This is a genomic window from Bradyrhizobium sp. AZCC 2230, from assembly GCF_036924495.1.
GTDB lineage: Bacteria > Pseudomonadota > Alphaproteobacteria > Rhizobiales > Xanthobacteraceae > Bradyrhizobium > Bradyrhizobium rifense.
The window spans coordinates 4,837,465-4,952,807 of record NZ_JAZHRS010000001.1 but is presented as its reverse complement, the minus strand read 5'-3'; the positions used below and the strand labels follow the sequence as shown (position 1 = coordinate 4,952,807).

Here is a 115,343-nt window from a genome sequence, read left to right as displayed (position 1 = left end):
GCTGCCCTCAACACATTCTTGCTATGCCCCTGAAGGACTGCGACTTCCCGGCCTGTTTCGACGTCCCACACGCGCGCGGTTGTGTCAGGGGAGGTCGTGACCACGTATCGGCTATCCGGGCTAAATTCGACAAATCGCACCGGGCCCCGGTGCCCGCGCAGCTCGAACAGCGGGGCGCCAGTCTGCGCCTCCCATACACGTCCCGTGCCGTCATCCGACACAGTTACCAGCCGCTTGCCGTCTGGCGTGAAGCTCGCGCTCCGCAGTGGACCTGCGTGGTCTTTCAATACAACCATCTCCCGAAGCGCGTGATAGGCCTTGAAAAGCACCTCTTCCGCCTCTGGCACGAAGGGTCGCTGCTTATTGCTCTGTGTGTCTGGAAGCGCTTCGAGCGCGAGAAGTATCCCTGTTGCTGCATCGCCGTCGGCGATCGCTTGATTCGCGCGATCGGCGAGGAAACGGGATTGCATGACCTGTAGCTCGCCGATTTTGGTCCGCAATTCATCGTTGGCCTTAAGGAGCGCCTGGCGGGCCTGACCACTTTGTGTCAGGGCACCATTTGCGATGAACGCCGCCGACGCGGCTCCGATCGCAAAGACAACCAACGCAGCGACGGCTGCGTAATTTACGAACGTTGTCCTTCTGTGGGCACGGTTGCTCGCGGCGACGAAGTCACGCTCGGCGCCGGATAGCCAATCCGGCCTGCGTGCGACCAGCGTTGCAAATTCCGCAAGCTCGGCGCCAGCAGCGAGATGCTCTGCCTTGCGCGATGAGGTCGTCGCCCACCGATGCGTTTTGTCCATGAGCCCGTCCAGCACGCGCATATCCGCGGCAGCCTGCTGCAACGTATTCTGCAGCCACGGCCATTGCGTGATCAATGCCTCGTGGGCAATCTCGATCGTAGTCTCGCCGGCGAGTAGGAGACGTCCGCAGTCCTCACTCGCCAGCTTCCCGGCGAGTGCGCGGAGCCGCGGGTCGAAATCGCCCTGATCGGCGAGCCGCCGCAGCGCGCCGCCCGTCTCGCCGAGACGCACCAACCGGGCGAACACGGCCGCGAGGAGCCCTCGCTCGCCTGCGTCAAGTCGGTTCGTCCGGACGTTCTCGGCCTGATGGGCCAGCGCGCCGACAACGCCGCCAACCCAAGAATATGCGACGAGGAGATCGCTGCCATCTGCCTTGTGCTTCTGCCACATGGCGTAGAGTGCCATCTGTACCAGCGCGAGATCGCCGGGGCGATCGCTGATGTCCCGCCGGATCGAGGCGATTACCGCTTCCTGTTCGCGAGCGTCCGTATGGCCGGACAGAGCGAGCGGCTTGCGGACTGCTTCGGCAATTCCCGCGTCGGTGATCCGTCGAAGGCGCAGCACGGCCTCCTGATTGTCGCGCATCAAATGCTCAAACAGATTCGCCAGCGGTCGGCACAGGTTGAAATGATCAGCCCGCAGCGTGAGCACGATCCTGAACCCGCCGCCGGTGCCGAGCTCCAAAATAAGGTCTACGAATGGTGCGCGCGCTGCTTCTTCGGTCTCGGTCAGCAGCTCTTCGAATTGATCGACGACCAGCAACGTTTCCGTCTTGCCGACCGGCAAATCGCAGCGGATTGCATAGGCGGTCTCGCTTAGGTCTTCGAGATCGACGCGCTTGCGCAGCCCGGCGCATTCATCTGCCGAGCGGCCGAGCCGCTCCGCCGCTTCCGTCACAGCCCGCTTCAAACCCTTGACCGGATCGCGACCAGGACGCATGACCACGACGTGCCACAGCCGGTCATCCGGCTCCCGGCCTGCTATGTCGGAGAGCTTGCCGCCGCGGAAGGCCGGGATGAGACCGGCTTGGACGAGAGAGGATTTGCCAGCACCGCTGTCCGCGACGACGGCAATCAGCCTGTGCGGCTTGAGCTTATCGACAAGGCACGCAATTTCCTCATTCCGGCCGAAGAACCGATCCGCATCTGCCTCCGTCATCGACTTTAGTCCGACGAACGGATTTTCGAGAGCCACGACTTTTTCGCCGGGCGGGTTGCCGAGTACGGCACGCAGTAGCTTGGCAAACTCCTCAGCGTTGTTGAGCGGGTCGCGGACCCCATGGTACTGCTGCGCAAACGGCGGCAAAGCGGCGGCTCCCGCGCATTCTCGGGAAAGAATTGGGATGAACGGATAGTTCGTAGCGCCGGTCGCGCGCGACAATGCCAGCCGAACCTCGGAATCGACCCAGTTCACGACGCCTTTTGCGCCGATATGGACTGCGAAGGCCGTTGTTCTCTTGCTGATCGCGTTTTCGATCTGAGCCTGCCAACCAATGCCGGCGCCAAGGTCGTCCTTATCCAGCCACACAGAAAGCCTGGCCGCCCGCGCGTCGGGACTATCGAGCAGGCGGCGCTTCAGTTCACGCGCAGCATCAGTGTCAGCTCCTGAATGGCTTAGGAACACACAGGGAGGGGCGATCTCTGCTACCATAACCCGGCCTCGTCACCAGATATTGGGCCTTTTTAAGGGGCAGAGGCAAGGCCATTGCAGTTTCAGTGGGCTTCGGGAACGGGCATTGGCATTGCGCGCAGACCGCCGGACCCGCCCGGGCGACGTCAGGGAGCTTTCGATTAAACCGCGAAGTGCGCCGGATTTCAGTCCCTCGACACCCGCGACCGTCCCCCGCACCTGAAAGTCAATTTATCCCCCTACACCGAGAGGACCTCAGCCGCATACCAGAGAAGGATATTCTCGCCCTACCGAGAGCACCTGAGAGGGAGCGCTAGAGCAACTTTCTTTCTAGATTCTCTCCCTCCAGCGAGAGAACTGCAAAACCCCGTGCGCGGTCACCCGCTCCGGGAGCTATTTCGAAAGGTTAGCTCTGCGACACGCTTGCATGTCATCCTGTCAACCGTGTCAACCCAAGAATAGCCCGAACTAGCTGGCGGAATTTCGGGGCGCGCTTGGGCCGTAGGGGAGGGGTCCCCAGAGGGACCCGCGCAAGCCTCACAACCTGTCTGTTTGGATCATGCGCGAGATGATCCGTCCGGCACCCGGGGCGCCGCCATGACAGACGGCCATCGATGCCAGGCTGCACGGTTTAGCGGGCAAGTTGGTGACGGGCGATGTCTCTCAGTTCATCGTCCGCGATCTCGCTAGTACTTATGCAGCAATCAAACATGACAAGTGAATTCAGGACGCGCGCTGTTTGATGGTCATCACTTCGGCGAAGTTGATTTGAGTTCTTGTCGGTTTAGCCACTAAGTACCTCATAGAGAAATGGCTCAGCCGCCGCGGTGTCCGTGCGATCTCTCGGAGACAGAGCCGATGGTTGGGTTGGAGACGGTCCTAGTTGGTCCTTGCGCGTGCTAGGTTCGCCCTATTCAAGAAGTAGCCGCGAGACAGGGCTCGGTCCTGGGTGTCCTAGGTGTCCTAGAGTTCTTCAGGGTTGAGATAAGACCCCACCCTTCATCTTGAGATCCCCGTGACGTCTCGGCGCGCGAGGAAAAGCTCAGGTATCCTAAGACACCTAGGACTAAACCTTGCGGCACAGAGACTTTTCGAATCTTCAACTCCTGGACGCACTGGGCCACCCTAGGACAGGTTAGATTGGAGCGAAATCGTCCGGCTCCTGTTGCTGCGCTCGCCCGCCCCTCTCCGGGGAAAGCGCCGGCCAATCGACGGGTTGGCCTAGCAGTTCGTCAAGTGCAGCGCGACATGTGTCGAGCGGCGGCATGGTATAACACCATACGCGTTTCATCACGCCGGGATCCACTTCAACCGTCGGGCGGTTTCTGCGCAGGTCGGGCACGAGCTGTGCGAGACGCTTTCCAAATTCTGCGGACCCGCGCTTGCGCCCAACGCCGAGTTGCGATGCGGCCTTCAAGTAGTCCGCATAGAGTTGGTCGCAGGCGATCCGTTCAGGCCAGTCGTTGCCCTCGTGAAGCCGGTTGAACCACCAATCATCAATTGTATCGAGCGATCTGATCTTCTGCTCAAGGAGTCCCTTGGTTTGAGGAAGGCGCCACAAGTCAACTTGGGTCAGGTCGAATGCCAGTAAGTCGTGAAGCAACCGCGCTCGCCCACCGCTATTCAGCTCCTCATCCATCTCGGCGAAGTAGGCGCGATTTTGTGCGCATCGAGGATTTACGTCGAGAACGACGAACCGTCGCTCATCCATGCCAGCAGGCACGACCCAGCCCTCGTTTGACGACATGACAACGCGAACGAAATTGCGCATGCGGATCGCGTTGACGCCTTTGGACTCAATCATCTGCATTTCGCTCGTGATCAAGCCCTTGAGCCGCCCCTCGGCCGCCTTGTCGCCCGCCCAAACCGCCTCGTCAGCCTGCAAGAGCAAACAACTCGCCATGTGCTCATTGAATTGCCCGGTGATGTAGCGACCATCATCCACTTGGAAGTAGTGCGACGAAAATAGCGATCCCAGCACCTCGCCAAACTTGCTTTTGCCCGTGCCGCGTCGGCCGCGAAGCACAATGGCGGTGCCGAGCCGCTCGCGCGGCCTCTGCACGATGTGCGCCATCCAACCAAAAACGTAATCAAATAGCGCTGAATCTCCATCGCAAACGTTCGTGAAAAGATGGTCGCGAAACGTCTTGTATGATCCCACCGGCGAGGGTGCGACGTCGAAGCCCCGCCAGAAATTGAGGTAACCGGTGTTCCCCTGGCGCCGTCTGGGTTCGGAAAAAACTCGACACCGTCATAGGAGCGGCGATCTGGATGCGAATGCCAAGCCTTCGCCCAGGTCACAAGTCGAATCTTGCCGTCTGAAGCGACGACCTCAGTATGTTTGTTCGCAAACCACGAGTTCATCGATTCGAAGGACATCACTCGAACGCGGTCATTAACAGGCCCGGCGGGCTGTTCGTTGACCACAACGGCTTTGCCGCCCCAGATCGCCAGCGCGTAGCTACGGTTGAGTTCCTCGACATCGAACCCCCACGAGCGCGGCGTGACTTTGGACGTATGGACGGCGTCCCTGCCGCCTTGCTCCCGCTCCCGGGAGAAGGCCGGCTCGTCATCGTCAGATTCGACGATCGCACGGATTCGTTCGTGCGGTTCCATGTCCTTAGACTCGATCCAATTGGCGATTACCTCGGCCGGCGTCGTGGCCAGCGCGTCGTTAAAGTTCTGTCCGCGACCTTCAGCGCGAACGGGCCTTGCAGCAGCCTGTGGCAGGCCGCCGTTTGCAGTCTCATTCATGTCGGATTGCACCCTCTGGCGGCGCCCTTTTTTGCGCCGCTTGGTGAGACAGGCACGTCAGAAACGATAACAACTCTGTAGAGCCGCCATCTGTCCCACCATCTACTAAGCGTTTGATTTTACTTAGAACTTAAAGTCCCCTAGGGAGCGCCAAATTTCAATGACTTAGTCACGCGCGTGTCCAGTTGGTGTCTCGTCGGCACCGCAGGATAATTGCCCCCTCGACTGCTCTTCGTGGCAATCGAATCCTTGAGAGGCTTGCTATAATCCCGGCGCGTGGATTGCCTGCGGGAAAGGTTTCGCTCGCGCACCTGCACTGCAGCCGAACGACGCGCATCCGGGCGACATTCTCCTGGTCGAGCAGGTCGACCGTCTGTCGCGTCTGACCGCGGAGGACGGGGAGCGTCTCAAGTCGGAAATGACCGCGCGCCGCGTGCGGGTCGTGGCACCGGACCTGCCGACCTCCTGGATGATGGCAACGAACTCCGGCGACGAATTCACTGGTCGCATGTTCGAAGCGATCAACGGCATGTTGCTCGACATGCTCGCGGTTGTGGCCCGCAAGGACTACGTGGATTAGCGCCGCCGGCAGGCCCGAGGTCAAACCAAGGCAAAGGCGGAAGGTCTATACAGGGGCCGCCCTGCAGACGTTTGTCGCAACGACGGGATTGCCCGCATGCTCGCCCGAGGTCAGTCTTGGGGATCGATTCAGAGTGTGACCCGGTTGCAGCCGCGCAACCATTGCGAAGATCGCCAAGCGTGAGGGCTGGACTCAATGCGAAGGCGCGCTACGGGGCCAAGGGGAGAAGAGCGCAATCCGGCGCGATGGGGAGACCAGTGCGGGTGGAAATCCAGAAGAGTGACTTATCCAACGAGGTCGGGGCGCTTGCGGATATCCTGCAATGGTCAGCCGGTCTGCCCGCTTGGCAGCGAGACGCATTACGCCGGCTATGCAGCCAGGCCACGCTTGAACCTGCTGACGTCACCGCCCTCGTTGGCGTATGCAAAGGCACCCATCAGGCGGCCCCGCTGGATGCCAGCCACATCCGAGATCCGGCGGCCGGCCACGCGGTCGTCAGCCTCGGCGCTCTTCACGGCCTGTCTAATGTCAACGCCCTCGCGCCAGGCGAGCGCCTGTCCTTTGGCAAGGCCGGCCTCACGGTCATTTATGGCGACAATGGCGCCGGCAAATCCGGCTACGCCCGCGTTCTGAAGCAACTCTGCCGGGCGCGTTCGCCGAAGGGCGACGCAATCCTTCCCAACATCTATACGGCCGGGGCCGGTACACCGACCGCCTGCGTCGATTTTTTCATCGGTGGACAGAAGCGAAGCGCGTCCTGGACCCAGGGCGGCGCGCCCGACGCAATGCTCTCCGCCGTGAGTGTATTCGACTCGCGCACCGCCAACGTCCATGTCGAAAACACCAACGATCTCGCCTACACGCCGATGCCGCTCCGCATCCTCGCGGGTCTCGCGCGGGTCTGCCAAGAGGTGAAGACCAAGCTGGCGGCGGAGATAAAGGTGCTCCAAGAGCAAACGCCCGCAGTCCTGTCGAAACCTGAATGCAAGCCGGACACGCCGGTCGGCAAGCTGATCGCCGCCTTGTCGGGCAAAACCAAGCCGGAAACCGTTGAGAAGCTCGCGGGCCTGACGGCGGAAGAAGCCGCCCGACTTCAAACGCTCAGCGCGGATCTTGGTAGCGATCCAGCTCGCACGGTTCGTCTGCTCCAGGGTCAGGAAAACCGCATCAAGGCAGTCATCGAACAGCTTGAGCGGCTGGCGGCGGCCGCCACAGAGGAACGCCAGGCGGCGCTGCGCGAAGCCAACAAACGGCTCGCAACTGCGCGCTCGGCCGCCGCAGCCGCCTCCACCGAGCTGTTCGCCGACGAGTCGTTGCCGGAGATCGGCTCGGACGTTTGGAAGATATTGTGGGAAGCCGCTCGCGATTATTCTCGCGCATCCGCATATCCCGACCGGCCGTTCCCAGTGACTGTCAGCGGAGCCCATTGCGTCCTCTGCCAGCAACTGCTCAGCGAGGAAGCCTCGAAGCGACTCAGCAGCTTCGAGGCCTTCGTGCAGGACGAGAGCAAGCGCCGCGAGCAGGAGGCCGCGGATTCCTATGACGTGAAGCTGGCAGAGGTCTCGTCGCCAGCCATCACGATGAAGGATCTCGTGGCGATCGTTGCGCTGATCCGGGACGATATCGGCCAAGAGGGCCTGGCGAGCACCCTTCGTCGCGAGATCCTGCAACTGGCTTGGCGGCTGCGCGCGATCGTGCGAACCCACAGCCTCGCGGTCCCGCCGGACCTTCCGCCCCCAGCCGCCGTCTCCTTCGATCCGTTGCGCGCGGTGCTCAGCGGCATCGCCACACGCGTCGAAGGCTTACAATCGGAGATCGACTCTCCGCGGCGCGCGGCACTCATTGCGGAGCGCGACGGCCTCGCCGACCGCAAGTGGCTCGGCGTGGTGAAAGCCGATGTGCTCGCCCAGATCGACCGCCTCAAGGCCATCGAAGCGATCAAAAGAGCCAGCAAAGACACGGCCACGAACAAGATCACGACCCAGAGCGCCCGTATCGCCCAAGCGCTGGTCACCAACCGCCTGCGCGGACGGTTCGCGATCGAAGTGGACAAGCTCGGCGTCGCGGGTCTCGCCATCGAACTTCACCAGGCCAAGACCACCGCCGGCGTGCCGTTCTTTGAGGTCCGCCTCATCAACCAACCGGACGAGTCGGTCGGCAAGGTTTTGAGCGAAGGCGAGCATCGCTGCGTCGCGCTCGCCGCCTTCCTCGCCGAATTATCGACCATCGATGCGCAGTCGGCGATTGTCTTTGATGATCCAGTATCCTCGCTCGACCATTTGCATCGTGACAAAGTCGCCGCCCGATTGGCCGACGCCGGACAGTCCCGTCAGGTGATCGTCTTCACCCACGACATGGCATTCCTGTTATTGCTCGACGAAGCCTGCCGCGCGACCAAGGACCGAGCGGCAACGCCCGTGTCCTACCGGCTGATCAGCCGCGGCGCCGACCATGCCGGCTTTTGCCATCAGGATCCGCCCGCCAACGTCATGCCTCTCGAGAGAGTGATCGGGGGAATGAAAGCGCATCTCGGCAACGTGAAAATCCATCACGAGCGCGGAGATCAGGCGAAATGGCTGCGGGAAGTAACATCATTCCAAGACCAGCTGCGAACAGCTTGGGAGCGTGCGGTGGAAGAGGTCATCGGGCCGGTTATTCGTCGCCTATCACGCAAGGTCGACACGACGGGCCTGATCAAGCTCACGATCATCACTGAGGCAGATTGTGCCACGATGCGCGAAGCCTTCGGCCGTTGTTCTGCACTGCTCCACAGTCAGCCGGGTGAGATCAATCCGCGAGTGCCCGCACCGTCAGTGATCGAGACCGAGATAGATGCGCTGACGACGTGGATTAGCGACATCTCCGGCCGCCAAGCCGCTGCCGCATGATGCCGCATCGACCTCAAAAGCGAAGCGGACATCGCCTCGGCCAACATGATGCCGTTCATCCGGCGTCACGCTCGGCGCAGGTGATGTGGGATGAGGACCATGTTCAATGAGCGCGTTTCCGGGGAACTTCGACCTGCTCGCCGGCGGCGAGGAAAAGATCAGGCAATTGAGCAAGGCCGCGATCGAGGCCTCCGCGGACCTGTCGCTGCACGCCCGCATGATCGAGCGGGCGATGAACATGCTGGATTACGTCGCAAAGCCCCGTGCCCACGCTGACGAGGACGAATTGGTCCTTCAGATACTGGCGGTTAGGCTCTTCAATAGCGGGGCGTCGTCCATAAAGCTATTGATGGGCGGCTACTACCAGTCGACCGTAATGGTCATGCGCGACATCCTTGAGACGACGTTCCTGCTCGATTACTTCAACAGCAACCGCGACCAGATCGCAGTATGGCGGGCCTGCGACGAGAAGAAGCGCAATCGCGAGTTTGGCGCCATGAAGATACGGGTCGCCCTAGATGACCGGGATGGCTTCACAGAGCGCAAGCGCGAAGCCGCTTATAACTTGCTCTGCCAGTTGGGGACGCACCCGACATACACTGGCTTCCAGATGTTGCAGGCGAAGGGGTCCGACAAGGTGATTGTCGGTCCGTTCTTTGAGCCGGCCTCCCTCGATGCGGTGCTGTCGGAACTTGCCAAGACCATCATGCAGGCCGGATCACAGACCCGACACGTGAAGAAGCTGACCTTGGATGACTACCGGCTTTCACTCGACTATCTGACGACGCAGGGCGACTGGTCTGATCATTTCTTCGGTTCAAAAATCGACAGGGCGAGAATCGCGGAGATCCAGAATATCATCGAGGAAATCGAGCGCCGCGGCGGGCTCGGTAAATGACGTGAAGGCAGTCGACGGAGGATCATCCAATGCCATGGTTCGGACGCCAGCCTGCGCCAATTGGCGCACCCGCGGCGGCGGTTGGCACCATTGGCAACATGTTCGATTCTGTTGCCCTCCTCGCGGCGTTGGATGTGGCCACGCCTGATTATCTCGGCCGCGTCGACCGCAGCGAGCTGATCTATCCGGCCTGCACCCGGTCACTGACCGATAAGGCTGGCGACGTTCGCTCGATCTGGGAACACACGCGGATCGAAGCCATGCGCTACGTCATGATGGTGCCTACCCCTGTACGAGACGGCGCTGTTCCGTGCGATTACAAATGAACCACTGGTGCGCGACAAGTCCGTGGTCAGACTCTCGGTTACACCATCCACGAAATAGTCCTGCTTGCGATCACCGCTCAGGTTCGCGAAGGGTAGCACGACGATGGACAGGCGCGGCGGCGTGTCGCCGGTTCGCTCGACTGGGCCCACCGTCTCATTTGCGGGCCTCCGGGCTTCCTGCACTGCACCTACGAAGCGGAAGCCCTTGCGCGGGAGCGTCTTGATCAGATGCTGTTTCTCACCCGTGTCACCGATTGCGCTCCGGGCGGCATTGATGCGCGTCGTCAGCGCGGCATCCGAGGCGATGCGACCATTCCAAACGCCAGCGACGAGCTCGTCCTTGCTGACGACACGTTCCCTGCTGCGGATCAAATAGTTCAGAAGGTCGAATACCTGCGGCGTGACAGAGATCGTCTCGGCTCCCTGCCGCAGCTCCCGCCGGTCCGTATCCAGCGTGAAGTCCGAAAAGGAGTAAAGCAAATACGCCCTCCTACGGTACGATGGCACCCCAGCAGAGCTGCGATGTAAGCAAACGGTAAGAAGAATGGAAGCCGGTTGTAAAGCGCTTCCCATGACCTCGGTGCATCCTCGTCCGCGGCTGAACAGTATGAACGGCTTGCCGATCTCGGGTCACGAGGGAGGATATCATGAGGCGGATGGCTGCACAGACGTGGGCTGCCACTGCAGCAAGGCTCTTGATCTGGGTCGTATGCGTTCTCGCCTCTGCGAACCGCGCTCACGCTCAATGCTCGGCGCGCGATGTGTTGCAGAGGCAGTTAGTGCTCAGGGGGGCACCCGTTGTCCCGACACGCATGAGTCCAGTAACGTCCGTTTCGGATGTTGCCGAATGGAAAACGATCAGCATCGGGACGTTCCCGGATACGTTTGCTCTCCTCACCGCGCTGAGTGCGATTCGTTGCGGCGTCGGTAACTTGGCTGCTGAGGCTCTTGCCCGACCTGCGTTTACGCTCAGCGGCACCAGAACGGCTGTAACACTGCTGACAGTGACTGCGGCCGACCTGGGCTTCAAGGGTGAGACGGTGCGGTTGCGGCAAATCTACGAACTCGCGCGGCAACTGGGCTTCGGGCTTGCGCCGCCCGAAATCGCTCCGCAGCCCAGACTCCAATATCTGGACCAGCCTGTAGGCGAGTTTCTCGTCATCGGGATGAACCCGATCCGGACATGGGCTGGTGAAGAGGTCATCCTGACCGTGGCAAATGGGGGAGCGGGCCTCATTCTCATCGGCCAGGATGGTCGCGCCGATGCGGAAATACCGGTGACCTCCCGCTTCGTGTTCCTGCGCTCCTTGCCCTCGACGCCGGCGACGCTGAGTCGCAACTGACTGTCCGAGATGGCCGAGGTGACGAAATGCTGGTGATCAGAGCGATGAAGCACATCGCGGTTCCAATCTGTCTGCTGCTGCTGTCGTCGACCGCGGCACTTGCGCGAGATGACGGGCGCTATGCGAATTCCCCGCTGAAGCCCTGGTTCGAGGGTCTGCAAAGCGAATTCGGGAAGTCCTGTGAGGATTCCGACGCCTACGTGCTCTCCGAACCGGATTGGAAGTCCGATCACGGGCAATATCGCGTTCGCATCGACGACGAATGGGTGCTCGTGCCAGATGGCGCTCTCATCAAGCAACCCAATCTTGCCGGACGGACGATGGTCTGAAAGCACTACATCGATGGACACCCTCGTGTCCGCTGTTTCATCCCGGGCACCATGAGCTGATACGTCGACCATCGTCTCGACGGTCGCTTTGACCCATCCCTGGCATCTGGAATATCTGAACGGGCTCAGTCACCCCTTGGGATGATTGCAACTCACGATAGTTGGCCTATTCTTGCCACTTTAGCCGCCGCTGAGGGGAGCAATGATGTTGCCATCTCGTCGCGAAGTTCTGTTTGGCGCCAGCAGTTTGGGTACGCTCACGCTCATGTCTTCGGGCGTGAGAGCCGACATCTATCCAGACCGATCCGCTTGGTGGTGCCGTTCGCCGCCGGAGGTTCAAACGACGTCATCGCGAGACCTTGGGCGGACAGAATAGGGGCCTCGTTTGGACCCGTCGTCATAGAGAACATTGCCGGCGCGGGAGGAGCTGTTGGCTGTGCCTCGGTTGCTCATGCGCCTGCCGATGGCTACACGCTTTTGCTCGGCAATGCCGGAAACCAGGTCGTCATACCGCTCGCCTCGACGCGCCCGAGCTACGACAGTGCGAGAGATTTTCGGGCGATCTATCGGCTCGTCTCCAATGGCCTCGCCTTCGCGGTCCACCCTTCGCTTCCTGTCAAGGACCTGGGACAGCTCGTCGCTTATGGCAAGGCTAACCCGGGCAAACTCTCATATGGCTCGGCCGGGGTCGGCACGACCAATCAGCTTGCGGGCGAGATGTTCAAATCACAGGCTGGACTTCCCGACATCGTTCACGTGCCTTACCGAGGTGCAGCGCCAGCCACCAACGACTTGCTCGGCGGTCAGCTGCCCATGATCGTTGCGGTCATGACCCGCCAACTGCTTCAACTTCATGAAAGCGGCAAGCTCAGGATACTGGCGGTGACCAACGAACGGCGCATGACCGGCGCACCCAACATACCGACTGCCATCGAGAGCGGAATGCCTGATCTCAAATTCGATGGGTGGTTCAGTTTGTTTGCGCCAAAGGCGACACCCGAGCCGATCATCGGCCAACTGGCGCAAGCAACGCGCAAAATCATGTCAGACGCGTCGTTGCTCGAAAATTATCGAGCTGAAGTGATGGAGCCCGATAGTGACTCCAGCCCGGAGAAGGCTCAGCAAATGGTACAGCAGGCAGTCGAGCGGCTTTCGCCACTGATAAAGTCGATGCAGTTGAAACTCGAATGAGCCATGATGTCGATGTCTCCTTCTGGCCCGTAGCCGCATCTTTCGAGATTGCCAATCGCAGGAATTGTCTCATGAACAGGCGTCGTGCACTTGGGATTTGTGCGACCGGGCTGATTTCGATTCTAATTTTTCCGCACAATGGCGTAGCGCAGGCAAGCTCACTCAAGGACCAGCTGGTGGGTACATGGATTTACGTTTCCAGCGCCGGCACACGTGAAGATGGCAGTGCGGTAGAGCGGCCAAAGCTGCAAGGCGCCGTCACTTACACCACTGACGGCCGCTTCCATTTCATCACGGTACGCTCCGATGCGCCGAAATACGCATCAGGGGATTCCGCGCGTCCCTCCCCGGAGGAGGCCATGGCTATTGCGTCGGGTGTCGTTGCCTACACTGGAACATACACAGTGGACGAAGGCACCAGGACGATCCACGTCAACATAGAGACGAGTTCGTATCCCAACCTGGTCGGAGCGCCAAATCAGCGCCGGATCGTGACGTCAATCACCGACGACGAATTGAAGTTTACGAATCCACGCACGCCCGCCGGCATGACGCTGGAGCTGGTATTCAAGCGGGCGAAATAGGAACTTTCGCGCGTCGCTAACGCGGGACGCAGACCTGCTTGTGACCGGTGACCGGATTGTAGCGGCTCTTGCCGTAGCCGGGGGCCGAGCAAGTTTCGCTGCCGGTGCCTTGGCAAAATGTCCGGTCTCGAGGGTATTGCAGATGGCTCTGCATTCGACCGATGATTGCTGCTTCGGACCCGTTTCGGACATGAGCATGGCCTGACATCGGCCCACAATCGTGCTATAAAGAAGTTCAATTTCCCCGAGCATGGGGGCCATCTTGAGCAGCGGGCATGCAGAGCGGCGACTGGCGGCTATTCTGGCGGCGGATGTCGCCGGCTCTTGCCGCTTAATAGGGATGGACGAAGAAGGCACGCTGGCACAACTGAAAGCGCTCAGAAAGACGCTTTTCGATCCCAAAATCGCCGATCATCGCGGGCGCATCGTAAAGAATACCGGGGATGGTGCTCTCGTTGAATTCGCCAGCGTGGTCGACGCCGCGCGATGTGCAAACGAAATCCGACGTGGCATGACCACACATAACACCGATGTGCCGCAAGACAAGCGGATCGAATTTCGCATCGGCATTCACGTCGGTGATATTATCATCGGAGAGGATGATATCTTTGGGGATGGGGTTAATATTGCGGTGCGTCTCGAAGGGATCGCAGAACCAGGCGGCGTCAACATTTCAGACGATGCTCATCGGCAAATTCGTGGCAAGATCGGGATCGATTATGACGATATGGGTTCGCAGGTATTGAAAAATATCGCCGAACCAATGCGCGTTTGGCGCGCGCGCATCGGCCTGAGCTCTTCGTTGACGATGTCGACAAAATCGCCGACCGAAATGGCGCAGCCGCTCGCGCCCCCCGACAAACCCTCCATCGCGGTCCTGCCGTTCCAGAACATGAGCGGTGATCCAGAACAGGAATACTTCGCCGACGGCATGGTGGAAGACATCATTACCGGGCTGTCGCGGTCCAAATCGCTTTTCGTCATCGCGCGACAATCCACCTTCACCTACAAGGGCAAAGCCGTCGATATCAAGCAGGTCGGCCGCGAACTTGGCGTTCGCTATGCACTCGAAGGCAGCGTGCGCAAGGTTGGCAATCGCGTTCGAATTACGGGGCAGCTCATCGATACTGCAACAAGATTGCATCTTTGGGCGGACCGGTTCGACAGCCCGCTTGAAGATGTTTTCGATCTGCAGGATCGGGTGACGAGCAGCGTGATCGGCGCAATCTCCCCTCAGCTGGAGCGCTCTGAAATTGCCCGTGCCCAGCGCAAACCGACTGAAAGCCTTCAGGCCTACGACTATTATCTTCGTGCGCTCGCCGGCCTTTATCGTGTCTCCCGTGAGGAGAATATTGAAGCGCTCAAGCTGACCGAAATTGCCAGCGGCCTCGATCCCGACTGCGCCCTATCATATGCGCTTGGCGCTACCTGCTATATCCAAAGGAAGATGTTCGGCTGGAGTACCGATGCTGGAGAAGAGCGACTTGAAGCCCGACGACTCGCAAGGCGGGCGATCGAGCTCGATAGGGACGATCCAGCGGTGCTTGCAATGGTGGGAGACGCGCTCGCTTACGTAGTGGGGGAGGTCGAGGAAGGCGCAGCTCTCATCTCGCGCGCGATAAATCTGGACCCAAATCATGCTATCGCACGAAATTGGAGCGGCTGGGCGCACCTTTACCTCGGGGAGGTCGATGGCGCGATCGAGCAATTCCATGTCGCGTTGCGTTTGAACCCGCTGGATCCATGGATCTACACTGTCCAGACGGGGCTAGCGTGTGTTCATTTTTTCGCCGGCCGTCACGAGGAGGCCTCATCGTGGGCCGCGACCGCTGTCGGGCAACAACCCAACTACATTGCCGCACAACGTATCATGATGGCATGCCATGCCATGTCTGGACGAGTTAATGAAGCACGACAGGCGTGCGTGCTCGCACTGCGATTGGACCCCACCCAACGCATTGCCGGAATCAACGACAACTCCCCCTATCGTCGATTTGACTATCTGGATAAATTGGCGCGGGCTTTCCGGATCGCTGGCATGCCGGAGTGAGTACGCGCCGGTCTCGCAGCCGATCCTGTTGACTATTCCCGACCGTCACCGTTGATGACGCTGGGGCGCCGAGGGCGGCTGGTTCGCTCGCGATATTGAGCCATCGCGTGACGCCGCGACTTCCGCTTCTGGACCCAAACCGGACGCCCAACCAATCATCCACCCTCACTCAAGCCACCACGGCTTCCACGATGTTCGCCGCTGAACTGGTCGGCACGACCTGCGTTAGGCGGAAACCAGCCATACCCAAAAGTGACGCGTATTCGGATTCCGTTCGTTCCTGGCCTCCCGTTTGTACAAGCATTGTGAGATCGAGTATTTTTCCCGGGTGCGGCGCATCGCCGGATGGCAGCACCATCTCGACGATCAGCAAACGACCGGCTGGCTTCATCGCCTTGCGGACATGGCCAAGGATCGTAAGGCACTGGTCTTCGTCCCAGTCATGGAGGATGTGCGAAAGGATGTAAGCATCCGCCCCAGCGGGGACACTTTCGAAGAAATTGCCGGGCTGGATCGTCACCCGATCGCTTACGCCTTTGGTGTCAAGCAAAGCCGGCGCGTCTTTCACAACATGGGGCCTGTCGAACAGGATGCCGCGCGGCCCGGCGTGACGGGAAAGTACGGCCGCCAGCATGTTGCCGGTGGCCCCGCCGACGTCAACAATGGCTTGGAAGATCGAGAAATCGTAAGCGGCCGCGACGGCTGGAGGCTCCTGGTCATTGAGACCGACCATCATCTCGGTGAACAGCGACGCGTCCTCGGGATGTTGCGCGAGATAGTCGAAGAACGCGAGGCCTTGCGCTTTCTCAAAACCCGTTTTGCCAGTCTGGACAGAATAGACCACATTGTCCCAGCCACTCAGAGACGGGCTGCCAGAAAAAATCACGGATGATCTTGCTGAGCCCGGCGCGCCGGTCTTCAGCGCCTCGCCCAGACCGGTCAAGGCAAAACGCTGCTCCGGTCGCTCGGTTAGAATGCCAAGGCTCGCCAGGGTACGCATCAATCGGTGCAAGGAAGGCCCATGCACGTTCATGGGACCGGCAAGCTCGATCGCGTTTTTTGGTCCGGATGCAAGCTGATCGGCCAGCCCCAGCTTGGCTGCAGCGTAAACGGCTCTTGAGACGATGTGGGCCCGGCCCATCTGGATCAATTGAATATGGGGCGGAAGAACTTGCGATGTAGCCGGCTTAGGGTCTGCCATAACAATAAATTCTCCAAAATGATTGTGTAATATACGTAGTAATCGAGAAGCCGGCTACTTCCGCTAGTGGCCCGAATGCGAAATCCAAGCGGCGTCCCCGGTCGTCGGCTCATCGAGGTAGACCGGAAGCAACCGGCCGCCCCTCCGAACGGCGCTCATGACCCCGAGCGGACACTCACCTACGCGAACAGCGCAAGCGTCTGCCGTCCGACAAGAATCGGTTCCCCAGTCGAATTCCAGATTGTCACCGATTCGGTCGTATATCCGTTGCGCGCACTTTCGGCAGAAGTGCGCAGAAGCCACCAACCATCTTCCGTAACTGGCTGCTCGGACAGGTAATGAACGTCCCATGTTATGGTGCTCAGCGGAGGCATCTCACTGAACCGCGCCATCATTGCGGGAGCGGCGGCGTCGGCAATTGCGGTCAGCATGGGTAAAGTTACGTTCTTTCCATCGTCGCGAAGCCTGTACCATAGCAACGTGGTTGGATCTTCAGCATCGCTGTACGGTACGCTTCCGCCAGCGAAGCCGGCATCAAAGTGCTGCGCAAACGTGGGCTTGCGCGGAAACGGCGGACAAAGGTCGGGGCGGGCGACGGCCGGCGCCGACATGCCCTGGAATGAATGGGCCGAACGACGCCCTTGCGCGAAACACAATGTTGCGCGTGTCGCGAGGCCGCTTTCGCCTAACATGTCCGTGGAAACGAATGCAGTAGATTTCCCCCTACGCAACAATTCTGCGCGAATTCTGACGGCTCCGGAGGGCGGAGCCATAAAAGCGAATTGGGCTGACCGGAGTGGAGGAAGGTCGGTGAACTCGCGCGCTGCCACTTCAAGACAAAGAGCCGCGGTAAGGCCGCCGAATAGCGTGCGTCCCTGGCGCCAATCTTCTCCAGGGCATACGGTCCAGGTGCCGTCGTGGCGCTCGATCGCGCTCATCAGCACAGAATAGCTCGTCGATCTTCGCTCTGCGCTGGCGCCGGCGGTGATGAGCGGTTGCGTGCCGCAGTTCATGGCTTTGTACCCCAGGCTTGCACCAGCAGACGCTCGACGATCAGAGTATCGGGATCGGACAGGTGCTCGACCAATGCTTGCTTATGGGCGGCGAACTCGCGTGGGCTAAATCGCCCTAGCGTCAATATTTTTGTATGCAGGGCCTCAAGCATTGCGAGCGCATCCATCCTCCGGATGTCGCCGCGTTCAGTGATCGCAGCATGCACCTTGGTCGAAATGTTCTGGACACCGGCGTCTCGCAGGAGCCTTGGCAGCGATCGCCCGGTCGAGATCGTGCCACCATTGGCCTCGAACGCTTCGCGGTATGCATTGGAGAGCGCGGTCCATGAGGGATGCTCGGGGTAGCAAGCATACGAAATACGGTCATAGTCTTGCAGAGCGATCGTTCCGCCTGGCTTGAGCAAAGCAAGCATCCGGTCGACGATCGCCTTCTGGTTCGCAACGGGCACGTTGATCAGAAGCAGCCGTTCGTGAACGAGATCGAACGACGCCGGCTCCAGTTCGACAGTGAGCGCGTCACCCAACACCATGCGGACGTTGTGCAGGCCGTGCGGCGCGATCACCGATCGTTCAATATCGAAAAACCGCTTGTCGCGCTCGATGCCGACAACAGCACCCGAAGCTCCGACCCGCTGCGCCAGCAGATCAAGAATGCCGATCGGGCCGCAGCCGATGTCGGCGGCCTTCCAGCCCGGCTGCACGCCAATACTGTCGAGCAACCACGCGGCCTCAGGTGCAATCGCACGGGCCTGGGTCTCCAGCCGCTCTATTTCGCGAGAATTATCGTCGAACACATAAGCGGCTGATTGAATTGCCATTTCGGCCTCCACTGCGATCCCCTCGAAAATCTGCTTCACTCGCGAGAGTGGCTCAGCGCCGAGCCGTTCGCTTGAGGATGGTCTTTGGGTTTCCTTGGCATTTTCTGAGGGTCGGCTATGTTCGGTTCGCAAAGAGCCCGCTGATGGTTAGCCCATTGCTCTATGTCTTTGATGATTGCACGGTCGATGCCTCCCGCCGAGAGGTGCGCCGAGCCGACAAGCCGATCCCCGTAGAACCGAAGGTCCTTGACCTGCTGCTCTACTTGCTTGCTAACCGCGACCGGTTGGTATCGAAGGACGAATTGGTCTCGGCGGTGTGGAATGGCCGCATCGTGTCCGATTCGGCGATATCGGCGTGCATCCACTCTGCCCGGGTCGCGCTCGGAGACGCGGGCGCCGGCCATAGGCTCATCAAGACTTTTCCGCGCAAGGGTCTTCGCTTCGTCGGAAACGTGAGGGATGCGCCTTCACCATCGATCCCACCAACGAACGTTCCTGACTTGACTGTGTTAGCACTTCCAGACAGGCCCTCGGTCGCTGTCCTTCCATTTCTAGCCGATCCGGACCAGAGTTATTTCGCTGACGGCGTCGTTGATGAGATCATACTGGCCCTGTCGCGTATGCGCTGGCTGTTCGTGATCGCGCGCAATTCGAGCTTCACTTACAGGGATCGGGTGGTCGATGTCAGGCAGATCGGCCGGGAGCTTGGTGTCCGTTATGTCATTGAAGGCAGCGTACGCAAATCCGGCAACCGTGTTCGTATCGCTGCACAGCTGATTGATTCGGAATCGCGGCTGACGCTGGCCGGTCACCGCTGCGACGGCGTCCTCGGTGATATCTTCGAGCTTCAGGACACGATTGTCTCGGAGATGATCGCGTTCATTGCACCCAAACTCGAGGCAAGCGAAATCAATCGAACCAGGCGCAAGCCGACGGAAAATCTCGATGCCTACGATCTCTATTTGCGAGGACTGGAAAGCTATTATCTCTGGACCCAGCCAGCGCACGAGTTGGCACTGTCATTTTTCAAGCAGGCATTTGTGTTGGATGACAATTTTGCCGCCGCGTGCGGCATGGCCGCGCGCTGCTATACTAGCCGCAAGGTCAACGGCTGGATGGTGGACCGAGAGGCCGAGGTATCTGAGGCCCGGCGCCTCGCGAGGCAGGCGGTAGCGCTCGGGAATGACGATGCAGTCGCATTGACTGCTGCCGGCTTTACCAAGGCGCACGTCCTCGGCGAAAAGGCCTCCGGCAGGGCCCTCATCGAGCGAGCGCTGCGGCTCAATCCGAACTATTCAGTTGCCTGGTATTGCGCCGGTTGGATCGACGTCTGGCTCGAAGACGCTGCGAGCGCGCTTGAGAAATTCGGCAATGCCATACGTTACAGCCCTATCGACCCCCTGATGTTCAACTATCACGCGGGGATAGCGTCGGCTCATTTCGTTGCCGGGCGCCTCGACGACGCGCGCCTCTACGCGATGAAGGCGATCGACGGGCGGCCCGCTTTCGTAACCGCACTGCAAATCGCGGCGGCAACCTGTGCGCTGGGTGGACAACTGGCAGAGGCTCGCGAGCATGCCGCGGCGCTACGGAGGATTGATGGTGACCTTCGGGTGGGGAACGCCGAGGATCGCTTCAGCCTCCATCCAAATACATTGAGCAAACTCGCCGAAGGTCTGCGGCTTGCGGGCATGCCGGAGTGAACAGACCTTCGAAATTGACGGTGTGGGGACGAAGGTCGTGAAGGCGGGTGAGGCTTTATACACGCCGCCCAACACTCCTCACTTTGGGCGCAGCGCAACGGACAAAGTTTCCAAGACGCTGGTGGTGCGCATCAAAGATAAAGAACAGCCGGTGATGGTTGAGTTGAAGTGAGCGACCGGACCAAGCGGCTGGCTGCGCGCGTGCCGAACCTCGACATTTTTCGCAAAGTCTGGTTGATCGCGAAAGTGGCGGCTGGAAGATCACCGACAAGGGGCGGGCGGTGCTCGAGTTCATGGAGGCGCGCACCGGCTTCGACCAACCGATCGAGACGGCGCCGCCCGGGATAGTCGATGCACCCGTGCCACCGCTGCCTCCGCTCGTGGAGCGGGCGAAGCGAAGGCGGGAAGCGGTCAACGCGACGTCCCCATGGGAGAAGTGGATGATGTTCAGGACGCCGAAGAGCAAACTGAAGCCAACTGCGATCAGAGCGTAGATCGAGCCAAGCGTGAGCGGACACGGCCGGGGCGAATGCCACGGATGCGACCGGACGTGAGGCTCTCCCATTTGGGTCGGCTGCCGAACTCTTGAGGGTTGTCAATGGTGGTCGAGTGGGCCGACGTGCTTGATCTGACTATTACACCTTGCGTTGAATACGCCGAGGCACTGCCGATTTTGGCATCATTGCCGAAACACTGAACGCACCAACAGGAAGCACGCCCGGAGCGCCCGCGAAGGATATGTGCGCGATGGACGTCAATCGGCCAGGTCGAACAGGGCTCTCAGCTCAAGAATTGGGACGAGTAGATGCGCCGCTGGTAGTAACAAAAGGCGAAATACTTCTTCTCAATGCCGACTTGCATCAGCGTTAGACTGGAAAAATCTTTTGATGCCGGCAGCGAACTTCGCCCAGCTGCATGACGGTGATGAATCTTCGCATAACGCAGCTGGTGGAACCACAGAGTTGCGTGGTCTCGGGATTGGAACACTACTCGGGGTGATCACTAGGGGCGGTCCGGGCGGAGCTATCGAGCCAACGACCCGATCGTCCTTCAAATCCGGTTGCGGCTTTCGGTTTTGCTGTTCTGCGAGCGCCGCCGCATCTGCCTCTTGCTTTTGAGCCTTCAAATACAACGTGTACTGCTCGTCGAAGTACTTCTGTTCTTCCCTACTTGGGTTCGGACCAGCGACGTCAAAATGCCGATTCTGCAAAAAGTCATAATAAGTGTATCCGCCGCCCATTTTGCGCCGTGCCACGAACCGCTTGTCGCAATCAGCCAATAGCGTCGTGCGCTCATCCCCAGACAATGCTGCCTTCTCAGCCTGAGCAGAGCATTGTTCAAAATCTTGAGGAAGATGCAGAAACCATTCGTGCCAATTGAACCACATTGCCGCCGCTCCAACGGAGCCGATGAGAGCGACTGACAAGATGATAAGCTTTTTTGGCTTACAGATGTTCATAAGACCGAACCGAATACTTGTAGAAGGTCGAATCTCGTTCGAACGAACCTTAGTCCAAATCTTCAATCGGGCAATGCTCTCGAGGAGCTCTCATGTGGCAGCATGGACACAGCTCCTTTGCTTTGTCTGTTCAGCCTTTGTTTCAGTCTTTACGCAATAGAGACTTGGGTTGAAGTTCGATCTGGGAGCGTGGCTTTGCAGGTATCAAATGCGGCCTCATCAAAATTACCAAAACGATTTTGTCAGTCTTGGGAGTCGCCAGCTCGATAATCGTTGTTAGTTGGGTGGGTCTTGCACTACTGGGGTATTGAGCCGACAGCTGTGATCGATTTTTTTTGCGGTCACCACTATGTCAATCTTCCAGCCTAGTCGCAACGATGCAGCCGTGGCCGGCGTGTCCCGTCCGCTCGCTCCGCTAGAGCCGACGTCGACCGGTTAAGCGGATCTAACCAGCAAGCCGAGCTCAAGGACTTCAAGGGTCTCTCAGCGAAGGATCCTTGCTTGCTGTGCTACACTTTCAGGGCCCCAATTTCGGCTACGCCGGCCCCCTTCGAGGCTCGGCCGAGCTTGTTCCTGCGAGATTCATGACTGTCGCGGAATTATCCGCTGACAAACCAAGATAGACCGTGCTTTCCAAGCCAAGTCATCGCCGCCGTACAAGCGAGGGAAATCAGGCCAGTCCATAACCAAGGACGACCACGAGCGGCGCTAATGGAGCGCAGATAGAGAAACGCTCCGAGCAACGTTCCATAGTTCCTCCTGAAGTCCCCGTTGAGCTTGGCAATCTTCGACAGCTCTGAGGGCGTGTCGTCGGTCATGGATGCTGGCTCCTAACGTCGGCTACCAGCACCCTATGAACCACTGTTTTGCCCGACGACGCAAGGGCAATTTCGGTATATCAAAATTGTTGGCCTTCGCTGATCCTCGGCGTTGAAACGCGATGCCCCGCTTTAAACCAAGTCGCGGCAACCGATATTGCTCCCAACCGCGCACAGCACACTTGAGCTGCGGGCCTAAATATCTCCATGTGCAGATCAACACTGCATCCCATTCGCACTGGGGGCGCTTTAATAGCTAACTGCCATCCAACGGAAGCAGCTATCATGACCAAAGTAACGTGCAGCGTGCCGAAGGCGAAGTCGCAGAACGAAATCTGAATGATAAGCCAAGTACACTGTGAGAAAACATCGTTAGCTTCGAAGAGTTGTTTGTCGACCATTGATGGTAACGAGACGCCTTCATAGCAATGGAGACGGCAAATGGCGAAAAAGGCGAAGAGCTTAAAGAAGTCTCGAAAGGTTTATTCGGCAGCGGACGTCAAGCTGCTCAGAGCGCATTCCAAGTCCCGTACGCCAGTATCAGAACTATCGAAACTGATGAAACGCAGCGAAGGGTCTTTGAGGCAGAAGGCACTTTCGCTCGGCATCGGGCTCGGGCACTTGCGCTAACTGTTATCGCCGCCATAGGGAACCAATTAGGCTTGCTTCAGTTGGCTGATCCCCATCCAGAGGAGGTTGGCGATGGATTGGAATCGTGTGGAAGGCAACTGGAAAGAAATGAAGGGCAAAGTCAAAGAGCAATGGGGCAAGCTTACTGACGATGATCTCGACGTCATTGCCGGCAAGCAAGACCAACTCGAAGGCCGCCTACAACAGCGCTATGGCTACGCAAAGGACCAAGCGCAGAAGGAAGTAAACAGTTGGTACGGTCGCCAGAAGTGGTGATCAGCACAAGGGGCTCTGCACACGCAGGGCCCTTTTGTTGGAGTGCGATTAAGTTTCGAGGAATCTGGTCATGGCTGGTCCAACCGAGGAAGAGATCCGTACCAAGGCTTATCAGCTATGGAAGGACGCTGGCGAACCGGCATGCAAAATGGATAAGTTCTGGTACGAAGCGGAGAGCGAGCTATTGAAAGAGCGGAAAGAGCTAGGTGATCCCCCGCCGGGTTTGACAGACAACTTGCCGGTTTAGGACACACTCACAGATATGAGATGTCTGCTTCAGGGGCTTAAACAGACGTCGGCGGGCGACACTGGCCATTTCGCTCTTTGACCCACAGCGGACATTCAGCTGAAGGGTACTTTGCCGATGATGACGCAACGCGCGTGCGTGTTGCCGGTCATGATGGACAGCATCATTGATGCGTCACGACCCGCGGGCGTTTACCATCGCGGACGCGTGGGGGCCGATGGTGGTTGTTGTCGGATCCGGGGGTGTCTCTGGTCGAGCTGAGCGACCTTGGCAAGGGCTCCCCAGCGGGCGTAGCAGTCGCGGGCCTCGTCCAGATAGGTATCTGCCACCTTTTCGAGACCGCGAAGGCGGTAGAATCGAGCCGCCAATTCGCTGGCGAGCGCCTGGTCCTGGAGGAAGCCGCGCTCCGCGGCCGAGCAGATTGCCTGCTCGTACAGCCGCATGGCCTCGATGTCTCGTCCTTCCAGGCGTGCCCATTCCGCCGAGACCAGGGCGTGTTTATGCGCGAACGTCGCCGGGCAGCTCTCCGCCCATCGCTGAAACGATGCCAGGTGTTCGATGAGATCCTCGCGAAGCTCTGCCCGTCTCTCGGGCGAGGCCGCTTCAAAGACCGCGGCGATAGCGAGAGAATGATAGAAGCAGTAATCCATCGACTGAAGATTGAGACGCGCCGACCAGAGAATCGGCTTCGCCTTGGCGGCAAACTCAAGGGCTCTCTCCGCGTTGCCCAGCAAGACATGCCGCTGCAATTGCAGGATCCAGAGAAAGCAGGCAACGAGGGGAACGCCGCCCCGGAGCACCCGCGCTTCGAGCGCCGCCTCGTCGAGGGGCGCACCGCTCCCCACGCCGCCGCGAAGGCTTTGCACGAAACCCTGGATGCTCAAGATGACCAACTGGCCGAACTTGTATTTGCGGACGAAATCCAGCGCGCCTGCCGACTCGAGCCACACCTGGTCGAGAGGATCGCCGCGCGCCATCAGATCGGTGAGGCGATGCTGACGGGTGAAGCAGGCGTAAACCATTTCGCCGGTTTCCCCGACAGATCGAGCCGCGGCTTGGAGGCAGGTCAGAGCGTCTTCAATTGGACGCGTCCAGAGGACCGCCATTTGCATGAGGAAATGTGCGCCCGCCTTTTGCGCGGTGAACCCGTATCGTTCGGCGACTGCGACCGCCAACCGTGCAAAGGCCTCCCCGTCTGCGAAGCGATGGAATACCGGACCAAGAACGACGGCGATCGCACCGTAGCCGATCGTGGAATACTCGCTTGTACCATGGCGACAGCTCAGCTTGACCATCCAGCAAGAAATCATCTGGTACAGATCACCGTCGGCGTGATAGGCCAATTGGCCCAATGCACTGAAAAGCTTCATGACAGCCCGTATCTCCGGGTCATCCATCATCGGCAGGTCAACTAGGCTCTCGATCGGGCGATCGCCGAGGGTCCGGCGCATCTCCTCGTATTCTGCCCGCACTTGTTCCGGCGTCGGCGAGTCCGGCAGGTCGACGCCGAACGTTCGCAGGCATTCTAGCGCCGTGCAAACCGCGTGGGCGTAGTTGCCCTGCCTCAATTGAAGAAGCATGCGCAGGCGACAGATCTCGGCCTGATCGATCTTCGATTGCGCCTTGATCAGCAACTCCTCGACGAGTCCTGTGGCCTCCTCCAGGTTGGAGCTGAGGATCTCGCAGTCCGCCCGCTCCAGGAACAGGTCCAACGTCAAGCCGTAGGATCTTTGCCACCCTTCGTCCGACAGAATGGCGATGCCTGCTGCGAGGTAGTTGGAGGCCGAGGCATAGGCGGTCGAGGCTTTCGCCTTCCGCCCTGCAACAAAATTGAGCTCGGCCGCGCGCACCTTCTCCGGCCACTCGGAAATGAGCGCCGAGCCCAGGTTAAGCTGGTTGACGAGGTCGTAGATCTTCTCTGCGATCCTCTCCGGCACAGTCTCCGCGACAAGAAGACGGGCGATCCGCAGATGGAGTTCGGCGCGACCTTCCGGCGGAATCAGCGCATAGGCGGCTTCCTGGACCCGATCATGAAAGAACCGATACCTCCCCTCCCGGGGGACGGCGGCGCCGGCGCGGACCGCGTCGCGAAAGCCTGCATGCACCGCTTCGTCCGACTCGCTGCGCAGTTTTGCCAAGGTCGCGAAGTCAGCGTGATTGCCCAGGCAGGCGAGCAGTTTCAACGCTTCCTGAGCCGCCGGAGCGAGACGGCGCAACCTGCCGATCATCAGGTCCACCGGATTGTCGCTGAACTTCTTGTCGACGATGGCGTCCAGATCCCATGTCCACGACCGCGAGCGCGGATCGAACTCGACCAGCGCTTCTTCGGCCAGGCTGGTGAGGAACTGCCCGGCGAAAAAGGGATTGCCGCCGCTTCTCCTGTGCACCAGTTCAGCGAAAGGCCGCATCTCGTCGGGCGCATGCCGCAAGGTATCGCACAGCAGTTGGTTGATGTCGTCGACCGAGAGCGGGCCGAGGACGATCTGATCGACTTTCGCGCCGGCCCGGCGCAGGGCCTCCAGCTTGAGCACCAGCGGATGTGCCGAGTCGACCTCATTGTCGCGATATGCGCCGATCAGCAACAGGTGACGCGTGTCCGGATGGAGGAGGAGATATTCGATTAGCGTCAGCGTGGCCGGATCGAGCCATTGCAGGTCATCGACGAAAATGACGAGCGGGTGTTCCGCCCTCGCAAACACGCCGACGAACCGTTGGAACACGGTCTGAAACCGCAGTTCGGCATCGACGGGCGAGAGGACCGCTATGGTCGGCTGTGGGCCTATCAGTCGGGCGAGGTCGGGAATGAGGTCGGTCAGCAGGCGGCCCTGATTGCCGACAGCTTCCTTGATCGCGTCTCGCCAGCGGGCGATGTCGTCCGCTGGGCCGTTCAGCAGCTGTTGAATCAGTCCCTGAAACGCCTGAGCCAGTGTCGAGTGGGGGGTGTCCCTGAGGCGCTGGTCGAATTTTCCTGAAATGAAGATACCGCGGGGCAGCACGATGACCTTGTGCAACTCGTTGACGACCGACGACTTGCCGATGCCTGAATAGCCGGAGACCAGAACAAGCTCCGAGCCGCCATGCATCACGACGCGGTCGAAGGCGGCGAGCAGGGTGGCGATCTCGCCCTCGCGTCCGTAGAGCTTCTCCGGGATCATCAACCGCTCCGACGCGTCCTTCAGACCAAGCGGGAACGGGTCGATCCGGCCGATCGACTTCCAGGTGGTCAGGCACTTGCGCAAATCCGCCTCGACTCCTGCGGCGGTCTGGTAGCGCGCCTCGGCGGTCTTCGCGAGAAGCTTCATGATGATCATCGAGAGTACGGCCGGCACCATGCCTGCAAGCTCGCCCGGCGGGACGGGCTCTCGCGCGATGTGGCAGTGGATCAAGTCGAACGGGTCAGCGGCGGTGAAGGGCAACGCGCCGGTCAACAGCTCGTACAAGGTGACCCCCAGCGCGTAGAGGTCGCTTCGGGAGTCGACCGAGCGGTTCATCCGGCCAGTCTGCTCGGGCGCCATGTAGGCGAGGGTGCCCGCGATGGTCTCGGGAGGCTCAGGGGCCTGCCGTTCACGTGCGAGGCGCGAGGCGATGCCGAACCCAGTGAACTTCACCGCTCCAGTCGCGCCGTTCACCAGGATATTGGCCGGCTTGATATCCTTGTGTACGAGGCCCCGCTGGTGGAGCTTGCCCAGAGCCGCGGCAATGCCGATGGCCAGGCGCAGGAAGCGCCCCACCTCCATGGGTGCGCCGAGCAGTCGGTCGAGCGGCTCGCCGCCGAGATCCTCGAGCACCAGCATGGTCCGTCCGCCTTCGCAGATGAGCTCCAGCGGTCTCACCGCCCATGCCCCATCCAGTTCATCCTTCAATCCATATTCGTGCGCGAGGCGATTGAGGGTGGAACGTTCCGTCCGTCGTGCCTCAGCCTTGATAAGTTGAGTATTGAGAGAGTTGGCGATCCTTGACACGATCTCGTCCTGCATATCGAACAGATCGGCCACAGGCTTGTCGAAGCGGTCGGCCCACAAGTGATGCCCGGTTTCGGCATTCACGAGCTGCACGTTCACCCGAAGCCGGTTGCCGCCACGCTGCACAGAGCCTTCAAGCACATAACGAACGTTCAACTCCCGCCCGACCTGTCGAACGTCTATTGACTTCCCCTTATAAGAAAACGCGCTGTTACGGGCGATGACCAATGAGCCGCCGATGCGAGACAAGTCCATAGTCAGGCTCTCGGTCACGCCATCAACGAAGTAGTCTTGTTCGGGATCGCCGCTGAGGTTGGCGAAAGGCAGCACGACGATTGAAAGGCGAGGTGGTGAGAGCTGGCCTGGCTTGATACCGTCAGCCAGTATCGCCGGGCTACGTCCGTCCCGGATGACAGCATAGGCTCGGACCGGGCGGGCGATGTTTTTGAGATTCTGCTCTCCCAGGTCCGCGAACTCTACGGCGACCTTGCCTTGGATATGATCGTAAGCAGAAGACGAGATGCAGATACCGCCTGGCTCAGCGATACTCTCGAGACGTGCCGCAATATTTACGACGTCGCCAAAAATGTCATGCGGCTCGACAATTACGTCGCCCACATTGAGGCCGACGCGGAAAGCTATACGGCCGTCTTCCGCCTGAGTGGTTGTAAGTTCCTTGATGCGGGTCTGGAACTGCACAGCAGCTCGAACCGCTTGGACCGCGCTTGGAAAATCTGCCAAGAACCCGTCACCGGTGTTCTTCACGACGCGGCCGCCGTGCTCTGCGATTGCTGGGTTGACAGCGTCCGCCAGGATCGCCGCTAGTTTAGTATGTGTAGCCTCTTCGTCATTGTGCATGAGCCGCGAGTAGCCAGCCACGTCGGCGGCCAATATCGCCGACAACCTGCGCTCGACCCTGACTGGCCGCTCTTGCACCATGGCCCGCCATCCAACTCAGATATATTTGTACGACGGATCGCACGGCAGTGCCAAACTTGCAGCGCCCACCCAGAGGCTGGATGTAGACATTGCAAAATGTCAGCGGCGTTGACCGATGTTTGCTCCGCATTATGCGAACATTCTGAAGACGCGCCGCTATGTCGGCTCGTGGCGGCCCATGTGAGACATAGCGGGGGCGGTCTGACGATGTCCGTTCGTAGGGGTAGACCGGAAGAGAGCGGCACGCGGCCAAAGGTGACGCGATTGACCCAAAATGGACTTCGCCCGCAGCGACCGCGCGGAGTCGCTCGACGGTGGTTGCCGAACCGGCTCACGCCGGCTCGGCAATGGTGATCACGACCGTATGAAAGCGAGCAAGTCGGAATTAATCACGTCTGCATCCGTGGTGCACATGCCGTGTGGAAAGCCGGGATAGACCTTGAGCGTGCTGTTCTTGAGCAACTTGGCCTGAAGCAGTGCCGCGTCCTTGTAGGGTACGACCTGGTCGTCGTCGCCCTGCAGGATGAGCATTGGCACCTTGATCGCCCTTAGATCTTCCGTCTGGTCGGTCTCCGAGAAAGCCTTAATGCCGTCGTAATGGGCATTGGCGCCGCCCATCATGCCCTGGCGCCACCAGTTCAGGATAATTCCTTGCGAAACCTTCGCACCGGGCCGGTTGAAGCCGTAAAACGGACCCGAAGCCACATCGAGAAAAAATTGAGACCGGTTCGCGGCCAGCGCCTTGCGGAAGCCATCGAACACCTCAATCGGGGTCCCGTCGGGATTTTTGTCGGTCTTGAGCATGAGCGGCGGAACAGCGCTGATCAGAACGGCTTTGGCGACGCGACCCTGAGGCTCACCATACTTCGCGACATAACGTGCCACTTCGCCGCCGCCGGTGGAGTGGCCGATATGGACGGCCTTGCGGAGATCGAGATGCTCAACCACGGCAGCCGCATCAGCGGCGTAGTGATCCATATCGTGCCCGTCGCTGACCTGCGTCGAGCGGCCGTGGCCGCGGCGATCATGGGCGACGACCCGAAAGCCTTGGGCGACGAAGAACAACATCTGAGCGTCCCAGTCATCCGAGTTGAGCGGCCAGCCATGATGAAAGACGAGGGGCTGGGCATTTTTCGGCCCCCAATCCTTGTAGAAGATCTGTGTCCCGTCTTTGGTCGTTACAAACGTCATGGTCTCGGCTCCTTTTGTCTCGGCAGAGGTTTTATGGGTGGGTTGGGCGATCGCAGCGGTGAGGGAAAACAACGGAGTTGCAGCCGCGACAGCACCTGCGCCAAGAGCCGCCCGTCGGGAGATGTTCATTCCAAGTTCCTTCATTGAACCGGAGCAGGTATAGATTCCGTCCTGGATAGCCGAATAGATCGGAATCGTTCCGTTCTTTCGTGAACAGATGCCATGAATGGCTACGATTCTAGAAAAGACGGCCGGTCTCCTCGCCTTCGTCCGGACGGTCGATGCGGGGTCTTTCGCCGGCGCGGCGCGGTTGGTCGGCGCCACCCCTTCAGCGGTATCAAAAAGCGTCGCGCGCTTGGAGCAACGTCTCGGCGTCCGCCTGCTGCAGCGGTCGACGCGTACACTGACTCCAACCGCCGAAGGCGTCGCGTACTATGAACATGTGGCCCCCCATCTGCGCGCCATCGAGGAAGCCGATGACATCGTGCAGGCACCGGGAAATGTGCGTGGAGTGCTTCGGGTTACTGCGCCGACGACATTCGGACGCCCACTCATCTCTGCATGGGCCGGCTCGTTTCTGGATCGCTACCCGGATATCAAGCTCGACCTCAGCGTCACCGACCGCCGTATCGATCTGATCCGCGAAGGCTTCGACATCGCGGTGCGAATCGGGGAACTGGAGGATACGAATTTGATCGGCCGCTCCCTCGGCGTGCTGCACTATGTCCTCGGCGCATCGCCAAAGTACTTGCAGCGCCGAGGCATCCCACGGTCGGTTGATGATCTCAAGCGGCACGGCTGTCTTCGCTACGTGCTCGCGGGCCGACCGCAACCGTTCACGTTCGCTGACGGCAGGCGAGTCGTCCCCGATGGTCCATTCGATACGGACGATGCACAATATCTGATCGAGGCGGCCGTAGAGGGAGCCGGCATTACCCAGTTCATGCGCCTCGCGATTGAGAATGATCTTGCCGCCGGCCGCCTACGCACCGTGCTACCGGAAATACCGTTGTTCACCACGCCGGTCTACGTCCTACACCCCTTCGGACGCCAACTTCCGCTGCGGGCGCGCCTGTTCATCGATTTTCTCGTCGAGGCTTTGGGCGTCGGTAACGGTCCGAATTTGTCATCGCAGAGCTAAAAGTATTTACGGGTGGCGCGCACCCCCTAAACATTCGTCTGATCGTGTTGCAGTGCATGAGTCTCCTCCTGGCCATCAGCGAAGTGGCCGGGCACCTCGTCGAGGTCCGCTTATCGAGGCACGGCGGACTAGATTTACTCAGCTTGAGTTCTTCGCATTTTGACCCACAGCAGACCTTTGGTCGTTTCCGGTCTATCGGCCGAGTGAGGCTAGCTGCAGTCAACGAACCGAGCACGAGGCTAATTGTTGTGGATTTCGACCAAAAATGCTCTCGGTGACGAGGCCGCCCCCCGCTTCGGAGGCAGAGCCATCCGCTTGTAAGGTCGGCGCAAGCCGCCCGAATTAACCACCAACTCCGATCCATTTTAATAAGACAACAACGCTGCTTGTTAGCGTAAGCCATGCAGATCACCATGCAGGAATTGCCGTTTTCCGGACGTCGGCGGGACCGGGAAACTGACTTCGTAAAGTGCGATCGCGACGGCTGCGATCGTTCGATTGGGAAGTTACCATTTCATTTGGAGCACCGCGCCATGATCGAACGTCGTGCAACGGAGCGCATACCGATCAACCGGGCGGCCCGGTTGTCGTTTGGTGAAATTCGTGGGACTCATCCATGCATGGTGCGCGATATCAGCGCCTTGGGCGCCTGCATCTCCACGCCATACTACATATTTGCCAAAGAATTTGTGCTGTCTTTCGACGCCCATTCCGGAATTGTTATCTGCCGCGTCGTGTGGAGAAAGGAGACGCTATGCGGGGTTTCCTTCCGCTTGCGTCGTCGCTCGTCGACATCGGCGAACGATCCCGGCGCGCCCACAAATATGGAGCGACTGACCGTGCGCCGCGGGCGTCTTTAGTTTGGGTTGTCGGCCAAACTCCGCTCGCGCCGACGAGGCTATTTGATGGGCGCCCAGAGTGATCGCCGCCTTCTGTCGTGATGTTCAGATCGCATTATTAGGTCATCTACCAACGTGATGAACAGCGCCCAGTGCTCCGAACGCATCAAGTCATTGGCGAAGGTCGCGATTGCGATCCTTCGCCGGAACGCTGCCGGGTTCATCATCAACCCGCCCGGCGGCGGCCGCGCCCGCGTCTATGACGTCCAGCACAATGAGATGCGGCTTTCCCTTCGTCGAACGATCGATGATCCGGAGCACACTACCCAAATCGAAATTAGGTTCGACGGCGACCGCGTGCTGTTCGCCGAATGGACGGACGACGGCTTCGTTAAACGGTCGTACACGCCTGGGCAGTGGGAAGGCATGCTGCGTCGATACGAACGGATACCGGCGCTGGCGAGACGTCAATGACCATCACACTCAAAGATGCTCATCACGGTAACCTCCAACTGTTTGACGCGGCTCAATTGGCGAAACGAGCGGCTTGACATGACAACTGGACGGTCCGGCGCCTGAGGACCGAAGAGAAGTCTTCCTAACCGTCCGTGCCTTCAACGCCCCGTGAGCTTAACCTACCGCGCCTGCGTTTTGTAACTGACAAAGTGGGAGACGCAACATAGGATTTAGAATGGAGGTTCTCCATGACCACCATTATTGAGGCTAGGATCGGACCAGAAAAAACCAGCGAACTCGAAACAGAGACGTCGAGCCCTCAGAAGCGGATACTGTTTTTTTTCGACGGGACGACCAACTCCGCTGCCAATGGCCGATGGTCGGACGCTACCAATATTTTCCGCACGAACCTTGCCTTGCACTATGCGGGTAATCAGATCGTCTTCTATATCCCCGGTGTTGGCACACGACGCGATTGGATGTCCGCTGTCACGGCTCGCGGCATGGACGAAATCGTACGAGAGGCATACGTCAATCTCGCGTCCAATTTTCTCGATAGCGACGAAATCTGTATCTTCGGTTATTCGCGGGGCGCCGCCGCCGCTCTTGCGCTCGTAGACATTATCTCTCGCGTTGGATTGCTTTGGCCTGATGACTTGGAGGACCTGCATGTTGTCTGGGACTACTATCTCAAGCGCCGAGGCCGCGAGGCGCTCACCGAAGGAGAGATGACGGCTCTCTGGGCCCGCCACTTCGAGGGGAAAGTGAGACGGCCAAAAATTAGTTTTTTGGGCTTGTTCGACCCGGTGCCCGGCAATGACTGGGACACGCTAACGCGCTTCTCGAATGTCCGCCTGCAACAACCGATGCCTCTCGACGACCTTGTCGACGTCGTCGTGAGCATTTTGGCAATCGATGATGACCGCAACCCGTCTTTTCGACCTGTGCTCCTGCGGGGAGCCGAGCGCAGCCAACCCAGAGCGATCGAACAAATCTGGATGCCCGGTGTTCACGCAGACATCGGTGGCAATTCTGACAGAGTATTTCTGAGCGACGTTGCTCTTCTCACCATGATTGAGCGAGCCAAGTACTATTGCCCGGCGCTCATCTGGGACGACGGATACATCAATCGGGTAAAGGATCGATTGGGTAGAAGAGTGTGGATCGCCATATCGAACGAACGTTCTGACTGGAAACGAAAGCTTTTATCCAAGGCAAGCCGTCGGGTGGCTTCAGATCTAGGGCCAAGCCAGCTGCCTGCTGATGGTGAGAAACTACACACAGTCTTCGATTGCCTAGACGGAAAAACGATTTGGATACGCTCGAAGTGGCAGCAATACGAGCCACAGAACGTCCCGCGCAAGCGAATGCAGCGCTTTTCAAGTATCGACGACAAGCTCTTCAAGGACGCTTGCGAGCGAGCTCTCACCAACTCTAAACCTCCATAGGATTCGCGAAGACGCGCTCGCCCGACGCCAAGCGGAGCGAGTCTTTTGGCGGTTGCGTTCTGGACCAGCGACGGCGGGTCGGCGCCTTTGTCAAGCGACGGAACCGGCTACGCGGTCTAGATCGCCCCCAGGGCTGATCTTGCGGCCTAAGAGGCTGGGCGAAGTTCATGTCGGCGCTTCAAGCGATCGCTTGTGAACTTTACGGCGTATTGAATGCGGTCGAGATCGCCTTCGTCGTTCGCGATGACATATAGCCTCCAGTTGATGCCGCGCGGTGGGCTGGTCTCGCATTCGACTTCGACGGAGACGACATGTTCGGAGCCGGGAAAGGTGCGGATATCCTGAAGCGCAATGCGTTCGAGGTCGGCCTTTGAAATTAAGGCTTTTGCCACCTTCACCTCCTGAGTTGGCAAAGGGCCGCTGAATACCACAACCTGGCCAACCGAAGCTGCGCGGCTAAGTTCCCTATGGAAGCTGCGGCGGCGCGCCGCGGAGCGGCAGCGTCAATTGGACGATGAAAGCCTCCACCGAATGTCGAAATGTCGTTGTTCGAGACGTTCCGTCGGGCCTATTGTTGACGATCGCCGATGTCAAACGCGCCTAGGCGGTAATCTTCTGTCAATCGGCTTGCAAATTTGACCCCCGCATTGCCTCACCCAGAATGTTACTAAACAACTTCTCGCCGATGATTGGTTCGGTGCCATCGAATTGGTTCGGTGGCCTTTATGGCGGGAAAGATCAGCATGGGCGCGCGGCGCGAGGTGTTGTCGGCGATGATGGAGCGTTACCGGTCGGCCAAACGGGCGGAGAAGGGGCGCATCCTCGACGAGCTGTGCGCGACGACGGGTTGGCATCGCAAGCACGCGGTGCGCGCGCTCCGACAACGCGCACCGGTTAGCCCCGGCTCAGTCGCGGCACTTCGAGAGCGCAAGCGTAGATATGGTGCGACGATCAAGGACGCGATGACGGCGCCGTGGGAGGCGTCGGATCGGGTGTGCGGCAAGGGGCTCAAGGTGATGATCCCAACCTTGCTGCCGGCGCTGGAGCAACATGGCCGATTGCAGCTTGGCCAAGCGGACCGTGATCGTGTTCTGGTCATCAGCGCCGCAACCATCGATCGCCTGCTCGTCGATGCGAAGATCGCGGCGAGCGGCGGCAGGCGGCGCCGTGCCGGATACTATTCGGCAATCCGGCGCGAGGTCCCGATCCGCACGTTCAATGACTGGAACAGCCCGCCGCCTGGCTTCTGCGAGGTTGACATGGTCGCCCATGGCGGCACGTCGGTGGCAGGCTCGTTCATCCAGACCCTGACGATGGTAGATGTCGCCACGGGCTGGACGGAGTGCGTGCCGTTGGTGATGCGAGAAGGTTCGCTGGTCGTCGAGGCGATCAATCGGGCACAGAGCCTCTTCCCCTGGCTCTTGCGCGGGGTGGACTTCGACAACGACAGCGCCTTCATGAACGATGTCGTCGTGCCATGGTGTCGCGAACAGAAGCTCGAAGTCACACGCTCGCGCGCCTACAAGAAGAACGATCAGGCGTTCGTCGAGCAGAAGAATGGTGCCGTCGTCCGTCGCCTGATGGGCTACGGCCGCTTCGATGGCGTCGAGACGGCCCGTGTGATGGGCCGCCTCTATGCGGCGGCACGGCTCTACGTCAACTTCTTCCAGCCGTCGTTCAAGCTGAAGGAGAAGCGCCGCGAAGGGGCTAAAGTGATCAAACGCTATCATCTCCCATCGACGCCCTATGAGCGTGCATTGGCGCATCCCAAGGTGACTGCGGCCGTGAAGAAACGGCTACGCGATCAGTATCGCTCGCTCGATCTGGTCGCGCTGTTGGCCGAGATTCGCGCAACCCAGGACGAACTCGGCAATCGCGTCGATCGTCGTGCCGGACAGGCGCGCGGCCTGCAACCCGCCAGGACGAACACCGCGCCCGCGACCGCAGCCACTTTTGCGAAGACGCTCGGCAAGACGGTGACGGTCGGCGAGCCGCGTGCCACGCACCGGCGAACTCATCGGCCCTCTAAAACTAGAGTTCGCATGCCGTCCAAGCTCGACCCGCATATTGCAGCGAGAACTCACGCTTTCGGCATCCTTGCTCAGAGCGAATTCAATCTCGTCGGCAACCCTCTGTACGGCGTCGCCCTCAAACGCCCATCGCCGTCCCTCGCTCGAGCGCGCCTACTTGAATCGCTCATTCGTCATCACGGGCTGCATTTTTTGTCATCGGCATTGCGTCCTCCCCATGTCTCGGCGGCTCATGACCGCGATGTCATGCGGACCGTCCGCGCTAAACGCGCGAGAGCCGCCGGGACGTCCCCAGCGGCTCGCGCCGATGGCCGTTCCGCGGGCGGCTTCAGGAACGGCGTCTTGCGCTGCGCCAGCAGGTTATCTTGGCGCATAAGTCGCTGAACTTTCTTGGCGTTTACGATCATGCCTTGGCGTCTGAGGGTGGCTGTTACCCTCCGATAGCCGTAGAAGACGTGCTTAAGGCAAATGCGCTGGATCACGTCGCGCAGCTCGCACTCGGCCGTCTCGCGGCTGCGTTTGGCGTAGTGGCGATAATACGTCGCGCGCGGCAGGCCCGCGAGGTGACATAGGCGCTGCACATCGGCATGAGCATCGATTGTCTTCGACGTCATGGCTTTGATGACTTCGACGATGCGGATGCGGGTTTGCCTAGCGCTGCCGGCCGCTTCAATGCGCGCAAGGCTTGCCGAAAAAAAATCAAGATCCATCTGCTGGCGGCCCACCAGCCGTTCGAGTTCGGCGATGCGGGTTTTGGCGAGCGCGAGGGCGGAGCGCTTGTCGTCGTACGTCGCTAGCGGCCTGAGCTTGCGGGGGCCAGGTTTGGGCCCGGGCTTCCGGTCAAACCGTCCGGCCCATCGGCGTTCCAGGCGTTGATCCAGTCATGGAGAATCTTGCGGGAGATTCCAAGCTCGCGGGCCACAGGGAGGACGCCTTCGCCCCGCTCCACTCGCTTGATCGCCTTCAATTTGTAAGCCGTCGGAAACGTTCGGATCGCCATCTTGTCTGTCATCGGTCATCCCCAGGGATAACCTGTCACAGAAATTAGCGTGTCTCACTTCAGGGGTGCAGTCCATGCCTGTCACTGTAATTATCGTGTTCACTTCAGGGGTGCAGTCCAGCACTATCACCGTAATCCATGCGTGGATGTGGGTGCAGGTCACTCAACGGTGAGCGTACCGATTCGCCGTTCGCGCAGCCGTGATTTTCCACTGCGTGTCTTTTCTCAAGCGCATACCTACGTAATGCTTGTCCAAAAAAAGTTCGAAGGAAACGCTTTCAACAGAGCAGCCGATTCTAGCCAGCGCGAATGCTCCGCACGAAAACAACAACCGTTCGGAGTACGACTATGATTGGATTCAGGACTTCCATTATTGCAGCGATTATGTCGATTGGCGCGATAAGCTCTGCAAGTGCCCAGTGCCCGTTGTGGGCGACTCAAAATCCAGCTTCGTTTCAGGCGCAGTATCCCGATAGGGATGTGTTGAACGACTGCGAGTTAACGCCAGCAGGCAGAATGGGCCTCGAACTCCCTGGCGGCGCGGCTCCCTGGTTTGGGCCCAACAGGGCTTATGGGGCAATGCCTGGCGTTGCTCAACACCGCAGCTTTCAGCACCGATCGCGATGAGTATCTGAAGATAAGCCCGAGCCTCCACGTCGGGCTCGTCATCCACGACGAGAACCATCACATTCACGGCTAACCTCTCATCTCATCTGAAAATTGCTTTTACGCGGCAATCGGATCGTGATCTCGGTAAACTCACCGGGACGCGTTTCTACATCGATCGTGCCACCATGCTGTTTCACGATGATGTCATGGCTCATGGAAAGGCCGAGGCCGGTTCCTTCGCCGGCCGGCTTGGTCGTGAAGAAGGGATTGAACATCTTCTCCTTTACCCCAGGCAGAATGCCGGTGCCGTTGTCGCGGATGCTGATTTCGACATGCTCGCCGCGGTCGCGGGTGCTGGCACTCAGCACGGGTTCAAACCCCGTGCCATTCTCGCTTTCGCGCTTGGCCACCGCATAAAAGCCGTTGGACATCAGGTTCAATAGGACGCGCGTGATTTCTTGCGGGAAGGCCTCGACCATCCCGGCTGCCGGATCCAGCTCGCGTTTAAGGGTGACATTGAACTGCGGCTTCTCGGCGCGCGCGCCGTGATAGGCGAGGTTGAGACTTTCCTCGATCAGCGCATTCACATCGGTCGGCCGGTGCTCGCCGCTGCCTTCGCGGGAATGTAGGAGCATGTTCTTGACGATGGAATCGGCGCGCTTGCCGTGCTGCACGACCTTCTGCAGGTTGTCCTTCAGAAGGCCGGTCAGCTCATCGACCTCATCGCGGATCTTCTGGGCCAAGGCGGCTGATGTGAGCACCTCGTTCAATTCGTCGGTCAGCTCGGCAGACAGCGCCGCAAAATTGTTGACGAAGTTGAGCGGGTTCTTGATCTCGTGCGCGATCCCTGCGGTGAGCTGGCCGAGCGAAGCGAGCTTTTCAGTTTGCACCAGGCGATCCTGCGCCATTCGCAGGTCCTCGAGCGACTGCGATAGCTCACCCGTACGGGCCTGCACCTGCTGGAACAGCTCGACGTTGGAAATCGCGATCACCGCCTGGTCGGCGAAGGATTTAACGAGTTCGATTTGGCGCGGTGTGAAGGGTGCAACCTTCACGCGAAGAAGCGTGAATACGCCGTCGACACCGTCGTTCCGTAGCAAGGGAACGCCGAGCATGCTCGACGGCAAGTCCGACATGCCGGGAAAGGCGAATTCCGGATCTAGCGACCGGTCGGGGATATGCTCGGTCTGGCGGGAACGTAACACTTTCGGCGCCAGCGACTTGTCGTGGATGCTTCTAGGGTTATCTCTGAAAAAGGCCATCTCCTGGGGCGAGAAGCCTGTAGCCGCGCCGGCGTGAAACAAATTGTCCTTGCGCAACCAGATGATCCCAGCATCGGCACCGCAGAGTTGCGCGGCGGAAGTAACGAGCGTGTCAAGTACAGCTTGTAGATCGAACGCCGAACGACTGATCACCTTGAGCACGTCGGCGGTCGCGGTCTGCTGCTGCTGCGACTCTCCGAGATCGCGGATCTTGGCCTGCACCTCTTCGAACAAATGAACGTTGCCGATCGCAATCACCGCCTGGTCCGCAAATGTCTGCTACAAGGCTATCTGTTTTTCACTGAAGGGATTTACCTCGGTGCGGCGAAGGATGATCGCCCCGATGCTCTCGTTGTCGCGCAGCAGCGGCACGCTGAGGATGGTCCGAGTTCCCTCACGGCTCGACAACCGCTGCGCCTCGGGAAAATCGGCGCCTTCCGCGGAGAGCACGTCGTGGACGTGAACCGGAACCTTGTCGACGACCGAGCGCCCGGTGACCCAATTCCGATTGATCGGCAGTTTCTCCGAACCGAAGGGAATCGGCTCTCCGCCGGATGGCAGCTTTGCAAACCCGAAGGGAATCGGTCCGTGATGGGCGCGATAACGCAGGTGATTGCCCTCTCGCAGATGCACGAGCGCGTCATGCGCCTCGCAGAGTTCGCAGGCGCTGTCGACGATAGCCTGCAGCACCGGACCGACGTCGGTCGGCGAGGAGGCGATCACCCTCAGGATGTTGGCGCTTCCGGTCTGATAGGTGAGCGCCTCGGTGAGGTCGCGCGTGCGCGCCTGGACCTGCTCGAACAGCCGGACGTTCTCGATCGCGATGACCGCCTGATCGGCGAAGGTCTGCACCAAGTCGACCTGACGGTGGCAAAGAGGCCCGGCACCTGACGCGACAGCGCCATGGCACCGATCGACTTTCCTTGTCGCATCAACGGTACCGCCAGCATCGCGCGAAAACCAGTGAGTTCCTGCCAGGCACTATTGGTGAACTCGGGGTCGCTCAATACGTCGGGTACGTGCGCGGTATGGCCGTCGAGCACTGCAGGCCGCTGACGGTGCCCCGGTGCGGTGCAGAGGCGAGCGACTTTCTGATCTCGAACTTATCGGGATGCGGCCCGAAGTAGGACAGCGGCTTCAGGACGCCGTCCTCGAAAAGCAGCAGCATGCCCTGATCTGCGTTGCACAGTGTCGAGGCCGAGGGTGACCAGCGTGTCGAGCACGGACTGCAGGTCGAAGGCCGAGCGGCTGATCACCTTGAGGACTTCGGCCGTCGCGGTCTGCTGCTGCAGCGATTCGGTGAGATCGCGGGTCTTGGCCTGGACCTGCTCGAACAGCCGCACATTCTCGATCGCGATCACGGCCTGATCGGCGAAGTTGCGCAGCGAGCGTCAAATTCCATTCGTGTTTGCGACAGGCTACGGCGCACAGGGCATCGCCGATCGTTTTCGGCACGTGCCGGCGCTGACGAAACCCTACCAGCTTGACGAATTGGAAGGTGCGCTGCACCGGGCGATGGCGCCGACAAGCGGTTTCGACGGCTCATCGCCGGGCAAAGCGGACTCGCCTGGCGGCTAAATCGTCCTGCAGGCTGACGTGCTTTATAGACCAGCGCTCCAACTCTTCGGCAATTTCACGTCGATCGTGCAGACCACCCCGTCCGCGGTGAACTCTCGCCGCACCGTCGCGTTCGGAATTGCTCTTTCAATCAGCTCGCTGCCGAAACCTTTTGTCTTCGGCTCCGCCGTTTTCGGGCCGCCGCGTTCCCGCCAAACCACGGTGAGGACGGGATGGCCGTTTTGGATCTGCAGGCTCCAATCCATATCCACGGTGCCGGCCGGCTGCGAGAACGATCCGTATTTCGCAGCATTGGTCGCAAGTTCATGGAACACCAGCCCGAACGGTGTTGCCAGATCGGCGGGCAGGAACATCGGCTCGCCCGTCAGCCTGAGGCGGTCGGGATTGCCGCTGACGTAAGCCTCCAATTGCTTGCGCGCCAATGTCGCAAGATCGGCGCCCTTCCATTCGGAGTCCACCAGCAACGAATGCGCTGCGGCGAGCGCGGCGAGGCGGCCATCCAGGCGGTCCGTGAATTCCTCGTAGGACTTGCTGAAACGCCGCGTCTGGTGCGCGATCGACTGCACCACCGTCAGCGTATTCTTGACGCGGTGGGTCAGTTCGCGGAGCAGCAAGTTCTGCAGCCTCTCCCAGGCCTTGCGCTCGCTTACATCCCGCGTGCTCTCGAGCGCGAGCTGCTGGCCACCGACCGTCTCGAGGATGATGCGGCTCTCGACGGTCAATTCCCGGCCATCCTTGGTCCGGTGCTTGAGTTCGCCGCTCCAGCTGCCTTCGTCATGCAACTTGACCCGCAACTCGGAGAACGAGCTTCCGGGCACGATCGTACCCAGCAACTGGTCCTTTTTCTTTCCGACCGCTTCATCGCGGCTGTAGCCGTAGAGCTGCTCGCTGCCCCGGTTCCACTCCAGAATCGTACCGCTGAACTCCCAGATGAAGATCGGATCGCGCGCAAGCTCCACCAGCTGTGTCTGCTGACGGATCCTGAGTTCGCTCGCCCTGAGCGCTTCTTCCGTATGCCGCCGGTTCGTCATGTCGACAAAGGTGAGGACGACGCCGTCGATCTTGTCGTCGACCGTGCGATAGGGGCGCAGGCGTACATCGAACCAGCGATCGTTGCGGCTGCGGATTTCGTGGCTGATGGGCGTGAGGTTGGCGAGCACCTTGCGGGCGTCGCCGACCAAGCCATCATATTCCAGCTGGTGGGCGAAATCCGAGATCGGGCGACAGTTTCCGAATTCGCCAAACGGACTATTATCTGGCTATCCCCCGCTAAGGCGCTGCCGTAGACTCCGGTGGCTGAGACGAACCAAGACCGGCGTCATAGAAGGCGACCTGTTCGGATGGTTCGACCTTCGTGTCCGGGCCGACCCGGCAGGCGCGGTAGAGCTTGTAAACGTTCGTCCGGGCTTCGTCGAAATTGATGCCGCCAGCCTGGCCTGTGCCGTCGGAAAAGATCACAATATTCTTCGGCATTCACACCATCCCCAAAAAGTGCGCCAAAAGCCAATCTATATCACAGATTGCGTGAGCCCAACTGTGAGCTGGCCCAGTTGCGGACAGCGCGCCCGGACCAGGGTTTAGAGTCAACTGATCGAGAGTTGCGCCTCAATGCGGCTGTGCTAGTACGCCCACTCTCGAATCAGGAGCTAAAAGTGGCGAAGAACGCAAAGAAGACGGCTACAAAGAAGAAAACTGTGCGTCGTGAATACACAAAGGCTGACGTGAAAGAGCTGCGTGCTCATTCGAAAGCAAAGACGCCCGTTGCAAAAATCGCGAAGCTCACAAAGCGCTCCGAGGGCTCACTCCGCCAAAAGGCGCTCAAGCTTGGAATCCGACTCGGTCACCAGCGCTAAAGGCGGCATTATGGCGCTCCTCAATAGAGTGTTCTCGACCAGAACGCTGTTGCAAATCATCTGCGTTCTCGTTGCTGTCGTCGCAATGAAGTTGTTGAGCGCTCATTATGATTTCAACTGGGCGACCGCAATTGGCGGTTGATCAGAGGAATATCCTGGAAGGCTGAGCAGAAAAAGCCCATCTAGTGGCGAAGCTATCACGCGGCTGTCCCTGTCGGAAACCTAATCCGGCTGGCATGTGAGGCCGAATCGCGCAATGCTTCTGTCTCATGAGAGAAGCTTACAGCCTAGTCTGGTCGGTGCTGGAAAGGCCCGAACGAATACGCGCCCTTCGATAGAGCAGGTTGTCCCTTGTCAGACATGACGTCCTGCCGAGAACATGACAGCTATTGATCTCCCACGCTCTTATGCGCTGCTCCGAGCTGCTGTCAATCGGCATAAGATGGATTTTGGGCGCCTGTCCCGCGAAGTCACGAACAGATCGCTTCGTAGGTTATTTTTGCTCAAGATACACGGCTGGCGCCGCCATGTGCTCGACTCTCATCACTAAAGTTTAGAGCAAGATTGTTCCTGATCGAGCAGCCACGTACAAGCGCCGTCCGTGCTGAGGATGCATCGTGGCGCAACTCTCCTCACTCCAGAAGCTGGCCGACCCCACCCCCTCGCCGGTCGCATCACGCATTAAGGAAATTCACGAACTTGGCAGTGCAATGAATCTCGCGCAGCGCACCATACGGTCGTTCGCGCCCTTCGTTCCTAAGGAGATCGTCCGAGGGGTGATGGACAAATCCGTATCTGCTGAGCTTGGCGGAGTCAGAGAGGAGGTTACCGTCGTTTTCACCGACGTTAGAGATTTTACGACTATCGCCGAGTCAGCCGACCCCGACATGCTCATGCGCCAAATGTCGCGGTATTTCTCCGTGCTTACAGAGGCTTTCCTCGCCGAAGGCGGAACAGTCGACAAGTTTATTGGCGACGCCGTGATGAGCCGTGCACAGGGAGGACAGTAATGAAGGCCGTTGGATACCAGAAATCGCTATCGATCGAGGACAAGGACGCCCTCCTCGATTTCGAGACCGCAAAGCCGGAACCGAAGGGACGCGATATCCGCGTTGCGGTGAAGGCCATCTCGGCCAATCCGGTCGACTACAAGGTCCGCAAGCGCGCGGCGCCGCCAACAGGCGAATACAAGATTCTGGGCTTCGATGCCGCAGGCACCGTCGATGCGGTCGGACCTGATGTCTCCCTCTTCAAGCCGGGCGATGAGGTCTTCTACGCCGGCTCGATCCTGCGCCAGGGGACCAACTCCGAATTTCATCTGGTCGATGAGCGCATCGTCGGCAAGAAGCCCAGGACGCTGTCATTTGCGCAGGCGGCAGCGCTACCGCTGACCTCGCTGACTGCCTGGGAGTTGCTGTTCGACCGTCTCGGCGCGCTGCCCGGCAAGAGCTTTGATCCGCGCATGCTGTTGATTGTGGGCGGCGCCGGAGGCGTCGGCTCGATCCTGATCCAGCTCGCGCGCCGGCTGACCGGCCTAGCCGTGGTAGCGACCGCAACGCGACCTGAATCACAAAAGTGGTGCCTCGAGCTCGGCGCGCATGCCGTGGTCGACCACGCCAAGCCGCTGAAGGAGCAGATCGAGAAGCTGAAAGCACCGCCGCTTGCGCTGGTCGCAAGCCTCACCAACACCGACCAGCACTACAAGGCGATTGCGGAAGTGATGGCGCCGCAGGGCAAATACGGCCTGATCGATAACCCCGCCGAGTTCAATGTTGCGGTGTTCATGGGCAAGGCGATCTCGGTCCACTGGGAATCGATGTTCACCCGCTCATCGTTCCAGACGCCTGATATGATTGCCCAGCACAATCTGCTAAACGACGTCAGTGACCTGATCGACAAGGGCGTGCTGCGCACCACGATGCACCAGACCTTCGGCATCATCAACGCGGCGAATTTGAAACGCGCCCATGCGCTCCTGGAAAGCGGCAAGTCGCGCGGCAAGATCGTGCTGGACGGGTGGTGACACGAAGGATGTAGGGTGGGTTAGCTTCACACGAAAGGACCAGGACTTTGGCAATGGATGAGATTGTTACCGAACACGATGGAAGCATCTTGCGCATCCAATTGAACCGCCCGGTAAAGCAGAGCCGCGCGATCTAAGGCATCAAGATTTTGCTGGAGCCATCAGGTGAGCGCATGCCACCCTGTCCGTTTTAGTCCGTGGTCGAGGGCCGCGGCGATCAAAAGAGGTAAAATAGGATTACCGAGACAGACACGCAAACGCCGCCGCCCTCCATGATGCCCGCCGACATCGAGCAAGGCATCGCAAAGGACGCGCAAGAGAATTTGGACGGGCTCGACGTGGTCAACGTTCCGACTTATGGCGGCTCGGCGCCGTGGTACGTCGGCCAAACAACCGAAGGGTTGCCTGAAGGCGTGATCAGATACCAGATGTATCTTGAGGACTCGGTCGCGCACGACCCTGAGCCCGACATCACGATTAACTGGCAGCCGAACGGCGATTACACCGCGCAGATCCAATACACGAACGCTGATACCGGTGAGACGATGCCTGCGCTGGTTGTGGAGGTGACGGAAAAGTACGCGGATACTCAGAGCCAGTCGCGACGTCAGATCCAAGGAGCCACAAAATTGCGGATCTACAGTTGGCCCTTTGAACTATTGCTTGAGTGATGACCGAGGCTTATGGACAACGGCTGGGCGAGCGATTGCGAGTCGAAAACGCACCCGCAATCGTTACCCGGGCATTGCGTACAGCTGATATGGCGGTCACGGAGATTCGATGTGATAATCCGCTGCCGGGAATGAGCGATCCGATTCAGCGGGAGGATGCTTTTATCGTCGCTTTGAACTTCCGCGAGTTACTCAATCGCGAATATTGGGAGGATGGCCGACGAGCGTCGGTGTGCGACCTGCGGGCTGGCGAGAGTTGTCTCTATGACCTGAAACGAGAACCCAGGAGTCTCCTCGAGCAGCCCTATCACTCTCTGATTTTTTATCTGCCGCGTGGGGCGCTGGACGCGATCGCTGACGAGGCCAACGCGCCGCGAATTCGCGATCTGAGCTATAAGCCCGGCGCGGGCGTCAACGATGTCACGATTTCCCGCCTGGGGAGCTTGCTGCTACCCGCCCTCAGCCATCCGGACCAAGTCAACCCGTTGTTTCTCGACCACGTCCTACTGGCGGTCGGAGTGCATGTCGCTCAGACCTATGGAGGCATGCGGCTAATGTCGCGCCTGGCCCGGGGTGGGCTCGCGCCATGGCAGCAGCGACGCGCGACGGAAATTCTTCGCGCCAACATCAAGGGCAGTGTGGCGCTCAAGGAGGTGGCACGAGAGTGCGGTCTATCAGTAGGTTATTTCTCGCACGCCTTCCGTCGCACGCTGGGAGTGGCGCCGCACCAGTGGCTAATTGAGCAGCGCGTCGCGCTATCGAAGGAAAAGCTGCGCGATGACGGGCTGTCGCTGTCGGATGTGGCCACGGAGTGCGGCTTCAGCGACCGAAGTCATCTCGCGCGAGCTTTCAGACAGACGGTCGGCGTAAGTCCGGGCGCGTGGCGTCGGACTCTCAAGCGATAGCAAGAGCGCCCGCGCGGTGCAATGTCGTTCACTAGCACAAACCTTATTTGGCGAACTGACATCACTCTTATCGCGCTATTTTGCGGAGCGCTTGCGAGATTGAGCGCCATCGTCCGCATTGGGCGGCTGCTTCCCTCCCGCATCGAGGGCCGCCCTGCAAGCATCGCTTAGGTTGGCGTACTTCTCTTTGAGGCAAATCGATATCTCATCTGCATCCGGGATGAACGCGCTGCAAAGTCTGAACACGTCAGGGGTGCAGGCCAAGCGCTGCTCCGGTGTTCCTTGTGAGGGGAAAGCGGGCGTGGCCGTTGTGGACAGCAGGGCCGCCGACACGCACAAACGCGCCAAAGGCATCGGCCGAAGCAGTTTCAATTCGCAGTTTTCCAAGATCATCCGAGCTTTCATGCAGGCCTCAATACACGTTGGCTGCAGCGCGCGCTTGTCGCGAAATGTTGGAGTTTGTAACTTTCTGCCCCGTTGTCGCTCTTGCCTCGCAAGAACGGGACGGAGCATCGAGGAGATAGCAGGTTGCCCGGTTCAATCGGCTTCGCATAAACACCGGGCGCGCACGAACCACCAAGTCTGAGTTCGTCCGGTGCACCGGCGCTGGTCGGTGCATCCTTCGTGGCGATCCCCCCATCGTCGTCATGTTGTTCATAACCTCGGCATGAGACAGGCGTTTGGTCAAAGCCCATCCAGCTGGAGGCGCGACCTTGGGAGCCGGCGTGAGCCGATAGGACGAGCCCCCCGCCAATTATCTAGCCTTCGTCTAGCTCGCATCCATACGCATTTGGCAGCGTGCCAATGAGTCCACCCCCAAAAGAGCATAAAGCGGTCAGCTGGGGTCACGTCCGTTCAAGAATTACTTGAACAACTGTGGGATCGTCGCACCGGAAAGATAGTTAACGCTCATGCGATGGGAAGGCCTCATGATGACCCTCTCCGATGCCGGTCGCGACGTCCAATCCAAGGAGCAAAAAAATGAGGATCTACAGTTTGGCCCTTTGAGCTTTTGAGCTATTGACCGAGTGATGACCGAGACTTATGGACAACGGCTTGGCGAGGCATTGCGAGTCGAAAACGCACCGGTGATCGTTACCCGGATATTGCGTGCAGCTGATATAGCGGTCACGGAGATTCGATGCGATAATCCGCTGCCGGAAATGAGCGGGTCGATGCGGCGGGAAGATGCTTTTGCCGTCGCTTTGCACCTCCGCGATCGTCCCAATGGCGAGTATTGGGAGGATGGCCGAGGAGCGTCGATGGGCGACTTGCGGGCCGGCGAGAGTTGTCTCCATGACCTGAAGCGAGATCCCAGGGGTCTCCTCGACAAACCCTATCACGTGCTTTCATTTTATCTGCCGCGTGCGGCGCTAGACGCGATCGCTGACGACGCCAATGCGCCGCGCATTGGCGATCTGAGCTATAAGCCCGGCGCGGGTGTCAACGACGGCACGATTTCCTGCCTGGGGAACTTGCTGCTGCCGGCCCTCAGCCATCCCGACCAAGCTAACCCGTTGTTTCTCGACCATGTCCTGCTGGCGGTCGGGGTGCATGTCGCTCAGACCTATGGCGGCATGCGGCCGATGTCGCAGCCAGCCCGGGGTGGGCTCGCGCCATGGCAGGAGCGACGCGCGACGGAAATTCTTCGCGCCAACCTCAAAGGCGGTGTGGCGCTCAGGGAGGTGGCGCGAGAGTGCGGCCTGTCAGTGAGTTATTTCTCGCATGCATTCCGTCGCACGCTGGGAGTGGCGCCGCACCAGTGGCTAATCGAGCAGCGCGTGGTGCTATCCAAGGAAAAGCTGCGCGATAACGGGCTGTCGCTATCGGATGTGGCTGCGGACTGCGGTTTCAGCGACCAAAGTCACCTCAGCCGAGCTTTCAGACAGACGGTCGGCGTAAGTCCGGGCGCGTGGCGTCAGTCTCTCAAGCGATAGCAAGCGAGTCGTATTATCAGTACTGTTCAAAAAGCGGATCGGGCAGCATGGAGCACGATCCAGCGACCCGAATGACCTCACCGTAGGCTCGAGCGCATACGCGGGGCGCCCCATCGGTTTGGATACGACCCTGCGGTGCTCGCGCAACAGTTCGTACTCCAGAGCCGCGAGAGGACTTTACTCGCGACGCAGCGCTGACCGGCAAATCTGGCCGATTGGCGCCCCCCAATCAACGCTGAGTTCGGGATTGCTAGACCGTGGCGTTAGAATTCCGCCAGCGGTCGCACGAACCTTTTCAACCGCTGCGCTCGAGCTGGTTCGCGATTGTTTTCAAAGGTGGCGAAAGCGTCGCGCTTTTCAGACGTGGAGTTAGAAGCAGAATCTTTCCAGAGACGACAGTCTCATCAAAGATGATCATCGGCTCGCGCGGCATAATCACGATCGAACTTTGAGTTAACACGATGCTGATCGCAAGAGAGGTACGACATGTCGAGGCCAATTGAAATCTTCTCAAGACGCTGTTGCGAAGGCAGTTAATTTCGCACGCTTCTTCGCCGATGCCGAGGCGCTCTATTCCTACGAAGGCACCTATCAGATGCAAAATCTGATCGTCGGAAAAGCTATCACGGGCCATGGCGCCTTCGTGTGACATCGCAGCGGCCGGCACTTTGAGGCCGGCCGCCCTCATCCAGGAGATATGATCATGGTTTTGCAAGCTCCAGCGACTGCAACAGTATCCAACCCCTTGCCCAGGGCGGCATTGGTGCTTGCCAACGTTCAGTACGAAAAAAAGGGCTCCATCGCCTACGTGACGGTCAATCGGCCCAAGGTGCTCAACGCCCTCAACACGCCAACCTGGACCGATTTGCGGGCCGCATTCGAGGACGCGAAAGCTGACGCTTCCGTGCACGGCGTGATTCTTACGGGAGCCGGCGATAAGGCTTTCATCGCCGGTGCCGACATCAGTGAACTTGCGCATGTCGATGCTTTCGACGCGGAGGAGTCCAGCCGGTTCGGGCAGGGGGTGCTGGACCTCATCGAAAATCTCGGCAAACCGGTGATCGCGGCGATCAATGGCTTTGCGCTTGGCGGCGGCTGCGAGACGGCGATGGCTTGTACCCTCAGGATCGCCGTCGAACATGCCAAGTTCGGGCAGCCCGAGGTGAAGCTCGGGCTGTTGCCAGGCGGTGGTGGCACGCAACGCCTGCCGCGCTTGGTGGGCAAGGGCCGTGCGTTGCAGTTGATCCTCACCGGAGAAACAATCTCGGCCCAGGAAGCCTATCGTATCGGACTCGTCAACGAAGTTGTCCCCGCGGCCAATCTCTTCGCGCGCGCCGAGACGATCCTGAAGCAGATCTCCGCCAACGCGCCGATCGCCGTAAAATTCTCGCTGGAAGCGGCCAACAAGGGGATGGACACCAGCCAGGCCGAGGGATTTGCGCTCGAAGCGTCCTATTTCGGCATCTGCGCCGCAACGGAAGACAAGAAGGAAGGCACTTCCGCCTTCCTCGAGAAACGTGCACCGCAGTTCCGCGGTCGGTGAAACGGTCGCCGCACACGGCGACTGGAAAGGACGACTATGGCAAGCGACAATATATTCTCCGGACTGAAAGTGGTGGATCTGGCGAGCTTCATCGCCGGCCCCAGCGCCGCGGTGATCCTGTCGGACTTCGGCGCTGACGTCATCAAGGTGGAGCCACCACACGGCGAACTATGGCGAATTGCGAACCACCTGCCGCCGCAGCCGTTCTCCGAGGATGCCTACCCTTGGCACCTCACCAATCGCAACAAGCGGGGTATGGCGCTTGATCTGAAATCTCCGAGCGCCCATCAGGTTCTCGAAAAACTGGTCAAATGGGCCGACGTTCTCATCGTCAACACACCACATCCGGCGCGTGCGCGACTGAAGCTTGAATATGACGACGTGGTGCAGTGGAATCCACGTTTGATCTACGCCGACATCACGGGCTTCGGCGACAAGGGACCCGATGCGGATCTCCCCGGCTTCGACATCACGTCGTATTGGGCGCGCAGTGGATTGTTGTCGATGACACGCGATGCGGGTGCGCCGCCGACCTGGCCGGTAGCAGGCAGCGGTGACAATGCCACCGCCGTCGGGCTCTATTCGGCGATCGTCACCGCCCTGTATCGCCGTGAGCGCACCGGAGAGGGCGCGCATGTCACGACCTCGCTGCTCGCCGAAGGCGTGTGGTCCGCCAGCGTCTCGATCCAGGCCGCGCTGTGCGATGCGAAATTCTTCGGGCTGCACGATCGCAAGAACCCCGCCAATGCGGCAATGAACGTCTGGCGCGCCAAGGATGACACCTGGTTCGTTCTCCTCATTACACCCGACAAGCTGGCAGCCGTCGCCAAGGCCATCGGCCGCCCTGATCTTCTGACCGATCCGCGGTTCTCCGATCCAGCGAAGCTGATGGCGAATATGCCGCAGCTCACGGCGATCCTCGACGAGATATTCAGCGCCGAGCCGATGGCCCATTGGTACGAGGTGTTCAACGGAGTCCATGTGACGTTCGGAGCTGTGCGCGGGCCGCAAGAGGTGATCAACGATCCGCAGCTGCGGGCGAACGACATCATCGTTCCGCTCGAGGGCGCCGGCGGCAAGCTGACGTCCACCATCTCTAGCCCGCTTCAGGTGCATGGCGTCGCCAAAGTGCCCGCGAAGCGCGCGCCGAAGATTGGAGAACACAACGAGGAAGTTCTCCAGCAGCTGGGATTCAGCGCGACCGAAATCGATGGTTTGCGTGCGAGCGGTGCGATTCCGAAGGCGAAGGTACATGCTTAGCGTGACGACATTGTTCGGGGCGGCGGGTGCCGCACCGGACTTTCACTTGCAGTGAAATGGTGGACGATCGGGAAATAGGGATTGGCCGATGGAGCGATGCGGAATTCGTAAGAGCCGTGCATAGGGGAAACGTTGGTGCGACGGTGGTTGTCTCGTGCCGCGCCGCCGGCCACTCATGCAAATGGAGATTCATATGAAGTCGCTGTCCACGATCGCGGTTGCCGTGCTATTGATCGCTACGCCCGCTTGTTTTGCCCAACAGGTTGTTGGGTCTACCAAGCTCGGCGTCGCCAAAGTCGAACTACGCGACGTCACGACGGGCTGGAGCACCAAACGCCAGGTCCTCGGGAAAAACGTCTTCAATGACAACGGTGAGACCATTGGGAAAATCGATGACATCATCGTGGCGCCCGACAAGGCGGTGTCATACGCCATCATCGGCGCAGGCGGCTTTCTGGGCGTTGGCCGCCACGATGTGGCAATTCCGGTGGGCCAGCTGAAGGAGAATGGTGGAAAATTCATCCTTCCGGGTGGTTCGAAGGACGCAATAAAGGCTTTGCCTGAATTCGAATATGCGGACAAGCAATAGTCACAAACAATGAAGCGCACCGATGAGCCCGCTAAGCGGGCCATCACTGCAACAAACCTCGAAATTGATAGCAGAGCTTCAATGGGTGCTAACTCAGAGCTACTAGAATCCGCTGGCGCATAGACAAGCCTCATCTGCCTAGTTGAAGTGACTGGATCCCGATCGGAGCCGGGATCCAGCCGAAAAGCGGTGCCTTGAAATAACAAGGCTTGCCTAGCAAAAGGGCCGGACCTTCGTGCGGTTAAAGAGCGTGTCCGACAAGCCGAAAAACGGCATCTTGACCGGGCGCGTCCCGTTGATCGCGTTGGCGATTGCGGCGGTGCTGTTGCTCAGCCTTGGCGGACCCACCTCGGCACAGTTTTTCAATTTTGGCGGATTTCAGCAGCGGCCGCCGCCGCAACGCGGTGACGGCAGGCTCGGTGGCGGCTGGTTTGGTAACGACACTTCTGGTCCGTTTCAGCAGCGCGCGCCCCAGCCTCGGTGGCATAGGCGGAGGGCCTCGACGCCCGTGCGCGAGGATTTTTCAAGGGCCCCGCCGCCTGAGAAGCGCGACACAGTGCCCGAACGCAACGTGCTCGTGCTCGGCGACGCCATGGCCGACTGGCTCGCTTACGGCCTTGAGGACGCCACCGAGCAACCCGCCATCGGCGTGATCCGGAAGGTGAAAACAATTTCCGGCCTGATCCAGTACCAGCCCAAGGGCGCGCCTGCCGATTGGGCGGCCGCTGCAAGGAACATCCTCGCCAACGAAAAGCCCGACGTCATCGTGGTGATGCTAGGCCTCAACGATCGCATGACGATCCGCGAGCCAGCTGCCGAGAAAAGCGAGAAGCCGGCCGACAAAAACGCGCGCAAGCCGGACAACAAGCCTCGAGATGTGAAGCCGAAGGACAATGCTGGCAACAACACGGCCAAACCCGACGACAGGGCGGTCGACGACGAATTGCCGCAGGCCGATGCCGAGAATACCGACGCGCCGCAGGTGGCGCTGGAGAAGAACACGCGTTCGCCGAATGGCATCTATGAGTTTCGCGACAGCCGCTGGGTCGAGCTCTACACCAAGAAGATCGACGAGATGATCGCGGTCACGAAGTCGAAGGGCGTGCCGGTGGTCTGGGTGGGATTGCCCGCGATCCTCGGACAGAAGAGCACCTCGGACATGCTGTTTCTCGACGCGCTCCACCGGGACGCTGCGGGGCGCGCTGGGATCACCTATGTCGATATCTGGGACGGATTTGTCGACGAGGCAGGGGGCTTCCTGCAGAAGGGCCCCGATCACGAAGGCCAGATCCGCCAGTTGCGCACCGATGACGGCGTCTATTTCACCAAGCCCGGCGCGCGCAAACTCGCCCACTATGTCGAGCGCGAGATCACCCGTCTTCTCGCTGGGCGCTCGGACCCGATTGCGCTACCCGCCGAGCCTGCAACCCCCGCCTCCAAAGCAGTCCCCGGTCAGACCGCGCCGCGTCCGTTGGCGGGGCCGATAGTGCAGCTGGTCGCCGCTACCGCTAACAGCGACCAATTGCTCGGCGGTCCGGGGGCGCCGCGGGCCGCGGTCGACGCGCTTGCCGCGCGGGTCATGATCAAAGGTGAGCCTTTGTCGGCGCCGGCTGGTCGCGCCGACGACTTTACCTGGCCGCGCCGCGAAGTCGAGACGCCCGTAGCATCGGCATCGCCCAGTGGCTTGCGCGATGTGCGCGCCCAGGTGACGGCGCCGGCTACATCGCTAAAGCCGAAAAGCATCGCCGCTAAGAAGTAGGTCGGCCCGACAGCAGGACACCGTGCACTGCGAGGCTTGCACCGAATGTCCGCTTGGCGGTTTGTTCGCTGCGCTGAACATGACGGCAAACCCTCTTCGACTGATTGATTGCTTTCGGAGAGCCTTGCGCGGTGCCGCTCCTCGCAAACTTCATCGCCATCATGCGAGGGAGAATGATGGACGCATCGCCGCTGGCGTGAACCAAATCGCGGATATTCCCGTTTTGAGGAATCTTTCAGGCCGAGATCGATCAGGAATGCGTGAGTTCGATCCCTCCCGCTCCTGTCCCTGTCGAAAACCTCATCCGGCTGGTGAAAGACCGAGAATCGGGCGATGCTGCTGGCATGAGGGATCTATGCAGGCTGATTGGTTGGATGGTTGTCGATCTGTTGCGGTCGCGGGTTGCGCTCGAGGTAGAAATTTGGATGCTACGGCAGCAGATAAACGTTCAGCGGCGGGCGGCTCCAAAGAAACACGCCTTCAGCGCTTTAACGAGGGATTTGCTCCCAGCCGCAAGCCTCAGTGAGCTGATTGGCGATCCATTCGGTCGCTCGCGACCTCAGCCCGAAAAACGGCAGCCGACTCGGTTTCGTTGCCTGTACGAGGCTTGGTCGCAATCCTCGTCGTTCTTGCGTGGTCCGCGACTGCTTCTGTTCGCTATTCCTTGAGCGCCCGACGCCAGTCGCGCGGAGTTACGCCAACAAGGCGGGTGAAGTGATGCGTGAAATGACTTTGATCGGCGAAGCCGCACTCCGTGGCAACATCGGCGAGCGACAGCCGCTCATCGCGCAGCTTTTCCCTTGCCACCTCGGCGCGGCGCTCCATTAGCCATTGGTACGGCGTCACTCCTACGGAACGGCGAAACGCGCGCGAAAAATGGGCCCTCGACAACTGGCATTCCCGCGCCAGATCCCTGACCGGCACACCACCGAGGTTGGCGGCGATTAACTCTTTCGCGCGTTGCTCCTGCCATGGCGCGAGCCAACCCGGGACCGGCTGCGACACTGGCCGCCTGCCTTCATAGGTCCGAGCGATATGCACCCCGACCGCCAGCAGGACGTGGTCGACAAACAACGGGTTAGCTTGGTCGGGATGGCTGAGGGCGGGCAGCAGCAAGCGCCCGAGGGTGGCAATCGTGACGTCGTTGACGCCCACGCCGGGCTTATAGCTCAGATCGCGAATTCGCGGCGCGTCGGCCTCGTCAGCGATCGCGTCCAGCGTCGCACGCGGCAGATAAAATACCAGCGAGTGATGGGGCTTTTCGAGGAGAATGGTGGGATCTCGCTTTAGGTCACAGAGACAACTCTCGCCAGCCCGCAAGTCGCACACGGACGCCAGTCGGCCATCCTCCCAATATTTTAAACGGGGAATATTGCGGAGGGACAAAGCGACGAGAAAAGCATCTTCCCGCTGAATCGAACCGCTCCTTGCCGGCGGCGGGTTATCACATCGAATCTCGGTGACGGCCATATCAGCGTTACGCAATGCCCGGGTAACAATCGCAGGTGCGTTTTCAACTCGCAATCGATCCCCAAGCCGTTGTCCATAACCATCGGTTCTCACTGGCTTCATCATCGTGCTCCACTCCGTTCGCCATGCGTGTAATGCTACGCCGCTACACACGCTAGATTAATGTGAGGCCAGGCTCAATTCAGCAGAATGGAGCCGCTTTTTACAAAGGCCGACAGATTCCTAATAAGTAACGCGCGGCTCGTTCGATGGTGTGTCCGGCGTTGACGGCGATGGCAGGTGGATTTGCGAACATCCCTTTTATGCCGATTGACAGCAGCTCGACTGGACAGGAAAACGTGAAGGCCGCCGTCAAAAGCTACCTGGAGGCAAGGGAGCCGATTATTATTTTCGACTGCTGCGAGCATCTGGTGGAAGAAGTCGCTTCTCTCGCGGAGGAACTCTTCGTCGATATTCCCGGCCTCAGAATATTGGCGACCAGCCGAGAGGCGCTCAGGGCGGTATGGCCTTTCTGTTGATATCGATGAAGCCAAGAAGGCCGAAGATCGGCTACGCCGCAGTGAATCCTATTTGGCGGAGGCACAGAGAATGCGCTCTCACTTATTTGTATTTTGTCAGGGAGGGGAATCGCGCAGGCAAGGCGGTCGGGCAAGTCCGCGCCCTCATCAAGAAGGCGCCTGCTCGAAAAGACGCTGTGGAAATCAACGATGCCATCGTCGAGGTTATTGCTCTCACCCGTGCCTAGGCCGCAGACAATAGCATCTCGGTACGGACGAAGTTAGCGGAGGGCTTGCCGCATATACGGGGAGAGGCCCCAAACGGCGAAAGCCCCCGACGGCAATCGGATGCTCTCGTGAAATTCGATCAAGTCGCGTGGTGGCGGCGTTTGATGGGGACAGGCGAGGCGTTTCGTTTTTGGCGTCAAGACCCCAAACGCTTCCCTGCGGGGGCGAGGTGAACTGCGCTTACCAGTACATCGACGTGTAAAGCAGACAGGGTCCTGCCTGCGGGCCAGCTACGCCATTCAGACCACGCCCGAGACGGTCGCGCCATCCAGGCTTCAGAGGCCGAAGCCTTCGGGCCTGTCGTATTATCAGTACTGTTCAAAAAGCGGATCGGGCAGCATGGAGCACGATCCAGCGACCCGAATGACCTCACCGTAGGCTCGAGCGCATACGCGGGGCGCCCCATCGGTTTGGATACGACCCTGCGGTGCTCGCGCAACAGTTCGTACTCCAGAGCCGCGAGAGGACTTTACTCGCGACGCAGCGCTGACCGGAAAATCTGGCCGATTGGCGCCCCCCAATCAACGCTGAGTTCGGGATTGCTAGACCGTGGCGTTAGAATTCCGCCAGCGGTCGCACGAACCTTTTCAACCGCTGCGCTCGAGCTGGTTCGCGATTGTTTTCAAAGGTGGCGAAAGCGTCGCGCTTTTCAGACGTGGAGTTAGAAGCAGAATCTTTCCAGAGACGACAGTCTCATCAAAGATGATCATCGGCTCGCGCGGCATAATCAGGATCGAACTTTGAGTTAAACGATCCAGATCGCAAGAGAGCCGAAGACATGAAAATTCTCGTCCCCGTGAAGCGTGTGATCGACTTCAACGCCAAGGTCCGGGTCAAGCCGGATGGCTCGGGGGTCGACCTCTCCAACGTGAAGATGTCGATCAACCCCTTCGATGAAATCGCCGTCGAAGAAGCCGTGCGTCTTAAGGAAAAGGGCGTGGCGAGCGAGGTCGTCTGCATCTCCATCGGCCCCCCCGCGGCGGAGGACACCCTGCGGACCGGCCTGGCCATGGGCGCCACGCGCGCGGTCCTGCTCACCCACGATGGAGACCTCGAGCCGCTGGCGGTGGCCAAGGCGCTTGCCGCGGTTGCCGCGGAGGAAAAGCCAGACCTGATCATCTTGGGCAAGCAGGCGATCGACTACGACTGCGACCAGACCGGCCAGATGCTGGCGGCGCTCCTCGGATGGCCGCAGGGCACCTTCGCTTCTAAAATCGAGGTGAACGCCGCCGACGTGGTTGTGACCCGTGAAGTGGACGGCGGCCACCAGACCGTGAGGCTGCAGCTGCCGGCGATCGTGACCGCAGATCTGCGTCTCAATCAGCCGCGGTATGCGAGCCTGCCCAGCATCATGAAGGCCAAGCGGGCGCCGCTGGAGCGCAAGCCGCTGGCCGGCCTGGGCTTGGACACCGGCGTGCGCCTCGAAGTCCTGAAGATGGCCGAGCCGCCTCACCGCAAAGCCGGCGTGAAGGTCAGCTCCGTCGCCGAATTGGTGAGCAAACTGAAGACCGAAGCGGGAGTTTTCCAATGACAAGCCTGGTATTGGCCGATCACGACAACGCGTCCCTGAAGGACTCCACGGCCAAGGCCGTCTCCGCGGCCCATCTGCTGGGCGGGGACGTCCATGTCCTGGTCGCCGGCCTGAATTGTGTCGCTGCGGCTGAGGCTGCGGCGCGGATCGATGGGGTCGCAAAGGTGCTGCACGCCGAGGCGCCCCAATACGAGCACATGCTGCCGGAGCCCCTGGCGGCCCTAATCACCGCGCAGGCCGCCGGCTACGACGCCTTCCTCGCGCCTTCGACGGCGAGCGGCAAGAACGTGATGCCGCGGGTCGCAGCGGGGCTGGACGTCATGCAGATCTCCGATGTGATGAACGTGCTCTCGCCTGACACTTTTGAGCGGCCGATCTACGCGGGCAATGTCATTGAGACGGTAAGGTCCAAGGACGGGAAGAAGGTCATGACCGTCCGCACCACGGCCTTCCCGCCGGCCGCCGCCGCCGGCGTCGCGGCACCGATCGAGACCCTCGGGCCGGTCGCGTCACCCGAGATTTCGACCTTCGTCAGCGAGGAGCTGACCAAGTCCGAGCGTCCTGAGCTGACGGCCGCCAGGATCGTGGTCTCGGGCGGTCGGGCGCTCCAGAGCCGCGAGAATTTCACCAAGCTGATCGAGCCGCTTGCCGAGAAATTACACGCCGCGGTCGGCGCCTCGCGCGCCGCGGTGGACGCGGGCTACGCGCCCAACGACTGGCAGGTGGGTCAGACCGGCAAGATCGTGGCGCCGGACCTCTACATCGCCATCGGGATCTCGGGCGCCATCCAGCATCTGGCGGGCATGAAGGACTCCAAGGTGATCGTGGCGATCAACAAGGACGCCGACGCGCCGATCTTCCAGGTCGCCGACTATGGCCTTGTGGCTGACCTGTACACGGCGCTGCCCGAGCTCGACCGGGAACTCGCCGCCATCGGCAAATAGTCCGCCGTCGACGCCGACGACCGCGCTCATCCCTGACATCCACCGGAGATCAACATGCCGACCTACAGAGCCCCCGTCGAAGAGTCGCTGTTCCTCATCAACGACGTCTTCCACATCGACCGCTATGCGAACCTGCCGGGGTTCGCAGAACTGTCCCCCGACATCATCGAGGCGACCCTGGCCGAGGCGGCCAAGCTCTGCGAACAGGTGATCGCGCCGCTTAACCGGGTCGGCGACATGGAAGGCTGCACGCGTCACGACGACGCGAGCGTCACCACGCCCACCGGATTCAAGGAAGCGTTCCGCCAGCTCACCGAGGGCGGCTGGATGGGCATCTCGGCGCCCGTGGAATACGGCGGCCAGGCGCTACCCGGCGTCATCGGCAACATCGTCAACGAGTTCCTCGCGTCGTCGAATCTGGCGTTCTGGATGTATGTGGGCCTGACGCAGGGGGCGGTCGACGCCCTGATCGTCCACGGATCAGCCGAACAGAAGGCCACCTACCTGCCCGCCATGATCGCCGGCAAATGGACCGGCACGATGAACCTGACGGAGCCGCAATGCGGCACCGATCTGGGGATGGTGCGCACCAAGGCTGTCAAACAGGCCGACGGCTCCTACCGGATCTCCGGGACGAAGATCTTCACCTCGTCCGGCGAACACGACATGGCCGAGAACATCATCCACCTGGTCCTGGCGCGGATCGAGGGCGCGCCTGCGGGCACGCGGGGGCTTTCCCTGTTCGTTGTCCCCAAGTTCATCCTTGAGGCCGGCGGCGCGCTGGGCCCGCGAAACCAGGTGTCCTGCGGCTCGATCGAACACAAGATGGGAATCCACGGCAACTGCACCTGCGTGATGAACTTCGACGACGCGGCCGGCTGGATCGTGGGCGGAGAGAACCACGGCCTCAGCGCCATGTTCACGATGATGAACCATTCCCGGCTGGGCGTCGGCATCCACGGCATGGCGATCTCCGAAGTCGCCTACCAGAACGCGGCGGCCTATTCTAAGGAGCGCCTGCAGGGCCGCTCGCTCACCGGACCGAAGTTCCCTGACAAGCCGGCCGACCCGATCATCGTCCACCCGGACGTGCGGCGCTCGCTGCTGACGATCCGGGCCCTGACCGAAGGCGCCCGCGCGCTGATCGTCTGGACCGGCCTCAAGCAAGACATCGCCAAAGGATCGGATGACCCGGCCGTGCGGAAACAGGCCGAGGATCACCTCGCGTTGATGACGCCCGTGATCAAGGGCTACTGCACCGATGGCGGTTTCACGAACGCCGTACTGGCCCAGCAGATGTACGGCGGCCACGGTTACATCGCCGAGAACGGCATGGAACAATTCGTGCGGGACGCCCGGATCAACCAGATCTACGAGGGCGCGAACGGGGTGCAGGCCATGGACCTGGTCGGGCGCAAAATCGGCCTGGACGGTGGACGGCCGGTGAAGACCTTCTTCGCCGAGGTCGAAGACTACCTTGCCGGGGCGGTGAAGGATGAAGGCCTGTCGTCCTACGCCAAGCCGATGCAGGAGGCGTTGCGTCACCTGCAGCAGGCGACCGGCTGGCTTGCCAAGAACGGGCCTGCAAACCATGACGACCCGGGCGCCGGCGCCTACGACTACATGCACCTGTTCGGCCTGGTGGCCTTCGGCTTCATGTGGTGCCGCATGGTCGAAGCGGCGCGCGCAAAGCTGCCGCAGGCGGCCGGCGACGCGGCCCAGCGCCTGAACGCCAAGCTCATCACCGGTCGGTTCTACATGGAACGGATGCTGCCCGAGACCGCCATGCGCCTGGCCCGCATTCAGTCGGGGTCCGCGAGCACCATGGCGCTGTCGGCGGACGCCTTTTAACCCCCCACGCGGCGTTAGCCAGAAAGCGACCTTACGATGTCAGCACCCTTGCCGCCGCGCGAGTCCATGACGTTCGACGTCGTCATCGTCGGGGCCGGCCCCGCCGGCCTTTCGGCGGCGATACGGCTAAAACAGCTTTCGACGGACCTTTCCGTGGTCGTGTTGGAGAAGGGGTCGGAGGTCGGCGCCCACATCCTGTCGGGGGCGGTGGTCGATCCGATCGGCATCGACGCCCTGCTGCCAGGATGGCGAGATGATGAAAATCCGTTCAAGCAGCCCGTCCTCGACGATCGGTTCTACTGGTTGACCGCTGGCAGCGCCGTGCGGCTGCCGAACATCCTGATGCCGCCGCTGATGAGCAACCACGGCAACTTCATCGTTTCGCTCGGTGACGTCTGCCGCTGGCTCGGACGGAAGGCTGAGGCGCTTGGCGTCGAGATCTATCCCGGCTTCGCCGCGACGGAGGTCCTCCACGGCGACAAGGGCGAAGTCCTGGGCGTCGCCACCGGCGACATGGGGATCGGAAAGGATGGCGAGGCTCGCGACGGCTTCACTCGCGGGATCGAGCTTCGCGGCAAATATACGCTCTTCGCCGAGGGGGCGCGGGGAAGCCTGTCCAAGCGCCTGATCGAGCGGTTCGGCCTGGACGCCGGCCGGGACCCGCAGAAATTCGGCCTCGGCATCAAGGAGCTGTGGCAGGTCCCCGAAGACCGCCATCGGCCCGGGCTCATCCAGCACAGCTTCGGCTGGCCTCTCGACCTCAAGACCGGCGGCGGCTCCTTCCTCTACCACTGGGGCGACCGGCTGGTGTCGGTGGGTTTCGTGGTTCACCTCAACTATCGCAACCCCTGGATTTCCCCGTTCGAAGAGCTGCAGCGTTTCAAGACGCACCCGGCGATCCGCAGGAATTTCGAGGGCGGCAAACGCATAGCCTACGGCGCGCGCGCGCTCACCGAGGGTGGCTGGCAGTCGGTGCCCAAACTGGTGTTCCCAGGCGGCGCGCTCATCGGCTGCGCCGCGGGCTTCATGAACGTGCCGCGGATCAAAGGCAGTCACAACGCGGTGCTGTCGGCCATGCAAGCGGCGGAGAACGTCGCCGCCGCGATCGGCGCCGGCCGCGCCCACGATGAGCTGCCCGACTACGAAGCCCAGTGGCGGGGCTCGGCGATCGGCAAGGACCTTCGGCGGGTCCGCAACGTAAAGCCCCTGTGGTCGAAGCTGGGCACCGTCGTGGGGGTCGGGCTTGGCGGTGTGGACATGTGGACCAACACGCTAGGCTTCAGCCTGTTCGGCACGCTCCATCATGGGCATCCGGACTCAGCCACGCTGCAACCGGCCAAGACCTTCAAGCCGATCGTTTACCCGAAGCCCGACGGCGCTCTGACCTTCGACCGTCTGTCGTCGGTGTTCCTCTCCAATACGAACCATGTGGAGAACCAACCGGTCCACCTGCACGTGCTGGACGGCGACGTGCAACGTCGATCCGAGCACGACATTTTCGCCGGCCCTTCGACCCGCTATTGCCCGGCCGGCGTCTACGAGTGGGTTGGCGAAGGGCCAGATCTGAAGTTCGTCGTCAACTCGCAGAACTGCGTCCACTGCAAGACCTGCGACATCAAAGACCCCAACGGCAATATCACCTGGGTCCCGCCCGAGGGCGGCGGCGGCCCCAGCTATCCGAATATGTGAGCCGCGGAGTTCAGGTCATGATCAAGCGGTCGGGAGTTTGGCCCTTTAAGCTATGAGGGAGTGATGACCGAGGCTTGTGGACAACGGCTTGGCGAGGCATTGCGAGTTGAAAACGGATCGTTCGCGCGCATCACTCGTTCTCACGGACACCTTTGCCATGTACCCGCATTGGAACCCGCGATCGTTACCCGGGCATTGCGTACAGCTGATATGGCGGTCACGGAGATTCGATGTGATAAGCCGCTGCCGGAAATGAGCGGTTTGATTCAGCGGGAAGATGCTTTTTTCGTCGGTTTGCAACTTCGCGATTTTCCCAATCGCGAATATTGGGAGGATGGCCGACGAGCGTCGGTGTGCGACTTGCGGGTTGGCGACAGTTGTCTCTATGACCTGAAACGAGAACCTAGGGTTTTCCTCGACAAGCCCTATCACTCGCTGGCTTTCTACCTGCCGCGTGCGGCGTTGGATGCGATCGCTGACGAGGCCAACGCGCCGCGAATTCGCGATTTGAGCTATGAGCCCCGCGCGGGAGTCAACGACGTCACGATTTCCAGCCTCGGGAGCCTGCTGCTGCCCGCCCTCCGCCATCCCGATCAAGCTAACCTGTTGTTTCTCGACCATGTCCTGCTGGCGCTCGGGGTGCATGTCGCTCAGACCTATGGCGGCATGCGGCCGATGTCGCAGCCAGCCCGGGGTGGGCTCGCGCCATGGCAGGTGCGACGCGCGACGGAAATTCTTCGCGCCAACCTCAAAGGCGGTGTGGCGCTCAGGGAGGTGGCGCGAGAGTGCGGCCTGTCAGTGAGTTATTTCTCGCATGCATTCCGTCGCACGCTGGGAGTGGCGCCGCACCAGTGGCTAATTGAGCAGCGCGTGGTGCTATCCAAGGAAAAGCTGCGCGATAACGGGCTGTCGCTATCGGATGTGGCTGCGGACTGCGGTTTCAGCGACCAAAGTCACCTCAGCCGAGCTTTCAGACAGACGGTCGGCGTAAGTCCGGGCGCGTGGCGTCAGTCTCTCAAGCGATAGCAAGCGAGCATCGTAATTATCAGTACTGTCTAAACAAGCGGATCGGGTAGCATCGAGCGCGATCCAGCGATCCGAATGACCGCGCCGTAGACGCGCATACGCCGGGCACCCCATCGACCTGGATACGACGTTGCTCTGACCGGCAAATCAGGCCGATTGGCGGGCCCCCTAGACCGTGGCGTTAGAAATCCTCCAGCGGTTGAACCGAACTTTTCAACCGCTGCGCTCGACCTCGTTCGTGATTGTTCTCAAAGGAGGCGAACGCTTGGGAATGAGGCACCGCGCTCTTCAGAAGTGGCGTTAGAAACAGAATCGTCCCTGTGACGACAGTTTCATTAAAGATGCCTATCGACATGCGCGGCATAATTAAGGTCAAGCTCTGAGTTAACATGCTTCAGACCGCAACAGGGGTACGACCTGTCGAGTCCGTCATTGAAATCCTCTCAAAACGCTATGGCGAGAGCGGTTGTCCCGCGTCTCTTTGTGCTCGAGCTTAATGCCGGCCGCATTCACTCCATGAATACGGGCGGCTCCGACCGCAAAACGCCGCTCCCGGCACGCGCGTCCCGCGGCTCCTGAAGTGGCACAGCGTGAAGATCGACGATATGGCCCTCTGTCGGTTCGCGAGCCGGATGAATTTGTGTTTCATTTCGGCAGCACCCTTTTTTGGTTACCTGTACGCAACTGCCCGTAGCGAAATTATCCGTTCGTCTTCTTTAATAGAGTCACGCCCCATGTCAGATCTTGTCGTCATCGTCTATCCGACCGAAGCCAAAGCTGAGGAGATGAGAACGAAGCTAATCAGCTTGCAGAAGGAATATTTGATCGAACTTTCCGACGCCGTGATTGCCGTGAAACAGGACAGCGGCAAGGTCAAACTGAATCAGCTGATGAACAGGCTGAAAGAGAATGTGGAAAAGTCATCCTTCCGGGTGGTTCGAAGGACGCAATCAAGGCTTTGCCTGAATTCGAATATGCGGACAATCAATAGTCACAAACAATGAAGCGCTCCGATGAGCCCGCTAAGCGGGCCATCCTGCAATAAACCTCGAAATTGATAGGAGAGCTTCAGTGGGTGCTAACTCAGAGCTGAGTGATTTTCAAAGCGCAGTGAGAACCGCACTAGGTGAACACTGGAAGTGGTTCGTGTTTCAGGGCATCGTCATGCTCGCCTTGGGATGTCTGGCTGTGGCGGAGCCGGTCATCGCATCTGTCGCGGCGGGCATATATATCGGATGGCTGTTTCTGTTCAGTGGCCTGCTCGGCCTGGTCACCATGTTCTCGGCGCACGACGCATCTGCATTCTTCTGGATTCTGCTGACCTCGGCTCTTTCGCTTGCCGTAGGAATCCTCTTGATCTGGAAGCCTGATGAGGGGACCGTTTCACTTACGCTCGTGCTAACGGCTTTCTTCATCGCGGAAGGCGCCTTCCAGGTCGGAACCTCGATCTCCTATTGCGATGTCTTGCCCGGTTCCTGGGGCAGTCTGCTCGCAAGCGGAATCACGGATCTCGTTCTTGCGGGGCTCATCATTTATTTTTGGGGGCTCATCATTGATTTTTGGCCGCAGAGTGCGGGTTGGACGCTCGGCCTTATCGTGGGCACCAATTTGATCTCGACGGGACTCGCAATTCTCATGACCGCGATTGAAGTCCGCAACGTCGGAAAATCCAGGTGATCGTCGAAAATCAGCTCAAAGTCCCCCGGCTAGGAGAAAATATGAAGACGATATTCATTACAGGTGCTTCAAGCGGATTGGGGAAAGCCACCACGAAATTGTTCTCGGCAAAAGGGTGGAACGTCATCGCAACGATGCGAACGCCCGCTAAAGAGCAGGAGCTCAGAAGCTTACTTGGAAAGGCGCACATGGTCATGAACTGTGACGGTGAAGAAAGATGATCGACGAACAACGACGATAATACAAACAGGAGACCACAATGCTGAACCGCTCAGAAATCCTTAGGTGTGGCAGAGCCGCGCGATACGCAGTTTGTGACGGCAAGCTTGGTCTCCTCCGGCACCACTCGTGGCGGACGGACCCCGCTTTGTCCAAGAAGTGCGTCGATCGTTTCAAAGATCGCCGCGCAACGGAACCGCTGAACGAGGAGCGCGGTACATGAAGCCATTCACCCCTTGGGAAAGTGGAGGTAGCTCGTGAACAACACCGCCGATGCCGTTTTAAGATACGCCGAAAGCGTTGCCTAGCAAATCTGCGTTGTTGAGTCGGAATACAGGTCATGCCTTCCTTTCGTCAGTTGCTCGTCCTGTCATTCGCTATTTCGACGGGATTCGTTTCTCTTGCTGGCTGTAGTTCTCCTCCCAGATCACCCTATACGGCATCCGATGCCGCGTCCGCGCGGGTATTGAACGTCAACGAACTGCGCAGATATACCGATGAGCCGGCAGCAAGGTTCCTCAAGGAACCACCTGTAAGTTTACGTGCCGGTCCTGTCAGCTATCTTGCCTTGTCGGGAGGCGGGGCCGACGGTGCTTATGGCGCGGGTGTGCTGAATGGCTGGACCACGGCAGGTACGCGCCCAAAATTTGCAGTCGTTTCGGGGGTGAGCACGGGTGGGTTGATTGCGCCATTTGCATTTCTTGGCCCAGCCTACGACGGCACATTGCGGGAAGTATACACCAGCGGCATCGCTGAAAGCCTTCTGGACGCGCCGAGCATCTTGAACGCGCTCTTCGGATCAGGCCTGTTTGGAAACTCGCGGCTTCGCGAGTTGGTGGCCCGCTATGTCGACCAGAATATGCTCGCGGCAATTGCAGAGGAACACGCCAAGGGCAGGGATCTTCTTATCGTGACGACCGATCTCGACACCCAACGCACAGCGGTATGGGACATGGGTCGCATTGCTGCGGTGGGGTCTCCCCAGGCGCTAAGCCTGTTCCGTGATGTCGTGGCCGCATCCGCAAGTATCCCGGTGGTCTTTCCGCCGATGATGATTGACGCGGAAGCGAACGGAAATCACTTCCAGGAGATGCATGTAGACGGTGGAGTGACGGCACCCGTGCTGACGTTGCCGGAAGCATTTATTTTACGAAACGGGGCGTTCGTCCGAGGTGCGCGCATAGACATTTACATCTTGATCAACAACAAGGTTGAGCGAGATTTCCTACTGGTGCCGAACAGCACGATCGACATCGCGGCGCGGGCTTCGGCTTCCGTCACGAAGACGCAAACCCGCTCTATTCTCTATGAGACTTTTGACTTCGCGCGCCGCAACAATTTCGGATTCAATCTGACCTACATCGACAAAGGCTTTCCGTCGTCAGGCTCCTCCGGCTTTGAAACGAACTACATGCGTTCTCTTTATCAGTACGGATATGACAAGGCCAAAACCGGTAATTTTTGGATCAAGGTGCCGCCATCGGATGATGTCTCATCATTGGGTTTCCGGTTTAAAAGTTCCGCGATGTAAGTGGTGGGCTACAGATCACTTGCGAGCGAAGTTCGGCGGGTGCCCGTGGCGAAATCGTCGAGGCCCTCGCGCGCCTGAGCTATAGAGGGAGCGATGACCGAGGCTTATGGACAGCGGTTTGGGGAGCGATTGCGAGTCGAAAACGCACCCGCGATTGTTACCCGGGCATTGCGTACAGCTGATATGGCCGTCACGGAGGTAAAGTGTGATAATCCGCTGCCGGAAATGAGCGGTTCGATTCAGCAGGAAGATGCTTTTCTCGTCGGTTTGCAACTTCGCGATTTTCCCAATCGCGAATATTGGGAGGATGGCCGACGAGCGTCGGTGTGCGACTTGCGGGTTGGCGACAGTTGTCTCTATGACCTGAAACGAGAACCTAGGGTTTTCCTCGACAAGCCCTATCACTCGCTGGCTTTCTACCTGCCGCGTGCGGCGTTGGATGCGATCGCTGACGAGGCCAACGCGCCGCGAATTCGCGATTTGAGCTATGAGCCCCGCGCGGGAGTCAACGACGTCACGATTTCCAGCCTCGGGAGCCTGCTGCTGCCCGCCCTCCGCCATCCCGATCAAGCTAACCTGTTGTTTCTCGACCATGTCCTGCTGGCGCTCGGGGTGCATGTCGCTCAGACCTATGGCGGCATGCGGCCGATGTCGCAGCCAGCCCGGGGTGGGCTCGCGCCATGGCAGGTGCGACGCGCGACGGAAATTCTTCGCGCCAACCTCAAAGGCGGTGTGGCGCTCAGGGAGGTGGCGCGAGAGTGCGGCCTGTCAGTGAGTTATTTCTCGCATGCATTCCGTCGCACGCTGGGAGTGGCGCCGCACCAGTGGCTAATTGAGCAGCGCGTGGTGCTATCCAAGGAAAAGCTGCGCGATAACGGGCTGTCGCTATCGGATGTGGCTGCGGACTGCGGTTTCAGCGACCAAAGTCACCTCAGCCGAGCTTTCAGACAGACGGTCGGCGTAAGTCCGGGCGCGTGGCGTCAGTCTCTCAAGCGATAGCAAGCGAGCATCGTAATTATCAGTACTGTCTAAACAAGCGGATCGGGTAGCATCGAGCGCGATCCAGCGATCCGAATGACCGCGCCGTAGACGCGCATACGCCGGGCGCCCCATCGACCTGGATACGACCCCTGGTGCGTCGCAACAAGTTCGAACCAGTCCGCGATATCGACAAGCAAGCCGTCGAAAGATCTCCAGAGTCGCGAAAGAACTTTACTCGCGACACAGCTCTGACCGGTAAATCGGCCGATTGCGTGTCCCCAATTCAACGCTGAGCATAAGTTCAGGAATGGCCGGATCGTAGCGCCAGAATTCCGCCAGCGGTTGAACCGAACACCGCTGCGCTCGAGCTAACTCGCGATTGTTATCAAAGAGGGCGAAAGCGTCATACTTCTCAGAAGTGGAGTTAGAAGCACAACCATTCCACCGACGGCACTCTCATTCAATATCGCCGCAAGTATTGGCGGCACAGTCGCGGTCAAACGCTGACCGACTCGGCATCAGATCGACACACGAGGAGCACGGTACGTGAGCCAGTCGCTGGTGGAAGGCGGAGGTAGCCCGTGAGCAACATTGCCAATCCCGTGGGAGCTGTCCCGCAGTTCACCCAGCGTCGAGTCCTCCATATCGTCGTTGCCTCGACTAGCGGTCACACGGAGTACGTGGTGGATACGCTGATCGGTTCCTTGAAGCGCACTATCCCAGCCTGGGAAATCAAGGCAACGATGGCCGAGAAAGCGCAATCACAGGATTTGCTGAGCGGAGATGTTCTCCTGTTCGCCACCGCGACCTGGAATACAGGGGGCGTCGAGGGCCAATTGAATCCTCATATGTCGGTGCTGCTCCAAGACAAGGCGAAGACGCTGGATTTGGTCGGCAAACCGTGTGCATGCATCGGACTCGGCGACCATCGATACTTCTACACGGCGCGAGCGGCGGACCATTTGGAACACTACGTCGAGGCCCATCATGGTCGCCTAATCGTTCCAACGCTTAAGATCATAGACGAGCCCTATGGCCAGGAGGAGGCTGTAAGGGTCTGGGGCAGACAGTTAGTGGATGCCTTGAAACCGGCAGGTTGGTGTTAGGCGATGCCCCGCATCTCTCTCAAAATCGTCGGCGCGTCCGGACAGGGGATAAACTCCATTGGCGCGATCATCGCCAAGGGCCTCAAGAGATCCGGATATTGCGTGTTCGGCTACCGCGAATATCCCTCCCTCATAAAAGGGGGTCACGCGAGCTATCAACTGGACGTCTCGAATGAACGCATTTGCAGTACCGAAACGAAGGTGAATGTGCTTGTCGCGCTCAACCATCACGGTCTCGAGCTGAACATGGAGGAGCTTAAACACGGCGGGATCGTGCTGCACGTGACGCCCGGGTGGCGATTTCCCGAGCACCATCGGAAACTGATCGCGGAGCGAAGCCTTCGCATCATCTATTTCCCGGTTGATGACCTGCTTTATCGCCTCGGCGCGAGGGCAATTCTGTCGAACGTGCTGCTGACCGCCTTTGTCTGGTCCATGCTGGACCAGGATATCGATGCCCTCAAGTCCCTCGTCGGAGCGACGTTTGCGAAGAAGAAGGCCCTCCTCGAACTCAACATGCGATGCATCGATGAGGGATATTCCTTTGTCGATCCAGAGCGGGGAACGATCTCCGTCGCGTTGCCGTCGCCTGACAGAGGCTTCGCCGACCACCTTTTGATTACAGGCAGTCAGGCAATGGGACTCGGCGCGGTTCATGCTGGGGTGCGGCTCTATGCCGGCTACCCGATGACACCCTCCAGCCCGCTGCTGTCATTCATCGCCGAGCTCGAAAACAAGACCCACATGGTGGTCAAGCAGGCGGAAGACGAAATCACCGCAGCCCAGATCGTGAGTGGGGCGATGTACATGGGAACCCGCGCGCTTACCGCCACCTCCGGCGTCGGATTTGATCTTATGAGCGAGACACTGTCGCTGAATGCCATGATCGAGAACCCGACGGTGTTTGTGCTGGCGCAACGCCCTGGTCCGGCGACCGGCCTGCCGACCTGGACGGCTCAAGGAGGTCTCTTACAGGCCGCGAGCTGCTCTGCCGGCGAATTCACGCGCTGCGTAATCTCGGTGAGCAACAGCCAGGATGCCTTCGACTTGATGCCGGTCGCATTCAACCTGGCGGAGCAGTATCAAATCAGTGTCATTGTCCTCACCGACAAGCAGATCGCCGAGGCGCTGTACACGCAACACCCTTACGATCAGGAAAAGGCTGAAATTGATCGTGGCAGGCTCGTCGTCGATCCCGAGAAGCTGAAACTCCTGGAACCTTCCGATCGATTTAACCCACACGTCCAGGGCGGCGTTTCGTTTCGATGGCTTCCCGGCAGCGACGCGGCGACCTATTGCGCGCAGGGCGATGAACACAATTCCATCGGCGCCGTGGATGAGTCCAGTCTCAACACGAAGTTGCAGATGGAGAAGAGGTTGCGGAAGTTTCAAGGATTAAAGGCAGGACTTCCCGCACCTCACTTGAGTATTGGCGGTCGCAGCCTAACGACAGCCGATTGGATGGATGCAAGCGACGAAATCGAGTTGCTCGCGATCGGCTGGGGAAGCACCGGTGACACATTGCGAGACGTGATGTGCAGCGATGAGCTGCGAGAGCGGAAGATCGCGTATTTGCACTACACGTATCTCTGGCCGCTCCGCACCCAGGAGCTTCAGAAATTGGCAAAGCGATCGAAACGCATTGTCCTGGTGGAGCAGAACTATCAGGGGCAGTTGGGCATGCTCATCAGAATGGAATGCGGCCTGGATATCCCGGATAGAATTCTCAAGTACGACGGTCGACCGTTTTTCTACGACGAGCTTCTTTCATCGGTGATGGAGCGATGTGCGGGCGCCGCGGAAAACGAAGGGAAGTCTCCCGGTTTCGACATGCGGGTAGCCCATCATGAATATTGCTTTGCAGACCCAGCCGCCCGCTCTTTCCGACTACTATTCGAAGACCAAATGCATCTGGTGTGATGGCTGCGGCAACTATGGCATCTGGACGGCGGTGAAGTATGCGCTGGTGGAACTGAATTTGCATCCGTGGCAGGTTTGCCTTTGCTACGATGTCGGCTGTCACGGCAACGGCTCGGACAAAATTGAGGGCTACCGCTTCCACGGGCTCCATGGTCGCGTCATTCCGTTTGCGGCAGGTGCAAAGCTTGCAAACATGAAGGTTCCGGTGATCGCCTTCGGCGGGGATGGCGCGACGTTCTCGGAGGGTATCGGGCATTTGGTTCATGGCGTGAGGAGCAATTATCCCGTCACGTTCGTCCTGCACAACAACACAAACTACGGGCTAACGACCGGGCAGGCGAGCTCGCTCACGCCACAAGGCCAGCCCATGAACACGAGTCCCAACGGGATCCCCGAGCATACGCTGGCGAGCATGGACCTGATCTTCTCGCTCAACCCTACTTTCGTTGCCCGTGGCTTTAGCGGCGACATTAGGCTGATGACTCGTATTCTTAAGGCCGCTATTCAGCATCGCGGTTTTGCCTTCGTCGAGATGCTCCAGGCGTGTCCGACATACAACCACTTCGCGACGCATAAATATTTGTTGGACAGGTATTTCGATGCAAATGCCGATGGTCACGACCCAGGCAACCTGCAGCAGGCGAGGGCGCTCGCTACGCAGGTGCAGGATCGCATCGCCTGCGGCATTCTCTATCAACGCGAGGACATTCCTGACTTCTATAATCGGCTAATTCCGCGACAAGGCGTGGAGACGACCTGCGTGGAGGAGGTGCGGAAGTATGATGTGAGCGAGTATTGGAAGGAACTCGTGTGATTGAATTGAATCGTTAGTGCGGGTGTCGAACTTGACATTTCTTTCACCCGCCTGTTCGAGCGATGTTGGCAGCGCCGGCGCCTATAACTGTAGCTCATGGTCCGATCTCCCGCAGCGTCAACGATTAGAAATGCCGCAAAGCGGTTTTGTGCCGGTCGATGGCTTGTGGCTAGACGGCAGCGTTCTGCTGGCCAGCGTGCCTCTTCTTAAGTCGATACAAATGAGTGGGCCAATGTCAAAGAAACAACTATTCGGAGCCCTCTTATCGTTGCTGATCTGCGCGCCTTCCTATGCTGGCACAACGTTGGATGACAAAGTCGGCGCGGTTCGGGAGCAGGACACAGACGGCAACGGACTTACCGACGAGGCGATACGTCAAGAACTTGAGTTGTTCCGAGGCGCGGAAGTATCACTGCGCCAGGCGCTGAAGATAGCCGGCAGTCTCCACCCCGGCTCGCGAATCGTGGATATCAGTTTTGACGCCACCTCGGGCTCATCTGTTTATCGCGTGAAGACGTTTCGGCAGGATCGTATCTGGGCAGACACGATTGACGCCAAAACTGGGCAAGTTGCTGGCAATGCAACAGTGTCATCCATGAGCGAGTTAAACCTAGAGGATCGACTCAACTTGATCGCGATACAAACTGTCCGGCAAGAGCTTGCAGATGCAGTCTTCATAGCCGAGGACAACACATCAGGAAAAGCGCTCAGTGGCGGGCTGATGAACGAAGCTGGCAAGTTGATTTTTGTGATCGTGGTGCTGTCCGGCACTAACCTCAAGCAGGTCATGCTCGAACCGCCGAGTGCCGGCAACCTGGAAACGCTTCCGCATCGTTCAAGGCAGCATTGACGTCTAGGATCAGGCCTCACTGAAGAAAGCCAATTGTTGGCCTTCAATGCCGTTTCCGTCCCCCACTATCGGCGATGCTAAACGTTCGGCTGACGCATCGGCAACTGACATCATCAATTGCGTGCATGAAGACGCTCGCCGAGCGGCAGCGTCCCCGCTCGTTAAGCGACGCGGTCAAATGGCTGCTGGCGCGGCAACCGAGTGGCGACCGGCCAGATATCTTGGCCGTGGCACGCGGACTCGGCGTAGGCGAGCGCTCCCTGCAGCGCCGCCTTGGCGGCGAAGGCACCAGTTTCCAAGCTCTCTTGAACGCGGTGCGCCGCGCGCGTGGGCGGGAGCTGCTTGCGGACCCTGCTCTCGACATCGACGAAGTGGCGTTTCTGTTGGGATACGAGGGCGAGAACTCGTTCTTCCGTGCCTTTCGCAAGCGCCCTTTCCTTTGGCTTGCGAGCCGTCTAAGGCAAGAAGCCGCGTATCTTGCAAGCTTGATCCAGAAATCACGAGAGTGAGTTGGGATCGAGGCGTTTATCGAACCAAAGGCCATCCGCAAGTAATCGCACGCTCTCTCGCCGTGTCCCCGAAACAGTCAAGGAGGTGCTCGTGACGATCCCCGAACTCGCAGAGAAGGCATGACTTGTATTCTCGTCACGCACGAAATAGGTTTCGCCCGCGCAGTCGCCGAACAGATCTACATTAACGATCATGGAGGCATCTTGAGCACAATCCCCACGATCGGAAAGGAGCATGCCCTTTCCAGAGACGACATTCTCGTCCAAGACAACTCAAGTTCGATCCTAAGATAGTTTCGGCCGGAGGACAATTTGCGGGTGGCTATGGATAGTTCTGAACTGGACAAACTCGCAAGTTTGATGCACGGCGCGCGCTCGGCGTCGACACCCGCGGATTTCCTCAAGCAGATGTGCGAACGGCTGGTCGCCGCCGGCATTCCCCTGTGGCGCGTAGGCGCTTTCGTGCAGACGCTGCATCCCGACGTGTTCGGCCGCAGCTTCGTGTGGCGGCGGGGCACCGAGGTCGTTGTTACCGACGCTCCCTTCGACATTCATGACTCGCCGCAGTTTAAGAACAGCCCGTTTCCGTTTCTCTACAGCAGTGGTCACGAAGTGCGCTATCGTCTCGATGATCCCGAGAGTCGGCGCTTCCCTTTCTTCGATGACATGCGTGCGGAAGGGGCAACGGACTACATCGCCGTTCCCTTGCTGTTCACCGACGGCACTATTCATGCATCTAGCTGGACCACGAAGGTCGAAGGCGGCTTCACGGATGACCATCTCGCGGCCCTTCGGTCGGTGATTCATCCTCTCAGTCGGCTCGCCGAGATCCACGCCATGCGCCGCACGGCCGCTGCGCTGCTCGACACCTATGTCGGCAACCGTGCCGGAGAGCGCATCCTGGCGGGGCAAATCCGTCGTGGACATGCAGAAGCGATGCAAGCCGCGATCTGGCTACCCGATCTTCGCGGCCTCACCTCGCTATCCGATCGCGTTCCGGCGGAAACATCCTCAACCGGCATTTCGATTGCCAGGTGCCAGCCATGCGCGAGCACGGTGGCGAAATCCTGAAATTCATGAGCGACGGGTTGCTTGCCGTGTTTCCGATCGCGAAGGACGGCGGCAATCTCGCCGAGGTCTGCGGCCGCGCGCTTGAGGCGAGCCGCAAGGCCTCCGCCAATGTCAATGCCATGCACTATCCGAGCGGTGATGAGGTCGAACGCTTTCGTTTTGGTGTGGCGCTGCATATTGGTGACATCCTGTTCGGCAATATCGGCGGCATAAGCCGGCTCGACTTCACCTGCATCGGGCCCTCCGTCAATCTCGCTGCGCGGCCGGAGAAGATCGCGAGCCGCCTGCATCGCACTGTGGTGGCATCAGCCGCCTTTGCCGGGGCTTGCCACCACGACTGGGTCGATTTCGGCGAATTTTCAGTCGCCGGGTTCTCCAACGCTCATCGCGTGTTCGGCTTGCGAGACGAGGTGATTGATCTTGCGGCAGGCTGATCGTCGGCACTGCAGGGTATCAAGCTGTTGGTCCGGCGAGTCTGAGTTCTATCGGGGAGCGCTGCCGAGAGCACCGGTCGCCAACGCCAGGGTGGCAGCTGCGGACAAAGCCGTGCTGTAAGCATCGGTCGACGCGTTTCGAGCTTGTAGAAGCTGGGTTTGAGCGATGTTGACATCGGTGATTGAGCCGACGTGGTTGCGGTAGCTGGCGAGTGCACTTTCGAATGTCGTTTGTGACGCCGCGGCAAGCGCATTTGCAGCGTTGTGGGCTGATAGGCTTGTACGAAGCGCATTATCGGCCACGACCAGCTGTCGCACCGCGTCGTTCCGGCGACGCGTGAGCAAGGCCCCCGCGCTATCGGCATTATTGCGAGCTTGTTCCAGTAAAGCCGCTCGAGTGCCGCCGTCGTAAATCGGGACGGTCGCGCCGACGAGAACGCTGCTGGCGACACGGGAGGGATTGATATTGGCCGTTCCCGACTGCTGGCCAAGTCCCGGAATGGAGCTGATCGAAAGATTTGCCGCATTATAAGCGGTTGTTCCGCTCAGAAAGACCTTGGGCAGGAACTCCGCGACGGCAGCATCCACGTCGGCATTTGCGGCCTTTTGCGCGGCATAGGCGGTTAGGATATCCGGCCGGCGGGCAAGCGCTGTGGAAATGACGCTTTGGATTGAAGCCGCCAGGGCCGGTGAAAGTCTGCGGTTGGCCGCAGTAGCTATGTTGATCCGTGTGAGCGGCGAAATCCCCATGGCCGAAATCAGATTCAAATAGGCATTTTCTGCAGCGCCAGTGGTTTGGACCAGCGCAAGCTTCGCCTGTGCGGTGGCCTGGTGGGCTTGGGAAACCTCCACCACCGTTCCAATGGCGTTCTTGTAGCGATCATTTGCCGCCGCTTCCACATCCTGCGCGTTCTTCAGCGATCGGCCCGCGGTGGCGGCGCGTGCGCGAGCGGCGGAATTGGCATAGAAGGCAACGCTGACGTCGTAGATGATCTGCTGATGGGTCGCATTGAACGCGATATTTGAGATGATCGAGCCTTGCTTGGCGGCTTGCACCTTGGCCGCACGTTCGCCGAAATCGAATAACAGCCATTCCAGCGATGCAGCTGCAATCGCGCCGCGTGCCTCAGCATTGGTGGAAAGGCTGGTTCCCGCTGCCGACACACTTCCTTGATTGTTGAGATACACCTCGGCGGCAGTCGCTCTCAATCTCGGAAGATACGCGCTCTCGGCAATGCCGGTGGCGAGCGCCGCATTGCGAGCATTGTTCCAGGCAGTTCGCGTCAAGGGGTTGTTGCTTTGCGCTATGTCTATCAACTCAGGGAGCGAATAGACCTTCCGCCGGTCCAGTCCGAGCGGCGCCGGCAACCCCGTAAGATCGGTATTGACGGGTAGCGCGTAACTCGCCTTGGATTCTATCGAGGGTTTCGCACCTGGGACAATTTCACCGGTCGTCGTCGTCGTCGGTACCCAAGGATTGTCGGCGCGGTCGGGTGCCATGTCGACATCCCATGCGGCGCAGCCGCCAAGACCCAACAAACAAATGGCGGCAACAATACTCGGTTTAAACTGACGCATGTATCTCTAGCCCCCACCCCGGCGCACGAACGCAGACTCCAGGACTTCAAGATCAGCCATGACAAATCCATCGACGGTGCAGGGGGCGCGAGGGTCTTTGCCGGTGTTGCTGGGAAGGCCGTTTTGGCTCGGCGGCATCGTTACTTCCACCAACCGAGTCCCGCTGCTCAACTCGTTCGCCAACGTATCAAGCCGATGGGCAACAGCTCGGCTCGCCGCCGACTGCTCGTTCGAAAGCAATAGCAGAGGCCCCATCAGCGCGCGGATATGGCGGATCGCGCGGGCGCGAGCGGTGAGCCGGAACTGAGGCGATCCGATCCTCGAGGATTCGTATGCGGCAAGCTCGACATCCTGGCTGATCACGCCCATCGCGCCAGCAGCGTCGGTTGCAAGGCTGTCGCGCCGCGAGCGGCTTGTAGCGTTTGTTAGATCGACGAGGCGGCGAAGCAGGGCAACAAGCCCTGGGTCAATGCGGCGGATCACGGTGACCGGCCAGATATTCGTGAATATGAGATAAGCGACGACGTTCCCGAGCATGATGCCGATGATTCGGTCGCGGGCAATCGTGAGGTCGAAAGCGGGGCTTGGCCCCTGGATTACGCAGAGGAAAAATGCAAAAGCCAGCTGGTAGCCCGCATAGGAGATGCGCGGACTTCCGGCAGCCACCCATGCGGAGACAAGGCCCACGACGAATACGACGATCAGCAAGGCGCCGATCGATGTCAGGTGCGGAAGCAGAAAGACGATTGCGGCAAATCCCAATCCCGCACCGATAAGGGCGCCCAAGATCCGAAGCGTAAACTTCTCGATCGTCTCCGCCGTCGTTCCCAGCGAGACCATGTAGCAGGTGATGAAGGAAGTATGAATCCCGGGCCAATCAAGCAGCAAATAAGCTGCATAGCAGAACATGGCCGCGGCGGTCGTCTTTAGAGCGTAGTAGACGTGATCGGGATTGGTAAAGGCATCGGGGAGAAAAAAGCCTGCTTTGGCGGCTTCGACGATGGGCAGTTCGGGGAGAGGGCGTTCGGTGAAACGTCGCAACGTTTCCTTCATGTCGGCAAGCAGCGTGGCCGTGACCGGCGGCAAATCCTCCTCGCCATGCTCGATCGCAACGTCGACAGGATATCCTCCCACGCGAAGGATCGACGCCATCTCATCGAGCGTGTCCGCAATCTGGCCACGGAGGGGCGGGGGCATCGTCTCCGACTGCGTACGATCTACGAAGTCGACCAGCAGCAGGATAGTGGTGATGCTGTCTGTCGCGTGGCCAAGTGCTGCGATATCGGTCGGAGGCGAGGATTTCTCGATGCCCGCCATTTTCAGCCAGGTTTTCAGTCCGGTGACGCCTTCCGAGAGGGTCTCCTCGAAAGCGTCGCGGACCTTCTCGTCGCCGTTGCGCATCAGCGACGCAGCGAGCGCCAGACGATGCGCAAGCGCCTGCTCAAGAAGTCGTCTCGGCGGCGGACCAAGAACAAGATTGAGCGCGATCGATACGGTGGCGGGGATGGTGACGAACAGCCAAGCATAGAGATAGCCGCGCGTTGCGAGTTCTCCGACGTGGGCATCACTCAAAAGGTCTAGTCCGTACCCGACGATCATCGCAATGATGGCGGCCAGCGGCTTTAGCTTGCTGGCGGAAGCGAGGAACAGCAGGCCGAACGACACCACGGTTATGCTGATCACTCGCCACAGCGGCTGGTCGATCACCGCCGTCGCTACCAGCATAAGTATGCCGACGAGCAGCGATATCAGGATCGTGAGCACGATGCTGATGATCACACTCTCCATTCTGTCGCGCTTCATGACGAAGAATGCGACATAGGCCGTAAGCGCCGGATCGGGTGTCTGGTAAATTTCGACGACAAGCGTTGTCAGCGCGCAGGCCAGTGCAAGCCGGATGGAGAACTCGATACGGCCCGGAAACGGACGCAACAGCGCCAGGCGCTCGCGGAATTGCTGCCCAAAGCTATCTACATGCGCGGCCATGCTTGACCTCAACGACCGCGCTCGCGCCGAGCCGCATCAGCTGCTGTTGCGGCTGCTCGATCCGTACCCTCACTGGAAACCGCTGTGCCACGCGCACCCAATTGAGCGATCGCTCGACATAAGGCAGCGACTTCGGAAGATTCACGCGATCGGTGTCCAGGACACCGGCTCCGAGGCCTTGCACGATCCCCTTGAGCGGTCGTTGACGATCGATCATCGAATGAACCGTCACGCAGTCGCCAACGGAAATCGCGTCCAGATCGGTTTCCCGGAAGTTGGCGACGGCGAACCATTCCTCGGTGTTGACCAACGTAAACAGCGTTTGAGAGGGCGCGACCATCTCTCCCGTCGACACGCTCAATCCGACAACGCGGCCGGCATGGGTTGCGCGGACAGTGGTGTCGTCCAGCCCGCGCTGGGCTAACGCCAACGCGGCTTTTCGGGCCTGCACATTGGCCCGGGCCGCGGCGTCGGTATCGATGGCGGTGATGGCGGCCGCCTCCTGAACGTGCGCCTGCTGAAGGGACGTTTCCGCGTCGTTCCGCGAAGTCTGGGCTTGGTCGAGTTGTTGGGTCGGCACGAAGCCCTTTGCGGCCAGCGGAGTCAGCCGTTCGACGGTGCGCTTGGCGAGTTCAAGATTGGTCTCCGCGCGCTGTACTTGCTCGGCGGCAACTTTGGCGGCGGAGCGCTGGGTCGAGAGCAGCCTTTCTTGGGTATCCAGCGAAGCCTCGGCAATGGCCAAATCGGCTTCGGCCTGGGCCACCGCGATGCGATGCGGCACCGGATCGATTTGGAACAGCAGGTCACCCTTGGAAACGAGTGTGTTTTCAGAGACCGGGATTTCGATGATCCGACCGCCGATCGCCGCGGCGACGTGCACGACATCGGCATCGATCGTTGCCGCGTCGGTCCATGGCATCACCGCGTTTCGGCGAGCGACGTAAATCGCGATGCCAATCGCCGTCGCGATCAGCAGAATGGAAATCAGCTTGCCGATCGGCAGCGAAGATACCCGTTTTCCCGCGGACTTCATCGTCAGCGCCCGAAACAAATGAGCCAGACTAGCAACGCAAAGATAGCGCCGAGCGACGTGCAGAGCGGGAGTTGAAACGGCAGAACGTCGGTAAGGTTACGGGTAGCGAAAAAGATCCGCGCGCCGAAGGCAACGAAAATGCCGAGTACGGCGCAAAGCAGCCACGCCGGAAAAAAAGCTCCGAATAGATCGAAGGAAGGTGCGCCTGCTTCAGAACACCCGCACAGCGACAGCAGCGGCAGCGCAAGGACGCCGGCGCTGACAGGACGTCGCTTGATCCGGCGCTCCGCCCAATAGGGATGTCGTGCCACCAGGTATGGCAGCGCCTTACGCCAGGATAGTGCTGCGACCTTCATACGAACTCTGTGCCAAGCTGCGATCTCACATGACGGTTACGACCGCCGCGGGGACGACGTTCGCATCAGTTCGGACATATGGCGTCATCTTACGCAAGCACAGCGTCGAACTCTTGTCGAAAACTGCTCTAATCGCAGCACCACGAAACCGGGCGGTCTGGGGCTCGGGCTGTCGATCTGTCGGTCGATTATCGAAGCGCATGCCGGACTGTTGTGAACGAAGGCCTAACGTGCCACGTGGCGCTATCTTGGCTTCATTGCGTTTGTTTATCCGGCCACCGGGCACGGCGGCATTCCTATGTCGGTGTAGGCGCCAGCAGCATGCGCATTGCCTCAAACAGAATGTTACTGAACAACTTCTCGCCGATGATTGGTTCGGTGCCATCGAATTGGTTCGGTGGCCTTTATGGCGGGAAAGATCAGCATGGGCGCGCGGCGCGAGGTGTTGTCGGCGGTGATGGAGCGTAACCGGTCGGCCAAACGGGCGGAGAAGGGGCGCATCCTCGACGAGCTGTGCGCGACGACGGGTTGGCATCGCAAGCACGCGGTGCGCGCGCTCCGACCACGCGCACCGGTAGCCCCGGCTCAGTCGCGGCACTTCGAGAGCGCAAGCGTAGATATGGTGCGACGATCGAGGACGCGATGACGGCGCTGTGGGAGGCGTCGGATCGGGTGTGCGGCAAGCGGCTCAAGGTGATGATCCCAACCTTGCTGCTGGCGCTGGAGCAACATGGCCGATTGCAGCTTGGCCAAGCGGACCGTGATCGTGTTCTGGTCATCAGTGTGAATAAGCACCGAAGTGGGACCCCGGGCTACGTGAGGCCAAACCATTGATTTAGTTCGTCAACGTGGCGGACAACCGGGGTCCCGATCGGCGCCGATCCGGACCCCACCGCGAACGAATTTTCTCATGCTACATCAAAGCATTGCGGTCATCTGAGTTGGGGTCCCGCTTCGGTGCTTATTCACAGTCTAACTCCTCTGATCGCGACTGCGCTGCTTGCCGCAACCGGTGCCTATTGGTCGATTGCATGCTTTCTTATTGTCTTCACAGTGCTCGCCTTCATCGCAGTGGCCGTCGGTCCGGAGACGCGTACGGTCGACATCGCCGAGCTTGATCGGCTCAGTTGACGCGTCTCACGTGGGTAAGTGGCGACTGTGGCGGGCCAGGAAGGGAACCACTGCATCAAGCACAGCGGCGGGTTGTTCTTCGGCTTGCATATGGCCGCCCGGAATAGCGTGCCCTTCGACCCGGTCACTCCACTCGCGCCAGATCTGAAGGGGCGTGGTCTCTCCCCCGAAGCGTCCTTCTTCCCAGAGGACGAGCACCGGACAATCGAGGCGGCGGCCAGCCTGGCGGTCAGCGAGATCGTGATCGTGGTCCACGGTCGCGGCCGCGCGATAGTCCTGCACCATCGCGTGACGGACCTCAGGAAGGCGAAATGCGTTGCGATAGGATTGGACCGCGGCGTCGGAGAGTGCATCGCGGTCTTTCGCCATCTTTCGCAACGTCAAATCAAGAAAGTGATCGGGGTCGGCGGACAGAAGCCGCTCGGGCAAGTCATAGGGCTGCGCGAACAGAAACCAATGATAGGCTCCGAGCGCGAATGCCTTGTCGACGCGGGACCAAACCTCGCTGGATGGGATGACCGTCAGCGAGACAAACGCATTAACGCGTCCGGGATGATCCAGCACGAGTCGATAGCCGACCCGGGCACCACGATCGTGCCCAATGACACCGAAGCGGCCGAAGCCAAGCCTGTCCATGACAGCAATCTGGTCGCGCGCCATGGCTCGCTTGGAGTAGTCCGATGAGGGGCCCTGGAGTGGACCGCGGCTTTCGCCGTATCCACGCAGATCAGTCGCGACGACCGTATAATTCTGGGCAAGAAGCGGCGCGATGCGATGCCAGGCGATGTGGGTCTGGGGATAGCCATGCAGCAACAGCAACGGTGGCCCGTCGCCGCCAACGAAGCAGGCTATCCGCGCTTCGCCGGTTTCAATATCGTGCCTGTGAAACTGGTCGAACATGATTCTACCCCCAGGGTTTTCGTCGGTGGTTGCAAACGGCTTTCGGTTGGTGAGATAAGGGGATCGCGTCTGCGTTCCCACTGACTTTAGACCGTTGAAATCGAGCATGGCAAAGAACACTCCCGAGGTCGAACGCGACGGTCAGAAGTTCGTGTCGGGACTTGCCCGAGGGCTTGCCGTGATCGAGGCGTTTGGACCCGAGCGCCGTAGCATGAACATCGCGGAAGTCGCAGCCGCTACGGACCTGGACCGCGCCGTCGCTCGACGCTTGTTGCATACCCTTGTCGAACTCGGTTTTGCTATCGTCGAGAACAAGCGCTTCGAATTGACCAGCAGCGTCTTGCGGCTCGGCTATACCTATCTTGCGTCGCTCGGGTTGGACAGCGCCCTTCAACCTTATCTCGATCGGCTTTCGAAGACGGTTGGTGAGGCGGCCTCGGTATCTGTCCTGAGCGGAACGGAGGTTATCTTCATTGCTCGGGCCGAGCCGCCGAATGCCGGCATCGCATATGTCCTCAAGACAGGTCTGAAATTGCCGGCCTTCTCCTCGTCGTCGGGCCGCATATTGCTGACGGCGAAGACCGATCAGGAGTTGAGTGCGCTGATTCAAAAAACCAAGATCGAAGCGCGAACGCCAAAGACCGTCACGGATCGCAAGCAGATCCTCAAGCTGATCGAGGAGGCGCGGCGCTCCGGTTATGCCGTCAACAATGAGGAACTCGAACTCAATCTGTTCGGGCTCTCGGTTCCCATCAGAAATCCTAGTGGCAGGATGGTTGCGTCGCTCAATGTCAATTCGCAAGCCCACCGCGTTGCTGCAAAACGGATCAATCAGGAACTGCTGCCGGCGCTCAGATCCTGCGCGCAGTTGATGTCGGGTATTCTGCCGTGACATCAGCCAAGATAGGATAATAGCGTTCGTGCCAGCAGTGCCGGGTCGCTTACCATGACATCGTGTCCGGCGCTGAGCTCAGTGAAGCTGAAGCTCTTGTCCCGGGAGATTCGTTCGCGCGTGCTGTCAAAGACGTCGAGCTTCGGCGACATGCAGGCGATGTAGTGCTGCGGCGTGTGAGTTCCGCCTTTGGTGGCGGTCGCGAGCGGTTGAAGATATGTGCGTAATGGGTGGGGAACGAGGCGGCGTTCGACCCATGCGCTTTGATCGGGGGCTGTGATGCCGAATGCGGCCGGGGGCAGTGGCGGGAGCGTACTGACTGGATTGCTATCCAATTCATCCTTCCACGCGGCGAGGCGGTCGGTGGGGACATAGCTGGCGACCATTTCGCCATCAACCGGGACAAAGGCATCGAGATAGACGACGTGAGCGATATTGTCGGCTCGTCGCGCGGCCGCGCCGCGAACGGGAAAGCCGCCATAGCTGTGACCGACCAGAACGATATCGTTCAGCTCCTCTGAATCGATGTGACTGACGATATCGCTGATATGTGTTTCGAGGTCCACCTTGGGTGAGAGGAGGTGGGCTCGCTCGCCGAGACCCGTCAGGGTTGGCGTCGTCACCAGTTGCCCATGATTGCGCAGCTCACTGGCGAGATCACGCCAGCACCACCCGCCGTGCCAGGCACCGTGTACCAGGACGAATGTGTATTGCTGGCGCGGCTGGCTCGCCACCGGTGAAATGACAGAACTCGCCGCTATCGCCGCAGTGGCTGTCATGAAAGTCCTGCGCTCCATTGTCTGATCCTCTTACTGAGCCGGTGGTCGGTATCCACGCCGGCTTCCCGGCCGGAGGGCATCGAATGTCGGCCAGCGGCGCAACACGCCTAGCCTGTCCAAAGTTGCTTGGAAGTCGAGCAATCGCGCAGGGTTTTGGCGAACCGCGCGGGGTGGGACCATCTTCTGGAGGGAGAAGGCCGCGAGCGCGCCACTTGCCTCGCCAATGCTCCATTCCACTGGATGGACGCGGTATGCGCCGTTGGTGATGCGCGTCGTCCCAAGGTTTTTGCAGGCCGGAAGGAGATTGTCGACGCGTATCGGCAGCAAGGCGCCAAGCGGGATTTCGAAGGGGTAGGTGTCGATATCGACGGTGTCACGCCGACCGGTTGTGCTGGGGTGCAGGTCGATCCGGTAGGCGCCAACCCCCACACTGTCGGGGAACAACTCTGCAGCCCGCTGTCCTGCGCGCGCCTCAACGCCAATATGCTGCTCCAGGATTGTGAATTCGGCACGGATGCGCCGACCTTCCCGGAAATAGGCCTGTTTCGCTAATCCGTCGCTGGTCCCAAGCACATCGCCACGTAGCCGCAAACCGCGATAGCCGACACCGCCATCGTGACGCGGCGCCTCCGTTTGCATCCAGTAAAGGAAGGATAGAGAGAACCGTCGCGCCTCGTCGAGCGCGATAGCGGCCTCTTCAGGGCTGACGCCAACGGCGGGCCTCAGCCAATAGTCGATCTGAGGCCAGTTTGCGATAGTGATGTCGCTTGCAATGGCTCCAGGCAGGAAGTTGCGCCGGTAGAGGATGCGGCGAGCGTGCCAAAGATCAAACACGTACTCATCGTCGGTATCGCCTGCGAAGAGTCTGCGTTCTAGGGGTTCATGCGTGACGTGGTTGCTGACCGTCCAGCCGAATTGAGAGCCAGGCCAGAAATCGAGCTTTATTGCGCGGAATGCTTCGTATCCCGTGGGCTTGTCGATCGTATGATCTTCCGTGGGAAGGTAGTCGACAGCAAAGCCCCAAGTGAGCGCTTGTTGATCAAGGGGATCGGCAGGACCGGTAATAGCGTGCAGTTCATTGGTCTCGGACTGCGACTCTGCGCCGAGCACATGCTCGACATCGGCCATTGCGAGCACATCGCCGGTTTCGGTGGCATCGATGGCTAGCGCAGCGGAGATAACGATCTGCGTGCCGTCTTCGAGATTCGTGACGTTCACCGCGACGATCTTGTCGGCGTGAGTGGTGCATCCGGTCAATCGGTGCCGGCGTAGTACAATGAGTGCCTCTGACGATACAAACGGTGCGAGCAAGCCATCGAGAACCCTTGCCGCGACAGCGGGTTCGCAACAGAGTGTGCCGACATTGCCCATACCAGGATTGAACAGAAGATCGGCGCGAGCGCGCGGCGTCAACGGATAATGGTCCTGATAGTGCTTTCGGATGCCAGCACGAAGCGCAGCAAAGCTCTGCGACGTGATCAGGCTTTCGGCCCAAGGGGCTTCATCGAGTGGCACTCCCTGAGAAGTGAGTTGGCCCCCGAGCCAGTCGAGTTCCTCTACCAGCACAACCTTTCGCCCCAGCCGGACTGCAGCGAGCGCGGCACTTACCCCGCCGAGACCACCGCCAAGAACCAGGATTTCCGTCGATAACTCGGTGGGCATGGACAGCGGACCTTTGGCGGAAGACTGAGGAGTGGAGATCCTCACTAGGCGAAGGGGTGTCCGCTGTCAAATTAACGCGCAAATGTGCGATCATCGCACAGATTGCTCGCGCCTGGTCGGTCGGGATTGTAGGTCTTAGTCCTGGTGAAGCCTCGAGCTCTGATAGTGTGGAAGTCCAGCTAAGTTCCATCCTGGTTGACGCCGCCGACGTCGAGGATGCCGTAGTTCGCTCCGACGCGCACTTTGTCGGAGCCGCCGTGCCTCAGATTTGAGACCGTAGGCAAGCGCAGGTCGGTTCGCTCAGGCCTGAGCCATCGCCGCCCCGATCGCCCTGCAAACGTAAGCGCGCCTCGGTCCGAGTGATCGGAACTCTCCACGGATACAAGGCGAAGCGAAAGGAACGGACCTGGCCATTCCAAATTTTGCTTGGCACGAGCAACAAATCCCTCGGAGGGAGCGAGTGTGCGCGACAGCTGAAATGCCATTCTGCAAACGTCACGGAATGGAGAACAGCTTGCATGCTGATTGGCAATATGTACACCGCCGAAAAGGCCCGGCGGGATCAGCAATCAATTGGATTGGAGTGGGCGTCGATCTGAAAATTGCGTTTGATGTGCTTGAGCAAAGCGGCCGTCCGCGGTCGATCCAGTCGATCACGCGGTATCAGCGCTTTGATCCAGAGATCCGGAATCGAAAAGTTTCCGAGGACATTGACAATTTCGCCATGTTCGACCGCGGATGCGGCGACATAGTCGCTAAGAAGAGCGATTCCCATGTCATTCCGAGCCGCTCGAAGCAGAAAAGTCATGTCATTGCTGCACAAGCGTGGCTTGACGTCCATGCTGATGCGACCGGTCTTGTCTCGAAATGTCCATGTGGATCCGGCAGGCCTGTAGGCCAGGCATTGATGGTCCGCAAGTTGAGCAGGATGACGCAGTTCTGGCTTGCCGGTCAGATACCGCGGACTTGCGTAGAGGCCACGGCGTATGGGCCACAGGAATTCGTCGGCGACGCCGCTGAAGCTGTTGGGGAACGCCGTGATCGCAATGTCGATTCCCTCCGAGGTCGGATTCATGGGGCCGTCGATTGAGAGTAGCTCGATGTTCACATCGGGATGTGCTCTTGCAAAATCATAGATTACGTCGTTCAGCCGGAGATGTCCGAGTGTGGCGGGTACCTTGACGACGAGGGGGCCGGAGAGAACCTCGACACCCCTTCTGGCCCCGGCGATGGCCTCGTCATGCGCCGCCAGCGCAAATGTGAACCGGGGTAGATGATGTTCGCCCGCCGCGCTGAGGGTCACCTTGCGAGTGGTCCGATGCAGCAGCGAAACGCCCAGCATGTGCTCGAGCTGCATGACTCGCTTCGTCACGACCGAGGGCACGAGGTCGAGCAGGCGAGCTGCCTCCGTGAAGCTCCCGGTTGTCGCGACGGTGACGAAAGCTCGTATCGTTGCAATCGAATCCATCTTTCACGTTCCGCGAATACTGCGTTGCCTGATCACGGCTTTATCCGGCTTCGAACATTTCATTAGCTCCGCGGCGAAGTGGCGGGGCAAGCATGCCGTGAGCCGTAGAGAGGACGTGTTGTTCGTCATGATTGAGCCCCGCAGGATCGAGCTTGTTGCGGAGCCGCCGCCAGGGCGTTCCGTCAGCGCCGACGTTTGTGTCGTCGGCGCGGGAGCCGCGGGCATCGCGGCTGCGATCGAAGCCAGCCGCCTGGGCTTGCGTGTCTGCCTGCTCGACGCTCTGCCGGAGATTGGCGGTCAGTCCGTCAACGGCCTGATCGGGACATTCTGCGGCTTCTATTCGACTGGAACAGCTCCCTATCAACTCACCTACGGCTTCGCCGATGAAATGCTGTGCGAATTGCGACGACGCAACGCTTTGGCGCACCGATCGGGGCGGAACAGCCTTGTTGCTCTCTACGATGAAACCGAACTGGCGGCCGTTTACGCTCAGTTTCTTCGCGAGGCAGGGGTCGACGTCATTCTTGGTGCTGTCATTCAATCGGTATCCCGCGGTGCTGATCGAATCGAGCGACTGCTGGCTCACACGCGCTATGGCGCAGTGGAGGTTGCGGCCCAGACGTTCATTGATGCCAGCGGCGATGCCGTCGTGGCAGCCTTTGCAGGCGCGCGGCTGCAGGTGGCGGACGTTCCGGTGTATGGCACCAGCATGTTCGCCATTGAAGGTGTCGGGCAGCCGGTTCCGCCGCGCACGGAAATCATCGCTCGGCTCTCCGAACGGGCAGAAGGCTACGGTCTTCGTCGCAAGGATGGCTTCGTCTTCGCTTTTCCAGGCCGGGATGTCTGCCTCGTCAATCTCAACCATTACCAAACGCCGCTTGACGCGGTAGCGATGACGGCGCGAGGGCTTGATGCCCGGGGCGACATCGACCGGGCACTTCGCTTCCTCGCGGAAGAATTTCCTGCAGCTTTCGGCAAGGCGCGCATCCGCAGTGTCGGCCAGCCCGGCGTCCGCCAGACACGCGGCGTGGTCGGTCGACGGACGTTGCGTACGGCCGATGTTCGCAAGGGGACGCGGGCCGACGATGCGATCGCGCGTAGCGCCTGGCCGATCGAATTCCACGGCAGTGAAGAAGGGGTCTACTGGGAAGAACTTCCGGCCGGCCATCTCACCTGGATCCCTTTGTCCTGCATGATCGCCGCGGACCTGCGCAATCTCATTGCGGCCGGTCGCTGCGTCGATGCCGAGCCGTTCGCACTGGCCGCCATCCGCGTCATCGGCCCATGCATGGCGATGGGGGCGGCAGCAGCAGCCGCCGCCCTGTTGGGGCAGGGCGACCTCCATGCCGTCGATCCCGCCGCTGTGCAGGCGATCGTGGCGGACAATTTATCCCGCGCCGATCCGGCGCCTGTTCAAACGATAGCCGCCGAACAGAGCCGACATTGACAATTGACCACCATTCAAGCGAGTTTAGGAACGAACGTTCCTTAAATCAAGCAGAAAGGAGCAACACATGGCCGCCTATTTCGTGATCGAGCTCGACGTTGAGAACGGCCCAAGCCTGGACGAATACGAGCGCGAGGTGACGCAGCATGTCGTTGCCGCAGGCGGCCGTTTCCTGGTTCGCGGAAACGACTATCGGCCGATCGAAGGCAACTGGCATCCGAAGCGGCTTGTCATCGTCGAGTTTCCGAATGTGGAAGCGATCGAGCGCTACTACCACTCGGAGCCGAACCAGACGCTCAAGCGCAAACGGCTTGCCGGCACGGCCGGCAAGCCGGCGCGCGCGATCGCGATTGCGGGGTTGGAAACGACCGGTGACGGATCCGGTGCCGCGCCTCGCTATGTCGGCACGGATGCCGATGGAGCTGCGGTCTGGCGTTGAGATGTTGGGGTCGGGGGCCATGCCGAGGACTACCGTCCTTCCATCCGAGCGAGCGGCTCAGCTCACTGAGCTGCCGCTGGCGCGAGCGGCGCAGCTGATCCGCGAGGGCCAGATGACCAGCCTCGCTTACGCCGAAGCCCTGCTCGAGGCCTGCGACAAGGGCGCGCAGCTCAACGCGTTCATCTCGATCGATGCGACGATGGTGCTCGAACAGGCCCGTGCTGCCGACCTCCACCGTGCTCGCGGTCTGCCGCTTGGCCCGCTGCATGGGGTGCCGATCGCGATCAAGGACAACATAAACACCGCGGCGTTGCCGACCAGCGGAGGCACTGCGGCGCTGCGGCACCATCGGCCAGCCGCTAACGCCGTGGTCGTCGATCGATTGCGCCGCGCGGGCGCTATCCTGCTCGGCAAGACCGGGTTGCACGAATTGTCGATGGGATGGACGGGCGACAATCCCAATTTCGGCCGCGTGCGCAATCCGCATGCCCCGGATCGCGTCGCCGGTGGCAGCAGCAGCGGCAGTGCGGCCGCGGTCGCCGCCCGGATGGTACCTGCGGCGCTCGGCACCGATACCAATGGCTCGATCCGAATCCCCGCTGCGCTCTGCGGCACCGTCGGCTATCGACCTTCGCTGGGGCGCTATCCCTTGGACGGCGTGATGCCGCTTGCACATACGCTGGATACCGTCGGACTCATCGCGCGCACGGTCGCGGATATCAGACTGCTCGATGACGTGTTGCACGTCGCTGTCGGCGGGCGGCCGGCCGAGCCAGCCCTATCGCGCAACCCACGCGTCGGCGTCGCGTCCGACTATTATCTCGGCAATCTAGATCGCGAGGTCGAGCAGATATTCACCGATGCTGTCGAGCGACTCTCGACCGCTGGCGTGGAGATCGTGCGTGCCGACTTTCCCGAATTGCACGAGCTTGTTCCGGGTACGGCGGCCTCCATCATCGCCCACGAGGCCCCAGAGATGCTGAAGCTCTATCTCGCGGCCCACGCCCCTGCGGTCACGATGGCGGCGCTGACCGCCCGGCTGGGCGAGGATCTGCATCTCGGGTCGGGCGATTCTTCTGCCTTGGTCGCGGATTATTCGGATGCCCTTGAGCGGCGGCAGCAACTGGTGACGATCTACCGCCGCCACTTCGCCGCCCAGCGCCTGGACGCGCTGATGCATCCGGTTCTGCTGATGCCTGCGCCATTGCAAGGAGCAAAGCGCGTCTCGCCGGCACCCGATGTGCAGATTAATGGCCAGATGGTGCCGGCGAAGATCGCCTATGGCCGCAATGTCGCTCCGCTGAGCCTTGTGGGCGGCGCAGCGCTTGTGTTGCCGGCGGGTCTCAGCGAGGCGCGCCTGCCAGTCGGTATTTGTCTCGAAGCGCCGTCCGGCCACGACGACGCGCTACTTCAGCTCGGCCTGGACGTGAGCTCCATCCTGGGGCCGTCGCCTTGCCCTCCGCTCGGCAATTGCACCGCGTTCGCCGGATCCATTGCCGGTCCACCGCATGTGAAAGGGATTGATGATGACCATTGATGTGGCAACGCCGCATGTGCAGATCGCGACCATGACGAGAGAGGAGAGGCGGGTCATTCTGGCTTCCAGCGTCGGCACCATCTTCGAGTGGTACGATTTCTTCCTCTACGGGGCGCTGGCGACGACGATCGGCGCGAAGTTCTTCAGTCCCTTCGATGAGGCGACCCGCAACATCTTTGCGCTGTTGACCTTCGCTCTCGGATTCCTGGTCCGACCGTTCGGCGCGTTGGTGTTCGGCCGGTTCGGCGATCTGATCGGCCGCAAATACATCTTCCTGACGACGATTGCGATCATGGGCAGCTCGACCCTGATCGTGGGCCTGTTGCCGACATCCGACCAGATCGGAATCGCCGCGCCGGTCATTCTGGTCAGTCTGCGGATCCTGCAAGGACTGGCGATCAGCGGCGAATTTGGCGGTGCGGCGATTTACGTTGCCGAGCATGCGCCGCCAGGTCGCCGTGGCTTCTATACCGGCTGGATTCCGGCCTCTATCGCGTTCAGCCTGTTGTTGTCTCTGGCCGTCATTCTGCTCACGCAGAGTGTGCTCGATGAGATGCAGTTCAAGGCCTGGGGATGGCGCGTTCCGTTTCTCGCATCACTGCTTCTTCTTGCTCTCTCTTTGTGGATCCGCCTCCGGCTCACCGAGAGCCCGGCTTTTCTGAAGATGAAGGCCGAGGGGCGCCAGTCGCGTGCGCCGGTACGCGAGGCGTTGGGCCGCTGGAAGAACATCCGGCTGGCGCTGATTGCGTTGTTCGGCATGACGACCGCCACCGCGGTGCTCGGCTATACCGGTACGTTCTACACGCTGGTCTTCCTGACCTCGACATTGAAAGTCGACGCCTACTCGGCGAATCTGCTGTTCGCGACCGCCATGATCTTGGGCTCGGCGGGCTGTGTGTTCTTCGCGTGGCTGTCCGACTACATAGGTCGCAAGCCGGTCATCCTCGCAGGATGCGCAATTGCCGCGCTCTGCTATTTCACCATCTTCGACGCCCTCGCTCAACGCGCCAATCCGGCGCTCTACCATGCCCAGGCCAGCGTGATAGTCGAGGTTCACGCCGATCGGGCAACCTGCGCATTCCAGTTCAATCCGGCGGGTACCTCGAAGTTCACCAGCCCCTGCGACATCGCCAAGGCGACTCTATCGCGGGCGTCGGTCAGCTATCGCAATGTGCATGAGCCGGAGGGAACGCCGACCTTCGTCAAGATCGATGGCGCCAGTATCGCGGCGGGTCCCGATTTTGCAACCCGGATAGCTGAGCGGGTCAGGCAGGCAGGCTATCCCGCAGCCGGCGATCCCGACACGCTGCGGCTCGCCGGAATTGCCGACCTGCTTGCACCGCGCGCGTTGCAGGTCGTGGGTCTGCTGCTGGCGCTTGTCCTCCTGGCACAAATGGCCCAGGGGCCCGCAGCAGCAGGGATCGTCGAACTGTTTCCGACGAATATCCGTTACACTGGCATCTCCCTGCCTTACCAGATCGGAACTGGTTGGATCGGTGGTTTGCTGCCGGCGACAATGTTCGCAATGAACGCGGAATCGGGCAGCATGTATTTTGGTCTCTGGTACCCCATCGCGTTTGCGGCCTCCACCTTTCTGGTTGGGCTTTTCTTCCTGCCGGAGACCAGTCATATCGACATTGCGGACTAGTATCTCACACTTGTTCGTCTTCCTGGAGCGAGACCGTGACAATCGGACGACCCCGGCAATTCGATGAAGCGACAGTGCTCGCTGCCGTAACCAGAACGTTCTGGGACAACGGGTATCACGCGACTTCGATTGCCGACGTCGTCGAGGCAACCGGAGTTCATCGCAACAGCCTATATGCGACATATGGTGACAAGCATCAGTTGTTCACCACCGCGCTGAAGGCCTATATCGATGAAGCGGGGCAGCGCTTCCGGGACAAATTGCAGCAGGCGGACAGCCCTTACGCAGGCCTGCGTGATGCGCTTCTGCACTATTCCTATGTTTCGGCAACGGTATCCGGCCCGCGGGGCTGTCTCGTCACCAACACGACGATCGAGCTGAGGCGGGAGGACAAGGACTTGGCGGCGGAGATTCGCGTTGGCATGAAGCGGATCATCGATCTGCTGCATGCTGTCGTCGAGCGTGGGCAGGCGAGCGGCGAGATCACGGCAGAGATCGATCCAGCAGACGCTGCGTTGTTCCTCTATAGTTTTGGGCAGGGATTGCGGGTGACCGGACGGATCGCGAAATTGGCCGATCTGGAGCGCACCGTCGATATCGCACTCCGGGCCTTGTATCTCCCGGAAACGTCGGGACGCGGCTCGCGATCCGGCTTCTCCTGATATCAAGGTGCCCGGGCCTTTCGCCGCGCAGCTCCGTGACAATCTCCACGTCCGGCCTGAAAGGAGCGCCGCCACGAGCCTGCGCTCGTGCGTCTGTCGCCGCGTGTAGGTGGTTGAGCCAATTCTTCACATTTCACGAAGACTGAATTGTCCGACGCCTTCTTTTTCCACGCACGTTGCGGACTATCGTGCCGCATACACCGGACCAACCGGCAGCGATCCAAACAGGAGGGCGTGTTGATCAATCGTCGAAATCTGCTTGCTGCCGGGGCGACCGCACCTGCGCTCGTCTTGTCACCTTCCGTCGGGGCCGCAGAGATCAATGTGCAGGCCACGAAAGGCAAGACTTTTGTCCTCATCCATGGTTCCTGGCATTCGTCCGGCCATTGGGAGCGTCTTGCGCCGTTGCTCAGCGCGGCGGGCCACGCCGTCATCGCGCCGGATCTGCCGGGGCATGGGTTGAGCGCACGATTCCCAGGCAGCTATTTTCAGCGGCCGATCGATATCTCGAAGTTTTCGACCGAAGCGTCTCCTCTCGCCGGAGTCACGCTCGACCAATATGTCGCGACGGTTAGCGACAGTATCGATTACGCCCGCAAGGCAGGATGGGGGCCCATCATCTTGGTCGGGCACAGCATGGGCGGGGTGACGACGACGGCGATTGTCGAGCAGCATGCAAAGCAGATCCACCATGTCGTGTATCTGGCGGCATTCATGCCCAGCGATGGCACCTCGGCCCTGAGCTATCTCAGCGCGCCGGAAAACGCCGCGTCTGCTTTTGGTCCGTTGTTGCTCGGCGACCCCTCCAAGACCGGATGTGTGCGGATCGACATGCGCAGCACCGATCCCAAATACGTGGCGGCCCTCCAGTTAGCGCTCTACAATGATGCAGAGTTGCCTGATTTCCAGTCGGCGGTCAATCTGCTCACGCCGGATGATCCGATCCAGCCTTTCGCGGCGCTGACGCATCGAACACTTGCCAATTGGGGCAGCGTGCCGCGCAGCTACATTCGAACGTCAAAAGATAACGCCCTGCCGATAGCGTTGCAAAACAGGTTCATTCGCGAGGCGGATGCATTCGCGTTCAGAAATCCGACCAAGGTTTACGATATCGACAGCGGACACTCACCGTTCATTTCGCAGCCTACGGCTTTAGCCGACATCTTGCTTGCGGTCGCAAGCGTAAGGGGTGATGAGGCGCTTCCTCCATGGGCGCGGTGACCTAGTGCCGGTGTCCATCGGGCTGACCGTCACAATTTTCAAGATCGATGGCCGAAAACCCACGCTGCGATTCAAACGCTACGATCAAGTCTTTGCCAACGTTCGAGCTTGGGCCAGTCTTGAAGGCTACAGCGTACGGTTCCAATAAGGTAATGCGCAAATTGGAGTCAGTTGGCTAACTGATAAGGTTTCTGCACAAACCTTATCAGTATGCCGTGGGGAAGATGATCGCTGCCGCCTGCGCTGGTTTTGCTTGGATAGTGAATAGCTCGCCTGTCTGAAAGTGGAACATACGTCTTCCCGGGGCTGGGCGAGGACAACGCGTTCGGCAGCTTCCCGAACCATTGGAAGCATCTCTTCGAGGACTCCCCGCTATCCGATATCACTCCCCACGTCTTGCGCCACAGCTTCGCAAGCATCGCCAACGATCTCGGCCTTACCGAGGTGACGATCGCGGCTCAGGTCGGCCATGCCAAGTGTTCGGTGACGAGCAAATATATTCATACGCTCGACACAGCGCTCATCATGGCTGCGGACACGATTGCTGGCTACATTCAAGGACTCTTGGATGGCATCGAGTTCAAGCAAACCGCCTACGCGTTGGACCGGGATTCACGTAAAGCCGCGCTGGCCAGCTTCCTAAAAAGAGCCTCCGTCGGTGACCGAGAGGGCACCGAAGAGCAACTCGGCTTGGCCGCCTAGTTGGGTGAGAGCAACCGGGCGAGATCCAACGGTCCGACGGATATCGTGATTTCGAGGGCCGCATCGAGGCCTCGGCGCATTAGTTCTATCGATAGATAGAGATTGACACGACCGGATAGGAGGCGTATCACCCGCGCGATCTATCGATAGATAGTCTAGGCCGCTCAATGGCGATAGCGATCCGCCGCTCAAGGCTGCGCGGCGGACCACGGACCACGGTCGACGGCGGCGCGCGCAAGCAGAGCTTCGACGCGAAGCCTGTCTGCGATTTCAGCATCGTGGAATCTACGAACGGAGGATGACCGTGAGCCAGAGCAAGAGAGCTAAACAATTTGCCGCCCTTCATGTCAAAGGGACGCCAGTGATACTTTACAACGCGTGGGATGCAGGCAGTGCGAAAACGATCGTCGAGGCCGGTGCGGCGGCGATCGCGACGAGCAGTTGGTCTGTCGCCACTGCGCAGGGGTATGAGGACGGCGAGGACCTTCCGCTTCCTCTTGCCGAGCAGATCGTCGAGCGGATCGTGGCGGCAGTTGACGTACCTGTGACCGTCGACTTCGAAGGCGGCTACAGCGACGATGATCGCAAACTAGCCTCGAACATCTCCAAGCTGCTTGATCTGGGAATCATCGGGATCAATTTCGAGGACCGCGTGGTCAAGGGGAAAGGGCTCTACGACGTTGATCGGCAGGCGAAGCGAATTGCGGCGATCCGACATGCTGCCGAACACAAGGGCGTTCCTCTCTTTATCAATGCACGGACCGATGTGTTCTTAGGTAACAGCGGCGATGTCGACGAAGCCCTGGAGAGAGCGAAGGCATACGCGTCGGCCGGCGCGTCCGGCTTCTTCATTCCCGGGCTGACCGAGGCCGACCATATCCGTCGGATTGCTGAGGAAGCGACGCTGCCGGTCAACGTAATGGTCATGGAAGGCGTCCCATCGAATGACAAGCTCGCGAAACTAGGTGTCGCCCGCGTGAGCTACGGGCCGATTCCGTACATCGAGGCGATGGAGGCTCTTCAGAAGAAGGCAAGCAAGCTTTTTTCGTAATTTGCCCGCGACCTCTGGAGACAGCCAATCCCGCGACGACCCCTTGCAAGGATTGTAAGTAAACCTGAGCCGCGAAGGTCAACTTCCGCGGCGCCGTCTGCTCGGATATGCTCATCTTCGTCTCGTGGACGCGGACCAGGACGCTTTCTATAGGGTGTTCGAACGCGCAGAGGTTCCCTTTGCGACGGCATGACAAGTCGCCGGTAACACAACACGATGGGCGTTCGCCTGCTGGATCGAACGGACGCGGAGCGGCAATGAGCGACGTATCGGAAGGTATTGACCCTCACGCCATTCCAAGTGGAACGGGATGTGTCGAGTGTCTTGCTGCTGGCCAATGGTGGTTGCATCTACGGCGCTGCGCCAAATGCGGCCACATCGGCTGTTGCGATACGTCGCCAAACCAGCACGCCACTACGCATTTTCGCGAGACTGGCCACTTCATCGTAACAAGCTTCGAGCCTGGTGAGGACTGGTTCTGGAACTATGGAACCCGAAAGCCGTTCTACGGCCCCAGGCTGGCGTTGCCGCGATCTCGGCCCCTCGACCAACCTTCGCCTGGACCAAAGGGGCGCGTCCCAGCGGATTGGGAAAATCCGGCTCATCGGCGGCATGACGACACGGTGTTTCAGCGTGATTGGCCCGATTTGAACGGGCGTGAAGAGTTTCTTTTGAACGTTCGTACCCACTGGGATTCTCCGTTCGTGACGGGCCTGCGCCGGAAAGGGAAAGGAGAGGCGTGATGGGAGGTTGGCCCCGGGCGGTCAGGCGCGGGACGGATCACCGATGTCGGACGTCGACCTGGTCGGTTACGAGCGATCACTGCCTGCCAGCCATGACGCCACCGTCGACCGGAAGGATGACCCCGGTGATGAAGCTCGCCTGATCCGAGGAAAGGAACAGAAGCGCCTCGGCCGCGTCTGCGGGCTGACCGTTGCGGCCAAGAGGGTGCATCGCATTGAAGGTCGGCAAAACGGTCTTCACCTGTTCCGGTGTCAGGAACGTGCTGAAGACCGGGGTCTCGATCACGCCGGGCGCGATCGCATTCACGCGGATCTTGTCGGGGGCGAGCTCGATCGCGAGGTTCTTGACCAGCGCATGGACGCCACCATTAGCCGCTGAATAAGCGGACGAGGGCGTGGCACCGATCGCCTGCAGGCCCCACATGGATCCGGTCTGCACGATCGCACCGCCGCGGCCCGCAGCCTTCATGGCTTTCGCGGCCGCCTGTGCGATGAAAAACTTGCCCTTGAGGATGATGCTCAGGAAACGATCGTATTCATCCTCGGTGACGTCGAGGAATGGTTTCGGCCCGAAGATGCCGGCATTGTTGAACAGGACATCCAGACGGCCAAAGCGATCAAGCGCTGCCTTCACCGCTGCTTCTCCGGTCGCCGGCCGGGAAATGTCGCCCACATGGGCGATAGCGCGCTTTCCAGCGGCGTCGATTTGCTTGGCCGCGGCCTCGGCTTTAGCGGCATCGCGTCCGATGATGACGACAGATCCGCCTTCCGCGACAAATCGGGTCGCCACTTCCTTGCCGATGCCTGAACTGCCTCCTGTGACGATCGCGACCTTGTCCTGAAAGCGCATGGTAACTCTCCTAGGTTACTCTACCTATCGATAGATTGACTGACCGGTCGAGAGCTAGCTCTGGAAATTGGATACGTCAAGTCTGATCTATCGATAGAGAGGAACAACGTCGTGACTGGCGGCGGACGGATTGCTGACGACTTCCCTCGATGTCGCTTCAACGAGCAGAGAAGGGGGCTGCCGCCAGCGCCGAATGACCGATCCATGATAGGCCCTTGAACGCCTGGGGTTCCTCGGACTTGCCGCGGGCAAGCGCCGGCTTTGCTTTCGCGAACGACGGAGCCTATCGGTGCGTCGTAGGGCTACGAGGAATGTCAGGATAGTATTGCGGGCTCTCACGTCGATCGAACATGCCGTAGTCACGCACGATGCGCACGACGCGATGACGAACAGCATCGGCCGCGGCGAGGCGTCGCGGTTCAAACTGCGCTGCGGAGCTGCGGTCGCGCCAGATCGCCAACAATACAAGTTTTCCCGGATTGTAAATGCTTGAGAAGACATCGTGGTCGATCAGGGCCGATTGTGTTCGATCGAGTGACAAGCGGTCAGCGAGCTCCGACGGAGCCAGTGATCCTGCTCCAGCCGGCGCCGGCAAAACCTCGGTAAGCGTTGCAAACTTCCCAGCGCCGACCTCCGTCTCGTCCAAACGATGTTCAACCAGACGCACGCCATCGGGAGGCGCCGTATCCGACACGACTTCGCCAACCCGCAAATGATAATCTTGAAAGACGTCATCGCGGCCGCGCTGTTGAGTTTCGTGGTGCTTGGCGACGGTGCGCCACCTCACAACGGACTTTTCGTCTCGCCATGTGGAATGCGACAGGATCCATCCTGGCCGGCGCGCGCTTTCGAATCGCTCGTTATCGACGAACCCGTCGATGCCCTCCAGGATTGGCCTCAAGTCTTTCGCAAGAGCCAGGTAAAGGTCGAATTGCTCTTTCTTGGGATGGACTTCGAAGATCACGGAGAACATCTTGATCACCCAGCTTGCATGAGGTTCGCGCCCGGGGGAGAGGATGTCTTCCTGCCGCGCTCGACGGACCGAAGCCCGCCCAATGGCCCGAAGATCAGGCTCGCTGCCTTGTTTACCATAATGCGCTATCGATAGATAGATTGACGGGCATTGTTTTTGATCTCTGTAAGCCCTACCTATCGAGAGGTAGCCACTGGAGCAGACTCAATGAGTGACGTCGCCGCAGCCATCATGGACGCCGCCGAGCGGCGAATGCGGAAGGGCGGCTTCAGCGGTTTCAGTTTTCGAGAGATTGCAGCCGACGTGGGCGTCAAAAGTTCTAGCGTCCACTATCATTTCCCGACTAAGGAGAATCTCGCGGCTGCCGTCATCCAGCGCTATACCGGACAGACGGCGGATTTGATCGAACGGGAGCTCCAGAAGGAGCCAAACCCGGTGAAGGTTTGGGTGAAAGCGTTCCGAGGGACCCTGCACTCAGAGGATCGCATGTGTCCATGCGCCGTGCTCGGTGCATCAACCATAGATCTGCCGTTGGAAGTATCAGCGGAAGTAAAGAAGTTCTTCAAGATGTGTCATGAGAAGCTCGTGCTGGAGGGCCTCTCGTCGGATGAGGCCTCGCAATTGCTGGCAACGATCACGGGCGCATTGGTGGTGGCCAATGCGGTGAATGACTTCGCGACATATGATCGTGCTACGCGTGAGTTCACCCGGTCGTGGAAGCCCGCGCCGACAAAGGCTGGTCGTCAACGCTCGAAGTAAGCGTTGAGCCTGCGCCGGCGAGCCAATTTTACTTCGGCCTCCCGAGCTTGATAATGAGCGCACCGAACCACAATTCGATTTCGGCGATCGGTGTTCCTTGCACGAACAGGGTTAGGGTTCCGCCGCCTGTCGTTGCGCACGTAGCAACCATGGGGGAGTTACATCAGGACAACCGGTACAATCGGTTCAGCAATGATGTCGGAAGGCTGACTAGCATGCGTCCGATGAGCGTGCGGGAATTCGTGCAGAAGAATGCACATGCGTTCGCACCGGCCGTGCATTCGAGCGCGGCTGAATAAGCGTGGCACTTGTAGAGAGGAGGCCGGTTTCGCAAAGGGGCGTTGTCACGAGGGCACGCAACCACCGATACCGATATTCACTTCAAGTCACGATCTGACGAAGGTGGTCCCTCGGGGAGCTCCTCGCGTCTCGAACGCAGTCTGTCTGCAATCGACATACTTTTTCAGAGGATTTTTTTTTGCTTACTCGTTCAAATGAGACAGAACCGGAATTTCGGTTCGGACGCGCATATCGCGCTGTAACGCAAAGGGAAAGTGGCGCGCCCGACACGATTCGAACGTGTGACCTTTGCCTTCGGAGGGCAATGCTCTCTGGTGGCAGGAATTTGGGAGCTCTCGAGAAGAGGTGACGAAGGCTGATAAGCGTTCGTACGAAACGGAGGCAGTGGCAGAATAAGGAAGACCGACAAACGGAGTGAGTTTGATAACGGATAAGCTTTGGTTGCAAGCGGAATCAGCTCTTCAACTTATAAGGTTTCTAACAAAATGGAGTCAGTTGCCTGACTGATAAGAAAAACAACGAAACGGAGTCAGTTGGGCAACTGATAAGGAAATAGCTGAAAGCTTATCAGTGTTTCGGCTGTGTTGGGCGCAATTGGACAAATACGGGCTCAGACGCACTGACGGATCACCGCTCCTCCCAATCGAAACGGTTATGGTGTTGGCCAAGCATTGCTTTTTCGCGAAGATGAGACCGGGGAATCATTTAGCTACGGTTATAAGCTACGCTTTTGACCACTGCTCCGCTTCGCATCTCGTGAGCCAAACTCCCGATAAGGCGTGATTATCGAGATCTAGGACCGCTCTCCGCGCAGAGCAGACATTTGATAGAAAGCCAAGGTCGTCTAGGGGCCAAAAGCGGAACTCGTCGTTGTCGCGGGGGCTCTCGCAGGCTGCCTATCTGCGAGCTTTGAAAACTCAATCGAGCAGATTGCTCGCCAGGGACGGAGAGCCGCCGCACGATCAGCAGTGATGTTAACGATGCCGCCATGGCAAGCCGTGGCCTTCATCGTGCCGGTCACGGTCGCGTTGTTGCCGAGCTGGATTGTCAACCGCTGACGCAAGTACGTGGTGACAGTGACGCCGACTGAAAGGTCTCTTGATGCCGCTAATTGAAAGTTACGCCAATCTTGTACGCTCTTCGCCAGACCACGCGGCATGATATTTTTAGTTTGTCTTCAGGTATGATCAACGTAAACGCGGCAGGAATGGTCCCGCTCAGATCGGAAAGCTGCAGAGCGGCGCCCGTAATAGAGAGATCACGAATAATGCAGGAGGTTTTGTCGCCTCCATATTCAATCTGCGCCGGCTTTGAAACGCGATAGCGAGGCGCAATCCGGGTTTCGACCACTGGTGATCACTCCCAATTTATTCCATACTCGTCGGTCGTTTGATTGATCCAGAGCAGAGCGGCTCTAGTATCGAGCCAAACCAGCCGCTCATCTTCGAGGTCTTCGTCAGAAGTCATATGCAGCAGGAACTTATTCTCGGCGAACCTAAAAAGGCTATCGCGCGCCTGACATTCAGCAAGCGTTTGAGTTGCGATAAATGCATACTTTCGCGTGGCGACGAGATGCATGGAAAATCATAGGAAAGCGAAAAATGAATTCCCACATAATCACGGATAGAGATTAAGAATTCTTCAAGGACAACCGGGTAACGGCGCGCGGGGACCAAGGCGGTGAACGCAATAAGCCGCAGCGGCTTTCACCGCCGCGGCCCTGCCTGATCAAACGTTGGGTCAATGAAATCAATGAAATATTGGCCAGCCCCGGCACCTCGAAAGCTACGCCCGGATACTGCTGCCAAGGGAGAGGGCCGAGTGAGCCGCGAAGACTTCCCGGACGGTAATGGATTGTTAACCCATCCACCCCGATCATCAACGCTGACTAGCGTGGATAGATCATCCAGAAACTCACACATTGGGAGCCGTCGCTGATCTCAACCCGGCGACGGCCTTTTTTGTTGCGGTGAACATGGAGTATCGAGCTTTCACGAACGACAGTCTCACCATGATGTACGAGAGTGTTCGGGGGGCTCTCGCTTCCGACGGCGCTGCAAGGACCGTCGGAGACAAGCCCTGCTTTCAGGTGCGGGAAACGCGTGACTGGAAGGAGCATGCCGTCAATCTTGAAACCGAAATGCTCGGGCGAGGGATGTTCTTCGAGATCATCGATTGGTCAGAAGATCAGGGCAGTTGCCACTTTAACGTCGCCGACATTGCCCCTTATCGCGCTTTAAGGAATTAGTTACGGCTCATTGCCAAGCTGTGACCATTGCAAATCGTCGCGGCGGCGACGCCAATATCGAAGTTCGATTGATCAAGACCTGCTCGGTTGGCAGTCTCTTCATGCGAGAGGCCGTTATGCTCAAGGGGTTCATGATTGCCGTTCTAGCGCTAATCTTTTTATCAATGTGCGATCAATACACATCCAATGGCCAATATACCGATGCGGTCATCATGATGGCCAAGCAGATTAGACACTCCTTTGGTGCCTAATTGCACCTGTCGTCGCCCAAGCGTGAGCATGATGAGCGAGACCGATATTCTTGACGTGCTAAACAACCATGAGTGTCCGGATTGCGGCGCAAATAAATTGCGATCCGCACTCCGCGTCGATATCGCCGAGCATCTGACCTGCAGCGAGTGCGAAGCTCGTTTCTACATTGCGCCACGTCGGCCATATGCCAAGGTGTTCATTCGTCAATAGCCAAGAGCCACGTCGTTCCAATGGATTATCCGCCTTGGGTCATTAGGCAACCTGACCGGCGTGTTGACCATGCCCGCTCCACCCTCGAAAGCCGATGTCAGCGGCGCCGACTTGCACTTCCGCTAAGGGTCCAGGCCGTGTAAAAACGCGGCGCATCACCTCCATACAACTGAGGGCGGCCATCAGTGTCGCCATTGAGCCCGCTGCCCGCGCCTCACGCTCGCATGGCCGCCAGCAATGGCTCGACGCCGAGGATGTTCAGCACGCGCGTGATATTGTAGCTGAGTACGTTCAGTGCCATTTCGGTCGCGACATTGGGCAACCGCTTCATTAGAAAGTGTGTTGCACCCATTCGCATCTTCTGTGTGGCGAAACGGATGCTCGACGGTTTGGCGGCGCACACGCATGGCTTGCGGGTTCTGATCGAGCCGCGTCTGCGCGGCCTCGACCACGTGTTCGTGTTCCCAGCGTTTGATGCGGCTCGTTGGACGTCGTGCACTGATCCTTGAGCGGGCATGTGCGGCACGCCTTCGTCAAGTAAATCCGCATTTTCTGGCCATCTTCATCAGGGGTGAAGTGGTGCGCCAGCTTCTCGCCGGCCGGGCAGCGATAGACGTCGTCCTTGGCCAAATAGACAAAATCAGGTTTCCCAAAGCGGCCTGCCGACTTGGCTCCCGAAGTCTGCGGCTTGGGTAGCGTCACCGCGACCCCGGCCTGTTCGCATGCGAGGATGTGCTCACCTTTGAAGTAGCCCCGATCGGCGACGACGTCCAAATTGTCGCTGCGCAGCGCGGCCTTCGCCGCCTGCGCCATCTCGCCAGTTGCGATCTATCGGCGCCGACGTTGGTGACCTCGTGCGCGACAATCAGATGGTTCGTAGTGTCGACTGCACTTTGTACGTTGTAGGCGACCATGCCTGAGCCGCGCCCGCTCGTTGCCATCGAGCGGCAATCGGGATCGGTGAGCGATATCTGCTTGTCGGGCGAGGCGAGCAATGCCTTTTCAATCGTGGCCAGTCGCTTCACTTCTTCTTCGAGCTTCGCCAGCTTTTCCTTAAGCCGCGTCTTGGTCAGTTGCACCGTTTCCGACGGCTCTTCTCCTGCGGCAGTCTGGCGGTCGGCGGTAAGCCGATCGAGGTCGTCCCCGGTCGCTGAGGGCAGCCTTTGACCCGCAGCGCCCCTCGAACAAGACGACTGGCGCAACAAGCGCCGCACCGTCGCGATGCAGCATGACACTGTCGTGGTCATCTCTTTTGGACATAGGAGGGTTTGGTCCCATATCCTCCGGAAAGATGCCGAGCACCACTGCTGATTGACCGAAATTGAGAACCAACATGACCGAGGAAGTCGCTCCAGAGCGGAAAGATGGTCCCTCAAGTCGTACGAGTGTCCCATCTGTAAAGCCTCGACCGAGGCTGACATTTAGGGATCTGCTGAGGGCTCTCGGCGACGCATTGTCTGTGCCCACTTCTTGGTGAGTGGCACAATAGCCAAAGCTGCCATTTCCGCTGTTGTGCCCCTGGCCCATCGAAGTAGCGGCGCACTTCATTAAAGTCCGCTCAGTGAGGCACAGCGGACTAGATTTACTCAGCTTGAGTTCTTCGCTTTTGACCCAGAGCCGACGGAGGCAGATGGCTGGTTAATGGCTGGACTTCCTTTATAAGCTGGAGTGACCCAGGCGGCGGTTTCAGTCGCCCTTCGCAGGCGACGAGAGGTTGGCATGAAGCGTATCGGCCGGCTGGGCCTCGTGATATCGAGCGCAATGTTGTACTTGCTATCGTCGTCCTCGCTTTCGGCTCAGGACGTTCTCTCGAAAGGCGCAGAGCAACAGTTGTTCAACAACGCTTGTCGAACTTGCCATTCGACCCAAAAGGACGACAATCGTCTTGGTCCTAACTTGCACCAGATTATTGGAAGGAAAGCGGGATCGCTGCCGGAGTACAATTACTCGGCAGCGATGAGGGACAGTGATTTCATCTGGGATGAAGCAAAACTCGCGCGCTTCATAGCCAATCCAGATGAGGTCGTTCCTGGGAATAAAATGGCTCCCTACGGCGGTCTTGCGTCGGTTGAGGATCGAAAGAAGATCGTGCTTTTTCTGCAATCGATGCGATCCCAATAGGGCTGTCGCTCACGTGCAAGCGCAAAAAAAAAGCCCGCCCGAAGGCGGGGCGCAAGATACCGCGTGATCCGCAGATCACTCAGAGCCACATGATGCCTCTCCAGCGCTTCTGCGCGAGCTCGTTCTCGCCACACCAACAGTGAGCAGACTAGCATCTGCTGAAGCCTCGACTATTTTCGTTGTTTTCGGGCGTGGCGTCAGAATCGCAATCTGACTGGGAGAAGCCGGCATCCCAGCTGACATGAGCGTCGGTGCAGCCGGACTCTCCTCCACCTGGGCCGCGCCCAGCACTGCAACCTGATGCCGGGAGATCGGGAAGCCTGTAACTTCGAAAGTTGGGCGCTGTAGTGCGCACGCGTTGGCGTGATTGATCGTCACGCTTCCAATGCTGGAAATGGCGGTCACTATCAGAAATGTGTTTCTCATGGGATTTCCCCTCTCTTGGTTTAGAGATATTCCCACCACAAATTCCACGCTCACCTTAATCTTGGCCCACTTGAAACCATGTGAACTGCTTCACGGTTGGTCCGAAGCATTCCGCAAAGGTTCAATTGCGTTGGGAAAGGTCAGCGTCGTTGCACTTCCACAGAAGGCCGCAGCCACGCCTAACTGACTTCAGGTTGAACTGGCGGAAAACCATTGCTACGTTTCGAGGCCCCATCATTCCTTCTAGTTGTGATGGGGCGGGCGATCAGGCTTACTGACTGTCAACCCGTTCAGTTTACTTGGGCCCTGGCGCCTCCGGGCGCATTTCAAAGTCGGCTGGGCGATGTCGTTGATGCATTTCCCTCCGTTCTTCCCGTTGACCCGGACGCGAATTTATTTCTCGGCGTGATCGCGTTCAAACGATTGAATTTTTGAACAGGGGGGCTGTTATGAGAGCCCGGTTGCAGAATACGTACATCGTAAGATCGATGATGGTGGCATTGCTGCTGATGTCCACGCCCGTGGCGGCTCGCGATCCGGAAGGCAAATACGCGCAAGCCGATCCCGAAATGCACAGATGGTTCGAGCAATTGAAATCCGAAGGAGGAGAGGCCTGCTGCGCTCTTTCCGACGGAAATACTTTGCGGGACACAAATTGGCGAAGCCAGAACGGGCATTTCCAAGTCTTTCTTGCGAACGAGTGGATTGACGTTCCGGACGTTGCGGTCGTGAAGGTACCCAACCGCTTCGGGAGAACGGTTGTTTGGCCCTACTATGATGACGGTCGTCCGACTGTTCGCTGTTTCATGCCGGGTAGTATGATTTAGGGGCGCGTGGTTGGTCCGGAAATGGCCCATCCCAACCGTCCGGACGGCGCCCGGTCATGTCCGAAGTTGAGGGTAGACCGGATGGCGTTGCCTTGCGCCCGTGCGTCAATCCTCCTGACCGTACTTCTCCGGAACGGCAATGCGCCGGTGTTAAGTCTTGTCTGGTGTCAATCACCGGCCTAATAAGTATTCGTTGTCCTGCGAGCCCATGAGCAATGGATCAGGGTTCGGCAATGACTGACCTGATCCTGAATCATTTCCGTTCGCCTGAATGCCGCGATGAGACAAGAGATGAAGCCGAAGGTGTAGCCGCGGCTCAAATTTTTCTAAACGACACCTCCGTACTCCGCCTTTCTCGGAGCCCATTCTGAATCATGTGTTCGTTTGCCACGTGGCCATTGAGGCTCCGATGAAAAGCATCTGGACAAGCTCCAATTCAGTGAGGCTACCCGCTGGCGCCTTCGCTGAGGCGCTACCACGTCCGGACCAACATCGGCCAGTGGCAAACTTGAGCAGTACGCTCGAAGCGCGGCGCGGCACTGGCATTTCTAGAGGTAACCACATGCGAGGAGTGCAAGCCATGAACAAAATGCTTTGCGTATTGGCAGTGACATTCGCCGTTGTCGTACCCGCCTTCGCAGACGACGCCAAAACAATTGCACAGCGTGTCGACGACAAGTGGATCGAAGCCTTCAACATGAAAGATGCCGCCGCTCTCACCGCGCTATACACGGCCGACGCCGTGTTGTTGCCGCAAGGTGTGGATCAACCCATCATCGGCACTGAGAATATCCGCAAATTCATGGATCAGATGGTGAATGAGAAGCTCAAAAACATGGTTCTGCCGGTCGCGCAGGCGAACATGATAGACCCAAACTCACTTTATCAAGCCGGTACCTGGTCTGCTGATGCCGGAAGCCAGCAGATCAAAGGAACCTATATGAGCGTCATCGTCCGGGATGGCGCAGATTGGAAATATCGCGCCGACACCTGGAACATGATGCCGCCCCCTCCGGCGACTGTCGGTTCAAGCTCAACAAACAAGTAGTCCCCAAACGCTGCGGTGGAGTTGATAAACAACGGCCGGCAAACTGCTGTTTTGTCCTGGTCCACGGAACTGGTCGGCCTGGTGTCCCGCTTTGCGCGAGGCAAGCCGGGCCGATCAGCCTAGCCTCGCCCCGCTTATGACCATATCACCAGAATGCTGCGGCGGCAGCGCATCGTCCTACAATCGACCGCGCAATTTCCGCTGTTGGCCCATCGCTTCCGTTGACGCGATGCAGCTACATGTCGGTTCATAGGGTCAGACCGGAAGTTTGCGGCCGAGCGTCAAACCGCCGCTTATGACCCCCTCAACAGACATCTGATTTCGTTCGAGCGATGGCTGCGTTCGCCGATTGTCTTATTCGCTACGGGGTACTGTCCGTATTTAACCTCACTGTCCTAAGTTGATTTTGGCAGTGTCCTAATTCAGGTCCCGTCTGACCCTTGAGATAGCTCAAGGAATTTCGTCCGCTAGAACACATCGCGAACGAGGTGTTTCGCTGCGCGAACATGAGGTGTAGAGTTCCGTAGAACTTCGGTGCCCCCTCGAGAGTTTTAAGCAGAGCGAACTTTGTGACAGGAGGAAGTCATGAGGCGCTTCAGATTCAAACCGGATAAAGCGCTTGGAGAACGGCTCATCAAGGAAGCCAGGTTAGCGAGAGAAAAAGCAGAACAACTGCCGCCGAGCCCAGAGCAAGAGGCCCTTTTGAAGAAGGTCCAGGAATCCGATGTCGCCGCCCGCATTGCCGAATGGCTGAACTTGCCCGGTCTAAAGCCACCAACCTAAAAGTAAGGCCGCCTCAGCTGGCGGCCTTTTTCATTTTCGAATGTCACCTCGTGACCCATCAGCGAAGTGGCCGCACGGCTGATTGTGTTCCGTTCAATGGATAGCGGGATTTCGACCCACAGCCCCACGATCAGCCCCGCCCCTCGATGTTGATCTCGCAACCACCATCATTGCAGATCAATCCCGATCAAACGGGCAAGCTCGCTAGGGTCTATTCCAGCAGCAACGGAGGAAACTCAACATGGCAACATTTGTCCTTGTGCCCGGGGCGGGCGGCATGGCTTGGTATTGGCACCGCGTGATCCCGCTTATTTGCGCTGCGGGGCACGAAGCCATCGCGGTCGGTCTGCCCGGCGACGACAGGAACTCCGGTCTCGCCGCGTATGCGGAGATCGTTGTCCGCGCCATAGCGGAACGAAGCGCCGTGATACTCGTCGCTCAGTCGCTTGCGGGCTTCACGGCGCCCCTTGTTTGCGGGCCTGCGCCCGTGGGGATGCTTGTGTTCGTCAACGCGATGATCCCCGAGCCCGACGAGGCCGCCGGTGCATGGTGGCATGCAACAAGAGCGGTCGAGGCACGGGAACAAGCTGCGAGACGCCGCGGGTATGCGACGGAATTCGATGTGGAAACTTACTTTCTGCACGATGTACCCCAACACGTGCTGCGCGCCGCCCCGAAACCACGCGAGGAAGCCGAGGCCGTTTTCGGCGAGCCGTGTCGCTTCGCGCGCTGGCCCGACATCCCCATTCGTGTTCTTGCGGGAAGAGACGACCGATTTTTCCCGATCGAATTTCAACGGCGTGTCGCGCGTGAAAGGCTCGGAAAGGAGGTGGAGGAAATCTCCGGTGGCCATCTGGTCGCCTTGTCAAATCCGAAAGGCCTAGCCAAGTGCCTTCTTGCGTATGAGAGGGGCCTGACACCCTAATCACTTGCAATCCAGCGCTTGATGTTAATTCGAAGTGTCGGCGCGGCGGGTACGGCCGATATTCGGTATTTCAATGATTCAGCTTTTGGCCTATCAGCGAAGTGGCCGGGCACCTCGTCGAGGTCCGCTTATCGAGGCACGGCGGACTAGATTTGCTCAGCTTGAGTTCTTCGCATTTTGACCCCATGCGGACATCACGAGCCACGGTGTCAAAGTCGGCTGTCCGGGGTTAACTGGACATCGCTATCGACGACTTGTCACTAATGCGAGGTTGCAGTCAGCTATTACCCCCGAGACGATGCCTATACGCCAGCCCTGAGATTGGTTAGATTTTCGCCCGGAGGCCAGAAAATGGTGACGCGCGGACGAAAAGCAGTAAAGCGGGCGACAGCGCCCAACCCCAACACTGCCCGCAATTCCCAGTCCCCTGCCGTCCAATCTGCTCAATCCCAGCCTCACAAGCCAAAGCCCGGTCAGCGACGGGCTGAGAAGTCTAGGCCTGAGACTGCGAGGCTAAAATACCTGCTGCACGCTGCCGAGGGTCGCCAGACCGCGACCGCAGAAATCCTCAAAGTTATCGCCAGCTCGCCATCGGACGTGCAGCCCGTGTTCGAAGCAATCGTCAGAAGTGCGGCAAAGCTGTTCGAGCCTTGCTCCGCGACGATTACAACTCTGAAAGACGAGAAGCTTCACTGGAATGCAACGGCAGCTTCAATTTCGGGGTTTGATGTCGAACGCGTTCGCTCGGTATATCCCATTCCGTTCGACCGGGACCGCGCGCCTTCCGCACGGGCAATTCTCGAACGTCGTATCATCGAAATTCCCGATGTCGGATCTCCCGACACGCCGGAATTTACGCGCAACGCCGCCGCCGCTGGTAACTTTCGATCTATCACTTTCGCGCCGCTAGTCGATCGAGAACAAGGAATCGGCACGATCATCTTTACCCACCCGGAAGCCGGATTCAGGTACTCGGAAAGGCAGTTGGCACTCATTCAGACATTCGCTGATCAAGCGGTGATTGCTATTCAGAATGCGCGGCTATTCAATGAGGTGCAGGCGAAGACGCGAGACCTCACGGAATCGTTGGAGCAGCAGACGGCGACCTCGGAGGTTCTTGAGGTCATCAGCAGTTCTCCCGGCGATCTGCAGCCGGTCTTCAAGTCGATGTTGAACAATGCTTTGCGGATTTGCGAAGCGAAGTTCGGCCAGTTGCTCCTGTTTGATGGCAGGGGATTTCTGGCAGCTGAACTGCACAACACTCCTGCTGCCTACGCGGAGCTCTTCAAAAGCGGACCGCTTGTTCCGGGGCCGGATACAGGTCTGGGGCGGCTCGTTGCAAGCAAAAAGGTCATACACATTCCTGACGTTATGTCGGGACGCCTGTTTGCTGAGCGCGAGCCTCTACGCATTGCGACGGTCGAGATATTGCGGGCTCGAACCCTTCTCGCCGTGCCAATGCTTAAGGACCCCGAGCTTGTTGGAGCCATCATCATTTATCGCCAGGAAGTTCGGCCCTTTAGCCATAGGCAAATTGAGCTCGTAACCAACTTCGCCGCCCAAGCCGTCATCGCCATCGAAAACACGCGGTTGCTAAAGGAATTGCGCCGACGTACGGACGACCTGAGCGAGTCCCTTCAGCAGCAGACCGCAACCTCCGAGGTGCTCAAGGTTATCAGCCGCTCGGCGTTTGACCTGCAGCCGGTGCTTGATGTCATTGTCGAGACCTCGCGTGAGCTGTGCGGTTGCGACGCCTCCACGATCTTCCTGCTGCGAGACCGCAAATTTCATGTCACTGCCGTGTCTGGCGCGTTACCTACCCATTTGGAGTTCCTGCGATCCAACCCGGCATCCGTCGATCAACCGGGCTCGGTACTCGCGCGCGTGGCACGCCAAAAGCGTACCCTCCACTACCCAAACGTTGCGGACGATCCCGAATTGAGCAAAGGCTTGACTGGCCTAGGCGGGCCACGGGCATTATTGACGGTGCCGCTGATGCGGGACGATCAAGTGATCGGCGCAATAACCCTACGCCAGTCGCACCTCAAGCCATTTACTGACCGGCAGATCGAGGCGATCGAGACCTTTGCCGACCAGGCGGTGATCGCGATCTCGAATGTGGGACTGTTCGAACAGGTCCAGCAGCGAACCAAGGAATTGACGCAGTCGCTCGACGAACTGCGCACCGCGCAGGATCGTTTGGTGCAAACCGAGAAGCTGGCCTCGCTTGGCCAGCTCACCGCGGGCATCGCGCACGAGATCAAGAACCCGCTGAATTTCGTCAATAATTTCTCTGCCCTCTCGGCGGAATTAACAGACGAACTGAATGACATGCTCAAGTCTGCCTCGCTGGACGAAAAGATGCGGGAAGATGTCCACGAATTGACAAGCACGCTGAAGGGCAATCTCGAAAAGGTCGTCCAGCACGGCAAGCGCGCCGACGCCATCGTCAAAAACATGCTACTGCATTCGCGCGAGGGTTCCGGCGAACACCTTCCCACAGATATCAATGGGCTTCTCGATGACAGCCTCAATCTCGCCTATCACGGTGCGCGCGCCGAAAACTCTGGGTTCAATATCACCCTGCAACGCAGCTTCGACCCAGGTGCCGGCACAGTCGAAGCGTTTCCGCAGGAATTAACTCGTGCCTTTCTCAACCTGATCTCGAACGGATTTTATGCCGTAACCAAGCGCAAGACGGAGAGCGGCGATTCCGGCTTTGAGCCGATACTCAGCGCTACCACGAAGAATTTGGGAAACACCGTGGAAGTTCGCATTCGCGACAATGGCACCGGCATCCCCGCCGAAGTAAAGGAAAAGATGTTCAATCCGTTCTTTACGACCAAGCCGGCAGGCGAAGGGACTGGACTCGGCCTTTCGATGAGCCACGATATTATCGTGAAACAGCACGGCGGCAGGATCGATGTCGAGACGGTGCCTGGACTTTTCACTGAGTTCAAGATTGTATTACCGCGGACGAGCCAAAGGTAACCCACTAAACCGGTTGACCAGCGTCCATTTGCTGCGGCGCATGGGTCTGGTTGTGGCCCATCAGCGAAGAGCGGCGCACCTCGTTGAGGTCCGCTTAGTGAGGCATAGCGGGCCAGATTTACTCAGGTTGAGTTCTTCGCGTTGTGACCCACAGCGGAAGTTGGATGTTTGGCCGCATCTTCGGTTTGGACGGCCGTGAGAGCTATCGCAAGCTGCAGTTGGTTCCGTTATGTTGCCCTCACCGTCAAAGCCGACGAACCGTTCCGCATGAACGAGAGCATCCACGGAGAATGTGCCGCTTCTGAGCTGCAAGATCAGTTAACCGAGCTGCGGGGTCGGGTGACCGGACTCATCGAGCAACAGACGGCCATCTCGGAAGTGCTGCGCGCTGGCTCAGGAATGAGGCAAGTCATGGAGCATCGGGACCCTTCATCGCCGACAACCATGCCGGGGATTCTCCGGTACGGCATTGCAGTTCTGTCCGTAGCAATTGCAATCGGGTTGGATTTCTTCCTGCTCCGGCATTTCGAGGCTATTTTGACGCCGTTCCTGCTCGCGGTCGCCGCGACCGTTTGGTACGCGGGGACCGGGCCAGGCGTGCTCGCCATTGTCCTTTCAGTCCTTAGCCTTAATTACTTCTTCCTGCGTCCGTTTTTTTCCTTCAGCCCGATCAGCTATACCGATCTGGTTTATCTGACCTTTTGCATATTTTGCGCCCTGGCGGTCGGCTGGGTCAGCGGCGCGCGACGACGGGCAGAGCAGGAGCTTCGTCAGGCCCGCGAGGAGCTGGAGGCCACGGTGGCGGAACGGACCGCCAGCTTACAGCGGAGCGAGCGATATTTGGCGGAAGCACAGAGGCTGACTCACTGCGGTGTGACGGCCTACAAGGGCTCGACAATTTTCTTTGGGTCGGAAGAGATTTACCGCATCTGGGGGTTTGATCCGGCGCAGGGTGTTCCAAACCGCAAAACTGTGCTGCAACGAATTCACCCCGACGACCGTGACCGGTTGGACGCAGAGGTTGCGCGCGCGGTTAGGGAGAAGACACGTTACTCGACCGCGTTTAGAATCGTACTGCCCGATGGAACGGTGAAACACCTCGAATCAATCGGCCAACCCGTGTTCTCAACAAATGGGAAACTAGTCGAGGTGGTCGATACAGAGATCGACGTGACGGAACGCAAGCGGGCCGAAGAAGCATATCGCGAGGCCCAGATGGCGCTGGCGCATGCCAACCGCGTCGCGACGATGGGCCAGTTGACGGCCTCGATCACCCATGAAGTGAACCAGCCGATCACAGCGGCAGTCACATACGCGTTAGCCGCTCGGCGTTTCCTAAGCGCGGATCCACCAAATTATGGCGAGGTGAATGACGCGCTCTCTCTGATTGTCAAGGAGGGGAATCGCGCAGGCGAGGTCGTCGAGCGCGTTCGTGCGCTCGTTAAGAAGGTGCCCGCACGAAAGGACGCCGTAGCGATCGACGATGCCATCCTTGAGGTTATTGCTCTCACCCGTGCGGAGGCCGCAAACAATAGCGTCTCGGTGCGGACGCAATTTGCGGAGGGCCTGCCGCGCGTCCAAGGCGATCGGGTCCAACTGCAACAAGTGATGCTGAACTTAATCGTCAACGCCATTCAGGCCATGAGGGGCATTGGGGAAGGCGCGCGCGAATTACAGATCGGCGTCAATGCCGACCCGTCCGAAGGTGGCGTGCGCGTCGGGGTGCAGGACACCGGCCCGGGGCTGAGCTCGGAGAGCCTCTCGCGTCTGTTCGAGCCATTCTACACGACCAAGCCCGAGGGCATGGGCATGGGCCTATCTATCTGCCGCTCGATCATCGAAGCCCACGGCGGACGGCTGTGGGCGGTCCCGTGCGAACCGCAGGGTGCTCTCTTTCAGTTTACGATCCCTGCCACCTGAGCGGACGGATCGTGATCGAGCCGATGTCGCTCTTTGGCCCGTTGCTGACCTTCGCCCGCAGAGCCGCTATGTCTGCTTCCCGGAGATGAGTCGACCTTGATGAAGCAGCCTGCCAAGGACAGCTTGTGACCCATATGAGACATTCGCGCTGAGCTAGATCGCTCGGGCGAAGCGCCGGAAGCCAGGCGTGCCGGTGAGCGCTTCGAAGGTAGCGTCGCGCTTCTCCTCTGCAAATGAGAAGCCGGCTTTCGCGTAGCAGCGCTCGGCCTTATCATTGCCGATCACAAACGTAATCGAGGCATGCGCGAAACCGGCAGCGCGACCAGCTGCAATCCCACCTACGAGCAATGCCTGAATCACCCCGCGGCCACGAAACGCGGGCGCTGATGCGACATGCTCGATCAACCAATCCTCGTCACTGCCCTGAACCCAACACGGCCGGGCATACGCTCCGCGCGTGTAGATGGCTGCAAGATCGGCTTCACTCATACCGGCGCGGCGTGCTGCCTCATCGATTGCAGGCCGTACTGTCTCGCGCGCAAACCGTGAAGGCATGGCGCAGAGTGCCGCGGCGCGCTCGCCGTTGATCTCGGCCACAAGAAATTGCGAGACGTGATACCAGGAGCTTTGCTCGGCGACCGCAAGCCGCTCCAGGAATGCGAGCACCTCAGGCTCGGGCCCGTCGAACGCAAAGTCGAACCAGCCAAGCGGCCGAGGCCCGCGTTGCGCGAGCAGGATTGTGCGCGCGATGAATTCGGCGTCGTCGGTACGCCCTCGTCGGATTTCTGGTGTCATGATTTCGTCCCAACTTGTCATGGCGAGACTTGTCCTAGCCACCCACGTCATTTCATCAGGCCGCTCCATGGGGGCATGCCCCGGCGAGGAGCGAGCCAAACATGTTTCTACCGCTTTTCTCGCCACTTAGGCGTCCGCAATCGCAGCAAACCAAGCGTCCGTCGTTTAGTTTGCTCCGCCGAATTTCCGTAGTCGCTTCGCCCCGATGAAAATCCGATATTCGGCAAGCATCTGGAATTGGGCGAATGGCCAGATTACGGCCGTTGATTCTTTCTTGCTTAGATGGATTGCCTTGCCGCCGCCCAGGTAGAGCGCAACATGCGCTCCCCAAGGACTGGATGTCCGATTGAATAAAAGCAGGTCCAATGCCCATAGCTCGCCCGTTACGATTACAGTTTCCTCGGCGTCTTCCCGAAGGTTGCTGGAGCGAAAAGGCGAGATTTCGTAGCCGAAGTGCTTGAGCAGAGCGTATGCAAAGTTCTGGCAATTTGGGCTCTCTGAAATGCTCGATAGAAGCGGCGCACTACCATCGTGATCTTGATCGTATTTGATGCGCCAGAACTGCGCCGGTATCGTATCGGACGTGTATTCCATCTAAAGTCTCCCCGCCAAACCTTGGCCTACTCGGTTGGCGGTCGCTGTTATACTGATCAAGCCAGCAATGTCTCTTCGTGGCCCGTTTGAGACATGCCGGTCCGATCTGACGAACGTCCGCTTGCCCGGGCAGACCAGAAGTCACCGGATCAGCGACAAACCGACGCGATTGACGCATTTGCGACATCGGGCCTGATCAGTGTCTGAGGGGCATGTGTGGCATTTCTCTCTCGCCGCTGGTCGCAAAGTGCTAGGCTCTGAAGATTGCGCAAGGAGTGGTCCTTACGGGGGGCACATGCGGCGGCGGAAATTCATCAAGTTCATGGGCGGCGCAGTGGTCGCGTGGCCGGTGACTGCGCGCGCGCAGCCAACGATGCCAGTGATCGGTTTCATGAAGCTCAGCACGGCCAGACCGATCCTGAGCCCCTGCATCAAGCTCTCCGCTGCGAGCATCCGGGTCATCAAAAAATACGTTCGTGGCAAATAGTCCTGAAGGATTCCTAAGAACCGGGGCCGCGATTCCCGCCTCGGCATGGCGTGCTGCCTGGCGGCTCCAAAAACTCGCCCTATCCGGAGGTCATCGACCTAAAGGCGCCGCCTATCCGGACCGAACGTCACGTTCCGGACTCGATCGCGACCATCCGACGACGGCTCACCGTCGCGCTTGCTCTCTCGCGGTGCCCGTGCTGCAGCAGACCGAACAAGCCACGCCTGACGACCACGACTTTCTGATGCAGTAAGATTAGGCGGGTTCCGCATCGACCGTGTCGGGGAGATGAGCGCCACCGCTTCGTCGGTAGTAGTAGTCCGAGTTGCTCATAGAGGGGCCATATCGTATGGCTCCCGGCCCCTCACGTCGCCGAGCCTCAGCCAATCGGGAAGCTGCTTTCCAATCCGGGGGTCACCATCCAGCAGCAGTGCCTTACCAGCCACATCGCGCCATGCCGCATGGCCGAGATAGACGGCCACGTAAACACCGATGTTGCCCCGGATTGTGAGATTAACAGAAAATCCGGGGTCCTTCTCGCACACACCCACGCCTGAACGTTCGAGTAACAGCCACATGACGCGGAACTTCGTTCGGCTCGCCGGTACGCCTGAGAACTCGAAGCGCACGACGATGCGATGATCCGGCAGAGTGTTGACGTCGGCCCGCCTTCGCAAGCCCCGCATCAAAAAGCCGGGATCAAGATCGGCGCGCCTGATCCGGTCGCGCGTGTACGTCATTCCCCAACGACCGAGTTCATTCACAATGGAGCGGAACCCGTCGCCGGCCGGTGTGAGCCAATACTCATGACCGGTTCCGTCCGCGCGCCGCCGTCGTTCAATGACCCCTTGGGCTTCGAGTTCCCGTAGCCGCGCCACCAGAACGGCGCGTGATATCAGCGGCACGCCTCGTTGAATGTCATTGAAGCTGTGCGTGCCGGCCATCAGCTCGCGCAATATCAGCGGCGTCCAGCGCGTGGCGAAGATCTCTGATGCCTTCGCGATCGGGCAGAACTGACGATAGCTTGCTGACATGTGTCCGATGTAGTCACCGGCGGCCGGAATTGCCAGTCCGGAAAACAGACTTGGCAGAGCGAGGCGCCCCGTCCACATGTCGGCGCGACGCAGCGATGTGCAGCATCGTTTGTTTCACCTTCAGGTCGCCTCGTGTCACGGCGCCGACATCGCAAGGAGTAACCCGCAATGACCGATTACGTCCTAATCCACGGCGCGTGGCATGGTAGCTGGTGCTGGGCACGCGTGCGTCGCCTGCTGGCTGCTGGAGCGCACGGGGTGTTCACGCCGACGCTAACGGGTGTCGGAGAACGCTCCCATCTCTTGAGCCGCGACGTCGGCCTCGACACCCATGTCGCCGATGTGGCCAATCTCATGATTTGGGAGAACCTGCGCGACGTCGTCTTGGTTGGACATTCCTACGGCGGTTTCGTCGCACGCCACGTCGCCGACCGGATGCCGGACCGGATTCGCTCGCTCATCTATCTCGACGCCTTCGTTCCCGAGAACGGCAAAACCCTTTTCGACTACCTGCCCGACAACGGTGAGAGCGACCGGAAACTGGCTGTGGCCCATGGCGATGGCTGGAGAGTTCCGCCGAGACCCGCGTTGGCCTTCGCGGTCAATGCGGCAGACGCCGCCTGGGTGGACCGTCAGTGCACGATGCACCCGCTGTCCAGTCTTGAAGCGCCGGCGCAGATCAGCGGAGCCTGCGACAGCATCGCAACCATCGGATACATTCTGGCGCGTGGCTATGAAGGTCCTTTCGGCCAGTTTTACGCCAAGGCAGGAGAGCGCGGCTGGTGGCGGGAGGAGCTTGCATGCGGGCATGATGTGATGCTCGACATGCCCAATGAACTCGCGGCCCTGCTGCTGCAGGGCCGCAGCAGCCATGCGGAGGCCTGATCGCATGCTGACCAAGGTCGAGTCCAGCCGCATCGTGGCCACCGACTGCAACTCGGGCCACGTCCTTGTCGTGGATGACGATCCGGCGGTCCGGCACCTGATCTCGGATTATTTCGGGCAGCACGGCATCCAGACCGTCTCGGCGATGGGCCGCTCGGCGGTGGCCCGTCAACTAGCCGGCGGGGGACACAAGCGCAGTCATTCTCGACCTGCACCTCGGCCAGGACAATTGGCTCGATCTGCTCCGGGAAATTCGTTCCGGTTCGGACGTACCGGTCGTTATTCTGACAGGCTGTTCCCGCGATGAAGTTGACTGTGTGGTCGGGCTTGAACTTGGTGCCGACGACTACCTCACCAAGCCGTTCGGTATCCGCGAATTGTATGCCCGGTTCCGCGCCGTGCTGCGGCGCCGTGAGAACGGATGGTCCTTGCGCAGCCGCGACGGAGAGCGGGGCGGGTACAGGTTCGGCGGATGGCGGCTTGATCGTCGCAGCCGGCGCCTCCTCGATCCGCAGGAACGACCGGTTACCCTCAGCAAGGGCGAGTACGCCCTGCTGCAGGCCTTCCTCGATGCGCCGGAGCGGCCACTGTCGCGCGAGTATCTGTTGCAGGCGACCCGGCTCCACGAAGATATCTTCGATCGCAGCATCGACGTTCAGGTGCTGCGGCTGCGGCGCAAACTGGAGGCAGACCCGAAGGCGCCACGTGTCATCAAGACAGAACGCGGCGTCGGTTAT

At 59.5% G+C, this 115,343-nt stretch carries 97 protein-coding genes and 11 pseudogenes (2 of these 108 only partly in view); 72 read left to right on the top strand and 36 right to left on the bottom strand.

Features of this window, described 5'->3' with window-relative positions; genetic code table 11:
* Nucleotides 1-2,453: the 5' portion of an nSTAND1 domain-containing NTPase gene (locus tag V1280_RS23770; protein ID WP_334529611.1), read on the bottom strand. 1,756 nt of this gene lie to the left of the window's left edge; 2,453 of the gene's 4,209 nt are visible here — the first part of the coding sequence; it begins with the start codon at nt 2,451-2,453; the stop codon falls past the left edge of the window.
* Between the two features lie 1,114 nt (nt 2,454-3,567).
* A complete protein-coding gene (locus V1280_RS23765) occupies nt 3,568-4,506 on the bottom strand; it encodes a primase-helicase family protein (RefSeq protein WP_334529608.1) in 939 nt (312 codons plus the stop codon).
* Nucleotides 4,507-5,604: 1,098 nt separating this feature from the next.
* On the opposite strand from V1280_RS23765, the gene V1280_RS23760 reads away from it, so the two are divergent.
* From V1280_RS23760 to V1280_RS23750, 3 genes are all read left to right on the top strand, one after another.
* Nucleotides 5,605-5,766: a hypothetical protein gene (locus tag V1280_RS23760; RefSeq protein WP_334529606.1), complete on the top strand. Its 162-nt coding sequence runs from the start codon at nt 5,605-5,607 to the stop codon at nt 5,764-5,766.
* A gap of 263 nt (nt 5,767-6,029) precedes the next feature.
* Entirely contained in the window at nt 6,030-8,654 is a 2,625-nt protein-coding gene (locus V1280_RS23755; RefSeq protein WP_334529603.1) for an AAA family ATPase, read from the top strand.
* A gap of 106 nt (nt 8,655-8,760) precedes the next feature.
* On the top strand, nt 8,761-9,552 hold the full coding sequence (locus V1280_RS23750; RefSeq protein WP_334529600.1) for a hypothetical protein: 792 nt from the start codon (nt 8,761-8,763) through the stop codon (nt 9,550-9,552).
* A gap of 281 nt (nt 9,553-9,833) precedes the next feature.
* On the opposite strand, the pseudogene V1280_RS23745 reads toward V1280_RS23750, so the two are convergent.
* A pseudogene (locus V1280_RS23745) lies at nt 9,834-10,358 on the bottom strand (winged helix-turn-helix domain-containing protein); the annotation flags it as partial.
* Nucleotides 10,359-10,690: 332 nt separating this feature from the next.
* On the opposite strand from V1280_RS23745, the gene V1280_RS23740 reads away from it, so the two are divergent.
* From V1280_RS23740 to V1280_RS23720, 5 genes are all read left to right on the top strand, one after another.
* Entirely contained in the window at nt 10,691-11,221 is a 531-nt protein-coding gene (locus V1280_RS23740; protein WP_334529598.1) for a hypothetical protein, read from the top strand.
* Nucleotides 11,222-11,247: 26 nt separating this feature from the next.
* On the top strand, nt 11,248-11,550 hold the full coding sequence (locus tag V1280_RS23735; protein ID WP_334529595.1) for a hypothetical protein: 303 nt from the start codon (nt 11,248-11,250) through the stop codon (nt 11,548-11,550).
* A 312-nt stretch (nt 11,551-11,862) separates the two neighbouring features.
* On the top strand, nt 11,863-12,741 hold the full coding sequence (locus V1280_RS23730) for a Bug family tripartite tricarboxylate transporter substrate binding protein (RefSeq protein WP_334538396.1): 879 nt from the start codon (nt 11,863-11,865) through the stop codon (nt 12,739-12,741).
* Entirely contained in the window at nt 12,738-13,325 is a 588-nt protein-coding gene (locus V1280_RS23725) for a lipocalin-like domain-containing protein (protein WP_334529592.1), read from the top strand. The genes V1280_RS23730 and V1280_RS23725 overlap by 4 nt, the downstream gene beginning before the upstream one ends.
* Before the next feature lie 262 nt (nt 13,326-13,587).
* Nucleotides 13,588-15,375: an adenylate/guanylate cyclase domain-containing protein gene (locus V1280_RS23720; protein WP_334529589.1), complete on the top strand. Its 1,788-nt coding sequence runs from the start codon at nt 13,588-13,590 to the stop codon at nt 15,373-15,375.
* Between the two features lie 169 nt (nt 15,376-15,544).
* On the opposite strand, the gene V1280_RS23715 is transcribed toward V1280_RS23720, so the two are convergent.
* The 3 genes from V1280_RS23715 to V1280_RS23705 form a co-directional block, all read right to left on the bottom strand.
* A complete protein-coding gene (locus V1280_RS23715; protein WP_334529586.1) occupies nt 15,545-16,576 on the bottom strand; it encodes a methyltransferase in 1,032 nt (343 codons plus the stop codon).
* A gap of 179 nt (nt 16,577-16,755) precedes the next feature.
* On the bottom strand, nt 16,756-17,589 hold the full coding sequence (locus V1280_RS23710) for a thioesterase family protein (RefSeq protein WP_334529583.1): 834 nt from the start codon (nt 17,587-17,589) through the stop codon (nt 16,756-16,758).
* Nucleotides 17,586-18,446, bottom strand: a complete 861-nt coding sequence (locus tag V1280_RS23705) for a methyltransferase domain-containing protein (protein ID WP_334529580.1) — start codon at nt 18,444-18,446, stop codon at nt 17,586-17,588. Before V1280_RS23705 ends, V1280_RS23710 begins: the two co-directional genes overlap by 4 nt.
* Nucleotides 18,447-18,550: 104 nt before the next feature.
* Here V1280_RS23705 and V1280_RS23700 point away from each other — a divergent pair, with 104 nt between their 5' ends.
* Nucleotides 18,551-20,110, top strand: a complete 1,560-nt coding sequence (locus tag V1280_RS23700) for a winged helix-turn-helix domain-containing protein (RefSeq protein ID WP_334529577.1) — start codon at nt 18,551-18,553, stop codon at nt 20,108-20,110.
* Between the two features lie 37 nt (nt 20,111-20,147).
* Nucleotides 20,148-20,282 carry a hypothetical protein gene (locus V1280_RS23695; RefSeq protein ID WP_334529574.1) on the top strand — a complete coding sequence of 45 codons (135 nt, stop codon included), beginning with the start codon at nt 20,148-20,150 and terminating at the stop codon, nt 20,280-20,282.
* A gap of 672 nt (nt 20,283-20,954) precedes the next feature.
* On the opposite strand, the gene V1280_RS23690 is transcribed toward V1280_RS23695, so the two are convergent.
* Both V1280_RS23690 and V1280_RS23685 read right to left on the bottom strand, forming a co-directional pair.
* On the bottom strand, nt 20,955-21,569 hold the full coding sequence (locus V1280_RS23690; protein ID WP_334529570.1) for a hypothetical protein: 615 nt from the start codon (nt 21,567-21,569) through the stop codon (nt 20,955-20,957).
* A gap of 599 nt (nt 21,570-22,168) precedes the next feature.
* On the bottom strand, nt 22,169-22,387 hold the full coding sequence (locus V1280_RS23685; RefSeq protein WP_334529567.1) for a hypothetical protein: 219 nt from the start codon (nt 22,385-22,387) through the stop codon (nt 22,169-22,171).
* 441 nt (nt 22,388-22,828) lie between these two features.
* Between V1280_RS23685 and V1280_RS23680 the strand changes: the two genes are divergently transcribed.
* The 3 genes from V1280_RS23680 (at nt 22,829) to V1280_RS23670 (ending at nt 23,540) form a co-directional block, all read left to right on the top strand.
* Nucleotides 22,829-23,017 carry a hypothetical protein gene (locus V1280_RS23680; protein WP_334529564.1) on the top strand — a complete coding sequence of 63 codons (189 nt, stop codon included), beginning with the start codon at nt 22,829-22,831 and terminating at the stop codon, nt 23,015-23,017.
* A 72-nt stretch (nt 23,018-23,089) separates the two neighbouring features.
* Entirely contained in the window at nt 23,090-23,293 is a 204-nt protein-coding gene (locus V1280_RS23675; RefSeq protein ID WP_045004672.1) for a CsbD family protein, read from the top strand.
* A gap of 70 nt (nt 23,294-23,363) precedes the next feature.
* Nucleotides 23,364-23,540, top strand: coding sequence for a DUF2934 domain-containing protein (locus V1280_RS23670; RefSeq protein WP_334529556.1), 177 nt, complete (start codon nt 23,364-23,366; stop codon nt 23,538-23,540).
* Nucleotides 23,541-23,731: 191 nt separating this feature from the next.
* Here the strand turns inward: V1280_RS23670 and V1280_RS23665 are convergent, their stop codons facing one another.
* Both V1280_RS23665 and V1280_RS23660 read right to left on the bottom strand, forming a co-directional pair.
* Complete coding sequence (locus V1280_RS23665) at nt 23,732-28,441, bottom strand: AAA family ATPase (protein ID WP_334529553.1); 4,710 nt, start codon at nt 28,439-28,441, stop codon at nt 23,732-23,734.
* 354 nt (nt 28,442-28,795) lie between these two features.
* Complete coding sequence (locus V1280_RS23660; protein WP_442895249.1) at nt 28,796-29,632, bottom strand: alpha/beta fold hydrolase; 837 nt, start codon at nt 29,630-29,632, stop codon at nt 28,796-28,798.
* A 226-nt stretch (nt 29,633-29,858) separates the two neighbouring features.
* On the opposite strand from V1280_RS23660, the gene V1280_RS23655 reads away from it, so the two are divergent.
* From V1280_RS23655 to V1280_RS23640, 4 genes are all read left to right on the top strand, one after another.
* The gene (locus tag V1280_RS23655; protein ID WP_334529547.1) at nt 29,859-30,773 is read left to right on the top strand and encodes a LysR family transcriptional regulator; all 915 of its coding nucleotides are present in this window, start codon (nt 29,859-29,861) and stop codon (nt 30,771-30,773) included.
* A 401-nt stretch (nt 30,774-31,174) separates the two neighbouring features.
* On the top strand, nt 31,175-31,633 hold the full coding sequence (locus tag V1280_RS23650) for a PilZ domain-containing protein (RefSeq protein ID WP_334529544.1): 459 nt from the start codon (nt 31,175-31,177) through the stop codon (nt 31,631-31,633).
* Nucleotides 31,634-31,747: 114 nt separating this feature from the next.
* Nucleotides 31,748-32,086 carry a hypothetical protein gene (locus V1280_RS23645; protein WP_334529541.1) on the top strand — a complete coding sequence of 113 codons (339 nt, stop codon included), beginning with the start codon at nt 31,748-31,750 and terminating at the stop codon, nt 32,084-32,086.
* Between the two features lie 230 nt (nt 32,087-32,316).
* Entirely contained in the window at nt 32,317-33,516 is a 1,200-nt protein-coding gene (locus tag V1280_RS23640) for a DUF2235 domain-containing protein (RefSeq protein ID WP_334529538.1), read from the top strand.
* A gap of 146 nt (nt 33,517-33,662) precedes the next feature.
* On the opposite strand, the gene V1280_RS23635 is transcribed toward V1280_RS23640, so the two are convergent.
* Nucleotides 33,663-33,908 (bottom strand): hypothetical protein, encoded by a 246-nt coding sequence (locus V1280_RS23635; RefSeq protein ID WP_334529535.1) that lies wholly within the window; start codon nt 33,906-33,908, stop codon nt 33,663-33,665.
* Nucleotides 33,909-34,241: 333 nt separating this feature from the next.
* Between V1280_RS23635 and V1280_RS23630 the strand changes: the two genes are divergently transcribed.
* Nucleotides 34,242-35,930 (top strand): integrase catalytic domain-containing protein, encoded by a 1,689-nt coding sequence (locus V1280_RS23630; RefSeq protein WP_334529532.1) that lies wholly within the window; start codon nt 34,242-34,244, stop codon nt 35,928-35,930.
* Between the two features lie 17 nt (nt 35,931-35,947).
* On the opposite strand, the pseudogene V1280_RS46860 reads toward V1280_RS23630, so the two are convergent.
* Nucleotides 35,948-36,160, bottom strand: a pseudogene (locus V1280_RS46860) (IS3 family transposase); the annotation flags it as partial.
* On the opposite strand from V1280_RS46860, the gene V1280_RS23625 reads away from it, so the two are divergent.
* On the top strand, nt 36,134-36,343 hold the full coding sequence (locus V1280_RS23625; RefSeq protein WP_334529529.1) for a hypothetical protein: 210 nt from the start codon (nt 36,134-36,136) through the stop codon (nt 36,341-36,343). The pseudogene V1280_RS46860 and the gene V1280_RS23625 overlap by 27 nt on opposite strands.
* Here the strand turns inward: V1280_RS23625 and V1280_RS23620 are convergent.
* Both V1280_RS23620 and V1280_RS46855 read right to left on the bottom strand, forming a co-directional pair.
* On the bottom strand, nt 36,340-36,546 hold the full coding sequence (locus V1280_RS23620; RefSeq protein ID WP_334538395.1) for a helix-turn-helix domain-containing protein: 207 nt from the start codon (nt 36,544-36,546) through the stop codon (nt 36,340-36,342). The genes V1280_RS23625 and V1280_RS23620 overlap by 4 nt on opposite strands.
* A gap of 704 nt (nt 36,547-37,250) precedes the next feature.
* Nucleotides 37,251-39,709, bottom strand: a pseudogene (locus tag V1280_RS46855) (GAF domain-containing protein).
* Between the two features lie 85 nt (nt 39,710-39,794).
* On the opposite strand from V1280_RS46855, the gene V1280_RS23595 reads away from it, so the two are divergent.
* Complete coding sequence (locus V1280_RS23595; RefSeq protein ID WP_334529518.1) at nt 39,795-39,995, top strand: hypothetical protein; 201 nt, start codon at nt 39,795-39,797, stop codon at nt 39,993-39,995.
* Between the two features lie 23 nt (nt 39,996-40,018).
* On the opposite strand, the pseudogene V1280_RS23590 reads toward V1280_RS23595, so the two are convergent.
* Nucleotides 40,019-41,218, bottom strand: a pseudogene (locus tag V1280_RS23590) (sensor histidine kinase); the annotation flags it as partial.
* Between the two features lie 79 nt (nt 41,219-41,297).
* Nucleotides 41,298-41,468, bottom strand: a pseudogene (locus tag V1280_RS23585) (phospholipase effector Tle1 domain-containing protein); the annotation flags it as partial.
* 179 nt (nt 41,469-41,647) lie between these two features.
* Here V1280_RS23585 and V1280_RS23580 point away from each other — a divergent pair.
* The 5 genes from V1280_RS23580 (at nt 41,648) to V1280_RS23560 (ending at nt 45,447) form a co-directional block, all read left to right on the top strand.
* Entirely contained in the window at nt 41,648-41,848 is a 201-nt protein-coding gene (locus V1280_RS23580) for a hypothetical protein (protein ID WP_084301864.1), read from the top strand.
* A 617-nt stretch (nt 41,849-42,465) separates the two neighbouring features.
* A complete protein-coding gene (locus tag V1280_RS23575) occupies nt 42,466-42,858 on the top strand; it encodes an adenylate/guanylate cyclase domain-containing protein (protein ID WP_334529504.1) in 393 nt (130 codons plus the stop codon).
* Complete coding sequence (locus V1280_RS23570) at nt 42,858-43,871, top strand: zinc-binding alcohol dehydrogenase family protein (RefSeq protein ID WP_334529501.1); 1,014 nt, start codon at nt 42,858-42,860, stop codon at nt 43,869-43,871. Before V1280_RS23575 ends, V1280_RS23570 begins: the two co-directional genes overlap by 1 nt.
* A 272-nt stretch (nt 43,872-44,143) precedes the next feature.
* The gene (locus V1280_RS23565; RefSeq protein WP_334529498.1) at nt 44,144-44,542 is read left to right on the top strand and encodes a hypothetical protein; all 399 of its coding nucleotides are present in this window, start codon (nt 44,144-44,146) and stop codon (nt 44,540-44,542) included.
* Nucleotides 44,542-45,447 carry a helix-turn-helix domain-containing protein gene (locus V1280_RS23560; RefSeq protein WP_334529495.1) on the top strand — a complete coding sequence of 302 codons (906 nt, stop codon included), beginning with the start codon at nt 44,542-44,544 and terminating at the stop codon, nt 45,445-45,447. Before V1280_RS23565 ends, V1280_RS23560 begins: the two co-directional genes overlap by 1 nt.
* Before the next feature lie 75 nt (nt 45,448-45,522).
* Here the strand turns inward: V1280_RS23560 and V1280_RS23555 are convergent, their stop codons facing one another.
* Complete coding sequence (locus V1280_RS23555) at nt 45,523-45,852, bottom strand: hypothetical protein (RefSeq protein ID WP_334529492.1); 330 nt, start codon at nt 45,850-45,852, stop codon at nt 45,523-45,525.
* Between the two features lie 626 nt (nt 45,853-46,478).
* Here V1280_RS23555 and V1280_RS23550 point away from each other — a divergent pair.
* Nucleotides 46,479-47,384, top strand: a complete 906-nt coding sequence (locus V1280_RS23550; protein ID WP_334529489.1) for a helix-turn-helix domain-containing protein — start codon at nt 46,479-46,481, stop codon at nt 47,382-47,384.
* A 295-nt stretch (nt 47,385-47,679) separates the two neighbouring features.
* Here the strand turns inward: V1280_RS23550 and V1280_RS23545 are convergent, their stop codons facing one another.
* Complete coding sequence (locus tag V1280_RS23545) at nt 47,680-48,018, bottom strand: hypothetical protein (protein ID WP_334529486.1); 339 nt, start codon at nt 48,016-48,018, stop codon at nt 47,680-47,682.
* 69 nt (nt 48,019-48,087) lie between these two features.
* On the opposite strand from V1280_RS23545, the gene V1280_RS23540 reads away from it, so the two are divergent.
* From V1280_RS23540 to V1280_RS23525, 4 genes are all read left to right on the top strand, one after another.
* On the top strand, nt 48,088-48,927 hold the full coding sequence (locus V1280_RS23540) for an enoyl-CoA hydratase-related protein (RefSeq protein WP_334529484.1): 840 nt from the start codon (nt 48,088-48,090) through the stop codon (nt 48,925-48,927).
* 36 nt (nt 48,928-48,963) lie between these two features.
* Nucleotides 48,964-50,187, top strand: coding sequence for a CaiB/BaiF CoA transferase family protein (locus tag V1280_RS23535; protein ID WP_334529481.1), 1,224 nt, complete (start codon nt 48,964-48,966; stop codon nt 50,185-50,187).
* A 193-nt stretch (nt 50,188-50,380) separates the two neighbouring features.
* Nucleotides 50,381-50,776: a PRC-barrel domain-containing protein gene (locus V1280_RS23530; RefSeq protein ID WP_334529479.1), complete on the top strand. Its 396-nt coding sequence runs from the start codon at nt 50,381-50,383 to the stop codon at nt 50,774-50,776.
* Nucleotides 50,777-51,026: 250 nt separating this feature from the next.
* Complete coding sequence (locus V1280_RS23525; protein ID WP_334529476.1) at nt 51,027-52,535, top strand: SGNH/GDSL hydrolase family protein; 1,509 nt, start codon at nt 51,027-51,029, stop codon at nt 52,533-52,535.
* Nucleotides 52,536-53,192: 657 nt separating this feature from the next.
* Here V1280_RS23525 and V1280_RS23520 read toward each other — a convergent pair.
* Complete coding sequence (locus tag V1280_RS23520; RefSeq protein WP_334529473.1) at nt 53,193-54,110, bottom strand: helix-turn-helix transcriptional regulator; 918 nt, start codon at nt 54,108-54,110, stop codon at nt 53,193-53,195.
* Nucleotides 54,111-54,268: 158 nt separating this feature from the next.
* On the opposite strand from V1280_RS23520, the gene V1280_RS23515 reads away from it, so the two are divergent.
* The 18 genes and pseudogenes from V1280_RS23515 (at nt 54,269) to V1280_RS23430 (ending at nt 72,943) form a co-directional block, all read left to right on the top strand.
* On the top strand, nt 54,269-54,523 hold the full coding sequence (locus V1280_RS23515; RefSeq protein WP_334529470.1) for a hypothetical protein: 255 nt from the start codon (nt 54,269-54,271) through the stop codon (nt 54,521-54,523).
* A gap of 1,045 nt (nt 54,524-55,568) precedes the next feature.
* Nucleotides 55,569-56,321 carry an electron transfer flavoprotein subunit beta/FixA family protein gene (locus V1280_RS23510; protein WP_334396638.1) on the top strand — a complete coding sequence of 251 codons (753 nt, stop codon included), beginning with the start codon at nt 55,569-55,571 and terminating at the stop codon, nt 56,319-56,321.
* Entirely contained in the window at nt 56,318-57,265 is a 948-nt protein-coding gene (locus tag V1280_RS23505) for an electron transfer flavoprotein subunit alpha/FixB family protein (RefSeq protein WP_334529467.1), read from the top strand. Before V1280_RS23510 ends, V1280_RS23505 begins: the two co-directional genes overlap by 4 nt.
* Nucleotides 57,266-57,319: 54 nt before the next feature.
* Nucleotides 57,320-59,116 carry an acyl-CoA dehydrogenase C-terminal domain-containing protein gene (locus V1280_RS23500; protein WP_334529464.1) on the top strand — a complete coding sequence of 599 codons (1,797 nt, stop codon included), beginning with the start codon at nt 57,320-57,322 and terminating at the stop codon, nt 59,114-59,116.
* A gap of 36 nt (nt 59,117-59,152) precedes the next feature.
* The gene (locus V1280_RS23495; protein ID WP_334529461.1) at nt 59,153-60,805 is read left to right on the top strand and encodes an electron transfer flavoprotein-ubiquinone oxidoreductase; all 1,653 of its coding nucleotides are present in this window, start codon (nt 59,153-59,155) and stop codon (nt 60,803-60,805) included.
* A gap of 63 nt (nt 60,806-60,868) precedes the next feature.
* Nucleotides 60,869-61,831 (top strand): helix-turn-helix domain-containing protein, encoded by a 963-nt coding sequence (locus tag V1280_RS23490; protein ID WP_334529458.1) that lies wholly within the window; start codon nt 60,869-60,871, stop codon nt 61,829-61,831.
* Between the two features lie 734 nt (nt 61,832-62,565).
* Nucleotides 62,566-62,727: pseudogene (locus tag V1280_RS46850) on the top strand (DUF1269 domain-containing protein); the annotation flags it as partial.
* A 250-nt stretch (nt 62,728-62,977) separates the two neighbouring features.
* Nucleotides 62,978-63,508: an HdeD family acid-resistance protein gene (locus V1280_RS23480; protein ID WP_334529456.1), complete on the top strand. Its 531-nt coding sequence runs from the start codon at nt 62,978-62,980 to the stop codon at nt 63,506-63,508.
* Between the two features lie 41 nt (nt 63,509-63,549).
* Nucleotides 63,550-63,726: pseudogene (locus V1280_RS23475) on the top strand (SDR family NAD(P)-dependent oxidoreductase); the annotation flags it as partial.
* A 341-nt stretch (nt 63,727-64,067) separates the two neighbouring features.
* Nucleotides 64,068-65,258, top strand: coding sequence for a patatin-like phospholipase family protein (locus tag V1280_RS23470; RefSeq protein WP_334529455.1), 1,191 nt, complete (start codon nt 64,068-64,070; stop codon nt 65,256-65,258).
* A 93-nt stretch (nt 65,259-65,351) separates the two neighbouring features.
* Nucleotides 65,352-66,257, top strand: coding sequence for a helix-turn-helix domain-containing protein (locus V1280_RS23465; protein WP_334529454.1), 906 nt, complete (start codon nt 65,352-65,354; stop codon nt 66,255-66,257).
* A gap of 563 nt (nt 66,258-66,820) precedes the next feature.
* Nucleotides 66,821-67,345, top strand: a complete 525-nt coding sequence (locus V1280_RS23460) for a flavodoxin family protein (RefSeq protein WP_334529452.1) — start codon at nt 66,821-66,823, stop codon at nt 67,343-67,345.
* 3 nt (nt 67,346-67,348) lie between these two features.
* Nucleotides 67,349-69,265: a 2-oxoacid:acceptor oxidoreductase subunit alpha gene (locus V1280_RS23455; protein ID WP_334529450.1), complete on the top strand. Its 1,917-nt coding sequence runs from the start codon at nt 67,349-67,351 to the stop codon at nt 69,263-69,265.
* On the top strand, nt 69,192-70,079 hold the full coding sequence (locus tag V1280_RS23450; RefSeq protein ID WP_334529447.1) for a thiamine pyrophosphate-dependent enzyme: 888 nt from the start codon (nt 69,192-69,194) through the stop codon (nt 70,077-70,079). Before V1280_RS23455 ends, V1280_RS23450 begins: the two co-directional genes overlap by 74 nt.
* A gap of 31 nt (nt 70,080-70,110) precedes the next feature.
* A complete protein-coding gene (locus V1280_RS23445) occupies nt 70,111-70,929 on the top strand; it encodes a PepSY domain-containing protein (RefSeq protein WP_334529444.1) in 819 nt (272 codons plus the stop codon).
* Between the two features lie 125 nt (nt 70,930-71,054).
* The gene (locus V1280_RS23440; protein ID WP_334529441.1) at nt 71,055-71,438 is read left to right on the top strand and encodes an AraC family transcriptional regulator; all 384 of its coding nucleotides are present in this window, start codon (nt 71,055-71,057) and stop codon (nt 71,436-71,438) included.
* A gap of 67 nt (nt 71,439-71,505) precedes the next feature.
* Nucleotides 71,506-71,657, top strand: a pseudogene (locus V1280_RS23435) (peptide ABC transporter ATP-binding protein); the annotation flags it as partial.
* A 105-nt stretch (nt 71,658-71,762) separates the two neighbouring features.
* A pseudogene (locus V1280_RS23430) lies at nt 71,763-72,943 on the top strand (adenylate/guanylate cyclase domain-containing protein).
* Between the two features lie 48 nt (nt 72,944-72,991).
* Here V1280_RS23430 and V1280_RS23425 read toward each other — a convergent pair.
* The 4 genes from V1280_RS23425 to V1280_RS23410 are packed head-to-tail and all read right to left on the bottom strand — an operon-like array spanning nt 72,992 to nt 77,896.
* Nucleotides 72,992-74,521 carry a TolC family protein gene (locus V1280_RS23425; protein ID WP_334529438.1) on the bottom strand — a complete coding sequence of 510 codons (1,530 nt, stop codon included), beginning with the start codon at nt 74,519-74,521 and terminating at the stop codon, nt 72,992-72,994.
* Nucleotides 74,522-74,527: 6 nt separating this feature from the next.
* On the bottom strand, nt 74,528-76,507 hold the full coding sequence (locus V1280_RS23420) for an FUSC family protein (protein ID WP_334529435.1): 1,980 nt from the start codon (nt 76,505-76,507) through the stop codon (nt 74,528-74,530).
* A complete protein-coding gene (gene mdtN / locus V1280_RS23415) occupies nt 76,488-77,540 on the bottom strand; it encodes a multidrug transporter subunit MdtN (protein ID WP_334529432.1) in 1,053 nt (350 codons plus the stop codon). The genes V1280_RS23420 and mdtN overlap by 20 nt, the downstream gene beginning before the upstream one ends.
* 2 nt (nt 77,541-77,542) lie before the next feature.
* A complete protein-coding gene (locus V1280_RS23410) occupies nt 77,543-77,896 on the bottom strand; it encodes a YtcA family lipoprotein (protein ID WP_334529429.1) in 354 nt (117 codons plus the stop codon).
* Nucleotides 77,897-78,538: 642 nt separating this feature from the next.
* Here V1280_RS23410 and V1280_RS23405 point away from each other — a divergent pair.
* Nucleotides 78,539-78,730 (top strand): hypothetical protein, encoded by a 192-nt coding sequence (locus V1280_RS23405; RefSeq protein ID WP_334529427.1) that lies wholly within the window; start codon nt 78,539-78,541, stop codon nt 78,728-78,730.
* Nucleotides 78,731-78,853: 123 nt separating this feature from the next.
* Nucleotides 78,854-79,027, top strand: coding sequence for a hypothetical protein (locus tag V1280_RS23400; RefSeq protein ID WP_334529424.1), 174 nt, complete (start codon nt 78,854-78,856; stop codon nt 79,025-79,027).
* A 6-nt stretch (nt 79,028-79,033) separates the two neighbouring features.
* On the opposite strand, the gene V1280_RS23395 is transcribed toward V1280_RS23400, so the two are convergent.
* The gene (locus tag V1280_RS23395) at nt 79,034-80,035 is read right to left on the bottom strand and encodes an alpha/beta fold hydrolase (protein ID WP_334529421.1); all 1,002 of its coding nucleotides are present in this window, start codon (nt 80,033-80,035) and stop codon (nt 79,034-79,036) included.
* Between V1280_RS23395 and V1280_RS23390 the strand changes: the two genes are divergently transcribed.
* Nucleotides 80,022-80,819, top strand: a complete 798-nt coding sequence (locus tag V1280_RS23390; protein ID WP_334529418.1) for an IclR family transcriptional regulator domain-containing protein — start codon at nt 80,022-80,024, stop codon at nt 80,817-80,819. The genes V1280_RS23395 and V1280_RS23390 overlap by 14 nt on opposite strands.
* A gap of 2 nt (nt 80,820-80,821) precedes the next feature.
* Here the strand turns inward: V1280_RS23390 and V1280_RS23385 are convergent, their stop codons facing one another.
* The 3 genes from V1280_RS23385 to V1280_RS23375 all read right to left on the bottom strand — a co-directional run bounded on the left by V1280_RS23385 (nt 80,822) and on the right by V1280_RS23375 (nt 84,728).
* The gene (locus V1280_RS23385) at nt 80,822-81,616 is read right to left on the bottom strand and encodes an alpha/beta hydrolase (protein WP_334529415.1); all 795 of its coding nucleotides are present in this window, start codon (nt 81,614-81,616) and stop codon (nt 80,822-80,824) included.
* Nucleotides 81,617-81,628: 12 nt separating this feature from the next.
* Nucleotides 81,629-83,260 carry an FAD-dependent oxidoreductase gene (locus V1280_RS23380; protein WP_334529412.1) on the bottom strand — a complete coding sequence of 544 codons (1,632 nt, stop codon included), beginning with the start codon at nt 83,258-83,260 and terminating at the stop codon, nt 81,629-81,631.
* A 562-nt stretch (nt 83,261-83,822) separates the two neighbouring features.
* Nucleotides 83,823-84,728 carry a LysR family transcriptional regulator gene (locus V1280_RS23375; protein ID WP_334529409.1) on the bottom strand — a complete coding sequence of 302 codons (906 nt, stop codon included), beginning with the start codon at nt 84,726-84,728 and terminating at the stop codon, nt 83,823-83,825.
* Nucleotides 84,729-84,855: 127 nt separating this feature from the next.
* Between V1280_RS23375 and V1280_RS23370 the strand changes: the two genes are divergently transcribed.
* From V1280_RS23370 to V1280_RS23330, 9 genes and pseudogenes are all read left to right on the top strand, one after another.
* Nucleotides 84,856-86,175 (top strand): FAD-dependent oxidoreductase, encoded by a 1,320-nt coding sequence (locus V1280_RS23370; protein ID WP_334538393.1) that lies wholly within the window; start codon nt 84,856-84,858, stop codon nt 86,173-86,175.
* Between the two features lie 67 nt (nt 86,176-86,242).
* Nucleotides 86,243-86,614 (top strand): DUF1330 domain-containing protein, encoded by a 372-nt coding sequence (locus tag V1280_RS23365; protein ID WP_334529406.1) that lies wholly within the window; start codon nt 86,243-86,245, stop codon nt 86,612-86,614.
* Nucleotides 86,586-88,151, top strand: coding sequence for an amidase family protein (locus V1280_RS23360; RefSeq protein ID WP_334529403.1), 1,566 nt, complete (start codon nt 86,586-86,588; stop codon nt 88,149-88,151). Before V1280_RS23365 ends, V1280_RS23360 begins: the two co-directional genes overlap by 29 nt.
* Nucleotides 88,141-89,799 (top strand): MFS transporter, encoded by a 1,659-nt coding sequence (locus V1280_RS23355; protein WP_334538392.1) that lies wholly within the window; start codon nt 88,141-88,143, stop codon nt 89,797-89,799. The genes V1280_RS23360 and V1280_RS23355 overlap by 11 nt, the downstream gene beginning before the upstream one ends.
* Before the next feature lie 35 nt (nt 89,800-89,834).
* Nucleotides 89,835-90,461 carry a TetR/AcrR family transcriptional regulator gene (locus V1280_RS23350; RefSeq protein ID WP_334529400.1) on the top strand — a complete coding sequence of 209 codons (627 nt, stop codon included), beginning with the start codon at nt 89,835-89,837 and terminating at the stop codon, nt 90,459-90,461.
* Between the two features lie 237 nt (nt 90,462-90,698).
* On the top strand, nt 90,699-91,682 hold the full coding sequence (locus V1280_RS23345) for an alpha/beta hydrolase (RefSeq protein ID WP_334529397.1): 984 nt from the start codon (nt 90,699-90,701) through the stop codon (nt 91,680-91,682).
* 270 nt (nt 91,683-91,952) lie between these two features.
* Nucleotides 91,953-92,384, top strand: a pseudogene (locus tag V1280_RS23340) (tyrosine-type recombinase/integrase); the annotation flags it as partial.
* Between the two features lie 304 nt (nt 92,385-92,688).
* Nucleotides 92,689-93,435 carry an isocitrate lyase/PEP mutase family protein gene (locus V1280_RS23335; protein WP_334529394.1) on the top strand — a complete coding sequence of 249 codons (747 nt, stop codon included), beginning with the start codon at nt 92,689-92,691 and terminating at the stop codon, nt 93,433-93,435.
* Between the two features lie 107 nt (nt 93,436-93,542).
* Nucleotides 93,543-94,178, top strand: a complete 636-nt coding sequence (locus tag V1280_RS23330; RefSeq protein ID WP_334529391.1) for a UBP-type zinc finger domain-containing protein — start codon at nt 93,543-93,545, stop codon at nt 94,176-94,178.
* Nucleotides 94,179-94,254: 76 nt separating this feature from the next.
* Here V1280_RS23330 and V1280_RS23325 read toward each other — a convergent pair whose 3' ends face one another.
* Nucleotides 94,255-95,028, bottom strand: coding sequence for an SDR family NAD(P)-dependent oxidoreductase (locus V1280_RS23325; protein ID WP_334529388.1), 774 nt, complete (start codon nt 95,026-95,028; stop codon nt 94,255-94,257).
* Nucleotides 95,029-95,311: 283 nt separating this feature from the next.
* The gene (locus V1280_RS23320) at nt 95,312-96,001 is read right to left on the bottom strand and encodes an antibiotic biosynthesis monooxygenase family protein (protein WP_334529384.1); all 690 of its coding nucleotides are present in this window, start codon (nt 95,999-96,001) and stop codon (nt 95,312-95,314) included.
* Nucleotides 96,002-96,208: 207 nt separating this feature from the next.
* Here V1280_RS23320 and V1280_RS23315 point away from each other — a divergent pair, with 207 nt between their 5' ends.
* Nucleotides 96,209-96,760 carry a TetR/AcrR family transcriptional regulator gene (locus V1280_RS23315; protein WP_334529381.1) on the top strand — a complete coding sequence of 184 codons (552 nt, stop codon included), beginning with the start codon at nt 96,209-96,211 and terminating at the stop codon, nt 96,758-96,760.
* Nucleotides 96,761-98,167: 1,407 nt separating this feature from the next.
* On the opposite strand, the gene V1280_RS23310 is transcribed toward V1280_RS23315, so the two are convergent.
* Nucleotides 98,168-98,410: a PilZ domain-containing protein gene (locus V1280_RS23310; protein WP_334529378.1), complete on the bottom strand. Its 243-nt coding sequence runs from the start codon at nt 98,408-98,410 to the stop codon at nt 98,168-98,170.
* A gap of 6 nt (nt 98,411-98,416) precedes the next feature.
* Nucleotides 98,417-98,638 (bottom strand): hypothetical protein, encoded by a 222-nt coding sequence (locus V1280_RS23305; RefSeq protein ID WP_334525123.1) that lies wholly within the window; start codon nt 98,636-98,638, stop codon nt 98,417-98,419.
* A 343-nt stretch (nt 98,639-98,981) separates the two neighbouring features.
* On the opposite strand from V1280_RS23305, the gene V1280_RS23300 reads away from it, so the two are divergent.
* Complete coding sequence (locus V1280_RS23300) at nt 98,982-99,308, top strand: hypothetical protein (RefSeq protein ID WP_334529375.1); 327 nt, start codon at nt 98,982-98,984, stop codon at nt 99,306-99,308.
* Nucleotides 99,309-99,984: 676 nt separating this feature from the next.
* Here the strand turns inward: V1280_RS23300 and V1280_RS23295 are convergent.
* Nucleotides 99,985-100,894 (bottom strand): annotated as a pseudogene (locus V1280_RS23295) (transposase); the annotation flags it as partial.
* Between the two features lie 595 nt (nt 100,895-101,489).
* Here V1280_RS23295 and V1280_RS23290 point away from each other — a divergent pair.
* The 7 genes from V1280_RS23290 to V1280_RS23260 all read left to right on the top strand — a co-directional run bounded on the left by V1280_RS23290 (nt 101,490) and on the right by V1280_RS23260 (nt 110,811).
* A complete protein-coding gene (locus V1280_RS23290) occupies nt 101,490-101,891 on the top strand; it encodes a c-type cytochrome (RefSeq protein ID WP_334529372.1) in 402 nt (133 codons plus the stop codon).
* 887 nt (nt 101,892-102,778) lie between these two features.
* On the top strand, nt 102,779-103,144 hold the full coding sequence (locus V1280_RS23285; protein WP_334529369.1) for a hypothetical protein: 366 nt from the start codon (nt 102,779-102,781) through the stop codon (nt 103,142-103,144).
* 580 nt (nt 103,145-103,724) lie between these two features.
* Nucleotides 103,725-104,192: an SgcJ/EcaC family oxidoreductase gene (locus tag V1280_RS23280; protein WP_334529366.1), complete on the top strand. Its 468-nt coding sequence runs from the start codon at nt 103,725-103,727 to the stop codon at nt 104,190-104,192.
* 585 nt (nt 104,193-104,777) lie between these two features.
* Entirely contained in the window at nt 104,778-104,975 is a 198-nt protein-coding gene (locus V1280_RS23275; RefSeq protein ID WP_334529363.1) for a hypothetical protein, read from the top strand.
* Between the two features lie 241 nt (nt 104,976-105,216).
* Nucleotides 105,217-105,900 (top strand): alpha/beta fold hydrolase, encoded by a 684-nt coding sequence (locus V1280_RS23270; RefSeq protein WP_334529360.1) that lies wholly within the window; start codon nt 105,217-105,219, stop codon nt 105,898-105,900.
* Between the two features lie 606 nt (nt 105,901-106,506).
* Complete coding sequence (locus V1280_RS23265) at nt 106,507-108,891, top strand: GAF domain-containing protein (RefSeq protein WP_334529357.1); 2,385 nt, start codon at nt 106,507-106,509, stop codon at nt 108,889-108,891.
* A 267-nt stretch (nt 108,892-109,158) separates the two neighbouring features.
* Entirely contained in the window at nt 109,159-110,811 is a 1,653-nt protein-coding gene (locus V1280_RS23260) for an ATP-binding protein (protein WP_334529354.1), read from the top strand.
* Nucleotides 110,812-110,964: 153 nt separating this feature from the next.
* On the opposite strand, the gene V1280_RS23255 is transcribed toward V1280_RS23260, so the two are convergent.
* The 4 genes from V1280_RS23255 to V1280_RS23240 all read right to left on the bottom strand — a co-directional run bounded on the left by V1280_RS23255 (nt 110,965) and on the right by V1280_RS23240 (nt 113,799).
* Complete coding sequence (locus V1280_RS23255; protein WP_334529351.1) at nt 110,965-111,675, bottom strand: GNAT family N-acetyltransferase; 711 nt, start codon at nt 111,673-111,675, stop codon at nt 110,965-110,967.
* Between the two features lie 96 nt (nt 111,676-111,771).
* Nucleotides 111,772-112,200 carry an NlpC/P60 family protein gene (locus tag V1280_RS23250; protein ID WP_334529348.1) on the bottom strand — a complete coding sequence of 143 codons (429 nt, stop codon included), beginning with the start codon at nt 112,198-112,200 and terminating at the stop codon, nt 111,772-111,774.
* Between the two features lie 282 nt (nt 112,201-112,482).
* A complete protein-coding gene (locus V1280_RS23245; RefSeq protein WP_334529345.1) occupies nt 112,483-112,632 on the bottom strand; it encodes a hypothetical protein in 150 nt (49 codons plus the stop codon).
* Nucleotides 112,633-113,016: 384 nt separating this feature from the next.
* Entirely contained in the window at nt 113,017-113,799 is a 783-nt protein-coding gene (locus V1280_RS23240; protein WP_334529342.1) for a winged helix-turn-helix transcriptional regulator, read from the bottom strand.
* 90 nt (nt 113,800-113,889) lie between these two features.
* Between V1280_RS23240 and V1280_RS23235 the strand changes: the two genes are divergently transcribed.
* The 3 genes in view from V1280_RS23235 to V1280_RS23230 are tightly spaced (at most 4 nt apart) and all read left to right on the top strand, a layout consistent with a single transcriptional unit that may run on beyond the window.
* Nucleotides 113,890-114,606, top strand: coding sequence for an alpha/beta fold hydrolase (locus V1280_RS23235; protein ID WP_334529340.1), 717 nt, complete (start codon nt 113,890-113,892; stop codon nt 114,604-114,606).
* A gap of 4 nt (nt 114,607-114,610) precedes the next feature.
* Nucleotides 114,611-114,913 carry a hypothetical protein gene (locus V1280_RS46845; RefSeq protein WP_442895153.1) on the top strand — a complete coding sequence of 101 codons (303 nt, stop codon included), beginning with the start codon at nt 114,611-114,613 and terminating at the stop codon, nt 114,911-114,913.
* On the top strand, nt 114,807-115,343 hold the 5' portion of the coding sequence (locus V1280_RS23230; RefSeq protein WP_442895248.1) for a winged helix-turn-helix domain-containing protein. It continues 66 nt past the right edge of the window; only the first 537 of its 603 coding nucleotides appear in the window; it begins with the start codon at nt 114,807-114,809; its stop codon lies beyond the right edge, outside the window. The genes V1280_RS46845 and V1280_RS23230 overlap by 107 nt, the downstream gene beginning before the upstream one ends.

Bases quoted from the DNA above. Each gene is read 5' to 3' on its own strand.
- V1280_RS23765 (WP_334529608.1), bottom strand. From the start codon at position 4,506: ATGGCGCACATCGTGCAGAGGCCGCGCGAGCGGCTCGGCACCGCCATT.
- V1280_RS23760 (WP_334529606.1), top strand. From the start codon at position 5,605: ATGACCGCGCGCCGCGTGCGGGTCGTGGCACCGGACCTGCCGACCTCC.
- V1280_RS23750 (WP_334529600.1), top strand. From the start codon at position 8,761: ATGAGCGCGTTTCCGGGGAACTTCGACCTGCTCGCCGGCGGCGAGGAA.
- V1280_RS23740 (WP_334529598.1), top strand. From the start codon at position 10,691: ATGAGTCCAGTAACGTCCGTTTCGGATGTTGCCGAATGGAAAACGATC.
- V1280_RS23735 (WP_334529595.1), top strand. From the start codon at position 11,248: ATGCTGGTGATCAGAGCGATGAAGCACATCGCGGTTCCAATCTGTCTG.
- V1280_RS23725 (WP_334529592.1), top strand. From the start codon at position 12,738: ATGAGCCATGATGTCGATGTCTCCTTCTGGCCCGTAGCCGCATCTTTC.
- V1280_RS23715 (WP_334529586.1), bottom strand. From the start codon at position 16,576: ATGGCAGACCCTAAGCCGGCTACATCGCAAGTTCTTCCGCCCCATATT.
- V1280_RS23710 (WP_334529583.1), bottom strand. From the start codon at position 17,589: ATGAACTGCGGCACGCAACCGCTCATCACCGCCGGCGCCAGCGCAGAG.
- V1280_RS23700 (WP_334529577.1), top strand. From the start codon at position 18,551: ATGGTTAGCCCATTGCTCTATGTCTTTGATGATTGCACGGTCGATGCC.
- V1280_RS23690 (WP_334529570.1), bottom strand. From the start codon at position 21,569: ATGAACATCTGTAAGCCAAAAAAGCTTATCATCTTGTCAGTCGCTCTC.
- V1280_RS23685 (WP_334529567.1), bottom strand. From the start codon at position 22,387: ATGACCGACGACACGCCCTCAGAGCTGTCGAAGATTGCCAAGCTCAAC.
- V1280_RS23680 (WP_334529564.1), top strand. From the start codon at position 22,829: ATGGCGAAAAAGGCGAAGAGCTTAAAGAAGTCTCGAAAGGTTTATTCG.
- V1280_RS23675 (WP_045004672.1), top strand. From the start codon at position 23,090: ATGGATTGGAATCGTGTGGAAGGCAACTGGAAAGAAATGAAGGGCAAA.
- V1280_RS23670 (WP_334529556.1), top strand. From the start codon at position 23,364: ATGGCTGGTCCAACCGAGGAAGAGATCCGTACCAAGGCTTATCAGCTA.
- V1280_RS23665 (WP_334529553.1), bottom strand. From the start codon at position 28,441: ATGGTGCAAGAGCGGCCAGTCAGGGTCGAGCGCAGGTTGTCGGCGATA.
- V1280_RS23660 (WP_442895249.1), bottom strand. From the start codon at position 29,632: ATGACGTTTGTAACGACCAAAGACGGGACACAGATCTTCTACAAGGAT.
- V1280_RS23655 (WP_334529547.1), top strand. From the start codon at position 29,859: ATGGCTACGATTCTAGAAAAGACGGCCGGTCTCCTCGCCTTCGTCCGG.
- V1280_RS23650 (WP_334529544.1), top strand. From the start codon at position 31,175: ATGCAGATCACCATGCAGGAATTGCCGTTTTCCGGACGTCGGCGGGAC.
- V1280_RS23640 (WP_334529538.1), top strand. From the start codon at position 32,317: ATGACCACCATTATTGAGGCTAGGATCGGACCAGAAAAAACCAGCGAA.
- V1280_RS23630 (WP_334529532.1), top strand. From the start codon at position 34,242: ATGGCGGGAAAGATCAGCATGGGCGCGCGGCGCGAGGTGTTGTCGGCG.
- V1280_RS23625 (WP_334529529.1), top strand. From the start codon at position 36,134: ATGAGCATCGATTGTCTTCGACGTCATGGCTTTGATGACTTCGACGAT.
- V1280_RS23620 (WP_334538395.1), bottom strand. From the start codon at position 36,546: ATGGCGATCCGAACGTTTCCGACGGCTTACAAATTGAAGGCGATCAAG.
- V1280_RS23570 (WP_334529501.1), top strand. From the start codon at position 42,858: ATGAAGGCCGTTGGATACCAGAAATCGCTATCGATCGAGGACAAGGAC.
- V1280_RS23565 (WP_334529498.1), top strand. From the start codon at position 44,144: ATGATGCCCGCCGACATCGAGCAAGGCATCGCAAAGGACGCGCAAGAG.
- V1280_RS23560 (WP_334529495.1), top strand. From the start codon at position 44,542: ATGACCGAGGCTTATGGACAACGGCTGGGCGAGCGATTGCGAGTCGAA.
- V1280_RS23555 (WP_334529492.1), bottom strand. From the start codon at position 45,852: ATGAAAGCTCGGATGATCTTGGAAAACTGCGAATTGAAACTGCTTCGG.
- V1280_RS23550 (WP_334529489.1), top strand. From the start codon at position 46,479: ATGACCGAGACTTATGGACAACGGCTTGGCGAGGCATTGCGAGTCGAA.
- V1280_RS23545 (WP_334529486.1), bottom strand. From the start codon at position 48,018: ATGGCCCGTGATAGCTTTTCCGACGATCAGATTTTGCATCTGATAGGT.
- V1280_RS23540 (WP_334529484.1), top strand. From the start codon at position 48,088: ATGGTTTTGCAAGCTCCAGCGACTGCAACAGTATCCAACCCCTTGCCC.
- V1280_RS23535 (WP_334529481.1), top strand. From the start codon at position 48,964: ATGGCAAGCGACAATATATTCTCCGGACTGAAAGTGGTGGATCTGGCG.
- V1280_RS23530 (WP_334529479.1), top strand. From the start codon at position 50,381: ATGAAGTCGCTGTCCACGATCGCGGTTGCCGTGCTATTGATCGCTACG.
- V1280_RS23520 (WP_334529473.1), bottom strand. From the start codon at position 54,110: ATGATGAAGCCAGTGAGAACCGATGGTTATGGACAACGGCTTGGGGAT.
- V1280_RS23510 (WP_334396638.1), top strand. From the start codon at position 55,569: ATGAAAATTCTCGTCCCCGTGAAGCGTGTGATCGACTTCAACGCCAAG.
- V1280_RS23505 (WP_334529467.1), top strand. From the start codon at position 56,318: ATGACAAGCCTGGTATTGGCCGATCACGACAACGCGTCCCTGAAGGAC.
- V1280_RS23500 (WP_334529464.1), top strand. From the start codon at position 57,320: ATGCCGACCTACAGAGCCCCCGTCGAAGAGTCGCTGTTCCTCATCAAC.
- V1280_RS23495 (WP_334529461.1), top strand. From the start codon at position 59,153: ATGTCAGCACCCTTGCCGCCGCGCGAGTCCATGACGTTCGACGTCGTC.
- V1280_RS23490 (WP_334529458.1), top strand. From the start codon at position 60,869: ATGACCGAGGCTTGTGGACAACGGCTTGGCGAGGCATTGCGAGTTGAA.
- V1280_RS23470 (WP_334529455.1), top strand. From the start codon at position 64,068: ATGCCTTCCTTTCGTCAGTTGCTCGTCCTGTCATTCGCTATTTCGACG.
- V1280_RS23465 (WP_334529454.1), top strand. From the start codon at position 65,352: ATGACCGAGGCTTATGGACAGCGGTTTGGGGAGCGATTGCGAGTCGAA.
- V1280_RS23455 (WP_334529450.1), top strand. From the start codon at position 67,349: ATGCCCCGCATCTCTCTCAAAATCGTCGGCGCGTCCGGACAGGGGATA.
- V1280_RS23450 (WP_334529447.1), top strand. From the start codon at position 69,192: ATGAATATTGCTTTGCAGACCCAGCCGCCCGCTCTTTCCGACTACTAT.
- V1280_RS23440 (WP_334529441.1), top strand. From the start codon at position 71,055: ATGAAGACGCTCGCCGAGCGGCAGCGTCCCCGCTCGTTAAGCGACGCG.
- V1280_RS23425 (WP_334529438.1), bottom strand. From the start codon at position 74,521: ATGCGTCAGTTTAAACCGAGTATTGTTGCCGCCATTTGTTTGTTGGGT.
- V1280_RS23420 (WP_334529435.1), bottom strand. From the start codon at position 76,507: ATGGCCGCGCATGTAGATAGCTTTGGGCAGCAATTCCGCGAGCGCCTG.
- mdtN (WP_334529432.1), bottom strand. From the start codon at position 77,540: ATGAAGTCCGCGGGAAAACGGGTATCTTCGCTGCCGATCGGCAAGCTG.
- V1280_RS23410 (WP_334529429.1), bottom strand. From the start codon at position 77,896: ATGAAGGTCGCAGCACTATCCTGGCGTAAGGCGCTGCCATACCTGGTG.
- V1280_RS23405 (WP_334529427.1), top strand. From the start codon at position 78,539: ATGACGGCGCTGTGGGAGGCGTCGGATCGGGTGTGCGGCAAGCGGCTC.
- V1280_RS23395 (WP_334529421.1), bottom strand. From the start codon at position 80,035: ATGCTCGATTTCAACGGTCTAAAGTCAGTGGGAACGCAGACGCGATCC.
- V1280_RS23385 (WP_334529415.1), bottom strand. From the start codon at position 81,616: ATGGAGCGCAGGACTTTCATGACAGCCACTGCGGCGATAGCGGCGAGT.
- V1280_RS23380 (WP_334529412.1), bottom strand. From the start codon at position 83,260: ATGCCCACCGAGTTATCGACGGAAATCCTGGTTCTTGGCGGTGGTCTC.
- V1280_RS23375 (WP_334529409.1), bottom strand. From the start codon at position 84,728: ATGGATTCGATTGCAACGATACGAGCTTTCGTCACCGTCGCGACAACC.
- V1280_RS23370 (WP_334538393.1), top strand. From the start codon at position 84,856: ATGATTGAGCCCCGCAGGATCGAGCTTGTTGCGGAGCCGCCGCCAGGG.
- V1280_RS23365 (WP_334529406.1), top strand. From the start codon at position 86,243: ATGGCCGCCTATTTCGTGATCGAGCTCGACGTTGAGAACGGCCCAAGC.
- V1280_RS23360 (WP_334529403.1), top strand. From the start codon at position 86,586: ATGCCGATGGAGCTGCGGTCTGGCGTTGAGATGTTGGGGTCGGGGGCC.
- V1280_RS23355 (WP_334538392.1), top strand. From the start codon at position 88,141: ATGACCATTGATGTGGCAACGCCGCATGTGCAGATCGCGACCATGACG.
- V1280_RS23330 (WP_334529391.1), top strand. From the start codon at position 93,543: ATGCTCATCTTCGTCTCGTGGACGCGGACCAGGACGCTTTCTATAGGG.
- V1280_RS23325 (WP_334529388.1), bottom strand. From the start codon at position 95,028: ATGCGCTTTCAGGACAAGGTCGCGATCGTCACAGGAGGCAGTTCAGGC.
- V1280_RS23320 (WP_334529384.1), bottom strand. From the start codon at position 96,001: ATGTTCTCCGTGATCTTCGAAGTCCATCCCAAGAAAGAGCAATTCGAC.
- V1280_RS23315 (WP_334529381.1), top strand. From the start codon at position 96,209: ATGAGTGACGTCGCCGCAGCCATCATGGACGCCGCCGAGCGGCGAATG.
- V1280_RS23305 (WP_334525123.1), bottom strand. From the start codon at position 98,638: ATGCATCTCGTCGCCACGCGAAAGTATGCATTTATCGCAACTCAAACG.
- V1280_RS23290 (WP_334529372.1), top strand. From the start codon at position 101,490: ATGAAGCGTATCGGCCGGCTGGGCCTCGTGATATCGAGCGCAATGTTG.
- V1280_RS23280 (WP_334529366.1), top strand. From the start codon at position 103,725: ATGAACAAAATGCTTTGCGTATTGGCAGTGACATTCGCCGTTGTCGTA.
- V1280_RS23275 (WP_334529363.1), top strand. From the start codon at position 104,778: ATGAGGCGCTTCAGATTCAAACCGGATAAAGCGCTTGGAGAACGGCTC.
- V1280_RS23270 (WP_334529360.1), top strand. From the start codon at position 105,217: ATGGCAACATTTGTCCTTGTGCCCGGGGCGGGCGGCATGGCTTGGTAT.
- V1280_RS23260 (WP_334529354.1), top strand. From the start codon at position 109,159: ATGAACGAGAGCATCCACGGAGAATGTGCCGCTTCTGAGCTGCAAGAT.
- V1280_RS23255 (WP_334529351.1), bottom strand. From the start codon at position 111,675: ATGGAGCGGCCTGATGAAATGACGTGGGTGGCTAGGACAAGTCTCGCC.
- V1280_RS23250 (WP_334529348.1), bottom strand. From the start codon at position 112,200: ATGGAATACACGTCCGATACGATACCGGCGCAGTTCTGGCGCATCAAA.
- V1280_RS23245 (WP_334529345.1), bottom strand. From the start codon at position 112,632: ATGCAGGGGCTCAGGATCGGTCTGGCCGTGCTGAGCTTCATGAAACCG.
- V1280_RS23240 (WP_334529342.1), bottom strand. From the start codon at position 113,799: ATGTGGACGGGGCGCCTCGCTCTGCCAAGTCTGTTTTCCGGACTGGCA.
- V1280_RS23235 (WP_334529340.1), top strand. From the start codon at position 113,890: ATGACCGATTACGTCCTAATCCACGGCGCGTGGCATGGTAGCTGGTGC.
- V1280_RS46845 (WP_442895153.1), top strand. From the start codon at position 114,611: ATGCTGACCAAGGTCGAGTCCAGCCGCATCGTGGCCACCGACTGCAAC.